General features: G+C 38.5%; 77 protein-coding genes, 6 tRNA genes and 2 pseudogenes. 55 read left to right on the top strand and 30 right to left on the bottom strand.

Annotation, left to right across the window (positions count from 1 at the left end):
- Window positions 1-38 precede the first annotated feature (38 nt).
- Window positions 39-521 carry a hypothetical protein gene (locus tag ABDV70_RS10635; RefSeq protein WP_343597633.1) on the bottom strand — a complete coding sequence of 161 codons (483 nt, stop codon included), beginning with the start codon at window positions 519-521 and terminating at the stop codon, window positions 39-41.
- 223 nt (window positions 522-744) lie between these two features.
- Between ABDV70_RS10635 and ABDV70_RS10630 the strand changes: the two genes are divergently transcribed.
- Window positions 745-957: a helix-turn-helix transcriptional regulator gene (locus ABDV70_RS10630; protein WP_031966179.1), complete on the top strand. Its 213-nt coding sequence runs from the start codon at window positions 745-747 to the stop codon at window positions 955-957.
- Between the two features lie 139 nt (window positions 958-1096).
- Here ABDV70_RS10630 and ABDV70_RS10625 read toward each other — a convergent pair whose 3' ends face one another.
- Window positions 1097-1351 (bottom strand): hypothetical protein, encoded by a 255-nt coding sequence (locus ABDV70_RS10625; protein ID WP_343597641.1) that lies wholly within the window; start codon window positions 1349-1351, stop codon window positions 1097-1099.
- A 330-nt stretch (window positions 1352-1681) separates the two neighbouring features.
- On the opposite strand from ABDV70_RS10625, the gene ABDV70_RS10620 reads away from it, so the two are divergent.
- From ABDV70_RS10620 to ABDV70_RS10605, 4 genes are all read left to right on the top strand, one after another.
- Window positions 1682-2566: a hypothetical protein gene (locus ABDV70_RS10620; protein WP_343597630.1), complete on the top strand. Its 885-nt coding sequence runs from the start codon at window positions 1682-1684 to the stop codon at window positions 2564-2566.
- Window positions 2567-2973: 407 nt separating this feature from the next.
- Window positions 2974-3918: a DUF4007 family protein gene (locus ABDV70_RS10615; RefSeq protein ID WP_343597629.1), complete on the top strand. Its 945-nt coding sequence runs from the start codon at window positions 2974-2976 to the stop codon at window positions 3916-3918.
- A complete protein-coding gene (locus ABDV70_RS10610) occupies window positions 3911-7225 on the top strand; it encodes an ATP-binding protein (RefSeq protein WP_343597627.1) in 3315 nt (1104 codons plus the stop codon). Before ABDV70_RS10615 ends, ABDV70_RS10610 begins: the two co-directional genes overlap by 8 nt.
- Complete coding sequence (locus ABDV70_RS10605; RefSeq protein WP_343597625.1) at window positions 7222-8064, top strand: phosphoadenosine phosphosulfate reductase family protein; 843 nt, start codon at window positions 7222-7224, stop codon at window positions 8062-8064. Before ABDV70_RS10610 ends, ABDV70_RS10605 begins: the two co-directional genes overlap by 4 nt.
- Before the next feature lie 2 nt (window positions 8065-8066).
- Here ABDV70_RS10605 and ABDV70_RS10600 read toward each other — a convergent pair whose 3' ends face one another.
- Together ABDV70_RS10600 and ABDV70_RS10595 are read right to left on the bottom strand one after the other, a co-directional pair.
- Complete coding sequence (locus ABDV70_RS10600; RefSeq protein ID WP_343597623.1) at window positions 8067-9980, bottom strand: hypothetical protein; 1914 nt, start codon at window positions 9978-9980, stop codon at window positions 8067-8069.
- 1 nt (window position 9981) lies between these two features.
- Window positions 9982-12321: a sensor histidine kinase gene (locus tag ABDV70_RS10595; protein WP_343597621.1), complete on the bottom strand. Its 2340-nt coding sequence runs from the start codon at window positions 12319-12321 to the stop codon at window positions 9982-9984.
- Between the two features lie 708 nt (window positions 12322-13029).
- On the opposite strand from ABDV70_RS10595, the gene ABDV70_RS10590 reads away from it, so the two are divergent.
- Window positions 13030-14070: a hypothetical protein gene (locus ABDV70_RS10590; protein ID WP_343597619.1), complete on the top strand. Its 1041-nt coding sequence runs from the start codon at window positions 13030-13032 to the stop codon at window positions 14068-14070.
- 68 nt (window positions 14071-14138) lie between these two features.
- On the opposite strand, the gene ABDV70_RS10585 is transcribed toward ABDV70_RS10590, so the two are convergent.
- Window positions 14139-14936 (bottom strand): hypothetical protein, encoded by a 798-nt coding sequence (locus tag ABDV70_RS10585; RefSeq protein ID WP_343597617.1) that lies wholly within the window; start codon window positions 14934-14936, stop codon window positions 14139-14141.
- Window positions 14937-15195: 259 nt separating this feature from the next.
- Here ABDV70_RS10585 and ABDV70_RS10580 point away from each other — a divergent pair, with 259 nt between their 5' ends.
- Entirely contained in the window at window positions 15196-15375 is a 180-nt protein-coding gene (locus tag ABDV70_RS10580) for a hypothetical protein (protein ID WP_005124629.1), read from the top strand.
- A 78-nt stretch (window positions 15376-15453) separates the two neighbouring features.
- On the opposite strand, the gene ABDV70_RS10575 is transcribed toward ABDV70_RS10580, so the two are convergent.
- From ABDV70_RS10575 to ABDV70_RS10555, 5 genes are all read right to left on the bottom strand, one after another.
- Entirely contained in the window at window positions 15454-17460 is a 2007-nt protein-coding gene (locus tag ABDV70_RS10575; protein WP_343597613.1) for a helix-turn-helix domain-containing protein, read from the bottom strand.
- Complete coding sequence (locus tag ABDV70_RS10570) at window positions 17460-18410, bottom strand: TniB family NTP-binding protein (protein ID WP_005124627.1); 951 nt, start codon at window positions 18408-18410, stop codon at window positions 17460-17462. The genes ABDV70_RS10575 and ABDV70_RS10570 overlap by 1 nt, the downstream gene beginning before the upstream one ends.
- Entirely contained in the window at window positions 18403-20289 is a 1887-nt protein-coding gene (locus ABDV70_RS10565; RefSeq protein WP_343597611.1) for a Mu transposase C-terminal domain-containing protein, read from the bottom strand. Before ABDV70_RS10565 ends, ABDV70_RS10570 begins: the two co-directional genes overlap by 8 nt.
- 1 nt (window position 20290) lies before the next feature.
- The gene (locus ABDV70_RS10560) at window positions 20291-20992 is read right to left on the bottom strand and encodes a TnsA endonuclease N-terminal domain-containing protein (protein WP_343597610.1); all 702 of its coding nucleotides are present in this window, start codon (window positions 20990-20992) and stop codon (window positions 20291-20293) included.
- 208 nt (window positions 20993-21200) lie between these two features.
- Entirely contained in the window at window positions 21201-21428 is a 228-nt protein-coding gene (locus ABDV70_RS10555) for a DNA-binding protein (RefSeq protein ID WP_000986487.1), read from the bottom strand.
- Between the two features lie 288 nt (window positions 21429-21716).
- On the opposite strand from ABDV70_RS10555, the gene ABDV70_RS10550 reads away from it, so the two are divergent.
- From ABDV70_RS10550 to ABDV70_RS10535, 4 genes are read left to right on the top strand one after another with little or no spacing between them, the layout of a single operon-like run.
- The gene (locus tag ABDV70_RS10550) at window positions 21717-22892 is read left to right on the top strand and encodes an SAVED domain-containing protein (protein ID WP_343597609.1); all 1176 of its coding nucleotides are present in this window, start codon (window positions 21717-21719) and stop codon (window positions 22890-22892) included.
- The gene (locus ABDV70_RS10545; protein ID WP_343597608.1) at window positions 22892-24148 is read left to right on the top strand and encodes a nucleotidyltransferase; all 1257 of its coding nucleotides are present in this window, start codon (window positions 22892-22894) and stop codon (window positions 24146-24148) included. The genes ABDV70_RS10550 and ABDV70_RS10545 overlap by 1 nt, the downstream gene beginning before the upstream one ends.
- Window positions 24141-25898, top strand: a complete 1758-nt coding sequence (locus ABDV70_RS10540) for a ThiF family adenylyltransferase (RefSeq protein ID WP_343597606.1) — start codon at window positions 24141-24143, stop codon at window positions 25896-25898. The genes ABDV70_RS10545 and ABDV70_RS10540 overlap by 8 nt, the downstream gene beginning before the upstream one ends.
- Window positions 25891-26382, top strand: a complete 492-nt coding sequence (locus tag ABDV70_RS10535) for a Mov34/MPN/PAD-1 family protein (protein ID WP_343597604.1) — start codon at window positions 25891-25893, stop codon at window positions 26380-26382. The genes ABDV70_RS10540 and ABDV70_RS10535 overlap by 8 nt, the downstream gene beginning before the upstream one ends.
- Before the next feature lie 6 nt (window positions 26383-26388).
- Here ABDV70_RS10535 and ABDV70_RS10530 read toward each other — a convergent pair whose 3' ends face one another.
- The 4 genes from ABDV70_RS10530 to ABDV70_RS10515 form a co-directional block, all read right to left on the bottom strand.
- On the bottom strand, window positions 26389-26937 hold the full coding sequence (locus ABDV70_RS10530; RefSeq protein ID WP_343597602.1) for a 3'-5' exonuclease: 549 nt from the start codon (window positions 26935-26937) through the stop codon (window positions 26389-26391).
- Between the two features lie 31 nt (window positions 26938-26968).
- A complete protein-coding gene (locus tag ABDV70_RS10525; RefSeq protein WP_343597600.1) occupies window positions 26969-28882 on the bottom strand; it encodes a hypothetical protein in 1914 nt (637 codons plus the stop codon).
- Window positions 28883-29185: 303 nt separating this feature from the next.
- Window positions 29186-30469: a ribonucleotide-diphosphate reductase subunit beta gene (locus tag ABDV70_RS10520; RefSeq protein ID WP_343597599.1), complete on the bottom strand. Its 1284-nt coding sequence runs from the start codon at window positions 30467-30469 to the stop codon at window positions 29186-29188.
- Between the two features lie 332 nt (window positions 30470-30801).
- Window positions 30802-33627: a ribonucleoside-diphosphate reductase subunit alpha gene (locus ABDV70_RS10515; protein ID WP_343597598.1), complete on the bottom strand. Its 2826-nt coding sequence runs from the start codon at window positions 33625-33627 to the stop codon at window positions 30802-30804.
- A 579-nt stretch (window positions 33628-34206) separates the two neighbouring features.
- Between ABDV70_RS10515 and bfmR the strand changes: the two genes are divergently transcribed.
- Together bfmR and bfmS are read left to right on the top strand one after the other, a co-directional pair.
- The gene (bfmR, locus tag ABDV70_RS10510) at window positions 34207-34923 is read left to right on the top strand and encodes a response regulator transcription factor BfmR (protein WP_343597596.1); all 717 of its coding nucleotides are present in this window, start codon (window positions 34207-34209) and stop codon (window positions 34921-34923) included.
- A 37-nt stretch (window positions 34924-34960) separates the two neighbouring features.
- The gene (gene bfmS, locus ABDV70_RS10505) at window positions 34961-36610 is read left to right on the top strand and encodes a sensor histidine kinase BfmS (RefSeq protein ID WP_343597594.1); all 1650 of its coding nucleotides are present in this window, start codon (window positions 34961-34963) and stop codon (window positions 36608-36610) included.
- Between the two features lie 37 nt (window positions 36611-36647).
- Here bfmS and ABDV70_RS10500 read toward each other — a convergent pair whose 3' ends face one another.
- A complete protein-coding gene (locus ABDV70_RS10500; RefSeq protein ID WP_343597592.1) occupies window positions 36648-37001 on the bottom strand; it encodes a hypothetical protein in 354 nt (117 codons plus the stop codon).
- 502 nt (window positions 37002-37503) lie between these two features.
- Here ABDV70_RS10500 and ndhC point away from each other — a divergent pair.
- The 15 genes from ndhC to ABDV70_RS10425 all read left to right on the top strand — a co-directional run bounded on the left by ndhC (window position 37504) and on the right by ABDV70_RS10425 (window position 53709).
- Window positions 37504-38043: an NADH-quinone oxidoreductase subunit A gene (gene ndhC / locus ABDV70_RS10495; RefSeq protein ID WP_343597591.1), complete on the top strand. Its 540-nt coding sequence runs from the start codon at window positions 37504-37506 to the stop codon at window positions 38041-38043.
- A 6-nt stretch (window positions 38044-38049) separates the two neighbouring features.
- The gene (locus ABDV70_RS10490; protein WP_343597590.1) at window positions 38050-38727 is read left to right on the top strand and encodes an NADH-quinone oxidoreductase subunit B family protein; all 678 of its coding nucleotides are present in this window, start codon (window positions 38050-38052) and stop codon (window positions 38725-38727) included.
- 86 nt (window positions 38728-38813) lie between these two features.
- Window positions 38814-40604, top strand: a complete 1791-nt coding sequence (gene nuoC, locus ABDV70_RS10485; RefSeq protein ID WP_343597588.1) for an NADH-quinone oxidoreductase subunit C/D — start codon at window positions 38814-38816, stop codon at window positions 40602-40604.
- 13 nt (window positions 40605-40617) lie between these two features.
- A complete protein-coding gene (nuoE, locus tag ABDV70_RS10480) occupies window positions 40618-41127 on the top strand; it encodes an NADH-quinone oxidoreductase subunit NuoE (protein WP_343597586.1) in 510 nt (169 codons plus the stop codon).
- Entirely contained in the window at window positions 41124-42455 is a 1332-nt protein-coding gene (nuoF, locus tag ABDV70_RS10475; RefSeq protein WP_343597584.1) for an NADH-quinone oxidoreductase subunit NuoF, read from the top strand. Before nuoE ends, nuoF begins: the two co-directional genes overlap by 4 nt.
- 11 nt (window positions 42456-42466) lie before the next feature.
- Window positions 42467-45151 (top strand): NADH-quinone oxidoreductase subunit NuoG, encoded by a 2685-nt coding sequence (nuoG, locus tag ABDV70_RS10470; protein WP_343597583.1) that lies wholly within the window; start codon window positions 42467-42469, stop codon window positions 45149-45151.
- Window positions 45152-45153: 2 nt separating this feature from the next.
- Entirely contained in the window at window positions 45154-46170 is a 1017-nt protein-coding gene (gene nuoH / locus ABDV70_RS10465; RefSeq protein WP_343597582.1) for an NADH-quinone oxidoreductase subunit NuoH, read from the top strand.
- 18 nt (window positions 46171-46188) lie between these two features.
- On the top strand, window positions 46189-46731 hold the full coding sequence (gene nuoI, locus ABDV70_RS10460; protein ID WP_343597581.1) for an NADH-quinone oxidoreductase subunit NuoI: 543 nt from the start codon (window positions 46189-46191) through the stop codon (window positions 46729-46731).
- Window positions 46731-47249 carry an NADH-quinone oxidoreductase subunit J gene (nuoJ, locus tag ABDV70_RS10455; RefSeq protein ID WP_343597639.1) on the top strand — a complete coding sequence of 173 codons (519 nt, stop codon included), beginning with the start codon at window positions 46731-46733 and terminating at the stop codon, window positions 47247-47249. The genes nuoI and nuoJ overlap by 1 nt, the downstream gene beginning before the upstream one ends.
- On the top strand, window positions 47249-47557 hold the full coding sequence (gene nuoK, locus ABDV70_RS10450) for an NADH-quinone oxidoreductase subunit NuoK (RefSeq protein WP_343597580.1): 309 nt from the start codon (window positions 47249-47251) through the stop codon (window positions 47555-47557). Before nuoJ ends, nuoK begins: the two co-directional genes overlap by 1 nt.
- Window positions 47554-49449: an NADH-quinone oxidoreductase subunit L gene (nuoL, locus tag ABDV70_RS10445; RefSeq protein WP_343597579.1), complete on the top strand. Its 1896-nt coding sequence runs from the start codon at window positions 47554-47556 to the stop codon at window positions 49447-49449. Before nuoK ends, nuoL begins: the two co-directional genes overlap by 4 nt.
- 1 nt (window position 49450) lies before the next feature.
- Window positions 49451-51052 (top strand): NADH-quinone oxidoreductase subunit M, encoded by a 1602-nt coding sequence (gene nuoM, locus ABDV70_RS10440; RefSeq protein WP_343597577.1) that lies wholly within the window; start codon window positions 49451-49453, stop codon window positions 51050-51052.
- Window positions 51053-51054: 2 nt separating this feature from the next.
- Window positions 51055-52551, top strand: coding sequence for an NADH-quinone oxidoreductase subunit NuoN (nuoN, locus tag ABDV70_RS10435; RefSeq protein WP_343597575.1), 1497 nt, complete (start codon window positions 51055-51057; stop codon window positions 52549-52551).
- A 106-nt stretch (window positions 52552-52657) separates the two neighbouring features.
- Window positions 52658-53293 (top strand): uracil phosphoribosyltransferase, encoded by a 636-nt coding sequence (gene upp / locus ABDV70_RS10430; protein ID WP_343597574.1) that lies wholly within the window; start codon window positions 52658-52660, stop codon window positions 53291-53293.
- Between the two features lie 119 nt (window positions 53294-53412).
- Window positions 53413-53709: a cold shock domain-containing protein gene (locus ABDV70_RS10425; RefSeq protein ID WP_343597573.1), complete on the top strand. Its 297-nt coding sequence runs from the start codon at window positions 53413-53415 to the stop codon at window positions 53707-53709.
- A gap of 203 nt (window positions 53710-53912) precedes the next feature.
- Here ABDV70_RS10425 and gigC read toward each other — a convergent pair whose 3' ends face one another.
- A complete protein-coding gene (gene gigC, locus ABDV70_RS10420) occupies window positions 53913-54797 on the bottom strand; it encodes a LysR family transcriptional regulator GigC (RefSeq protein WP_343597571.1) in 885 nt (294 codons plus the stop codon).
- 83 nt (window positions 54798-54880) lie between these two features.
- Between gigC and ABDV70_RS10415 the strand changes: the two genes are divergently transcribed.
- Window positions 54881-55642 (top strand): ferredoxin--NADP reductase, encoded by a 762-nt coding sequence (locus tag ABDV70_RS10415; RefSeq protein WP_343597570.1) that lies wholly within the window; start codon window positions 54881-54883, stop codon window positions 55640-55642.
- Window positions 55643-55740: 98 nt separating this feature from the next.
- Here ABDV70_RS10415 and ABDV70_RS10410 read toward each other — a convergent pair whose 3' ends face one another.
- The gene (locus ABDV70_RS10410) at window positions 55741-56163 is read right to left on the bottom strand and encodes a hypothetical protein (RefSeq protein WP_343597569.1); all 423 of its coding nucleotides are present in this window, start codon (window positions 56161-56163) and stop codon (window positions 55741-55743) included.
- A gap of 163 nt (window positions 56164-56326) precedes the next feature.
- Between ABDV70_RS10410 and ABDV70_RS10405 the strand changes: the two genes are divergently transcribed.
- The 3 genes and pseudogenes from ABDV70_RS10405 (at window position 56327) to ABDV70_RS10395 (ending at window position 58508) form a co-directional block, all read left to right on the top strand.
- Window positions 56327-56467, top strand: a complete 141-nt coding sequence (locus tag ABDV70_RS10405) for a hypothetical protein (protein WP_343597568.1) — start codon at window positions 56327-56329, stop codon at window positions 56465-56467.
- A 184-nt stretch (window positions 56468-56651) separates the two neighbouring features.
- A pseudogene (locus tag ABDV70_RS10400) lies at window positions 56652-58139 on the top strand (mechanosensitive ion channel); the annotation flags it as partial.
- Between the two features lie 192 nt (window positions 58140-58331).
- Window positions 58332-58508, top strand: a complete 177-nt coding sequence (locus ABDV70_RS10395; protein ID WP_343597566.1) for a hypothetical protein — start codon at window positions 58332-58334, stop codon at window positions 58506-58508.
- Here ABDV70_RS10395 and ABDV70_RS10390 read toward each other — a convergent pair.
- Genes ABDV70_RS10390 through ABDV70_RS10370 form a run of 5 tightly spaced genes read right to left on the bottom strand, consistent with a single transcriptional unit; the run spans window position 58505 to window position 64009 of the window.
- The gene (locus ABDV70_RS10390) at window positions 58505-59704 is read right to left on the bottom strand and encodes an NAD(P)/FAD-dependent oxidoreductase (RefSeq protein WP_343597564.1); all 1200 of its coding nucleotides are present in this window, start codon (window positions 59702-59704) and stop codon (window positions 58505-58507) included. The genes ABDV70_RS10395 and ABDV70_RS10390 overlap by 4 nt on opposite strands.
- A gap of 59 nt (window positions 59705-59763) precedes the next feature.
- Window positions 59764-60624: a pyridoxal-phosphate dependent enzyme gene (locus tag ABDV70_RS10385; protein ID WP_343597637.1), complete on the bottom strand. Its 861-nt coding sequence runs from the start codon at window positions 60622-60624 to the stop codon at window positions 59764-59766.
- 14 nt (window positions 60625-60638) lie between these two features.
- Window positions 60639-61784, bottom strand: a complete 1146-nt coding sequence (locus tag ABDV70_RS10380) for an HlyD family secretion protein (RefSeq protein WP_343597563.1) — start codon at window positions 61782-61784, stop codon at window positions 60639-60641.
- 16 nt (window positions 61785-61800) lie between these two features.
- Window positions 61801-63447, bottom strand: a complete 1647-nt coding sequence (locus ABDV70_RS10375) for an MFS transporter (protein ID WP_343597561.1) — start codon at window positions 63445-63447, stop codon at window positions 61801-61803.
- A complete protein-coding gene (locus ABDV70_RS10370) occupies window positions 63440-64009 on the bottom strand; it encodes a TetR/AcrR family transcriptional regulator (RefSeq protein ID WP_343597559.1) in 570 nt (189 codons plus the stop codon). The genes ABDV70_RS10375 and ABDV70_RS10370 overlap by 8 nt, the downstream gene beginning before the upstream one ends.
- Window positions 64010-64191: 182 nt before the next feature.
- Between ABDV70_RS10370 and ABDV70_RS10365 the strand changes: the two are divergent.
- The 3 genes and pseudogenes from ABDV70_RS10365 to ABDV70_RS10355 all read left to right on the top strand — a co-directional run bounded on the left by ABDV70_RS10365 (window position 64192) and on the right by ABDV70_RS10355 (window position 65933).
- A pseudogene (locus ABDV70_RS10365) lies at window positions 64192-64954 on the top strand (methyltransferase domain-containing protein).
- A 39-nt stretch (window positions 64955-64993) separates the two neighbouring features.
- Window positions 64994-65620 carry a LysE family translocator gene (locus ABDV70_RS10360; protein WP_343597557.1) on the top strand — a complete coding sequence of 209 codons (627 nt, stop codon included), beginning with the start codon at window positions 64994-64996 and terminating at the stop codon, window positions 65618-65620.
- Window positions 65621-65768: 148 nt separating this feature from the next.
- Window positions 65769-65933, top strand: a complete 165-nt coding sequence (locus tag ABDV70_RS10355) for an NF038215 family lipoprotein (protein WP_343597555.1) — start codon at window positions 65769-65771, stop codon at window positions 65931-65933.
- A 17-nt stretch (window positions 65934-65950) separates the two neighbouring features.
- Here the strand turns inward: ABDV70_RS10355 and ABDV70_RS10350 are convergent, their stop codons facing one another.
- Window positions 65951-66871 (bottom strand): AraC family transcriptional regulator, encoded by a 921-nt coding sequence (locus tag ABDV70_RS10350; RefSeq protein WP_343597553.1) that lies wholly within the window; start codon window positions 66869-66871, stop codon window positions 65951-65953.
- A 170-nt stretch (window positions 66872-67041) separates the two neighbouring features.
- On the opposite strand from ABDV70_RS10350, the gene ABDV70_RS10345 reads away from it, so the two are divergent.
- Genes ABDV70_RS10345 through ABDV70_RS10335 form a run of 3 tightly spaced genes read left to right on the top strand, consistent with a single transcriptional unit; the run spans window position 67042 to window position 69440 of the window.
- Window positions 67042-67497, top strand: coding sequence for a cupin domain-containing protein (locus ABDV70_RS10345; protein WP_343597551.1), 456 nt, complete (start codon window positions 67042-67044; stop codon window positions 67495-67497).
- On the top strand, window positions 67498-68328 hold the full coding sequence (locus ABDV70_RS10340; protein ID WP_343597549.1) for an SDR family oxidoreductase: 831 nt from the start codon (window positions 67498-67500) through the stop codon (window positions 68326-68328).
- A 44-nt stretch (window positions 68329-68372) separates the two neighbouring features.
- On the top strand, window positions 68373-69440 hold the full coding sequence (locus ABDV70_RS10335; RefSeq protein WP_343597547.1) for an NAD(P)-dependent alcohol dehydrogenase: 1068 nt from the start codon (window positions 68373-68375) through the stop codon (window positions 69438-69440).
- Window positions 69441-69494: 54 nt separating this feature from the next.
- Here the strand turns inward: ABDV70_RS10335 and metG are convergent, their stop codons facing one another.
- On the bottom strand, window positions 69495-71555 hold the full coding sequence (metG, locus tag ABDV70_RS10330) for a methionine--tRNA ligase (RefSeq protein WP_343597545.1): 2061 nt from the start codon (window positions 71553-71555) through the stop codon (window positions 69495-69497).
- A 450-nt stretch (window positions 71556-72005) separates the two neighbouring features.
- Between metG and apbC the strand changes: the two genes are divergently transcribed.
- A complete protein-coding gene (gene apbC / locus ABDV70_RS10325; RefSeq protein ID WP_343597544.1) occupies window positions 72006-73256 on the top strand; it encodes an iron-sulfur cluster carrier protein ApbC in 1251 nt (416 codons plus the stop codon).
- A 103-nt stretch (window positions 73257-73359) separates the two neighbouring features.
- On the opposite strand, the gene ABDV70_RS10320 is transcribed toward apbC, so the two are convergent.
- Window positions 73360-73917 (bottom strand): DUF2062 domain-containing protein, encoded by a 558-nt coding sequence (locus tag ABDV70_RS10320; RefSeq protein ID WP_343597542.1) that lies wholly within the window; start codon window positions 73915-73917, stop codon window positions 73360-73362.
- A 384-nt stretch (window positions 73918-74301) separates the two neighbouring features.
- Between ABDV70_RS10320 and ABDV70_RS10315 the strand changes: the two genes are divergently transcribed.
- Together ABDV70_RS10315 and dcd are read left to right on the top strand one after the other, a co-directional pair.
- Window positions 74302-74898 (top strand): LysE family transporter, encoded by a 597-nt coding sequence (locus ABDV70_RS10315; RefSeq protein WP_343597541.1) that lies wholly within the window; start codon window positions 74302-74304, stop codon window positions 74896-74898.
- A 143-nt stretch (window positions 74899-75041) separates the two neighbouring features.
- On the top strand, window positions 75042-75611 hold the full coding sequence (gene dcd, locus ABDV70_RS10310; protein ID WP_343597539.1) for a dCTP deaminase: 570 nt from the start codon (window positions 75042-75044) through the stop codon (window positions 75609-75611).
- 56 nt (window positions 75612-75667) lie between these two features.
- On the opposite strand, the gene ABDV70_RS10305 is transcribed toward dcd, so the two are convergent.
- Window positions 75668-77386, bottom strand: a complete 1719-nt coding sequence (locus tag ABDV70_RS10305) for a proline--tRNA ligase (protein WP_343597537.1) — start codon at window positions 77384-77386, stop codon at window positions 75668-75670.
- A 168-nt stretch (window positions 77387-77554) separates the two neighbouring features.
- Entirely contained in the window at window positions 77555-78097 is a 543-nt protein-coding gene (locus tag ABDV70_RS10300) for a hypothetical protein (protein WP_343597535.1), read from the bottom strand.
- A gap of 311 nt (window positions 78098-78408) precedes the next feature.
- On the opposite strand from ABDV70_RS10300, the gene pilG reads away from it, so the two are divergent.
- The 6 genes from pilG (at window position 78409) to ABDV70_RS10270 (ending at window position 87390) form a co-directional block, all read left to right on the top strand.
- Entirely contained in the window at window positions 78409-78792 is a 384-nt protein-coding gene (gene pilG, locus ABDV70_RS10295) for a twitching motility response regulator PilG (RefSeq protein ID WP_343597533.1), read from the top strand.
- A 15-nt stretch (window positions 78793-78807) separates the two neighbouring features.
- Window positions 78808-79176: a response regulator gene (locus tag ABDV70_RS10290; protein WP_343597532.1), complete on the top strand. Its 369-nt coding sequence runs from the start codon at window positions 78808-78810 to the stop codon at window positions 79174-79176.
- A gap of 3 nt (window positions 79177-79179) precedes the next feature.
- Window positions 79180-79707 (top strand): chemotaxis protein CheW, encoded by a 528-nt coding sequence (locus ABDV70_RS10285; RefSeq protein ID WP_343597530.1) that lies wholly within the window; start codon window positions 79180-79182, stop codon window positions 79705-79707.
- Between the two features lie 45 nt (window positions 79708-79752).
- Window positions 79753-81819 carry a methyl-accepting chemotaxis protein gene (locus tag ABDV70_RS10280; RefSeq protein WP_343597528.1) on the top strand — a complete coding sequence of 689 codons (2067 nt, stop codon included), beginning with the start codon at window positions 79753-79755 and terminating at the stop codon, window positions 81817-81819.
- A 138-nt stretch (window positions 81820-81957) separates the two neighbouring features.
- On the top strand, window positions 81958-86937 hold the full coding sequence (locus tag ABDV70_RS10275) for an Hpt domain-containing protein (RefSeq protein WP_343597526.1): 4980 nt from the start codon (window positions 81958-81960) through the stop codon (window positions 86935-86937).
- A 3-nt stretch (window positions 86938-86940) separates the two neighbouring features.
- On the top strand, window positions 86941-87390 hold the full coding sequence (locus ABDV70_RS10270; protein WP_343597524.1) for a hypothetical protein: 450 nt from the start codon (window positions 86941-86943) through the stop codon (window positions 87388-87390).
- 63 nt (window positions 87391-87453) lie between these two features.
- On the opposite strand, the gene dapE is transcribed toward ABDV70_RS10270, so the two are convergent.
- The 3 genes from dapE to ABDV70_RS10255 form a co-directional block, all read right to left on the bottom strand.
- Window positions 87454-88590 carry a succinyl-diaminopimelate desuccinylase gene (dapE, locus tag ABDV70_RS10265; RefSeq protein ID WP_343597635.1) on the bottom strand — a complete coding sequence of 379 codons (1137 nt, stop codon included), beginning with the start codon at window positions 88588-88590 and terminating at the stop codon, window positions 87454-87456.
- A 117-nt stretch (window positions 88591-88707) separates the two neighbouring features.
- On the bottom strand, window positions 88708-88851 hold the full coding sequence (locus ABDV70_RS10260; RefSeq protein WP_343597522.1) for an entericidin A/B family lipoprotein: 144 nt from the start codon (window positions 88849-88851) through the stop codon (window positions 88708-88710).
- Window positions 88852-88928: 77 nt separating this feature from the next.
- Window positions 88929-89822 (bottom strand): DUF1853 family protein, encoded by an 894-nt coding sequence (locus ABDV70_RS10255; RefSeq protein WP_343597519.1) that lies wholly within the window; start codon window positions 89820-89822, stop codon window positions 88929-88931.
- Between the two features lie 74 nt (window positions 89823-89896).
- On the opposite strand from ABDV70_RS10255, the gene ABDV70_RS10250 reads away from it, so the two are divergent.
- The 8 genes from ABDV70_RS10250 to ABDV70_RS10215 all read left to right on the top strand — a co-directional run bounded on the left by ABDV70_RS10250 (window position 89897) and on the right by ABDV70_RS10215 (window position 91633).
- The gene (locus ABDV70_RS10250) at window positions 89897-90274 is read left to right on the top strand and encodes a YbaN family protein (RefSeq protein ID WP_343597517.1); all 378 of its coding nucleotides are present in this window, start codon (window positions 89897-89899) and stop codon (window positions 90272-90274) included.
- A 14-nt stretch (window positions 90275-90288) separates the two neighbouring features.
- Entirely contained in the window at window positions 90289-90795 is a 507-nt protein-coding gene (elsL, locus tag ABDV70_RS10245) for a cell wall-recycling L,D-carboxypeptidase ElsL (protein WP_343597516.1), read from the top strand.
- Window positions 90796-90953: 158 nt separating this feature from the next.
- Window positions 90954-91029, top strand: a tRNA-Val gene (locus ABDV70_RS10240).
- A gap of 24 nt (window positions 91030-91053) precedes the next feature.
- Window positions 91054-91130 (top strand) — tRNA-Asp (locus tag ABDV70_RS10235).
- A 36-nt stretch (window positions 91131-91166) separates the two neighbouring features.
- Window positions 91167-91243 (top strand) — tRNA-Asp (locus ABDV70_RS10230).
- Window positions 91244-91281: 38 nt separating this feature from the next.
- Window positions 91282-91357 (top strand) — tRNA-Val (locus ABDV70_RS10225).
- A gap of 38 nt (window positions 91358-91395) precedes the next feature.
- A tRNA-Asp gene (locus tag ABDV70_RS10220) sits at window positions 91396-91472 on the top strand.
- 85 nt (window positions 91473-91557) lie between these two features.
- Window positions 91558-91633 (top strand) — tRNA-Val (locus tag ABDV70_RS10215).
- Window positions 91634-91838 lie beyond the last annotated feature (205 nt).

Raw genomic sequence — 91838 nt, 5'->3', positions numbered from 1 at the left:
ATAAAAATAATAAACATTAATTAAATATTTTATTTATATTAATCAATATATGATTCTATATCGTTAAGAATGCTGGATATAATATTCTTTTTATAGTCTAAATTTTTTAAAATATCTTGGTTGTTTTTTATATGATTTTTAAGGCAAAAGTTAATGTCAGGAAATTGTTTGCTGAGTTCTATAGTTAGCTGTATTTCCAAAACTTTTCCTGTTTTCTCAAGTTCAATTAATTTGAGCTTTTCAGTTAAGACTCTTGTAGCTTTCTCCTTGCAGTGTATGATTCTAAATTCGGTCAATTTATCGGTTTCTGAATAATAAAAATTACCAGATTCATCATATTTTTTTCTTACATATCCAAATTTCTCTAATTCTCGTATAAGAGAGTAGGTCTGCGATTTAATTGCTTGAGATTGATTCCCAAATTTTATCCAAAGATCTTTTGGTTTGTACCATGTAAGAAGAATTTCGTTCTCAATCAGCAAAAGAAATTCTGATTTAAGCGCATGCTTAATTTCGTCCATCTGAAATTTTACAATAAAAATGAGGATTATAGTCCCTTTTATTCATTTGTGCCTAAACATATTAGAAAAAATTGATTTTTCATGTGGGCTATCTCTAAGAAGTTTTAGATTATTACTGTTTTAGCAGGGGTATTTTTATAAGTCTATAGTTGATGAGGATTATAAGCCGTGGATACTTAATCCTCAAAAATGAATAGTTCTATTCTTTATGGGAATAGAACTTATGAACGATTTAGCACAAAAAATTGGACTTGCGATTCGCACATGTAGAGTTGATCGGAAAATTACCCAAGAAAAATTAGCATTACTTTGTAATATTGACCGTAGTTATCTAGGTCGAATTGAGCGGGGAGAAGTGAATATTACAGTTCTTAAGCTCTATGAAATCGCCCATATCCTTGAAGTCGAACCTCAAATTTTATTGCCGAGAGATTAATGAGGGATAACCTTATTATCTAGAATATTAAATCCGCATATCCAGTATATTTAGCGTAGATAATCAAAGCTGTATAACTTGTTTCACAAGTGAGTGTATCTAAGTCAGGGTGCTAATTGGGGGGATTATTGATTTAAAATCATTTATTTGGTTGCACCGTTAACCTGTCTTTTTTAATTTTAAATGTTCTGCGATTAGCAATTTTTTTTGAAAGATTAGGATGTCGTCCAAATAGTTGTTTAATGAAAACTGGTTGACCAAGTGGAGTCTTACTCCATAGAGTATCATTTTCTACGTAAAGTACTTTCTCAGTACGTGCAGCTTTAATAAAGCTTTCTCGAAGTACATAGGCTGCTGCTTTAGCGATATCACGCTCATTCGTTTGCTTTCTAATTGGAACAGTAATAATTAGTAGGGTACGAGTTATATAAGTATATGTACCTAAGATTCTAACTTTTGATAAATTTAATGGCTTTATTTGACTTTGCAGTGCTAAATAGGCAGGCGATTGCAGTACATCCTTAGTATCTTGACGTAAATCGTCTATTTCTTGACGTGTCATTCGGTAGTCATCTGGAAATTTAGACATGAAACACAACTCCAAATTTAAGGCATTCTAGATCAACTTAATATATTTTGAGGATTATAATCCTCTTTTATGCTAATCTTGCTTCACTTAATAATAGTAAAAATACTTGGTTTTGTGTGTTTTGGGATCATCTTTATGAAAAATATAAATTTATTTATTATTGTCAGCTCATGTTTATCTTTTATTGGGTGTGTAACGGCTGATTCAATCAAGCCTAGTGATGTAAAAGCTTATAAAACCCCGAATAATTTAATCATGTCTAAATCTCTCAATGGTAAAGATGACAATGGTAAAGAGTATCTATTTCAACCAAATGTGCCTGATGCTTTAATTCCTCATGCCTATATGAGTAACTTATGTACTAGTCAAGAGGGACGTTTTTTTCAAATGTCTAAAAGCGATTTTCGTTATTTAAAAGGTACACATATTTCGGCTTTAGATAATCAAAGTCTGGCCTCTGCAATGGGCACATTTAAATGTGCATCAAAAAAATCATGGAATGTTTCAATTGAGCCTACCTCATCACGTATAGGTGGAATCAATCAGCCTTTAAATTTGGTAACTTTAAAGACATTTGTAATTTCTGATGATGAAGTATATAACAATGTAGCTGCCTACCAGTCAAAGAAAAATATTGAAGACAATAAGAAAAAGCAAGCTATTGAACAATACAAACTTGAACAACAACAATTGAAAAATAAGTATGAGAGAAATCTCATAACCAATGCTCCTAAACCGAAAGATATTGGTCAAACGATTTGTAAAAATACAGGATTGTCTGAATTTACAGGAACTATCGTTCTAGGGCAGGCAACGTATCGGCAAGTTGATGGTTTGGTCATCGCTAGTTTAGAAGGTTTTTCAAATGATCGTACTAATCTGAAAATCAATATCAAAGGTTGGTTGAATAATTTCAATCAAATCTCATCAGGACCAAATGTTTTATATAAACAGACACCGTTAGAGTCAGGGAGAGTTATATGGGATGATAAGCAGGGATGGTATAAATGTGATTACTAGGTATTGAAGATAGCTTGATTGGATGTATAGGCCACCTTTCTGAGAGTGGCTTCTTTTACTGAAATGTTTTATCATTAAATAATACTTCATAGTTATTAATAACTTAAATTAGCGGGGAGCATAAAAATAAAAAAATTAATTAAAAAAAATATTATTTTTTAGCATCTTATCAATCATATTAAAAATTTTTAATTAGAATGTAAGGTTGAGCTTTAATGTAAGCTTATGATTGTTTATTAATTATAGGGTACGCATCGCATATTGTTGTGGATTCTTTCTTTTCGTTTGTTTTTTAAACAATCTTGTGAGTATTGATAGCTATTCTCAGAGATTCAATTTAGTTTTATTGTTTCTACTGGTAGAATGTTCCAGTAAGTACAATAGTTACTGGATAGAATCACCAGCCAATGAATAAAATAAATTTTCCTTCGACCATGAAGCCTATGTTTTCAGGGCATGAAACTTTTCCTTTACGTCAATTGTGGTTAAAAAAGGCATATCACCAAGTTTTTAAGTTTTATGAAGCTGATAGTGATTATGCTCCTAAAACCGTTTTTTCAGCTCCTGACGCTATTGAGCGATTTGGTGTTGGTAAGAATATGGTTGCGGCTATTAAACATTGGGCATTAGCTTGTGATGTTATTAGAGAACATACGGATAAGAATGGATTCGAAATTGGAGAAATTGGATATTTACTCTTTGATGAGAAAAGTGGCGTTGATCAATATTTAGAAAGTGAAGCTACTCTTTGGTTATTACATTGGTTACTAGCCGGAAGGGCAAGACGTACAGCAACTATTTATTCTATTTATAATTTTATTCAAAATCAGACCTTTACTGAGTTGGAGGTGAAAAAACTTATTTCTGATCTAGCCCTATCTAATCAGAAAGGCAGGTCTGATGTAACGTTATCAACTGACATAACGACAAGTTTGAAGTGCTATTTTTCATCGCATGATACAGAGGATAATATTGAACCTTTACTTGCAGGCATTGGTTTACTATCAGAAATTAGTAAAGGGCAATATCGTTTTAATAGAGGAAATCAATATTCATTACCTGATCAGGTTTTTGCATTTGCATTACTAGATTTTTGGGAACAATGGGAATTGATTACTAATACTTCTCAAAAAACTTTGTCATTTAATTTAATTGCTCATGACTACGGGTCTCCTGGGCGAGTATTCAAGTTGGATGAAAGTGCCGTTGGCGATCGTCTTTCAAGAATTTCAGAGATTACTAATAATTATTTGCAGTGGACTGATAGTTCTGGAATTCGTCAGGTGAGTAGAATTGGTACAGAAACTTTGGGATCTGTAAAAATGCGAATTTTAAGAGGTGCGTATGAGTAAGAAATTATCAGAATTAGTATCAGTACATCGTAATTTCTTACGCTCAATTCGTTTAGATACTGATCTAGGTCGAGCCGATGCAATAAGTGGCTACATTTTACAGTCTCCTGCAAAACAGTTACTTGATATTACAGGTAGTTATTTACAGGAGTCACAACAGAAAGCATTTACTTGGACAGGACCATATGGTGGTGGAAAGTCATCTCTTGCTTTAACTTTAGCTTCTTGTGTTAATGAAAAGAAAGATATTAGAGATTTGTCACGCTCTATATTGGGCGATGAAATAAATGTTGGTATTAAGCAATATTTCTACACAGATGAACCTTGGATTGTACTGCCGATAGTAGGGAAAAAGACTTCAATTGAATCGCAAATTCAGACGACGTTAAACTCCATAGATGAACAATATAAATCACTAATTAATCAAGAAGATTCGATTATAAATCAATTGGTTAAGCTGACGGAGGTTTTGCCAAAAAAATCTGGGGTTTTATTATTAATTGATGAGCTTGGAAAATTTTTAGAGTATGCAGCATATTCTGGAGAAGATATAGGATTTTATCAGGACCTTGCTGAAGCAGCGGCAAGATGTAAAGGAAATCTTGTTATTATCGGGATCTTACATCAATCTTTTGAGCAATATGCAGCTAAGTTAGGAAGTAACGTCCAACAAGAGTGGGCGAAAGTACAAGGCCGTTATATTGATATTCCTTTAGTTACAAATACGGATGAAACTCTGGAGTTAATAGGTAAGGCGATTCATGTTGAGACTCAATATGAAGAAGCAAGAAAAGTTGCTGAAAATGTCTCCAAGGTTATTCACAAAAGAAGACCAAGCGCTGTATCGAATCTTTCAGTTTTATTGGAAGCATGTTGGCCACTTCATCCCGTAATGGCTGTTATGTTAGGACCTGCATCAAGGAAAAAATTTGGTCAGAATGAACGCAGTATCTTTAGCTTTTTAACTTCGGTAGAGCCACTAGGATTTTCTGAAGTATTACAAGGAATGGATGGCGAGATATTTGACTATTATTGGCCTCATCAATTTTGGGACTATCTACGGGTTAATTTTGAACAAGCAATATTAGCTTCTGTAGATGGACATAGATGGTCAATCAGTGTAGATGCTATTGAAAGAGCTGAGGCGATCTTTTCGAATGTTCATGTAAACTTAGTTAAAACAATTGCTCTTATCGAAATATTTAGAAATGGATCAGGCCTCGTTGCTGAGGATCAGTTATTGAATTGCTCAGTGCCTAACGCATCTATTACTGAAATTCAGGATGCCTTAAATGACTTAGCAAAAGCATCAATTTTAATTTTTAGAAAACATACAGGTGCTTGGGGTGTTTATGCAGGAAGTGATTTTGATATTGAAGCTGCACTAAATACTGCCACTTCAAATGTGTTGGATGTTGATTATAAAGAATTAAAAAATACCCTTGCATTTACCCCTATAACGGCTCGTAGACATTATTGGAATACAGGGGCTATGAGGTGGTTAAACTGTTCTATTGTTTCTGAAAGAGACGTGAAAAAGCATATTGACTCTTTCCAGACTCAAGGAAGTGCTTTTGGTGAGTTCCTACTTGTAATTCCTGATATTATTGTTAAAGATAAAGATAAAGATGAAATAGGCAAGAATGAACAATTAGTTTCAAAAGCTTTTGCTAAAGGAGTCTTAGTTGGTTTCCCTAAAAATGGAGATAATATCCAAGGGTTAGCGAAGGAACTCGCAAGCTTAGAGTTTATTAGAAATAATAGCCTCAAATTGCATTCTGATAGTATTGCTATGAGAGAAGTGTTAGCAAGAATTCAACTCGTCAAGCAAACTTTGAATGATGAGTTAAAATATGCTTTTAATAATTGTTTATGGCAGTGGGGTAAGCAGACATTTACTGGTAGTTTGTCCAAAATAGCATCAGATTTGGCTGATCAAATTTTTAATTTATCTCCTAAAGTTAGTAGTGAACTTGTTAACAGAAATACTCTTTCAACTAGTGCAGTTAAAGCCCAGAAAGATCTTTTAAGAGCATTGCTTGCAAATGACAATATTGAAAACCTAGGTTTTGAGAATATGTCTGCAGCTGCCAGCCTTTATAGAACAACTATTAAGGCCTTCAATATTCATCGTTATCAAAATGATACTTGGGAGATATGTGCACCTGAAGCAGAATTTGATCCATGTAATATTGTTGGGGTATGGAATGGAATAAAAGATTTCATAAGTAAAGCAAAGGGTGTAGTCAATCTCTCTGAAATTTTTGATTTATTATCTAAAGCTCCTTTTGGTGTAAAGAAAGGTTTACAGCCAATTTTAGTTTGGGCTTTTTTTATCTCATATAAACAGTATATTGCCGTTTATACGGATGGGATGTTTACCCCAGATCTAAATGAAACATCAATTGATGAATGGTTGCAGTCACCTAAAAGAATCAGTTGGAGGTTTGTAGAGCTTAAGACTAGTGAGAAAAGGATGTTGAAGCTCTTAGCCAATTCTTTATCATCACAGTTAAGCTATCCAGTTAGAGTTGAACCGTTAGACTCAGCTAGAGCTTTAGTATCAATAGTTTTTGGGCTCCCGGCATGGACTCGTAAAACTAATTCACTATCTAAAGAAGCGAAAGTTATTCGAGATATGCTTTTACATGCTTCAGATCCCCATAAGGTACTATTCACTGATTTACCTGCTGTATTTGAGTCTACTAATGCAGAGTTAATAGTTGAACGTACCTCGGAAGTCATCAATGAGCTTATTTCTATCTTTGAAATTAGATTACGTAAAATAGAGAAAAATTTACTCACTGCTTTAGATCAACAAAATATTAATTTAGATTTACTGCATCTGCGAGCAAAAAATATATCTGGGATTGGTGCTGAGTTTAGATTAGAGGCTTTTATTACTCGTATGGCATCTTATAGTGGATATACTCATGAGTTAGAAGGTTTATTAATGTTGGCACTTGGTAAGCCAAGTGATACATGGACAGATCATGATATAGATGCAGGCGAGCTTCAACTTATTGCATGGGCAACTGAATTTCGACGTCTTGAGGTTTTCGCTGGTATCCGTGAGAGAGAACCAACTAGACAGGCTATAGGGATTGTTTTGGGTGGTAAGCAAACTATAACAGGCTCTTTTGATGTTTCTGAACATGATGCTAATGATATTGAAGGACTATCTAATCAGTTAATTGAGGCACTGGAAAAAGGGCAATATAAAAAAGAAGTGTTCTTGGCAGCTTTAGTTGATGCAGGTTCTAAGGTAATGCAAGAGCTACAGCATGTGGATGGAGGTAAGGCATGACTGAACATCATGTTTTAGGATTATCAGGAGGAAAAGATAGCGCAGCTCTTGCAATCTATATGCGTCAAAATTTCCCCGAGTTAAAAATACGCTATTTTTTTACCGATACAGGGAAAGAACTTCCTGAAGTTTATGAGTTCCTAGCAAAGCTTGAAGGTTTTTTAGGTCAGAAAATCGAATATATTAATGGCGATCGTGATTTTGATTTTTGGCTTCGTCAATACAATAATTTTTTGCCTAGTGCACAGACCCGATGGTGTACCAGACAATTAAAGCTCACACCTTTTAAAAATTGGATTAAACCATGGCTAGATCAGGGAGATAAAGTATATAGCTATGTTGCAATTCGTGCAGATGAAGATCATCGTCAAGGTTTGGTGTCTCAACATAAAAACCTAGAAGTTATATTGCCTTTTCGTGAACATGGGATTGATAAGCCAGGTGTTTATGATTTGCTAGAGTCCTCCGGTATTGGACTGCCAGCTTATTATGAATGGCGTTCTAGAAGTGGTTGTACGTTTTGTTTCTTTCAACAAAAAATTGAGTGGGCAAGATTAAAAGAACGCCACCCTAAAGCATTTGAAGATGCAAAGACTTATGAGAAAACAGCAATAGATTCAGGTTCTCCATTTACTTGGACGCGAGGAGAATCGCTAAGTGATCTTGAAAAACCTGAGAGGTTGGCACAAATTTATAAAGATTATGAGCTAAGAAAACAAAGGGCTATGCATCGAAAACCTGTTAATCCACTACGCCCCCAAAGAATAGATACTATTGATATTGATGATCTATACTTGGAGGATGAGGGGGCTGGGGCTTGTTTGGTTTGCCATAAATAAGTTTAATCATGGAATTTTTCATAAGTTAAGCAAATTGTATTTTTATTCCTAGAGATTTTATCTAGGATACCTTGTATTGCTTGTGAATGATCATCAAGAGAGTCTACTGGTAGCATTCTTACTGTAGTCTTATGTGAAATGCTTGGTAGTTTTGAGATATCAATACTTTCATGAAATAGCCTATAAGTGGTATTAAACTCATCTGAATTGTCTTTAAATTCTAGTTCTTGGCATATCCAAAAAGCAGCTGAAGCCAAATTATTTCCTATAATTTGTAATAGATTTTTAGTTTTATCTAATTTATATGTTGAACCTAAGAATTCAATTTCATTTGGGAAACTAATACACTTTTTCTCTCCTGTTGATGAACATGAAATAAGAAATAGTTTTGCTAAACCAAAACATGGTCTATTTGTCCTAGGTTGGCTTGGTCTAATAATGGAGGCTGCAGTACTTTGCTGTAAACTCATAGTTATGTCATTACGTAAGACTCCAACTAATTTATAGTTACTAAATTTTTGATAAAATTCATTAAAATTTATACCTAATAGTTGTTTGTTTTTAGGAGTCATGTCATAGAGAGTATCATTTAAAGTAAGTCCATAAATATGATAGGTTGAAGTATCAAAAAACATAGAGTTTTTTACTAATCTCTTTTTTAATGATAATGTCATGAATATTAATGAATTATTTGGTTGGTTACGAATAAGGCCACTTAGATCACAAGGTTGAGTGATGTTGACAAAAGCTTCGTATGAGTCTGAGGTTGAATTGTCTGCATGTACTAATACAGCTCCAAATGGTAATTTCTCTAAAATCTCCCGTTGAAGTTGATCTTTAGTGATGTCATGGATTTTGAAAGTATTAACACCACCCTGAAAAGAATAATGTTGTAATAACTCTCTATGCAGTGTTATGGAGTCTTCATTTGAATGATGTGTTAATAAATCATTGTAATTATGCTCATTAAGTGCGGTTCCTAAATTATCTGCATATGTATTTAGTGCGGTATTAGTTTCCATATGCCATGAATGTTCACGTGAAATGAAATCATGAAAATGATTGCTATATGGTTGGGAATCTGAAATCGCATCTGTATGAATACTTTTCATAATAAATGTATCTAACTGCCATAAAGACTTAATAGTATTCTGTTTGGCTGACTCTAAAACGTTTTCCCATTGTTTAATATAATGCCTACTTGCATTTGCTATTGGTCTTTGTTTAATGGCTTTCTCAGCCAGCATTCTTAATCCAATATAGCCAAAACTTTCTGCCCTAATTTCTTTTTTAATTAATATCGTTAAACCAGCACCACTAATTCTAGTTTTTATATAAAAGTCAGATTTTGTCTTTGACTCTAATATATTTTCATGACTAGTTAATAAAATAATTGCTGGTAGGTTATCTTTTTCTGAAAGCTTAAGAAGTAGATCACTAGATTGACTGTAACCATTTTCAAGAAACCAATCAACTATCAATAAATCAAACTTATCTAATTCATCAATATTGGTATTGTTCATATTTTCTAAACATTTAACTTCATAGACGTCAGTAGGAAATGCTTTTGTAATTAGCTCTTTGATACGAAGAAGCCACTCATTTTCCTGATATAAGCTTGAAAGAGATTTATAAGTTAATGAAGATGTAGATAAGCTATTTTTAAAACTATCAGAAAGAATTACTTCTTTAAAAAAAGCCTCATGAACAGTACCATCAGTTTCCAATTGATTACGAAATTGGTTTTGATGCTTATTTAGAAAGTTATCCATTTCCTCCCGAATTTCACTATCAGGATCTCTTAAAGCTTCAAAGAATGTATTAGCAGTTGTAAGAGCTTTTTTGAGAGAAATACCCTCAATTTCATCATCAATGATAAGGATTTTCTTTTTGCTTTGTTCTGGGGTCGGTTTCATATCAAATAGAGCTCTTCGGTAATTCAATGATAAAAGTTCTTAACTTTCCATCTTGTTCAATTTCATTAGACAAATATAATTTTGATTCGTGGTATTTTGCAATTTCTGCGGCTATATATAATCCAAGACCTTTACCCCCTCTTCTATTTGTAAAATAGGGCTTAAAAATATCTAGATGATAAGCTGGGTCAACCCCTGGGCCATTATCTCGGATATATATAATTTTAGTATCGCTCTCAATATTGAGTTCAATTAATTTTTCTTTTTCACCAATTTTTAACCCTTGGTCAAGCCAATATACTGAATTGGTCAGTAAGTTTTCCATAATTTGTGCTACTAATCCTCTAACCATCGTAACCTGCACTGGTTTTAGCTCAGAGGAATCATCAACAGTTATTTTATAATTAATATTATGTCTTTGAAGTTTAGGTGCGTATCCTTCAAGTATTGTTTTAAACTGCGCTGTAATATCATAACTTTCTTTTCTTTGTCTTACTGCCGGGCTTAATACATCAATACTTCTAATTCTTTTCTCAGTTGCGATTATTTGTTTACGTAATTCATTCATTATGTTTGACGTTTCTTCTTTATTGTCTTCGCTATTTTTTAATCGAATTAAAAGATTTGATGTATTCTCTGTTATGCGAGCTAACTCATGAGCAATAATATCTACCATTTGTCCCAAATTTGCTAATTCCAATATATCCGTATTGGTTTCGAAAGCCTTTTCCATTTTTGCATTTAATTGATTAATAAGCTCATTTTGATTTTTCATAACATTTTGAGCCATGTCAATAATATCTTTATCCTCTTGGCTTCCATTATTTGATAATGTGTTTAAGGCTTCACTAGCCTTTTTATATGATTCATCAGATTTATCTAAGGATTTTATGAATGCATCAGTTGCAACAATTTCTAATATTTTTTTTCTATCTTCGATTCGACTTTTTGTATCTTTAATAATTATTTCTGATATGAGGTCTTGTAATAGTTCAAATTCATTATTATTAATTAATGATTGTCTACTTGCTGTATCTTTTAAATTTGGATTTTTTATTTTACTAATAGATATTTCACCAACAGTTTGATAGCGATTGAAAGTATAACCTTGACTTTTAAGTGCCTTGCTATCCATTTTTAGCCAATCATCATTTAATCCACCAGTAAATCCTATTCTAAAACCATCTCTATAAATACTAAATCCGCCCACCCATAAATTTAATTCCTCTTTAATATTTTTGAGACTTCTTTCTACGGTACTAATTAGATCTTTACGATTAAACCAGAGAAACTTTATTTTAAGCGGACCTAAAAGATTTAATTGAGAACTTGAAGTGTTTAGTATTCTAGATAGATCATCAACTGACCAACTTCTAATATCTTGTGCTGATGAATCTTTCCATATCAAGCTTCCATGGAGAGCTGAATTTATCTGAGAAGGCTCAAATATATATTCTGCCTGTAGACTAGATTGTTCTTTTAACCAGCTTGGGATAGGGGTTATATTTAATCTGGTATCATTTAATAAAATATCAATTGGAAAGTCAGACTTCCCTTCTCTAAAAGGGCTTCTTAGTCTTTGAATATATTCTTTTACAAATATTTCTGTTTTTTTTAAGCTCCAATCAGATAATAGTTCGGTGATATGAATTTGTGTGCCAGTTATAAATGTTTCTGGACAATTAATTTTTTGAGTTTCAATGATGATTTCATCAAGATATAAATCAGGATTATCAAAATCTTGCCAATTAAAAAATATTGAATTACATATTTGATCATCAATGGTTTTAGTTATTACAGTTGCCTTATTTCCTAACTTCATCATAGATAATCGGCCTATTCCTTTTTCTCCTAAAAGGATACGATCTCCATTTGATTTCTTTGATAACTTAGAGGGAGTACCAATAGTTAAAAAAACTGATTCGAGTTCTGATTCGGTCATTCCATGACCAGTATCACATATCTTTATATTGTAAAAATTATCTTTAATTTCGGAGATTATATTAAATTTATTTTGCTCATTAATGGTACTTAATACTTGATCAATATAAGTTAGAAAAGTAGAGAGGGGGGCCGTGTTGAGTGAGTTGATATAGAGTTTGGTATTGATCTCTATTAGCTCTAAGGCTTTGTTTCTATTGATTTTTAAAGATGTGAAATCTTCTAGCGTTTTTGAGAGTACAGCTAAATTCATAGGGTAGTTAATAAATACTTTTACTCTCTTTGATCCCGCATCAAAAGCATTTTTAATTAATTCATTAAGAGCCATTTCATCAGACGTTATTAATTCTCCTCCTAAATGGCGTAAGGTTCTAGCTGCAACTTTAAATGAATGGCTCATAAATTATTAATCTCTAATATTGATTTGGGGGTATTTGAAGCCCAACTATAAATTTTTAACAAGATTATATTCTGTTTTTTCGGTTTTAGCTTTACAAGTATAGGATAAGCTTAAATATATCTAAAAAAAATCAGACGTCAGTCGGATTTTTCTATTCTAGTGTCATTACATGTGTTGCGTAATGGTAAGTTGTAAGTTTCAACTTATGTATCGCATGATAGAGAGATTATTACAATCTCGAAATATGCGTCAAAAATCTCACATCAACTGTCATTCAGCGGACGGCCTGAATGAGAAATTGACAGAAGATAAATTGACAGAAGATAAATGAATCTACTCTAAATACTAATAAAAAATCCGACATGAAGTCGGATTTTTTATTTCAAGGAAATTTCATTTGTCGCTAGGGAAAACTTATATGTCGCCTTACGCGTGACGCGAACGCGTCACACGACACATATGTTGACATTGGTGCCTTTTATAAAACAAAGATTTAGAGAACTAAGCGACAATCAGTTTCATGAAAATACGACAGATAAGCTGACATTTTTCTAGGAAAACGACACATAAGATGACATTTTGAGGAACGACATATTTTGACGCTGATCGTAGGTTTTGGGATTGATCTAAGCAACTCAATCTTTTATAAATATTACTGATTGTATGTAATCGAATAATTATGAATTAGTAATAAAGGCTTAAATAAAGATGACAGATGTTCAAGTATTAAATTACACAACACATGCTATTGAAGAATTAACAAAAAATATTCCAAAGATTGAAAGGTTTATGCCTCATAGTGCGAATATTTATAAAAGAATTATTGGGTTGCTTCGCCAAGCTGAGAAATTTATTTTACCTAATTGTTGTGATCTATTTGATCCAGATGAATTAAAGCAATCTCACATGGATTTATTCCATTTGCCATATCCAATTTGTGTTTTTGAGGCGCCATGGATTAAGGAAGAGGTACCGTCAATAGCAAGTGTAGGAGGATTGCCTACAGCAATATCAACAAAGCGTATTGCATTGTGTTGGGAGGCTAAACCAGGTCTTGAAATCATTCCAGGGTTGTTCAATATTTTAGATCGTTTTGAGCAAGGAGGTGCATTTATTGTACCAATTTTTTGGACTGTAAATGGTGGATGGCAAATTTCTTCTGGCGGTACTTTCGTACCTTATGACAATACAATTCGTCGATTAAGTATGGATGAATATATAGCAGACGACAAAATTTTACCTGCTTCAAAAGCCGCTGCTGAAAAATTAAGAAAAAATGGACAAGTCAAAGAAGTAAGCTCTCATATATTTGCTGAACCATTCATGTTATTGCCTGAAGCCTGTGAAGCGATGAGAAATAAAATTGGAGAAGATAATGTTTTTCAACAGATTATTTTAGATTGCCATGATGAGGTATCAATGGCAACTCAGGCATGTGCTATCCTTAATTGTGAAAATATTGGGACAACAAAAATAGAGGCTGTAGATAAGCTTAATAAAAAACGAATTAAGGCCGAGCGTGAACCATTTTATAGCTATAGAGTTTTGCAGATTACAGAAAAAACTAAAAATTCTTCTAGCTCTGGTCAGTCAGGTTCACACAATAGTCCTCGTATGCATTTAAGGCGTGGTCATATACGTCGCTTGCCTGATCGTGTTGTTTGGGTCAGAGCCACTATGATCAATGCTTCAAGTGAGGAAGGGCGAGTTGATAAGGATTATAATATTAAGCCTAGAGGTAACAAATGAATTAATTTTGTCTAAACTTTAATAGCCTTTTTTAATAAAAGGCTATTAAAAAATAAAGTGTTAAATAATTATAATGCTTGATAAATTGTGACTATTGCAGAGATTACTCCTAGTAATAGAATTATAGTTGAAGCGATCCAATGCTTTTGTAGTAGTTCAGGAACTAGACGAATACTAAGTCCATATCTTTCATGCCATTTAGCATTTGTTTTAAGTGTGTTATCCAATGCTCTTCCTAAAATATTAGCTAGTACATCTGCTTTCCTTAGAGTTGATTGATGTAATTTAACAAACTCTTTTTCTTCAAAAGCTCTTGCTTCTTCTTCACCTGTTAAAAAATCTTTAGCTGTAATATGATTTTTTGCCATTAGATTTTGTAATCTGGGATGACCAATATATGCATTACCATATAATGAAACTAACGCTCTTGAAAGATCAAATTTTTTATCTTCTTCCAAGGATATAGGTTTTCCATTTAATATTCTAAAGCGATGTTCTAGTGCTTGAAACCCATAATTAATATCTCTCATATTCCAATGGACCCAAATATAATTTTTATGTGTATTCATATAATTAAAGAATTCTTTCAACATTTCTTTTTCTAGAGAATCATAGTGTTCTTGAATTTTTTCATTACTTATTTTTTTTAATTCGGCTATCTTGTGAATCGAAAATGAGGATGTCTGGCCAGAAGCAAAATTACGAGTGCAAATAGATGTTACCCGGGGAGTTCTACCATCAGTTCTATCATAGAAACTTTCACATGAATAGTGAATAATAACTAAGTTGTCCTCACTCTTAGATAATTTATCTAATTGCCTCCTAGTTTTTCTATTCTTTTCAAATTTTTTTAGATCAGAAACCATTTTATGCCATTTTGAAAATTTTTATTATATAACAATAAAATAATCAGTGTGAGTTGTGAATTATTTGATCATTTAGTTAAATTTTTTAAAGCCCTAATTATGTTACTATTTTGATCATACATGGTAATAATTTGGATTTTGGGCCTATCCAAGACTCCCAAAATTTTACTTTGTCTAGATTTAGAGAAATTATGTACTCTCTTATTAAAAAGGATAAAGCCTGTTAAAATTTGGATCATATATTGATCGGGAGTCACACATGAACACTGAATTTGATCCTATAGTGTCTGAGTTTGATAGCTCCAAACATGAAGCCGAATACAATGCATGGTTCAAAGACAAAGTTGAGGCATCACAAGCAGATCAACGGCCTGGAATTCCACATGATCAGGTGGTTGCACGACTCAAAAAACGTCGTGAGGAACGTAATCAGCACTAATGATTGCGAAGAGAGCAATACTATTTAATAAGCTAACTGAGTAATGATATAAGAGATATAAAGCGAACTATTTGTAATTTAGTTGATTGCCCCATATCCTAACTCTTTCAACTTTAAGACATCTTCTCGTTTAAATAATTTAATTATTTTTGGCGTTCCGAAATAAACAGGTTCAATTAAACCTTGGGATTCTAAGTTTGTCACATGAGATTTGTGCATGCCAAGTAGAGTGCTGGATTCAGTGCCAGTAAGGTAACTTTTCTTTAACCTTAGTACTTTATTAAGCTCATGTCTTTCAACAAAATGCCAGTATAGAAAATCATGAATATGAATAAAACCTGTTTCAACCCAATATTCATGAAACCAGTTTGCAGAACAACTTAGTCGTATAAGTGTCTGTTTTACAGATATGAATTTAGGATTGTGTAGGTTTGCGATTAGCATGTTTAAAGATTGAATAGTGATTGAAATACTTAAATTATGTGATGTATCTTTTTCAAGGATGCCTTTTTCGACTAATCTGGCAGTTTTATTTGGACTGATATGGAGTTTCTTTGCTGCTTCATTTAAAGAAAGATAAGTTGGTAGCGGTTTAGGAAGTTGCTCCTCAAAACTAGGATAACGACCTGTAAGAGTCGGATAGTTAACTATTTTCTCAATAACTTCTTGGCTTAAATGTCTTACGGATTCTTGCAAAAATACGTTGTTAAACTCTCCATCGATATGTGGCCCACTAATTGGATGAATATCAATACTGGCGAGCTTTTCAGTAAGATTTTGAGGGGTAACTTTTAGTTTTTTTGCTAAGCTGCCGACCAAGATATATTTTTCATTGAATTCCTCTAAGTCTTTAGAATTAATAAAATAAGCCCATCTAAATCTGACTAATAATTTGTCTGCTTTTAGATAGCGAGTCCTAATCAAACACCGAATGTTTTCGTAATGAACATTCAGTTTAGTGGCCACATCGGTAATCGTTAGTCTTTGCCCATCTTTTCTTGGCGGTAGTTTCAGTTTTTTGGGTGAAGGATGAAGTGCTTTCTGAACAAGGAAATACTCTATATCACGGCTTGAAAGGAATTTACGGTTTTTAGGAATATCCTTTGAGACTATATAATGCAACTTATTGTTTTCTATCCATCTTTGAATCGTTGAGTAGCATATATCTAAGATTTGGCAGCTTTCCTGAATGGTTAATAAGTGGAATAAATGTTCTGGGGCCAATTCAGTGGGTACGGGCAATTGTTCAAGAATCTTTTTAGTATATTGTCCGAAATACATGGTATCCCAAATGAGGAATGGAACTAGCTGAATTCTTGGATGGACTTGATGAGACCTTTGAGATATCCAGTCAACCATCCTTTCTATAGAGGAATCACGATCCATAAAGAATAAATAGGTTATTTCAAGCAATAGTTCTATTGAGGGTGGGGCTGGATCATGGGCTGAAAATTTTTTAAGTGTGGACCAGAAGATTTTTAATAAATTGAATTTTTCTTGTTCTTCAGTTTCTATGAATTCTAAAAACCACCTGATATGTTTAGTTTGTTCATCTGATACTGTCTCAATTTCGCAATTTCTTAGATCACCTAGGCACTTTGAACAAATACAGATTTCGGTACGCAAACTACTGAGCGTTGATTGGCATCTAGGGCAAGTCGTGTGTAAGCGAATTTGGTGCTTCAGACAGGCATAGTACGGTTTAACTAGCCAAATTTTTCTCCAATAGGGTATTTCTTTTAAGCAAAGTGGGCAGAATCGTTCGATATCGTTTGAGAAAAAATAATCTGGTATTGATAGTTTATTTTTCCAGATTACATGCCCACGTAAAGTAGAACTATGCCTTTTGAGCGATAACTCTTTTAAAGAATGAGGGAGCTGAAATTTCTTGAGTATGTTAAGGAAGAGATAATCATGTGTGATTATTGAGCTTAACGTCTCTTTGTATTTGAGATCTATTTTAGATCGATAAAAGGTTGAGCTATAGATATGCCCATTCAGCTTGATGAGACGGATGAGAAAACTTCCAGCGGTTTCATCAGGAAATGGTATTGGGATTGCTGGTATTAAAGGCTTCTCTTGCATCAGTGATCACCCTTCATTCGTTGTACTAGTTTAGACGTGTCCATATGAAAAGGATTCTGTGTGGTCATATTGGTATATGAGGTAATGCCCTTATCCCACGCCAAAGAAAAATGCTGTTGAGTAATAACGTCACTATCAGCTAGCAGGGCGAATAGCAGTGCTTCTCTGATCAGTGAAATAATGTAGTGATGGTATCCTTTAGTTGAAGCGTAAATCTGTAGAACGAATAAGGGATTAATTAATCGCGGTAAAAATTTTAATGTGAGTCTTTTTTCAATATTCTGTTCTACTTGTGATAGGAACCCGTAAAGGGTTCCTGGTAATTGAGTTGAACCGATATTTAACCGAGATAACTTGAATGTTAGTGGAAAGCGTCGTGCAAGCTGGCTATCTATTTGCAATAAAGGTGCAAATTCAGGCAAGCCAATTAAGCAGGAACTTATGTTGGTTGAGTCTGTCACTGTTTTGATCCAATTACAGACATCAATATTCATCTTCCTCGATACCTTTTGCATATCAAATAAATGATGGAATTCATCCATAAGGATCAGTTCCGTTTCACAGAGCTTTAAGAGATAGCACAAACGTTCTGTCATCTGTGCTGTTGTTCCAGAAAGAGGTGCTGGATCATTCAAGGCTTTTAGCATCATGCCAGCAACAGATTTAACTGTTGCTGGCGATGGGATTTGTATATAGAACACAGGGACTACTCTTTTGGTGTAGCCATCTTCTTGTTTTTCATAACAAGGATTCTTTTTCAGGATTGATTGTGAAAGTGTCGTTTTACCAAGCCCACCTTCTGCAATAAGTAAGCTGCCAATAGGCTTCTGATAAGCTCTCGTCTGTGCTGAACAAGACGTAATACCGTCATAAGCTTTAGTAAACTCAGAGGAAGTAATAACCATGTTGTTAAGCTTTTTACTCAACTCAAGTGCATCTAACTTATTCATCATCAAACTCCAATGTTCCAAAATCATTATCAAGGTTTGATTGATTTAGAAGATCCATTTCAGAAGAAGAGATAAATGTTGAAGCTGATGGGTCTGTTGGTTGAGACACTGTACGCATATCCTGGTCTAAGAGATTCTTAAGTGTTTCAGGAAGTTCTAGTTTCAACTGCTTTAACTTTTTGTTTTTAGAGCAAGCATCTTTTTGAATACGTTCGTATAACTTCCATCGAGCGTACCATACGCGATGCTTTCCTAATCTTTGCTTATCTGCTTGAGATATCAGTTTAAGTTCCTTGCGAATTTCAAGATGTTCTTGCAGAGAGAGATTCTTGGTGTAATCAGGCTCTGTTGAATCCGCTCGTATTACTTCATCAATTGATGAGTGTTTGACATATACGTGCTCTAAATTGAGCTCATCAATCATCACAGTAACGTCAGTTAAGCCATTTGCTTCAAGGGTTGCTAACGCATGCGAAAAGTAGGTCAAATATTCAAATTTGACTTGTCCTTTATGAATTTTTCTACTGATTGGGCGACGGGCAATAATATCTACTTCATCAGTTGATATGGTTAATGGTGGGCAACTTTGAGTAGCATCTTTCCAAAATAGTATTGGTATTCGTCCCGTCATTGAGTGGATTGAGCAGTGATATATATTATGAATCCATTCATCAACATATGATTTCAGATTTTCTAGGGTAACACTTGCATGTTTTTTTGAGTCATAGTTTCCCCGAGCTTTAGGATTTGAATATGTTGTACCTGGTAGTTGTTGAATTATGCCAAAAGTAAGCGTACCAAAAAAACGCTCAATATGAGCTTTATTATCTGGGTTCCTGTTTTGAGCTGGTTGAATTGTAATTTTCAAATGATTACAGATATGGCTTAGTGCAGAATTTTTAAACTCGACTCCATTATCTGGAATAATTAAGGAAGGAATGCCCCCAGGTAAATTCTGAGATGGCCGTAAAAGCATATTTTTTAATAGAGCTAAGGTAGTTGTCGCACTTGGAGGAAGCATACAAATGTAGTAGCCAACAATAGCTCGGGTATGCACATCAATCGCACAACTTAGATAAGGGCGTCCAAGGGGAAGTTTCGTTGTCGAATCAATAATAATAATGTCTAGAATATGAGTATCAATTTCAACAAGCGATAGGATAAATGGGCTTTTTGTCTTTCGTCCTGCTGCTTTAAGAAGTTGTCTAGCTGTATGAGCTCCCTCGTTTCCTTTAATAAGTATATATGGATCATATAGTTTGAGCTTACGTTGGATTGTTCTAGTGGACGGTGGTTCCTCCTTCATGTCTTGCTCTAACATTTTTTGATTGATACTTACCTCAATATTTTGCACTGTTAGCGCAAGAGTTTCATCATTGATGACTTCATCTATAGCACTGAAGATAATTTGCTCCATTTGTGCTGTAAATCTGAAGTATTTATTGCCAGGTCTTTCTTTATAAAGATTAAGTAAATTATGGTCATTTTCTAGATATCTACGAACCCAACGTACTACTGTTGATGTACTAGGAGGGAAAGGGTCATCTATCTTTTTAGCAATTTCAGGAATTACAGCTCCAATTTTTTTATGAGAAAAGTAGTCATCTAACGTGGTAATAATCACTTTTATATAGTTTTCAGCTCGTCTAGTCTTATCAAGTAATTGATCATTGAGTAAGAGCTTATGGGGAGCAGAGGTACATTGAATCTCTCCTGTTTTATATCTTTCAGAAAAGCTATTAATCGGGATATTACTTATTTTTCCACCATTCACTGCAGAAAAACGAACTACATTGTTGTGTACATAGGTCACTTCAAAATTTGTATCTTTAAAAGAAAAACGTAGGCCTACTTGAGGAATAAAGTCAGGAAGAGTCATCTTAGATTCCTCCTTGTTTATTATTTGGCGTATTAAGCTTTATATATTTATGAAAGATGAGAAACTCACCCAACTCCAAGGGCAAGCTATTGTTTTTTAATATGCTCATCAATTGGCTTTTAATCAGTGATGTACCAGGTGTCAGCAGGGATAGAGCAAATTGAATTTCAAAACTAGACCAGCTTCTAGCATGACTTCGCTGATTGTAATGCAGTAAGATTTTTGCTTCTGCTTCAGAATACAAATCATGTCGATCAATAATACCAAAATTAATTCCGCTTGGAGCTAAGAGAGTTTTCAAACATTGATAACGTTCGATGTCTTCCTGATCTAGAAACCTTTTTGAATGTTTAACTTCATGGAAAGCAATCTTTTCATTTGTATATTTGATGAGAAAGTCTGGATAAAGAAATTGATCGTGGCTTATTGGAATTTTTAAGGCTTGGGTACGATAGTATTTAACAGATGGATTTCGCTCAAGTTGTATTGCATGTGCTAATTCCAGTTGGCTTTCATAAGGAATCATTCCGTTATTCTTATAACTAGAAAATAGTCCTGTTCTTTTTCCTACACTGCCTTGACTAATATGTCGTTGACCATGCAAGACGCCATCAAGATCAGGTTTTTTATTGAATGCATTAACAATCTGCTGATGTAATGAGTCTGGGAAATTGTCCCATGCATTATTTGTAAAAATATTCATGATATATCTTCCATATATGTTTCATTCGATGTGCACTTTTTTGTTTTTTAGGGACGATAAAATTCGTTTTGTAAAAACAAAATGCCAGTGCAACTCTTGACGAATGGCTCTACACGGAAGATACTTGGATTGTCAGGTCTCTATATCTAGGTGTAGAGCCAACGGATCCGAAAGGATCCGTTTCTATTTGTGCTTTATGAAATTCTTGTCACAGCGTCTCCTTAATTTTTTCGAAAGTAAAATCGGGTTCTATAATTCCATCCTTTAGACCAAGTTTGACTGCGATCTGATGGCTTTTACCACGGACAGGGATTTTATTTGAATTTAAAACTTGATGAACTAATTCTGGAGTGAATCCATTCTGACGAGCCCAATCCGCAATAGATAGACCCCGTTTCTGAAGTTCACTTCTTACTTCTTGAGATGTTCTCATCATGAAAAGATTACTTAATAACCATTAATAATTTAAAAATATAAGGAGAAAAGATAAAACTCAAGTATTAATTTATAAAAAAATCTATTATTTTTCAATATATTATGTATTATTCTGATTTTTAAAAATGTTGATTACAAAAAAAATATCATTAATTCAATGTCTTAAGTAATAGTATTGTTAATTTATAAAACTAAAAAATATTTAGATTTTTACTTGAAATTAAATAAAAAACCTATAGTTATAATAAAAAGTAAAAGTTAAATTTGATATAAAATTTTGGAGAAGTAGATGGGGGTTGTAGAAAAGAATAAAGCTGAAAAAGGTAGATTCAGTACAAATGAAGAGACAAAACGAATTGTCTGGATTCAAGCTGCTGGTCATTGTGAATTATGTGGTAATGATCTTACTTATGATTATCGCGTAGGTAAAACTATGCGGTGGGGGGAGGTTGCCCATATCATGCCAGCTAGTCCTAAAGGACCTAGAGCCGATAAAGAACATGATGGGACTAAAGCTGAAGCACTTACAAATAATAGTGATAACCTTATGCTGTTGTGTCCCAATTGCCACGACAGAATCGATCGTGATGCAGATGGATATCCAGAGTCTGATTTAACTGATTTACATCAGGATTATTTAACGCGTATCAAATTGGCTGCCACGACCCCTGATGGAGGGAGAGCTGTTCCAGTAATTGTACAAAGCCAACATTTTGCTACAACAAATGAAATTTCTACTAGAGATTTATTAATGGCTATGTCTGCTGAAGGACTTACTGCAATTGGTCATGAAATTAGGATTATTTTTCCGCCTCCAGGGCCTCGCGGGAGAGATAAACTTTATTGGCAGCAAATTAAAGATAGTATTCAGTTCGAGTTTGAAAATAAATTAAGAATGAGGGGTGGTTCATATGGTGATATGCCTACCTTAGCAATTGTAGGATTAGCAGATATCCCAGCACTAATACTTTTGGGCCAGTCAATAGGTGATCGTTCTAAGCGATTACTTTTCTCTGCTAACCGTGAACATGGTTTGAAGTGGCCAGATACATCAGCAGCAGCGCCAAAGTTTATTTTTTCATTACCTCCAGAAGGGACTGGGCCAATTGCATTAATATTATCTGTTTCAGCTCAATTACCTAAGCAAGATATTATAGATGTGTTAGAAGATGCTCGCGTAGTTGAGTTTTCTATTCCTGAACCAAGTTATATGGTGGTAAAAAATCGTAGTGTAATTCATGAATTTCGTAATGCGCTACAAGTTTGTTTAAGTCAACTTGAAGCAATTACTAAAGATCCTATTCATGTTTTTGCTGCCCTCCCTGCTGCATTGGCAATAGAGTTTGGTGCTTTATTAACCACAGAACATCAGCATCCTTATCGTATTTACGATAGAAGCAAATTACATAATAACGCATTTATACCGACATTAAGTTTGGGTTTAGATTCTAAGGAGATATATTAATGAATATGCTGAATATTCCATCTAAAGTTGACAGTTGGGAATACCTATTATTACGAGCGGCACAGAATATATCGCTTTCAGAGTCGAAATATATCCAAATAATGGAGCGATATAATCAATTAGAAAAAATCTTAACTGCATCTAACAACCCTTTATTAGCTGAAGCACATATTTTCCCTCAGGGTTCTATGCGTTTGAGAACAACGATAAAGCCTGTCTTGGGAGCACCTGCTGATCTAGGTACAGTTGATGCTGATGCCATCATTTGGTTGCCGAATGCACAAGGCGTTGAGGCCAGCGTTATTTTAGAGGCAATTGAAGAACGTTTTAAAGAAGGTGCTCGTGTTCAAAAGGACATACAACCTTTACGTAGGGGAATTAGAATTGTTTACGCTGATGTTGACCCTGGTTTTCATATCGATGTTACACCTGCTCGCGCTATAGATGGGAATGATGAGGAAAAAGGAGAGGGTAAATTAGAAGTACCTGATCGTGTAACTGGTTGGAAAGCAAGTAGTCCAATACCCTATGCCAATTGGCTCAAATATGTGTCGTATCAAAAGATAGAGTTGGCAATGGAAAGTTATGATTTGGTGAGGAAACATCAGACATTTGATGCTGCAACACAAGAGGAACTTCCTGCATATTCTGATTATTCAGATATGAACCCATTAATTGCCACGATTAAACTATTAAAACGTCATAGAGACGAATGGGCAATTCGTACTGGTTGTAAAGATTGGAGACCGATCTCTGCTGTTATTACAACATTGGCGACACACGCCTATTCTGATGTAGTAAAGATGTCAGCTAGTAACCCCCTTAGACCTCTGGATGCAATTTTAGCTATAGTTCGAAAAATGCCAGATTATATTCAATATTTAGGTGGACAGTTTTTTGTTTGTAACCCTGAAGATGCAGCCGAAAATTTTGCTGAAAAATGGAATAGGGTAGGTGAAGGATATAAATATAAAGAAGCTTTTTTTCAATGGCATACTAATGCTATGGCTTCTGTATCCATTGGGTTAGAAGATTTTAGTTCTTATGAATCATTTGAAGCTGTTATAAAGGAAAAATTTGGTTTAAGTGGATCTTTCATTTCACAAGTGAATAGAGAAATTCCTCCTGATTGGACACAGCCTGGAAGGGTTGAGGGAACAACTAGAAATGCAGCAGCAATTGGAATATTGTTTGGTGGTGAATCAAATAGTGAAAACATTCAAAATACTGTTAAACCGGTAGGTCGTCTTGGCTGAAAATATAGAATTATTTGTAGAACGTGGTATTGCTGAGTTAAAAAAAGTTTTAGGGAGTAATACAGACGAATCCTTATTAAGACCTTCCCCAACAAAAATTGGGGAGGCAGCTTGCTTTAAACTTACGCTACCCATTGATTATACTGGTATTGAGAGAGTATTAAGGATTGCTTTTCCTGTCAATTTTCCACGTAGACAGTTAAAGTTATCTGTAGAGCCCTCTCCTTGGTTAGTATGGCCACATAGTATGAAGACTAGTTTATGTCTTCATGGATTTAAAGAAAGGCCAATTACTGGCTCTCCAGAAACCATTGTAAAAGATTGTATTGATCGTATTCGATATATTGTTTCTTTATGTATGATGGGCTCAGATGAGCAAACACGTCTTAATGAATTTCAACAAGAAATTAGCTCGTATTGGAATTTACAATTAGGTGTTTCTCCACAGAACCTTATTCTCTTTGATAGACCTGAGAAGTCTATAAAATTATATGCTTTGAGTGACCCCCGTAGACTGATTTCTTCTGGTTTTGAAACTATTTGGCTGTCTTCAAATAAATCGATTATCCAGAAACATTATGCAAGAGTACTTGGAAGAAGTGCGAAAACTAGAGCATTAGCTACTCCTAGTTATTACTTAAAATTATTATCTTTACCAGAATTATATATTCCTCAAAATGAGGATTTTCTGCAGTGGATTACTCCTCATGTTTCTCAAGCAGATTCAAAGGAGTTTTTAACTTGGTTCGATGAGAGTAAAGATTTAATTAGTAAATGGGTACTGTTGGAGTTACCTAATTCTGGTGGAAGAATTTTCTGTTTAAATATTCGGTCTCCATCATTGCAAGAGTATAGAGGTCCAAGATTTGGACTACGTTCTTCACGTAGACACACTTTTGAGAAAAATGTAATTCCTCCTCAAATTATTCTAACTTCTACAATCAATTTACTTACTAAGGAAACAATGCTTTCTAGGGATATTGATAGTAATACAAATGAACTTGGATCTAAGAGCGTTGTTTTAATTGGTAATGGTTCATTAGGTGGAAGTGTTGCTTCACAACTTGCTCGCTCGGGTATTGGTCATTTGACTCTTATTGATCCGGATATTCTGGTTGCAGAAAATCTTGGGCGACATGTTCTTGGTGCAGATCAATTAGGAGCTTTAAAGGCAACTGAATTACGAAAAAAACTTATTATGGAGTTTCCTATAATCGAGGTGAAAGCATTTAATGAGTATGTTGAAACTGTATTAAATCAAAAGCCTGAAATATTCGAAAAAGCTGATTTGGTTATAAATACAACGGCAGATTGGGAATGTGAAGCTAGATTATGGGCCCTAAAGTCTGAAGGAAGTTCTTGGGCTTACTTGCAAGCATGGAGTGAACCATATGCATATGTAGGGCATGCGCTTTTTGCCCCTAGAGGTGCTTATGATGCTCGTATATTTTTTGAGGATAATGGAGATTTTAAATACAAATTAACTGATTGGCCAAATGATGGAATTCAACCACTCCCAGCATGTGGCGAAAGTTTTATACCAGGAGGAGCAATAGGAATAGTAAATATAGCTTCAATGGTCGCCCAATTTGCATTACATAGTCTTACTAGCCAAATTAAAGACTGTGTATTGTGTTCCAGTATTAATAAACCTCAAGATACAAGTCGGTTAAAGGGAAAATATTTAGGTCCAGAATTGCCTAAAGGCGCACAACAATTGATTTTAGAGAGAGAATGGCCTAGTGGATGAGAATATTGATGCCATCGCTTGGAAATGGACTTGGCCATCTATTGATGTTGAACTTTTAGTCTCTCAAAATGTCGCAGATATTTTTAATCTTTATAGACAAAATAAAGGAGTTGAACAAGGAGGACAATTGTTTATTGATCCTTTTAATAGGAAGGGAGTCGTTCTGGTCGAAGCATCCATACCACATCCTAACGATCGTGCAGGAAGGGCTTGGCTTGAATTAGATGAAGTCCGTTGTAAGCAGGAAATAATTAGAGCTAATGCGAAAGGGTTACGATTGATTGGTTATTGGCACACCCACCCACAAAGAATTCCAAGGATTTCGTCAGAAGATTTAAATAGCTTTTTCAATTTTTCGAAGAAATATTCAAGGGAGCTACCATATCCGCTAGCTGTCATTGTTGGTACATCACACCAGTCAGATGGAATTAAGGCATGGTCATATCGTAGCTCTGGTTATATTGAGGCTGTTCAAAATATATAATTTATATTATTGGCCATTTTCCCTCTTTTTCATCATAAGAGAGAATAACTCAGCTTGATAATAGGCATCATCTAAAGCGTTATGTGATGGTTTCATTTTAGGACTAAGAATTCTTGTCATATAAGAGGATTTAGTTTGTTGCCATTGGCAGCTATTGGCTCCCATGAAATAAGCTTTCATGTCAAGAGCAGTAAAACCAAAAGGATTTCTCCCTAAAAATTTGTGAAAATAGTAATTTATGAATGACCAGTCAAATGGAGCATTAAGTCCCACAAAAATTGGGTCTTGATCTGTAGGGCATGAAGATTTTATCCATTTTTCAAAATCTTCCATAGCCATTACAGGATCCAAGCCTTCTATTTCCAGTTTGTCTAAGTTTAGACCTGTTACAGCAATTGCTTCTAGGTCATGCATTGAACTAATTGGTTTTAACTCAAGATATATAGAGATTGAAGGGTTAGATACGATACATGCTCCAATGGATAATAAGCTAAATTCACCTGGTATAGGTCCTGATGTCTCAATATCAACAGAAATATAAACTTCATTTTTCATGAAATTTCCTTGTATTTAGTGAATTTCTTGTCTATGTGTATAGCACTGCAGCGTATAAATTTGCATGAGTGTTAAAATTGCCACTATAGTTTCTTATCCGATTTTCCCAAATATTACAATTCTCACTTTCTAATTTTTCACAAATAAAATGGTTTGCATTATTTAATAATGTGAAAGTATGAAAGTACGCTTCGTTTAGCGAATGATCTTTTAATTTCTTTAAAACTATTGTTCCAAAAATTGCAGCAAAAACAGGTTCAACTGGCCATATATAAGATAAAGTACAAAAACTTTTTTTGGTAAAACTATTAGCAACACCTCTATTGCCAACTAAAAAGCTTAAGCCAGGGTTGGCACCATCACATATATTTAATATTAGAATCTTTTTGCACTCTTTTAAATCTAAATTTTCATTGATATCATTTGAAGATATCCTAATTTCCTCACCATTTTCATTCTGAAAAACTATATCTTCGTAGAAAGAGTTGAAGTGCTCGTAGCCTCCATGAGCAGATATATATAAAATATCATAATCTATAGTATTTATTGCATTAAAGAAATTCGAAGGCTCGGGGTCTGTTATTATTTGGGTGGTATATGGGAGTGAATTTATGAAAGTTATTTCATCATCATATGTTCTTGTGCCTTTAGTAAGAAAACATAAAACTTTATTTTTTTCATTGATTTCTTTTTTCCCATCAAAACTTGTATTAATTAGTGGGGGCGGCGCATTATTGTTGATTACAATACATCCTTGAACTGGATGAGTGTCAATTGGTAAAAAAGTGACACTTTCTAAGGCTGTATAGTCAATATCTTTAACTCTATAGCAGTCTATGTTCTTTTCAATGAAGTCATCTAATGAATCAGCAGCAATGTGGTATCGAGAGTAATCCATTTCTGAATTATACTCTGCTGTATCAAATGCTAATGAAGTATATGAGTTTAAATAAATATTTTGTGATGAAATAAGACTACTGTATCTTGAATATTGATTCTCAAAATTAAAATTTAAATTTTCATTACCAGCTAAAAAATTATTTGAATTTACAATAGTAAACATGTGGTTTTCTATATGCGTGGTAATTAAGTTTTTAAAATTAATAGAAGCATATATATCTCTTATAATGGAGAACATTTTATCATTGAATAGATTTATGATTAAACTACACAGTGAATTATCAGATTGATTGATTGATACTGTTTGTATGATTCTTTCTTTTACAAGATCTATGTGCTTTAAAAAGAACTCTCTATCTTCTAGATAAATACTATTTAGTATAGAAATATTGTCAAAAAAACTTATTTTTATGATTAGGTCTTTAATTTCATTAATTGCTTTGTAGTATGTTTTATTTCCTCTATTAGCTTTTACTATTCTTGTTGTAAGTAACAATATTTTGCTATCTAAGTTTATTTTTGATATGTCAAAATCATAGTTGATTTTTTTAAGACAAAGATTTTTTACTTCTTCTTCATTGATTCTGTCTGCGTAGGGTAAGATTTGAATATAAGATCTGAGGAATGAAATTTTTTCTTGATCGGACTTTATTTTTTTGTTTTCGAGAAAGTCTAACATCTCATATATACGACATATAGTTATTAATTCTTTAGCTATTAATGGATATGCATCAACGATACGGAAGTAATAAAATAATCTTTCAACCCAAACTGCTATTTTCATATAGTTTGATTCAAAATATTCTATTAATTTTTGACTATCTTTTGCATAAAACAAAGCTCTTAAATGAATTGCACTGATTTGTGGTTGTTCTTCATCATTAGATGAAATTAATTGACCTGAGAAAAAAGATACTATAGCTGGTGCCCATGCTTGAACTTTCGGATTTTGGTCAGATATCTCAATTAGTCTTTCTATTTGAGATACATAGAACTTATATGGAGCATAGTCAAAATTATCTGCATCAACAAAATTGTTATTCATTTTAAGCCTAAAAATTATAATAAAGTTAATTAACTTTTGGAGGTCGGGATTTTATGCACCTTTGTGTGGAGGTTTATCTCCTAGTTATCTAATTTATCAGTAATATTCTTAAGATAAAATGGCTACTAGCCCTCTAAAATTAGATTTTAATTGGTTAATTTTATTTGATAGCAATCATTGAATTAATAACAAAAAATCCGACATTAAGTCGGATTTTTTATTTCAGTGTCATTACATGTGTCGCGTAATGTCGTTACATGTGTCGTAAATGTCAACTCATGTGTCGCGTGACGAACGCTAAACCTACCAGCTCAACGCACCACCAGTCTGATAATCTGTCACACGCGTTTCAAAGAAATTCTTTTCTTTACGCAAGTCCATCATTTCAGACATCCACTGGAATGGGTTGTTTACACCAGGGAATTGCTCTGGTAAACCAAGCTGAGCCAAACGACGGTTACAGATGAATTTTAAATATTCTTCCATCATTGCCGCATTCATACCCAACACACCACGTGGCATCGTGTCACGTGCGTATTCGATTTCAAGCATCGTACCTTCAAGAAGCATTTGAATCACTTCTTGCTGGAATTCGGCTGTCCAAAGGCGTGGATTTTCAATCTTGATTTGGTTGATCATATCAATACCAAAGTTCACGTGCATGGATTCATCACGTAAAATATATTGGAATTGTTCTGAAACACCATTCATCTTATTACGACGACCCATACTCAAAATTTGAGTAAAGCCACAGTAGAAGAAGATGCCTTCAAGTACACAATAGAATGCAATCAGGTTACGCAATAATTGCTGATCCGTTTCAGGCGTACCTGTTTTGAAAGTCGGATCACTCAAAGATTGTGTATATTTTAATCCCCAAGCTGCCTTGCGAGCGACACTTGGAATCTCGTGATACATATTGAAGATTTCGCCTTCATCCATACCTAAAGATTCAATACAGTATTGATAGGCATGGGTATGAATCGCTTCTTCAAATGCTTGACGCAAAATATATTGGCGGCATTCAGGGTTGGTAATTAAACGATAAATCGCTAAAACCAAATTGTTTGCAACCAATGAGTCAGCAGTAGAGAAGAACCCAAGATTACGTTTAACAATGATACGCTCATCTTCGGTCAAGCCATTTTCAGACTTCCAAAGTGCGATGTCATGGTTCATGTTGACTTCTTGAGGCATCCAGTGGTTTGCACAACCATCCAGATATTTTTGCCAAGCCCATTCATATTTAAATGGAACAAGCTGGTTTAGGTCGGCACGGCAGTTGATCATGGCTTTATCATCAACTTGTACTCGGCTTGCGCCTGTTTCAAGTTCATCTAAACCAGACGTAACATCTAATTGTTTGATTGCTTCAGATGCTCGAGCCACCGAATCGGTTGAATCTGCTGTGAAACCGGAAGCGGTTCCAGCGGATTGAGGAGCTGCCATACTCGGCGACGATGGCTGTGGATCAGATACCACTTGCGTATTAGGCGTTTCTTGCGGTTGGATGGGCGCAGACTTGGACTCTGGTGCAGCCGGTTTTTGCGAATCATCTTCTAAATCGTCCCAACTTAGGATAGACATAATCATTCTCTCTTCGTTGTTGTATATCTTTTAAATTGGACATCTTACAGCGAAGATGTCCCTACTATACGCTTATTATGAGTAAGCAAAACCAAGTTTTGTTGATTACTGTTTTGATTTTGATCAAAAGAGCATCTACACCACTTGTTTTACTTGCGCTTCTCTTTCTTCGTTTTGTAGATCAGATAGACAATCGGTAAGCATAGAAAAACATAGGTAAAGACATAGGCCACTAAACCGAGTTCATAATTTTGGGATAATTGTGCAAACATTTGTCTTGACCTTTGAAATGAGAGCAGGATAGCTAAACGAATTTGGCTATCCTGAAAGTATTACTGGCAAGCTTCGCAGTCAGGGTTGTCAATCGAACATGCCTGAGGTACTGGTGCTGCCTGAGAAAAACCTTCTTCAGCAACCACTTCAGCTTTCTTTTCAGCAACAACAGGTGTCACAGCCGCAGCAATCGTTGTTGGTTTTACTGCATTTAACGCACCTGTATTAATCGTTGATTTCTCAGCAGATGTTGCACCTAAAGCTCGAAGATAGTAAGTTGTTTTTAAACCACGTAACCAAGCCATTTTGTAGGTGATATCCAGTTTCTTACCGTTCGCACCTGCAATATAAAGGTTAAGTGATTGTGCTTGGTCGATCCATTTTTGGCGACGTGAAGCAGCATCTACAATCCAGCGTGGTTCAATTTCGAACGCAGTTGCGAATAGCGCCTTTAAGTCTTCAGGAATGCGAGAAATCTTTTGAACAGAACCTTCAAAATGTTTCAGGTCATTCACCATCACAGTGTCCCACAAACCACGTGTTTTAAGTGCACGAACAAGGTAAGGGTTGATTACTGTGAACTCACCAGATAAGTTCGATTTTACATACAAGTTCTGGAAAGTCGGTTCAATCGACTGAGATACGCCACAAATATTTGAAATGGTTGCAGTCGGTGCAATCGCCATCACATTTGAGTTACGCATACCGTCTTTTTGAACTTTAGCACGTAAGCTGTTCCAGTCCAAACGCTGTGTACGATCTACTTCGAACATACGTTCAGGACGTGATTTCGCTACAATCTCCAAAGAGTCGATTGGAAGAATCCCTTGATCCCACAATGAACCTTTAAATGTTGAGTACGCACCGCGTTCAATTGCTAAATCACTTGAAGTCTGAATTGCATAGTAGCTAATCACTTCCATTGATTCATCAGCAAACTCAACAGCTTGATCAGAGCCATAAGCAAGACCCAATTCATACAATGCGTCTTGGAAGCCCATGATTCCCATCCCCACAGGGCGGTGTTTCATGTTTGAGTTTTTTGCTTGAGGAACAGCGTAGTAGTTGATATCAATCACGTTATCGAGCATACGAACAGCAGTTTTTACTGTACGAGCTAATTTTTCACGATCAAGTTGACCACCTTGAACATGCTGTACAAGGTTGATTGAACCAAGGTTACATACTGCAATTTCATCTTCACTTGTATTGAGTGTAATTTCAGTACACAAGTTAGAAGAGTGAACGACACCAACGTGTTGCTGTGGTGAACGCAAGTTACATACGTCTTTGAATGTAATCCACGGATGACCTGTTTCAAACAACATTGATAACATTTTGCGCCATAAATCTTTTGCACGGATTTTTTTGTGCAACAAGTTTTGTTCTTTGGCAATGTTTTCGTAGTGTGTATAACGCTCAGCAAATGCAATACCTGTTAAGTCGTGCAAGTCTGGTACATCAGAAGGGGTGAACAGTGTCCACTCTGCATCTTCAAATACACGTTGCATAAACAAGTCAGGAACCCAGTTCGCTGTGTTCATGTCATGGGTACGACGACGGTCATCCCCTGTGTTTTTACGCAGTTCAAGGAATTCTTCAACATCCAAGTGCCATGTTTCAAGGTACGCACACACCGCACCTTTACGTTTACCACCTTGGTTAACGGCAACAGCTGTATCGTTTGCAACTTTAAGGAATGGCACAACACCCTGAGATTTACCGTTTGTACCCTTGATGTAAGAGTTCAAAGCACGTACAGGTGTCCAGTCATTTCCTAAACCGCCCGCCCATTTAGACAACATGGCGTTATCACGGATTGCACCATAAATGTTGTAAAGGTCATCGGCAATGGTAGTCAGGTAGCAACTTGAAAGCTGTGGACGTAGCGTTCCTGAGTTAAATAATGTTGGTGTTGACGCCATATAGTCAAAACTAGACAACAAGTTATAGAACTCAATTGCGCGTTGTTCACGATTGTCTTCATTTAGAGAAAGACCCATCGCAACACGCATAAAGAATAATTGTGGTAATTCAAAGCGAATACCATCTTTATGAATGAAGTAACGGTCAAATAAAGTTTGTAGACCTAAATAGGTAAACTGATTTGAACGTTCTGGCTGAATAGCAGCAGAAAGCGTTGCAAGATCAAAGTTTAATAATTCTGGATCAAGTAACTCAAGCTCTACGCCTTTGTTTAAATAAGCTGCAAGCGCATCATTTTCAAGCGTATCGTTGCTTAAACCCAAGAACGCTAAGCCAGTTGTGACCAGTTCATTACAAAGCAAACGTGCAGTCACATACGAATAGTTAGGCTCTTGCTCAATACGAGTACGCGTCGCCATCGTCATCGTGGTGGCAATATCGCTTTCTTTTACGCCGTTGTAGAGGTTCTTAACAGTTTCATCAACAATTGCCTGAACATTAATACCTTCAAGACCTTCTGCTGCTTTTGTAATTGTCGCAGTAAGTTGACTTAAATCAAGCGGTTGCAACTGACCTTGAGCATCCGTGATTTGAAGTGTCGGGTGGTGGTTGGCATTTAGTTGTTGACGGGCAGATGTACGCTGTTCACGGTAGATCACATAAGCACGAGCAACTTTTTGCTCGCCTGTGCGCATAAGTGCAAGCTCTACTTGATCTTGAATTTCTTCTATATGAATGGTTCCGCCAGAAGGAAGACGACGGCTAAAAGTGTTTAAAACCATTTCTGTAAGTTGAGAAATACGGTCATGGATACGGCTAGAATCTGCGCTTTGCTGTCCTTCTACTGCCAAAAATGCTTTACCAATAGCAACAGAAATTTTTTCTGCATCAAAAGGGGCAACATCACCTGTGCGTTTAATCACTTGTAGTTGACCAGGTGTTGATGAGATTACGCTCATGTCAGCTTAGCTCCAATGTCATCATTGTTATGTTTATAGACCATTTGAATCGGGAGAGATGTCCTCGATGTTTGAGGGATAAACACAAGACTTAGTGGTTTAAAATGAATTTAGGCACAAGATACGGTAAAAAACGTAGAAGATCAATATTGACATTTTTATAAATTTTCAGGCTTATTTTTGGTGAAAAACCCAGTCTCTTTTTAGGGAAATTCGTAGGCTACTGATTTATGGAGACATAGCATAACAAAGCCGAGTTAAAAAACGTATAGATAACTATGTGGATAAATAAAAGAGGTGAAGAGATGGTTACAAAATGATTGATTGTCAGATAAATGGTTGCCAACTTACAAAAGTATTTTATTTTTTCAGTCAATAGACATATTGCAGAGCAATAGTTAAAAAAATTAAACTTTTCAATAATTAACCAAATTATTACAAAATAAACATACCGTGTATCAGTTTGGTGAACACCATCTTGTTTACAATGTAAACATGTGTATATTGCAAGAATAAATTCACATATCTGTTTGATGAAGATGGCGCCTATGATAGGCAAAATATTTCAAGGGGCAAAAGATGAGCCAAGAAGAAAAGTTACCAAAAATCCTGATTGTCGAGGATGACGAGCGTCTGGCGCGTTTGACTCAAGAATATCTGATCCGTAATGGATTAGAAGTAGGGGTGGAGCCAGACGGCAATCGTGCTATTCGTCGTATTATTAGCGAACAACCAGATCTAGTTGTACTTGATGTGATGTTGCCAGGCGCAGATGGTTTAACCGTTTGTCGTGAAGTTCGTCCACATTATCATCAACCGATTTTGATGCTGACTGCTCGCACTGAAGATATGGATCAGGTTCTTGGTCTGGAAATGGGTGCAGATGACTATGTTGCAAAACCTGTGCAACCCCGTGTTTTGCTTGCTCGTATTCGTGCTTTGTTGCGTCGTACAGATAAAAACGTAGAAGATGAAGTTGCACAGCGCATTGAATTTGATGACCTTGTGATTGACAACGGTGGTCGTTCAGTCACATTGAATGGTGAATTAGTCGACTTTACCAGTGCAGAATATGATTTGTTATGGTTACTGGCTTCAAATGCAGGACGTATTCTTTCTCGTGAAGACATCTTCGAGCGTTTACGTGGCATAGAGTATGATGGTCAGGATCGTTCAATCGATGTACGCATTTCTCGTATTCGTCCTAAAATTGGGGATGATCCAGAAAATCCAAAACGAATTAAGACTGTACGCAGTAAAGGTTATTTGTTTGTAAAAGAAACCAGCGGTATGTAAGACCTGTAGGTAGTTTCCTGAGTAAAGGACAAATTTCGTGTTTAAACACAGTATATTCTTGCGTATATATGCGGGCGTTGTTGTTCTCGTCGCGCTGGTTGCAGTATTTTGTTACCTGTTGGTGCAAATTATTAATTATCAACGTGCGCAAGAATATCGAGAGTCCTTAACCGATGGTATTGCCTATGTCATCAGTCAGGGGGTAGAACGCCAACAAACTGCACAACAAAAGCAGGATTGGATTTCAGATGCCTCCGATTTGCTCGAATTACCTTTATATTTTGTGGAACGCTCTAAAATAGACCTTTCACGTTCTGAGCAAAAGCGTATTGATCAGCAGCAGGCAGTCGTCCGTTATGATGCGCAAACCATGATTGCGACTTTGCTTATTGGGTTGCCTCATGATCCAAAGCATTATCTTTATATTAAAGTAAATAAAATTGGTGAACGTCAAATGAAGGCGTTACCTATTTTTATTTTAGACTATCTGATTTATTACCCTGGTCAGGAAAAACAACATCTCGAAAAAATCCGTCAATATTTTTCATACCCAATTGAAATTCACCCAATCCTCAGTTTAGGGCTTGACTCTGAACAGATTGGGCGTTTGCGCCAAGATCAAAGCATTTTGTTGTATAGAGATAGTGCCACTATTCGAGGTACAACCATTTCGATTGTATCGCCAATGCCGAATAATCCTGCTGAAGTATTGGTGATTGGACCAGTACCGATGTTTAACTGGATGCCTTTTCAGTTGGCGGCAGGAATTACTTTATTAAGTTTATTCTTATTAAGTCTGGGTGTTTATGGTTTGATTTTGCCAATGCAACGCAAAACGCAGCAGGTGATTAGTGCCTTAAATAAAATGAAAACAGGTGATTTGTCGATGCGATTGCCTGTTGAAGGACATGATGAAATGGCGAGCTTATCTTCAAGCTACAACGACATGGCAAGCCATATTCAACGTTTGATTGAGGCACAAAGAGAGCTAATGCGTGCAGTTTCGCATGAGCTTCGGACGCCAGTTGCGCGTATTCGTTTCGGGATGGAAATGCTGGCGGATGAGGATGATTACGAGTTTCGTAAAAGTCAGGTCGAGATGATTGATAAGGATATTGAAGCACTCAATACACTTATTGATGAAATCATGACCTATGCCAAACTTGAACAGGGAACACCATCACTTGATTTTGAGAGTGTTCAAATTACAGATGTGTTGAAGCAAGTTGCAACAGAAACCGAAGCACTGAAAACCCAAAAAGTAATTGAAGTTGCGACTGTAGATGACACTGTAGTTGCCGATGCAGAACGACGTTATTTACATCGTGTGGTACAAAATCTGGTCGGAAATGCAGTGCGTTATTGTAATGAGCGCATTCGAATTAGTGGTGGTATTCACGACAATGGTCAGGCCTATATCTGTGTGGAAGATGATGGGGCGGGCATTCCAGAAGAAGACCGTGAGCGTGTCTTTGATGCATTTGCGCGTTTAGATGACAGTCGGACGCGTGCCTCTGGAGGATATGGTCTTGGTCTGTCCATTGTGAGTCGGATTGCATTTTGGTTTGGTGGTAAGATTCAGGTTGATCAAAGTCCTGACCTCGGTGGTGCGCGGTTTATGATGACATGGCCTGCTAAACGCTTTAAAGCGCAAAAAAATAAACGCAAAGAAAAAGACGAGGTATAAAAAGCCTGTTGAACAGGCTTTTATCCTTTTAAGGTATTTAGGTATAGTCTGAAGCATCGGGTTCGATGACAGGCTTTCCTTCATTCAAGCTTTGAATTGCGTCGGCATTGAGTGTTAATACAAGTTGTTGTAAAGCAGGGTCAATGGAATAACTTTGAATAATTTTTTGGTCACCATTGAGCGTTTCGACTTTATATTCATCCGCAATGTTTAAAATACTGTCCAGATTTGTGGTTGCAGAAGCGGTATCATTTTGAAAAACCTTTTCTAAAACATCTAAAGGAATCGTCATGGTGCTGACAGACTGCGAATTTAAATGTTGTTGCACATACCGAACAAATAGCTGCGCAAATAAAAAATAATTTGATGTGTGTGTAAATTCTAGACCCATAGTGCCTCCTTTATCTTTGTGGCTTTTAATTTTTGTTAAAACCAGTGTAGATGAAAAACATAATATGAAGATAAAAAAAGTTTATGTTTTTTGTTGGAGAAACACATTATTCAGGTGAGTTAATAGACTTGAATGCAAATGATAATTGTTTTTTAATCTGGTGGATTTTTAGTATGTGATTTGAAAAATGACCGTATTGAATATTGTGTTCGCATTCAACTTTGGTATATAAATAGAAAAAAACTGTTTAATTGAAAAAAAAGTGATTTGAGTTTTTTCTAATTGTAGAAAACGATAAGTAGGGTTTGCAAAAGCTGTACTATCGTTTATTTGCCTTTTAGGTTGAAAAATAATCAAAAAATAGCCAAAAGGTTAAGGTGACTAAACTAGCCACGTAAATTATAAATCGGGTACAATTAGTGCGTTTAATTTTATGTTTGGTGTATTTTTAGGCCAATACATACATTCAGTTAAAAATAGGCCTGCCAGGAGTTTTCCCCGCATGAGTGCCATTACTCCATACGATTGGGCAATTATTGCCTTCGTGATCGGTGTTACATTCCTTTGCGTCTTTATGCTTACAGTTCCGTTGCTCCTAGGAGGTAAGTCATGGGGTCGTGCAAAACAAGAACAGTTTGAGTCAGGTGTTGTGGGTGCTGGTGGTGCCCGTATCCGCTTGTCTGCCAAATTCTATCTTGTTGCAATCTTCTTTGTTGTTTTCGATTTAGAAGCACTTTATCTATATGCATGGTCAACTTCAGTTCGTGAAGTCGGCTGGTTTGGTTTTGCAACCGTTACCGTGTTTATTGTTGAACTTTTAGTTGGTTTGGTTTACGCACTATCTGTTGGCGCATTAAATTGGTCGCCATACGATCGCCGCAAGGCAGCAGGAACTTTACCAAAAATTGGTTCACCAAATATGGATATTGCTGAAATTACCCGTTTCAACTCAATTGAAGAATTGGTATGTGACCCTACAGGAAATATTCCTGCACAATCACGAGTAAAAAAAACCACAGTCATGGCTGACAACAAGGAGTAATACGGGATGAAATACACACTAACCCGTGCTAATCCAGAGGCGGATCAATATCCGTTACAAGAACGACAAATCGTTAATGACCCTCTTCAGGAAGAAGTGAATAAAAATGTATTCATGACACGCTTGGAAGATGTGATGCATAACGTCGTCAACTGGGGTCGTAAAAACTCAGTTTGGCCGTTTAACTTTGGGACATCGTGCTGTTATGTAGAATATGCAACGACATTAACAGGTGTACATGACTTGTCTCGATTCGGTGCAGAGGTGATTCGAGCTTCACCGCGTCAGGCTGACCTGATGATTGTTGCTGGTACCTGCTTCGTGAAAATGGCACCTGTTATTCAGCGTTTGTATGAGCAAATGCTTGAACCTAAATGGGTCATTTCAATGGGTGCATGTGCCAACTCTGGCGGTATGTACGATATTTATTCAGTCGTACAAGGGGTTGATAAAATCATTCCTGTCGATGTTTATGTTCCAGGATGCCCACCTCGCCCAGAGGCTTTGATTCAAGCATTAATGTTATTGCAAGACCAGATTCAACTAGAGCGCAGACCGCTCTCTGCCGTGATTGGTGATGATCTGAAGCCTGTATATAAGCCGAAGATGATGCCAGAACGTGATCGTAAAAATGCACAGCGTATCGCGGTTAAAAATTTACGCTCTATGGATGAGATTGAATAATCTAAGCGAAGGATTGTATTCCACCAAACAGGGTGGGAAGTTTCGTTAGGATTAAAAGAATTTGTATTAAAAAGGAAGCCAAGCCAATGGCTGAAACTGAAATTGCTATGCCAGAAGAATCGACTCAAGTTGATTCGCGCCCAGCATTTGCAATTGTAGAAGAGCTTAAAACCAAATTCGGTGAAAACTTCTACGTGCAACCGACTTGTGAAACTTTTCCAACGGTCTGGGTTGAACGTGCTCGCGTACAAGAAGTTTTAATGTTCTTGCGCACGGTGTCACGTCCATACGTGATGCTATTTGACCTTTCTGCGGTGGATGAGCGCATGCGCCAGCATCGTGAAGGTTTACCTGCATCAGATTTCACAGTGTTCTATCATTTGATTTCATTGGAACGTAATGCGGATATCCGTATTAAAATTGCCTTGAATGAAAGTGATTTGAATGTCCCAACGGCAACAAATATCTGGCCAAATGCCAACTGGTATGAGCGTGAAGCTTATGACATGTTTGGGATTCATTTTGAAGGCCATCCAATGTTACGCCGTATCTTGTTACCAACGTACTGGGAAGGTCATCCGCTTCGCAAAGAGTACTCTGCACGTGCGACAGAATATACGCCATATATGCAGAATCAGGCGAAGCAGGATTTCGAGCAAGAGCATTTACGCTTTGTCCCTGAAGACTGGGGACTAAAACGGGGCAACAAAGACGAAGACTTCATGTTCTTGAACTTGGGGCCAAACCATCCATCTGCGCACGGTGCTTTCCGTATTATTTTGCAGTTAGATGGCGAAGAAGTGAAAGACTGTGTTCCTGATATCGGCTATCACCACCGTGGTGTGGAAAAAATGGCTGAACGTCAAACATGGCATTCATTTATTCCCTATACAGACCGTGTAGACTACTTGGGTGGTTGTGCGCAAAACATGCCTTATGTCATGGGTGTTGAGCAGCTTGCAGGCATTACCGTTCCTGATCGTGCGCAATGTATTCGTGTCATGATGTCGGAATTATTCCGTATCAATAACCACTTATTATTCATTGGTACAGCAATTCAGGATGCAGGCGGTATGACTCCTGTATTCTATATGTTTGCAGACCGTCAAAAAATCTACGATGCGATTGAAGCCATTACTGGTTTCCGTATGCACCCAGCGTGGTTCCGTATTGGCGGAACAGCACACGACCTTCCAAACAACTGGCAAAAACTGATCCGTGAGATTCTTGAGTGGATGCCAAAACGTCTGGATGAATACTACACTGCTGCATTGAAAAACTCGGTGTTTATTGGTCGTACCCGTAATGTTGCGCAATACGATGCAAAATCTGCATTGGCTTGGGGTGTAACAGGTACAGGTTTACGTGCAACAGGGATTGACTTCGATGTTCGTAAATATCGCCCATATAGTGGTTATGAAAACTATGACTTTGAAGTACCGCTAGAGTATGAAGGCGATGCTTATGCACGTGTCATGGTTCACTTCCATGAAATCCGTGAATCTCTAAAAATTATCAAGCAATGCTTAGATAACATGCCTTCTGGTCCATATAAAGCGGATCATCCATTGGCTGTTCCACCGCCTAAAGACAAGACATTACAAGATATTGAAACCTTGATTACGCACTTCTTAAGCGTGTCTTGGGGCCCTGTAATGCCAGCAGGAGAGGCTTCTGTGATGGCGGAAGTGGTGAAAGGTGCAAGTAACTATTACTTAACATCTGACAAAGCAACGATGAGTTACCGTACTCGTATTCGTACGCCAACATTCACGCACTTACAGCAAATGCCTTCTGTGATTAATGGCAGTCTCGTTTCTGACTTAATCATTTACTTGGCAACCATTGACGTGGTTATGGCTGACGTGGATCGCTAAGGGGTAACGCATAATGATGATTTTGACTGATAAAAAGCCACGTGTGAATGTTGAAGGGATTTTGACTGCGGATGAAATCCACGAAATCGAACATCACATTGGTCATTATCCATACCCACGTGCGGCATCGCTTGATGCACTTAAGTGTGTACAACGCCGTAACGGTTGGGTGGATGATGCGCAATTGAATGCGATTGCTCAGCTACTGACAATAAGTGTGGCTGATCTTGAAGGAGTGGCAACATTCTATAACCGTATTTATCGTCAACCCGTTGGTCGTCACGTGATTTTATTATGTGACTCAATTGCATGTTTCTTAATGGGGGCTGAAACCCTTGCAGAAGCATTCCAGCGTGAACTTGGCATCCAGTTCGGACAAACAACAGCAGATGGCCGCTTTACCTTGCTACCGATTTGCTGTTTAGGGAACTGTGATAAAGGGCCAACGTTAATGATTGATGAAGATACACACGGTTTAGTTGAAGTGACTTCAATCAAACAGTTATTGGAGAAGTATGTATGAATACTGAACCAAAACCAATTTATGGCGACGGTAGCCCAGAAACTCACCCATTAACTTGGCGTTTGAGTAAACAGGAACATGTTCGCAGTGCAGATGACTATGAAGCACTAGAGGGTTATGCTGGCTTTAAAAAAGCACTTGGCATGAAACCTGCCGAAGTTCTGGACGTTGTGAAAGCTGCGACAGTCAAAGGTCGTGGTGGTGCAGGTTTCCCAGCAGGGATTAAATGGTCATTGATGGCGCCAAATGATGGCGGTCCTCGTTACCTCATTTGTAATGCCGATGAGATGGAGCCGGGGACATTCAAAGACCGTCTGCTCATGGAGAAGTTACCGCATCAATTGATTGAAGGCATGTTGATTGCAGGTTATACCTTAGAGGCAACTCAAGGTTATATCTTCATCCGTGGTGAATACATCGAAGCTGCACAATATCTGAATGAAGCATTAGAGCAAATTCGTGCCAAAGGTTACTTGGGTGAAAACATCCTTGGAACAGGCTGGAACTTTGAACTTCATGTGCATACAGGTGCTGGGCGTTATATCTGTGGTGAAGAAACAGCTTTGATCAACTCGCTTGAAGGTCGTCGTGCGAACCCTCGTACTAAACCACCATTCCCGCAAGTTGCTGGGGCATGGGGTCGCCCAACGATTGTCAATAACGTTGAAACCTATAACAACTTACCAGCGATTATGTTGCGTGGGCCAGAGTGGTATATCGGTTTGTCTGCGGGTAAATCGAAAGATCCGGGTACCAAAATTTATGGTGCTTCGGGCAAAGTGAAATTCCCAGGACTTTGGGAATTACCATTTGGTACAACAGCACGTGAAGTAATCGAAGAGCATGCTGGCGGTATGCGTGATGGCTTAAAGCTGAAAGCATGGTTACCAGGTGGGGCTTCAACAGACTTCCTTGCAGCTGAACACATTGATTTACCAATGGATTCAGAAAGCATCATGAAAGCAGGTTCACGTTTAGGAACATGTTTGTTGATGGTTGTTGATGAAACACAATGTATGGTTTCAGCGACACGTAACCTAGAAGAATTCTTTGCGCGTGAATCTTGTGGCTGGTGTACACCATGCCGTGATGGTTTACCGTGGGCAGTTAAAGCACTTAAAGCACTCGAAAATGGTGAAGGGAAGATGGAAGATATTCAACATCTGACTGAACTTACACGTAAATTGTGGATCGGTAAGACTTTCTGTGCCCACGCACCGGGTGCGATGGAACCGCTTATGGGCGCACTCAAACATTTCCGTAGCGAGTTTGAAGCAAAAGTGACGAATCGTCCTACCGCTCAAGCTAGCAACGTAGAACAAGCTTAAGGAATTCGACTATGGCTACAATTCATGTCGATGGAAAATCGTATGAAGTCAATGGCTCGGAAAACTTGCTACAAGCATGTTTGAGTCTTGGCATCGATATCCCATATTTTTGTTGGCACCCATCCTTAGGTTCAGTCGGTTCTTGCCGTCAATGTGCTGTGACTCAATACGCAAATCCAGAGGATACGCGTGGTCGTTTGGTCATGTCATGTATGACGCCTGCATCTGACAACACCTATATTTCAATTGAAGACAAGGAAGCAACTGATTTTCGTGCTTCCGTTGTTGAATTTTTGATGACCAACCACCCACATGACTGTCCCGTCTGTGAAGAAGGTGGGCATTGTCATTTGCAAGATATGACCGTAATGACAGGTCATGACCGTCGTCGTTACCGTTTTACAAAACGCACACACTATAACCAAGAACTAGGTTCGTTCATTGCACATGAAATGAACCGTTGTATCGCTTGTTACCGTTGTGTTCGTTACTACAAAGACTATGCAGGCGGTACAGACTTTGGTGTGTATGCCAATGCATCACGTGTGTATTTTGGTCGCCCAGAATCAGGCACATTAGAGTCTGAATTTTCAGGTAACTTAACTGAAGTATGTCCAACAGGTGTATTTACCGACAAGACTCACTCTGAACGCTATAATCGTAAATGGGATATGCAGTACGCACCAAGCGTATGTCAGGGCTGTTCTTCGGGCTGTAATATCTCTCCGGGTGAACGCTATGGCGAGCTTCGTCGTATCGAAAACCGTTTTAATGGTGATGTAAACCAATACTTCTTGTGCGATAAAGGTCGTTTCGGTGGTGGATATGTCAACCGTGAAGATCGTCCTCGTCAACCTCAATTCCGCAATGCAGGAACCGTGACAACAGTTTCTGTTGATGAAGCATTAGACAGTGTTATCGCGAAGTTACAAGGACAGAAAGTTCTTGGTATTGGTTCACCACGTGCCAGCCTTGAATCAAACTATGCATTGCGTGAGTTGGTTGGACACGACCAGTATTCAACAGGTATGGCTCAAAAAGAACAGTCATTGGTTGAATTGGCTGCATCGATCATGCAAACCGAAGGGATTTATAACCCGACGTTACGTGAAGTTGAAAGCTATGATGCCGTACTGATTTTAGGTGAAGACCTCACACAGACTGCACCACGTATGGCGCTTTCTGTACGTCAGGCAGCGAAAAACAAAGCCAAACAAATGGCGGCAGATCGCCGTACACCAGATTGGTTGGCTGAACCTGTGTTGCGTATTGGTCAAGATGAAAAATCTCCAATCTACATTTTAGCTGCGACTCAAACACGTTTAGCGGATGTAGCAACAGGTGAAGTGGTTGCTTCTCCAAACGATATTGCACGTTTAGGCTTTGCCGTTGCGGCAGCAGTCAAAGGTGACGTAATTTCTGGTCTTGCCGATGATGCTAAAGCATTTGCACAAAGCATTGCTGACACATTAAAAGCTGCGAAAAAACCGTTGATTATTGCAGGTACAAGCTTGCAAGACCCTGCGATTATGGAAGCAGCGGCAGAGTTGGCTCAAAACTTGGGTAATACTGCTGGTTTGACACTGGTCGTTCCTGAAGTGAACTCGATGGGCTTGGCATTGTTGGGTGGTCTAAGCTTAGAACAAGCTTTTGCACAGGATTATGATACGGTTGTTGTGATTGAAAATGATCTTTTCCGTCGTTTACCAGCCGCACAAGTAAAAGCTGCGTTAGACAAAGCGAAAAATGTCATCGTGTTAGATCATAGTGAAACTGAAACTGTGAAACAGGCTGATATCGTATTGTCTGCTGCAAGTTTTGCTGAAGGGGATGGTACGGTTGTGAGTCAGGAAGGTCGTGCACAACGCTTCTATCAAGTCTATGACCCAAGCTATTACAAACCTGAATATGCAATTAAAGAGTCTTGGCGTTGGTTACATGCCATTGAAACAGGTCTGAAAGGTAAAGCAATTAACTGGACTGTTTTAGATGACGTGATTGAATCCGTTGTTAAAAATGTCCCTGTACTTGAAGCTATTCAGGATGTTGCACCAGATGCGGGTTACCGTGTTCATGGTTTGAAAATTGCGCGTGAACCACGCCGTTATTCAGGTCGTACAGCATTACGTGCGCCAATTTCTGTACATGAACCAAAACAACCTGTCGATGTTGACTCAGCATTAACTTTCTCTATGGAAGGTTATGTCGGACCGCAAAAAGCAGCCTCATTGGTTCCATTTGCATGGGCACCGGGTTGGAACTCTCCACAGTCTTGGAACAAATACCAAGATGAAGTGGGTGGTCACTTAAAAGGTGGTGATTCAGGTATTCGTTTATTTGATCGTCTACCAAAACGTCCTGCACGTAGTTATGTTGCACCATCGGTTGTTGTTGCAAACCCTGAAAGTTTCCGTTTAGTACCAATGCATCATATTTTTGCATCAGGTGAATTCACCATTAAAACACCTGCCATGCAGTCACGTATTCCAGAAGCTGTTTTTGCGGTTGGGGAACAGGATGCATCACGTTTAAATGTACAAGATGGACAAAAAATTACAGTAACCGCAGGAGATACCCAAATTAGCTTGCCAGTTCAAGTGATTGAGTATTTACCTACAGGTTATATTGGCTATCCAATTGGTTTAGCACCAACAGTTTCTTTAGCTGAACCTGTCGCTGTTTCGGTAGGAGTGTAATCATGACTGAAACTTTACGCGGACTTCCGAGCTGGGCAACAGACTGGCCGATTGCTTATAGCGTTGTGCAAGCAGTGGTCATTATGCTGGTTGTTGTAGTTTTTGCAGCATTACTGTCATTTGTTGAACGTCGTTTACTGGGGTTGTGGCAAGACCGTTACGGTCCAAACCGTGTAGGTCCTTTTGGTATTTTCCAGATTGTTGCCGACATGCTCAAAATCATGTTCAAGGAAGACTGGACACCAAAATTTTCCGATAAACTCACGTTCCGTTTAGCACCAGCAGTCGCAATGGCGACGGCTGTGCTTTCGTATATGGTGATTCCTGTTAGCCCGTATTTAGGGGCAGCAGATATGAATATCGGTCTATTGTTCTTTATGGCAATGGCGGGTATTGCAGTTTATGCGGTGCTATTTGGTGGTTGGTCATCTAACAACAAATATGCATTACTTGGCGCACTTCGTTCATCTGCACAAACGATTTCTTATGAAGTGTTCTTGGGTATTTCACTTATGGGTGTGGTTGCGATTGCAGGCTCATTCAACTTACGAGATATCGTAGAATCACAACGTGATCTTTGGAATATTGTGCCTCAATTCATCGGCTTTATGGTGTTTGTGGTAGCGGGTGTTGCGGTAACTCACCGTCATCCATTTGACCAACCCGAAGCAGAACAAGAATTGTCAGAAGGTTACCACGTTGAATATGGTGGTATGAAATGGGGGATGTTCTTCGTTGCTGAATACGTCAACATTATTTTGATTTCATCATTAATTGTGACGTTATTCTTTGGTGGCTGGTTAGCACCATTTAACATCGAACTTTCATTTATCCCACCAGCATTCTGGTTCATTGTGAAAACAGCATTCTTTGTCATGATGTTTATCTTGGCACGTGGTTCATTAATGCGTCCACGTTATGACCAAGTGATGAACTTTGGCTGGAAGGTATGCTTACCCTTAGCGTTGGTTAACCTGTTGGTGACTGGTGCTGTAATTCTATTAAAGCATTCGGCCTAAGGCAGCAGGGAGAATAAGATGATTAAAATTCTAGCTGGTGTAGGGTCTGTCGTTCGTACGTTGTGGATGGTGTTTACCCATGCAACACGTAAACGCGATACGATTTTGTACCCCGAAGTACCTGCCGAACAGATTGTTCCACCACGTTATCGTGGGCGTATTGTTCTAACGCGTGACCCAGATGGCGAAGAGCGTTGTGTTGCGTGTAACCTCTGTGCGGTAGCATGTCCTGTAGGATGTATCTCATTACAAAAAGCAGAAAAAGAAGATGGACGTTGGTACCCTGAATTTTTCCGGATCAACTTTTCACGTTGTATTTTCTGCGGTATGTGTGAAGAAGCATGTCCGACCACTGCGATTCAGCTCACACCTGATTTTGAGTTAGGTGAATATGTGCGTCAGGATTTGGTATACGAAAAAGAAAACCTACTGATTTCTGGTCCTGGTAAATATCCTGATTACAACTTCTATCGTGTAACGGGTATGGCAATCAGCGGTAAAGAAAAAGGTCAAGCGCAAAAAGAAAGCGCACCTGTAGATGTACGGAGTTTATTACCATGATGTGGCCATTTTATTTAATGGCTCTTGTGGCCATTGTGTCTACGATTCGTGTTGTAACAAACGCAAATCCCGTACACGCCTTATTAAATCTGATTGTCTCTTTACTGGCGGTTGCAGGTATTTTCATGATGGTTGGTGCACCGTTTGCAGGTGCACTTGAAGTCATCGTTTATGCCGGTGCGATTATGGTGCTATTTGTCTTTGTGGTGATGATGTTGAACCTCGGTCAACATACCGTTGCTCAAGAACGCAAATGGTTAACCTCTCAAGCATGGGCATATCCTGCATTAATGAGTTTTTTACTGGGCTTAACTTTAGTTTGGATGTTGGGTAGTGATTACACTCCAACCCAAGCCATGCTTGGTAAAACGCTTATTGGGCCAAAAGCGGTGGGTGAAGCTTTATTTACTCAATATGTATTGTTGGTTGAAATTGCCGCGATGTTATTGCTTGCAGCACTGGTTGCAGCATTCCATTTAGGTAAAAGAGAACCGAGTGCAGAAGAGGAACAAGACTAATGGGTAACATTCCTTTGGAACACGGTTTGATTGTTGCATCTGTTCTGTTTGCACTTGGTTTTTACGGTGTAATGGTACGTCGCAACTTTCTATTTATTCTGATGAGCCTTGAAATCATGATGAATGCTGCCGCATTAGCTTTTGTGTTGGCAGGAAGCGTTTGGGGGCAGGCAGATGGTCAGATTATGTTTATTCTGGTTCTGACTTTAGCTGCTGCTGAGGCTTGTATTGGTTTAGCGATCGTCCTTCAGTTTTATCATCGCTTCCATCATTTGGATGTGGATGCTGCGAGTGAGATGCGCGGATGAGTTATTTATTTCTAACAATATTATTTCCGCTAATCGGCTTTGTGATATTAGCGGCAGGGCAAGATAAGCTTTCTGAAAATGTTGCTGCCATTGTTGGTGTCGGCTCAGTAGGTTTATCCGCACTATTTGCGTTGATTGCAGGTCAAAGTTTTCTAGGTAGTGGCGAAACAGCCTATGTTCAGCATTTATGGACATGGTTCAGTGTTGGTGGTTTCGCACCTGAGTTTACATTGCACCTCGACGGTTTATCTTTATTAATGCTTGGCATGATTACAGGTGTCGGCTTCTTAATCCATATCTTCGCATCGTGGTATATGCGTGGCGAAGAAGGGTACGCGCGTTTCTTCTCTTACTTCAACTTGTTCGTTGCGAGCATGGTGATTTTGGTATTAGGCGATAACCTTGCAGTACTGTTCCTTGGTTGGGAAGGCGTAGGCTTGTGTTCATACCTCTTGATCGGATTTTATTATGCAAATCCATCAAATGGTTGGGCAGCCATTAAGGCATTTACCGTAACACGTATTGGTGATGTCTTCTTACTGATTGCACTATTCCTGATTTACCAACAGTTCGGCACATTGCATACTGCGACAATCGTTGCAAATGCACATGAAGTTCTGGCACATAACCATTCTTTAGCAATTTGGACAGCATTGATGTTGTTCTTGGGTGCAGCAGGTAAATCTGCGCAAATCCCATTGCAAACTTGGTTGGCCGATGCGATGGCAGGTCCTACACCTGTTTCAGCGTTAATCCATGCTGCAACAATGGTAACAGCTGGTGTTTATTTAACTTGCCGTACACATACCGTGTTCGAAATGGCACCTGAAGTGATGCAGTTCATTTCTGTAACAGGTGCGATCACGTTACTTGTGGCAGGTTTTGCAGCACTGGTACAAACCGATATCAAACGTGTCTTGGCTTACTCAACCATGAGTCAGCTAGGTTACATGTTTATGGCTGTTGGTGCTGAGGCTTATCAAGCTGGTTTATTCCACATGCTTGCTCACGCATTCTTCAAGGCATTATTGTTCTTGTCTTCTGGTGCGGTGATTCTGGCTTGTCATCACGAACAAAACATCTTAAAAATGGGTGGGCTTTGGAAAAAGATTCCATTCGTATTTGCATGTTTCGTTGTCGGCGGTGGTGCATTAGCAGCAATTCCATTCGTAACTGTAGGCTTCTTCTCTAAAGATGCAATCTTGGGCGAAGTCTATGCACATGGTGTTCTTGCCAATCTTCCATTGTACAACTGCTTATATTGGGCAGGGGTTGCAGGTGCATTCTTAACTTCAATTTATACTTTCCGTTTAATCTGGATTGTGTTCTTTGGCGAAGAGAAAACGCATGCACATGAAATCAAAGGTGTTACATACTGGGGGCCACTTGCAGTTCTGTTAGTGCTTTCTACAGGCATTGGTGCAGTATTAAAAGCACCTGTAGCAAACCTGTTAAGTTCTGCAAAAATTCCTGCGGTACAAATTCCTGAAAACCTAGAAGCGTTAGTACAAGGTGCTGAGCATACAGCTGTTGGCATTGCACTGGCTGGTCTTGTGGTAGGTATTGTATTGTTCGCTTTTGCTTACGGTGCTGTCAAAGCATTTGCCCAAACATCTTTGGGTTCAGGTATTGCCAATATCTGGCGTAATGCATTTGGTTTTGATGCCTTGTATAACATTGTCTTTGTACAACCTTATTTACTGATCGCGAAAATTTTAGGTCGTGATCCAATTGATGGCATGTGGTTGGTGTTACCTGCTTTAGTGAAAGGTGGAAACAGCTTCGCAAGCGCACGTCAAACAGGATCATTGCGTGAATACGCTTCAAGCATGTCACTTGGTGTAGTGGTGTTGCTGATGATCTTGATCGTTATGCAGGTAGTGGGGAAATAAAATGGAAAACAATTTAATTCTACCCGCGCTGATTCTTGTACCGTTCATTGCTGGTTTTCTGTGCTGGTTAGTCGATAAAGTTGATCAGCACCTTCCGCGTTGGATTGCTTTAATTGGGATGATCGTGACTCTGGGTTTAAGCTTAATGCTTTGGAGTCATGGTAATTACCAGTTCGAGCTTGGTGCGAAAGCACCGACCTTCGCAGCACAGTTCTTTTTACCGTGGATCACGTCTTTAGGCATTAGCATCCATTTAGCAGTCGATGGTTTGTCACTGATGATGGTGGCGTTAACTGCGTTACTGGGTATCTTGGCTGTAGGCTGTTCTTGGGGTGAAATTCAAAAGAATGTTGGATTCTTCCATCTAAACTTACTTTGGAGTTTAGGCGGGGTAATTGGCGTATTCTTGGCAATCGATTTGTTCCTGTTCTTCTTCTTCTGGGAGATGATGCTTGTACCAATCTACTTCCTGATTGCGTTATGGGGGCATAAAGGTTCGAACGGTCGTTCACGTGTATATGCTGCTACCAAGTTCTTTATCTATACTCAAGTCTCTGGCTTGATCATGTTAATTGCAATCCTAGGCCTAGTGGTTTGGGGTTACATCATGACCAATGGTGTTGTGAGTTTTGATTACAACTTCTTAATGCAAGTTGCAAATCACTTACCACCTCAGTTTGCTTATGGTTTCATGATCTGTATGTTCATTGGTTTTGCAGTGAAATTACCTGTATTCCCATTGCACGGCTGGTTACCAGATGCACATGCTCAAGCACCTACAGCAGGTTCTGTAGACTTGGCAGGTATTTTGATTAAAACAGCAGCGTATGGTCTGTTACGCTTCGTTATTCCATTCTTCCCACAAGCATCAGCGCAATTTGCAGATATCGCAATTGTGTTTGGTTTGATTGGTATTTTCTACGGTGCATGGTGTGCCTTCCAGCAAACAGATATGAAACGTCTGCTTGCATATACCTCTATTTCACACATGGGCTTTGTACTTCTTGCAATCTATGCAGGCAATATCATGACCTATCAAGGTCTGATGATCATGATGTTGGCACATGGTATTTCTTCAGCAGCATTGTTCATTATGTGCGGTCAGGTTTACGAACGTGTTCATACACGTGACATGCGTTTAATGGGCGGTATGCGTGGTCAGTTCCGTTACTTGCCAATCTTCCTGATGTTCTTTATTGCAGCATTGGTCGGCTTACCTGGTTTAGGTAACTTTATCGGTGAATTCCTGATCTTGATGGGTTCATTCGGTAAATATCCAACTTTTACGATTATTGCAGCAGTAAGTTTGGTGTTGGCAGGTCTATACGGTCTGATTCTGATTCACCGTACTTTGTTCGGTACACCGAACCCAGAACAACAGCAACATTATAAGCAACCACTAAAAGACCTCTCTGCACGTGAAATTGTTATTTTAATGATTTGTGTAGTGAGCCTTGTATGGTTAGGTGTTTATCCTCAAACCTTCCTTGATATTTCAAATTCAAGTATGCAGTGGTTAGCGAATAGTTATATCCCTGTTCATAATGGTGCGGATTTGATGCAACAAGCAATCAGCCAACTTGATAATGTGGAGATCCGATAATCATGAACTTCACACTCCAATATTCAGATCTTTTGCCGTTAGCACCCGCAATTATTGTATCTTTGACAACAATTGTGGTGATGATTTTAACTGCAATTAAACGCAACCATGCAGTCATTGCGACTGCATCTGTGATCGGGCTGAATCTAGCGGTAATTTATGTATTGTTAGAAATGTTTGGTGGTAACTTTAAGCCAGCAAACATTATGGGCATGTTTATGGTTGATCCATTTACCATGCTTTATCAATTGATGATCTTAATTGCAGCATTGGCTTGTTGTACGCTTTCTCATGCGTATATCGAGAACTATAAAGACAACCGTGAAGAACTCTATATTCTGATGTTACTGTCAACAGCAGGCGCTTTGTTGATGGTAGCAAGTTCTCACTATGCATCTTTCTTCATTAGCTTGGAGTTGATGTCAGTTCCGATTTACGGTTTGTTAGCGTATACCCATGAACGTGAAAAGTCACTTGAAGCGGGTATGAAGTATTTGGTGTTGTCTGCGACAGCATCAGCGATGCTCTTAATGGGTATCGCATATATTTATGCATACACTGGTTCATTGTCGTTCTACACAGGTTTCGTACCATTATTGCAAGCAATTAAAGCTGGCAACCCAATGGTGGTGTTGGGCTTAGGTCTTATCATTTTTGCGATTGCATTTAAACTGTCACTTGCACCATTTCACAAATGGACACCTGACGTTTACCAAGGCGCGCCAGCTCCAATTTCAACATTCTTGGCAACAGCTGCCAAGGTTGCAACGATTGGTCTGTTTGTGCGTTATGTACTTGCAGCAGGCGCGTTGATTCCATCTATTAGTGTGGTCATCAGCATTATTGCAGTATTGTCTATCCTTGCGGGTAACTTGCTTGCAGTTCGCCAAGTAAACTTGAAACGTGTTCTGGCTTATTCATCGATTGCTCACTTCGGCTACTTATTGATTGCATTAGTCAGCAAAAACTATTTCAGCTTAGACAGCGTAAACTTATATATGGTGGTGTATGTCTTAACAACCATCGGTGCGTTTGGTGTCGTGACATTAATGTCTAGCCCATATAACAACAGCGATGAAGCTGAAAGCGTTGCGGATTATCGTGGTTTGTTCTGGCGTCGTCCTGTATTGACTGCAACATTAACTGTGATGTTATTGTCTTTGGCGGGTATTCCGTTAACAGCAGGCTTTATTGGTAAGTTCATGATTGTTAAAGCGGCTGTAGAAGCAGGTCACTGGTTCTTGGCAGCAATGGTCATTGTGGGTAGTGGTATTGGTTTGTACTACTATTTACGTGTAATGATCGTGCTTTACTTAACACCACCAGAAACACCACGTATTGATGCTCAAGAACATTGGGGTCAAAAAGCTGGTGGGATTATGGTTCTTGCTGTAACTGTACTTGTCATCTTTATCGGGGTTTGTCCAGATTCGCTGATTAAGATCTCAACAGCAGCGCAGTTGCTTGCACCAATTCAAAATATGTTATTTGGTCACTAAGCAATAGTCTAATGGCAGATAAAGAAGCTCTCATCGTGAGGGCTTTTTTATTTTTTACAGAAAAGCGATATACTAAGATTAATTTAAATAATTAGGTTTTTCTCCTGTGTCTATTCAAGAAATCCGCCATCCACTTATTCGTCATAAGCTTGGATTATTACGTCGTGCAGATATTAGTACTAAAAATTTCCGCGAACTTGCACAAGAAGTTACGATGTTACTGACTTATGAAGCAACCAAGGATCTTCCTGTTGTTGATCAGGAAATTCAGGGATGGGCAGGTGATGTGACGACACAACGCATTGCGGGTAAAAAAATCACAGTTGTACCAATTTTACGTGCAGGCATTGGCATGTTAGATGGCGTACTTAATCTTATTCCGAGTGCCAAAGTCAGCGTACTAGGTCTTGAGCGTGATGAAGAAACGCTAGAAGCACGTACGTATTATAAAAAATTGGTTCCAGATGTTGCCAACCGTATTGCCATGATCATTGACCCAATGCTTGCAACAGGTAGCTCATTGATTGCTGCTATTGATGTATTAAAAGCAAGTGGTTGTAAGGATATCCGTGTGATGGTGTTGGTTGCAGCGCCTGAAGGTGTGGCAAAAGTGGAAGCATTACATCCAGATGTACGCATTTTTACTGCATCAGTTGACAATGGTTTAAATGAGCAAGGATATATCGTTCCTGGTCTAGGCGATGCAGGCGATAAAATCTTTGGTAGTGTGCAAAAAGATTAATTTTTAGACGTAACCATAAAAAGAGACTGAATCAAACCGAACTTTTAGAGGTTTGATTGAAAGTCTCTTTTTTATTTTTTGCTACAATGTCAATCAATTAAAAATGTAGGGTAAAGACCATGAAGCAAGAATTTTATACCGGAAAAGTTAAGCAATATAATGCTGATAAGGGATTTGGTTTTATTGCGACGGCTGAAGGAGATATTTTTTTTCATATTTCTGATTTCCCAGCAGCCGCTGAAGGTGAGCCGAAGCGAAATGAGAAAGTAAAATTTATTGCTGTAGAAAATCAGGGGAAATTTAAAGCAATAAAGATTGAGCGTATTGATCCAAATCCTGCAAAAACCAAGAAAACACAAATCACTGATCACAATAAAGCAATCACCAACGAGTTGTTATCTAACTTTCGACGTTAGTTATTTGATACACATAAAGACGCATTATTATCTTGTCAGGCAAATTTGAGCCTAAGTAATCAACAATATATGACTTATATTATTAATTTTAAGGAGCAAAGTGATCAAATTATTATTGAAGGAAATCCTGTACAGTCATATTAATTTAAACTCCTACTTTAAAATTAAATCAAAGCCAAAAATATTTGGCTTTGATTGTTTAGTTATACCTGTTCTTCACAAAATTTCATAAATGCTTTTAAGCCCGGCCCCTGATATTTATGGCGATGCACCAGCATATAAAGTGGACGTTTTAGCTCCCAGAATGGTGTGTCCAAAATGACAAGCTGTCTAGAATTTAACATCGGACGAAGTGCCAGTTTAGAAATACAGGATAGACCTAATCCACCTGAAATGATTTTTAAAATGGCTTCGTTATGACCGAGTGTTAAACGAATATTGGCATTTGATAAATTTTTTAAAATGGCAAGATCGAAGACTTCACGTGTGCCAGATCCTTCTTCACGTAAGATCCATTCGACATCATTGAAGTCCTGAGGCGTAAGCGGGCGGTTAAGTTGAGCAAGCGGATGGCTTGGTGCACAACAAACTGCAAGTTCATCATCATGCCAGTGAATACTTTGTAACTGAGGTAAATGACATGAACCTTCAATCAGAGCCAAATCGAGTTGAAATTGATTGACTGCCTCAATGATTTGTCGTGTATTTCCAACTTGGAGTTGTAAATGTGCTTGCGGTTGCTTTTGTAAAAAGCCTGCCATTAAATCTGGCATGAGGTAGTCACTAATGGTAAGTGTTGCCCCCAAGCGCAAGTCGATACTTTGCAATTCACCTTTGGCAATCTGTTCAAAAGTTTCACAACGACCCAAAATTTCTAAGGCTTGAGGTAATAGAAAACGCCCAAGATCATTCAATTGTAAGCGTTTACCTAAGCGGTCAAATAAAGGCGCTCCTAAACCATCTTCAAGGTCTGCTAAAGCCATACTTGCTGCACTTTGAGTCAGTTTCACAGCATCACTGGCTTTGGTGACAGTTCCTTCTTGAGCTACGGCAACGAATACAGCCAATTGTCGTAAGGTCATGCGCATAATAAAAGCCTTAATTTAGGGAAAATATCAATCTTTGTCATGTCATGCTAACATGAGCTGACAATTTCTTGCACCTTGAAATCATGACATCTGAAAAATTTACTGTAGAAAAAGTATTGTCTATTCAACGTTGGGCGGACAATTTATTCAGTTTTACGATGACTCGACCTGCACATTTTAAATTTACCGCAGGTCAGTTCGCCCGTATTGGCATAAAAGTGGATGGTGAACTTGTTGTTCGTGCTTATTCTGTGGTTTCGTCACCTTATGATGAGGTGCTTGAATTTTTTTCAATCGTTGTTCCAGATGGTGCATTTACTTCCCGATTACAGCATCTTCAAGTTGGAGATGAATTGTATCTGGAAAAAATCCCGTATGGATTTTTAACGCTGGCTCGTTATCAGCAACCATTGCCCCATGATTTATGGTTACTGGCAACAGGCACAGGGCTCGCGCCATTTTTATCGATGTTGCAGGATTTTGAAACGTGGCAGCAATACCAGAAAATTTTCTTGGTTTATAGTGTTCGCAGTCAGGCTGAGTTGGCTTATGTCGAAAAAATTAAACAGATTCATGAAGATTTTGGTGAAGGACGTCCAGATTTCTCTTTTATTCCAGTGATTACCCGAGAACCGAATGCACCGTTACATGAACGATTACCTGTTCTGATTGCAAATGGTGCATTAGAACAATTTGCTGGTCAGGCATTTAACCCAGAGACCAGTCACATTATGTTGTGCGGGAATCCACAAATGGTCGATGATACCAAAGAGGCGTTAAAACAACGTGGTCTAACGATGAATCGTCGTGGTGTGGGAAATATTGCAGTCGAAAATTATTGGTAATGAGCTGCGATTAAAGCAGCGCAAGGGCGATTAAAGCAGCGCAAGGGCGACTAAAGCTGTACAAAATGTGGGATGAATTCATTTGAGCATGTGGGTGCTTAATGTACGAACATATCCATAAAGTCACGGATTTCGGCAATCGCTGTATCTACGTCGGCGGTTAGCCATGTCGGTTCAAAGATCCCAGCATAATATTCTAGTCTTTCTTGAGGAACGATAAGACGAATCGGGCATTCTTCTTCGATCAGACGCCATGGAATAATCGGAACTTCCTGATCAAGAAAAGCCTGAATATCCCGAATATCAATAATCATGGCACTGATGCATTCAGGAAGTGGCATGACAGAAAGTTCTTCTGTTTTACGACGAAAATATTCTAAGTCTTCCCATTTTAAGTCATAACTTGGTTTTTTAAATTCGATCACCCCAATCAAATGCTGGTCTCGCGTGTGATGAAGGTAGCATTGATGCGTCACATCTGTTTGCAAGTCTAAAGTTACAGGTTGGAGTCGGTATGACATAGGGCATTATGAATCGTAAAAACGGGGCACAGTATAGCGTATTTTTAGCACTACAACTTACAAACAAAGCGTACGTTGTTGTAATGCTTTTTCACACAATGCAACAAAAAATAATGTTAGATTAAAAATTAGCCAATAGGGCGTATAACAAGAGGGTAAGGATATGGCTATTTATTCAGACCACTCGCCACAGAATAGCGAGCAACAAGAAAAAAAACGCTTGGCACGTTTCATTTTCTTCCTTGTCGTCATTTTCTTGGTTTCAGTCGGCATTTATATGTTGATTCATAGCCAACCCGTATAGATTAAATAGATAGCTAGACCTTCGGGTCTAGTTTTTAATATCCGACTTACACTTTATAAATACGCCTGAATGGACAGGGCTCATCATTAGATTACATTTAAATGCCTAAAAATTTTTTCTTTATGAAAGGAAAAACCGATTTTAAAACAACATACTTCATGTATAACAAAAAGAGGAAACAGCAATGAATCATGATTTGTATTCCCATGGCTGGAATGGTGGTGATTTCCAATATTATTGGAATCAATTTCAGCCTGTTTTTGCTGCAATTTTAATCTTTATCGTGGGTTGGATCATCGCGTTAGTGATTGCAGCAGGAACTAAAAAACTCTTACAGGTGGTCAAAACCAATCAGCATTTGTCTTCAGCAACTGGGCATACCCCTGATTATGAGAAAATTATTTCACGGTTTGTATTCTGGTTTGTGTTGACCATTGCCATTATTGCTGCACTGAATATTTTAAATATTAATAATGTCAGTGGACCACTCAGTGCCATGGTTTCACAAGTTTTAGTCTTTATTCCCAATATTATTGCTGCCTTTGTGGTGGGTTTTATTGGATGGATTGTGGCAAAACTTGCACGAACAGGAATTAGCCAAATTTTGGCCAGAACACAACTCGATGAGAAACTAAGTGCACAGGTTGGCGTTCGTCCTTTCAGTGACCATATTGCTGAAATCGTATACTGGCTGATCTTGTTGTTATTCTTACCTATTATTCTTTCGATTTTAGGGCTCTCAGGACTCCTAGTTCCTGTTCAGAATATGCTGAACCAAAGTATTGCGTATATTCCAAATATCTTTATCGCTGGTGTGATTGTATTTGTGGGATATATTCTGGCAAAAATTGTGCGTGGTATTGTCGAAGGGCTTGTTAATAGCTTGGGTGTGCAAGATCAGGCTCAAAAAATGGGGTTGTTTAAAAATGGCAATGTGAGTCAGGTTTTAGGCTCATTTGTTTTTGCCGTAATTTTGATTACGACTTTAATTATTGCGTTTGAAGCCTTAGGTATTGAAACAATTTCTCAGCCAGCAACAGCCATGCTCAATGAAATCATGTCTGCAATACCAAATATTATTGCAGCGGGTCTGATTTTAATCTTGGCTTATGTAGTGTCCCGATTTGTTGCAAATTTAGTGCAGGATATTTTGGCTGGAACAGGCATAGATGAGTTGCCAGCCAAAGTGGATGTACAACGCTTTTTGGGAAATACTAAAATTTCTCAAATGGTTGGCTGTTTAATTGTGTTCTTTACTATGCTGTTTGCGGTTTCCGAAGCGGCAAATCGTTTGGGCTTTGAACAAATTAGTCATTTAATTTCGGTGTTTATCCAATTTGGTGCCAATATTTTACTGGGCGCATTTATCTTGGTGATTGGTTTCTGGTTGGCAAATTTGGTCGGCAATGTGGTGCAACGTGGCGAATACAACAGTTCACGTTGGTTAGGCACATTGGTTAAAGTGCTGATTATGGGATTGGTATTGGCTATGGGACTTCGTGCCATGGGTATTGCCGACTCGATTGTGAATTTGGCATTTGGCTTAACCTTAGGTGCGGTAGCCGTGGCATTTGCTTTGGCCTTTGGTTTGGGTGGTCGTCAACCTGCCGAAATGCTGTTGACCGATTTACTGGAGAAAGCCAAAAAAGAAGGATGCCAACCGAATCCGCTTGCTGAAAAATCACCAGCTTCTGCTGTGATGACACCACAACAAAAAGGTGCAGATGCTGATCGTTCTTCTTTTGGTACTAACCCTTATGATCCAGAGAATGAAAATCCAAATGCTTAGACTATCCTGATTTTAAGGTTCAATCTTCATTTAAGGTTGAACCTTTTTATTTCAAAATAAAAAAGAGGAAGAAATATGAGTGATGCAAAAAGATCCAATCGTTATTTAGCCCCGTTAGTGATTGCAGGCATTACCGTTGGTGTATTGGCAAAGGCATACAAGGCGATTTTTAAAAAGGACAAAAAAGCGCCTCAGTTAGCTGCACCAAAGGATATGGCAGATTTGGAAACAAGCGAAGAAAAGCCGAATTAAACGTATTCGGCTGCGGCATAAGCTGAAGACCATGCCCATTGGAAATTATAACCACCAAGATGCCCTGTAACATCCAACACTTCACCAATAAAAAACAAGCCTTTTTGTTTTTTACTTTCCATGGTTTTTGAGGAAACTTCGCTGGTGTCGACACCACCTAGTGTGACCTCTGCTGTGCGGTAGCCTTCTGTTCCAGAAGGTTTTACCGTAAAACCATGCAGTTGTTTACAAATCGCTTCTAACTTTTGATCGCTCCATTGACCCAAAGCGAGTTCAGCCTCTTGCGCCCAAATGAGTTGTTGTAACTCAACCACAATACTTTTAGCTGTAAGTTCGGAAAGAATTGTACGCAGTAATGTTTTCGGTTGGCTTTGTTTTTTCTGTTTGAGCAAATTGAATAAATCATGCTGTGGAAAGAAATCGACCTGAAACGATTCACCTGCTTGCCAATAATTTGAAAGTTGTAGTGAACTTGGGCCACTTAAGCCCCGATGGGTAAAGAGTAGTGCTTCGGTAAAGCTATTTTTATCATTGCTTAAGGTTGCATCTAAGGCATTGCCACTTAAGCGTGTCGTCACTTCTTTAAATTGGTCTGAAAAAGTAAAGGGCACCAGTCCAGCACGGGTTGGATAAACATAATGACCAAATTGTTGTGCTAATTCATAGCCAAAACCTGAACCGCCTAGTGTTGGAATAGATAAACCACCTGTCGCCACGACAACCGATTCACAAGAGAAACTTGCCTGACTGGTGGTGACTTGAAATCCACCATTTTCAAGTGCTTGAACTTGATGAACGCTATGTTGGGTTTGAATTGACACCTGTTTTGCTTTTTTACATTCTTCAAGCAACATGTCTAAAATTTCTTTAGCGCCGTTTAGGGTAAACAATTGGCCATGTTTACGTTCTTCGTATGCAATTTGGTAATCGCAAACCATACCAATAAAATCCCAATTGCTATAACGGGATAATGCTGAAATGACGAAATGCGGATTATGTGAAATATAATGTTGGGGTTCGACATCAAGATTGGTGAAATTACATTTTCCACCACCTGACATTAAAATTTTCTTACCGACTTTATTGGCTTTTTCCAAGACAAGTACCGAACGACCACGCTTTGCCGCACAAGCTGCCAACATTAAGCCTGATGCACCCGCACCAAGAACGATGACATCATAATGTGTCGCTGACATGCCGTTTCTCTCATCTATAAAAAGGGCGCATTATACGCAAATTTATGAGGGGCGTAGAGTTAAATCTGACGACCTTGTAAGCCACCTGTATGAATTGCCAAAATTCGAGTACCCTGAGCAAAGTAGCCTTGTTCAATTAAATCAAAAACACCCATCAGCATTTTTGCGGTGTAGACCTGTTCGAGTGGTACATGATATTTTGCTTCAAATTGCTGCATGAACTGTTGTAATTCAGGTGTCGTTTTGGCATAACTACCACAGCAATAATCATCTAAAATTGTCCAGTTTTGCTTGCTTGTGAGTCTTGCAACATCGTGCTGTAAAAAATCACCTTTAAGTGCAGAAAAACCTAAAACCTGATGCTGTGTCTGGCTAGACTCAACCAGTCCTGCAATGGTTCCGCCTGTCCCCACAGCACAGCAAAACACATCATAATTTGCCAGATCCTGCTCCGATAAAATCTCTTTACAGCCTTGAATCGCAAAGGCATTTGTCCCACCTTCGGGGATGATATATACATCAGGATATTGCTGTGCAAGTTGTTGTAAAAATGCAGCGTCCTGTCTTTGGCGATAGTCCTGCCGAGAAACAAACTGAAACTGCATCCCAAAACTTTGCGCCGTGCACAGGGTTGGGTTGAGTGACTGGGTTGCCAGTTCTTCGCCACGAATAATCCCAATACTGTGTAACCCCAGTAAATGTGCTGCATAAGCCGTTGCTGCAATATGATTGGAATAGGCTCCACCAAAGGTCAAAACACCCGTTTTATGTTGCTGCTGTGCCTGTTGCAAGTTATATTTCAGCTTAAAAAACTTATTGCCTGAGATCTGTGGATGTACCAAATCTAAACGCTTGATATCTAGTTGGATCAAATCATTTTGTATCAGATTTTGATTCGGGATCTCCTGCGATGTGGGCATCTGCTGAAGCATGCTTAATTGTCCTTACCTTGGGTTGATGTATCAACTGACGTAATCACTGACATTCCTGGTCTTAATCGAGACAGTTCTGGCTGGTTTGGGTCAATGATAATTTTAACAGCAATGCGTTGCACCACTTTGGTAAAGTTTCCTGTTGCATTATCGGTTTTAAGTACACTAAATTCTGAACCTGCGGCTGGAGATATTTCAGAAACATGACCTGTAAATTTTTTGTGGTTTAGCGCATCTACGGTGAAAAAGGCTTTTTGTCCAATTTTCATATTGGCAATTTGTGTTTCTTTAAAGTTAGCAATCACCCATGTATTTTGTGGAATTAAATACAACAATTGAGAGCCTGCTGTAACGTATTGTCCAATCCGTGGTGTTACTTCGCCCAATTGACCATTCATTGGTGCGAAAATGATACTGTAATTGCGCGTTGTATTGGCTTGATCAAGCTGAGCGACAGCACTGTTAACTTGTGCTTCAAGTCCGACTGTCGCGACTTGTGCTGTTTTAAGCGCCTCTTGAGCGACATTGACATTGGCTTTTGCTTCATTGAGTAACGCTAGATTATTAGCAGCATTGGCTTGGCTCTGATCTAAATCTGCTTTGGAAACAGCACCTGTATAGGCAAGTTGTTGATAACGATTTAATTGTTGTAAGGATAATTGATATTGTGATGCGACTTGGGCAACTTTTGCCTGTGCAGCGGCAATGTCTGCCTGACGCTGTGCAATCGCTTGTTTCTGATTATTAAAGCTATTTGATGCTTGTTCTACAGTTGATTTTGCCTGAGAAACTTTTTGGTCATACGTTGTCGGGTCAATGCGCATCAAAATTTGACCTTTTTTAACATGATCAAAATCGCTGACAAATACCTCTTGAACATAACCATTGATCTGTGAAGATAAAATAGTGGTTTTGCCTTTAATGTAACTGTTGTCAGTTTGTTGAATTGGCGTATTAAACGGCCCAATTTGCCATGCCCACATGATAATCCCGATGCCAAATAAGAGAACAAAGAACATCGTCACCAAAGTTGATGTTTTCGCTTTGATCAACTTACTGACCCGTGGCACAGCCTTTAGATGCGGTTGTTGTTCAGCAGATGGCGTATTTTCTGGTTTAGGATCTTGCTCTTTTTGTTTTTCACTCATGGATTAGGGCTCGAAATTAAGAAGATGATGGCAGTTGACGGTAAGCGGTGTATTTTGCCCAAGCGATATTGCTTAATCCCCAAACCAACAGGATAAGTGCAAAAATACCATTTAGATAAATAACATCGTTATAAGCACGTACTTGAGCTTCTCGATTACTTACTTGAGACAGTGTGACGTCGGCTTGAATCTGATTTTTTACAGGGTCAGTAATATAGGGGGCATATTTGGCTTGGTATTGGTTTAGGCGTTGTGAAACATTACTGTCGGTGGCTTCTAGACTGTTGTTAATTGTGAGTTGATAGACTTGAGCGCGTTCTTTTTGGTAAGTTGAAAAAAATGAAGAACCAACCAATCCACCAAAGTTCTGTGTAGCGGAAAATAGAACCAGATAGGTCACAACATGTCCTACACCTTGTTGCAAGGCACGTCCAAAACCTGTGAGTAATAGTGGCCCAATAAAAAGACCACTGGCAAAGGCGACCAAAAACTGGCTTGGATAAAAATTAGCAGGTCGTACATCACTGGTTAAATGGATATCTAAACTACAGGCAATCAAAACTAAAAAGACTGCTAATAATAATTGAAATGCCATTCGTTCTCGGGAAAAAGTCACTGCACTGAAAATAATTCCGAATAACATTGCAACAAAGATAACGGCATAAAGGCTGACAAATTGATCAGGCCCCATTCCCATTGTTTTGAGAAAATTAACCGCTGCATAACTTTGTTCAGACATGAGCAAACGTAAGGCAAAGGCAGCAAAAATAAAACGCAGGGTTGATGCCGTACCAAGCCAACGGGTCATAATAAGCGGGTTTTGTCGATGATGCTCATAGAAAAAGCCAAAGACCAGCAAGCCAAATCCAGAGATGAGCATATATGCCAGCCAAGGTGAATCAAACCACCAAAGTAAAGGGCCTTGAGAAAGTACAGCACATAAACAGGCAAACCCAGGGGCAAGCAGGGCAAAGGTGAGAAAATCGCCTTTTTCGAAAACAGCAATACGCAAGCTTCGAGGCAGTTTGAGTGCAACGACCATCGCAAAGCAACAAACAGCAAGCCCAAGCTCAAAGGTATAGAGCACAGACCAGTTATTGACACTGACCAATAACGGAGAAATGATCCAGGCTAACGGTACGCCAAGCTGACCAAAGCCCATTCCGACATATAAGCCTTTAATACGATGTGTAGCGGGAAAGCCTTGCATAATGTAATACATGCCTAAAGAGCTTAAAGGTGCAGCGACTAAACCACTAAAAAACCGAACAAACAGGGCAGAATGATAGTTATGCACAAAAATGTGCATGGTCATCACGACAATAAATGCCAACAAGCCAACTTCACTAAATAGCCGTAATCCATATTGTTGTCGGGCTTTAAATAAAATCAGATTAGAGCTGACATTTGCCATGACATAGACCGCAGGCAACCATGCGACCTCAATGGGTGTTAGCCCATATTCGCCTTGTAATTGGGGTAAATTGGCCGTGATAAAACCGTTACTTAGCCCAGCAGATATTGCAATGAACGTCCCAATAATAAAATAGAGATAGCGTTTCCCACGAGAATGTGCAATGGAAGGAGGTGAACCCGGGAGGATTGGACGTTCATCTGGTGTCCAGTCTGGAGGTGCCTCAAGATAGCGTGGTTGTTTATCCATAGGCCACATCCTTCGATCTTTGAATGCCTGTCAGTAAAAGTTCAATGGCACGTTTTGCTAAGCGAGCCTGCTCTTGTGTGGTATGACCACGAAAAGAAGAAGCTAAAATCGATATAATGGTCCGATAGTCTTCAAAGTTAAGATCAGGTCTGCAAATTCCAGCACAAATTGCCCGATCAATTAAAGGTTGAACAATGGATTGATGACGTTGGATGAGTTCATGTAAAACAGGATCATCATGTTCTAAAATCTTCCAATATTCTTTTAATGCAGCAAGATAAGGTAAGTGATGAATATGACTATGAATAAGCTGAAATAGTCCATCATCAAACTGCCGAAAATGTTGAACACGCCGTTTTAGATTTTCAATTGAATTTTCAAGTAACGCATAAATAAGATGTTTACGGTCAGAAAAGTTACGATAAAACGTAGCTCTCCCAACACCTGCATGGGAAATGATCAGTTGTAATGGCACATGGATACCATGCTCTTTAATCATTTCGCTGGCAGCATGCAAAAGTTCTTCTCTGTTTTGAGTTGCACGTTGTAAATGCTTATTCATACGATTAAAAAGTAAAGAAAATAGAAATCTATTTTACGGACAAAAATGTCCGAATATCTTTAAAAAGATGTCGGTTCTTTGTAAACATAACTTTTTGTTATGTATTTATTTAAAATTCATCATTATTATTTTTGAATTGTTCTGTTTATTCTGAATGGAAATATTCCAAAGAGCGTACCAATATGAACAACCAACAACAGATTTCTCAAGAACAATATAAAGATAAATCAGAAGCGTATCTAAACAGCGCAAGCCCATGCGCAAGGCATTGAATTTGAAAAAATGCGACAGTGTATTCAGCAAAATCAATTGAAACAGGTTTTAGATCTAGGTTGTGGTGGTGGTCATGTCAGTTATCAGGTTGCTGATTTAACTGAAACGACAGTTGCTTATGATGTGACGACTGAAATGGTGGATTTAGTATGCAAACAGGCACAACAAAGAGGGTTGTCACAAATTCGGGGACAGCAGGGTGGAGCAGAAAAATTACCTTTTTCCGATCATCAGTTTGACTGTGTGATCAGTCGTTATTCTGCCCATCATTGGCAACATGTTGGACAAGCTATGCAGGAAATTTATCGGGTACTTAAACCTCAGGGTAAAGTGATTTTTGTGGATATTGTTAGCAATTGCCAACCTATTTTAGATACTTTTTTACAAACGATTGAGATGATTCGAGATCCAAGTCATGTTCGAAATTATAGTGTACAGGAGTGGATACAGTTCGCCGAATATGCAGGTTTTGGTGTCGAACAAATTGATAAGCAAAGCTTAAAATTAGACTTTAAAAGTTGGGTCGAACGAATGCAGACACCCGAATCTCATATCAAAACCATTCGTCAGTTACAAAACACTGTTTCTAATACGGTCAAAGACTATTTTCAGATACAAGCTGATGGCTCTTTTCAAAGTGATGTACTTTATCTTGTTTTGGCAAAAAAATGATAAAATAGCTCAGATCACTTTAGATATTTGGTACAGATCATGTTTGACTCATTGATTCCGCTTTTTTCAATTACGATTGCCTTAATGTTAGGTGCGATGAGTCCTGGGCCAAGCTTTGTGCATGTAGTACGAATTTCTGTATCAAAATCGCGTCAGCATGGTCTATTTACTGCGTTGGGCACAGGTACTGGTGCTGCAATTTTGGGGCTTTTGGCTGTGATGGGATTACAGGCGGTCTTGTTGGCAGTTCCATCAGCCTATCTTATTTTAAAAATAGGTGGTGGTCTGTATTTACTTTGGTTGGCGTATAAAATTTTAAAACATGCTAAAGAACCTGTAGATGTCGATCAGACCGATAAACCCATGATGAGTTATGCTCAGGCTTATCGGTTGGGATTACTCACTCAACTGAGTAACCCTAAAACGGCTGTGGTTTTGGCCAGTATTTTTACAGCTTTATTGCCAAAAGAAATTCCGACTTACTACTATGTGGTTTTACCTGTGGTTTGTTTCGTGATTGATGCGGGTTGGTATACTTTGGTGACGTTACTTTTTTCATTGGCAAAACCACGCGCACTTTATCTGAAAACTAAAACCATCATTGACCGACTTGCAGGTGGTGTGATTACAATTTTAGGATTAAAACTCATTTTCTCCAGCAAATAACACTCTTCATCGAAATAAAAAGCCAGACTATTGTTTGGCTTTTTTTGTTTAAAAAATAAACACAATTACAATACTTCTATGCTTGTATGAATGGAAGAACATGTTAGTTTTAAAATAACAAAAAGGAAAATAATGGAGGAATCTTGTCATGAAATATATTGTGATAGGTTTTTCTATGATGGTGGCATTGCTTATAACAGGATGTGAGAAAAAAACAGTGGCGCAATATTCACCAATTCAGCGCTTTGTGAGTATTGCTGGTGTTCCTGTTCACGATCAGGATTTTCAAGTGAATAATATTACGAAGCCCTAAATATAGCGAATAATATTTTAGGATGCTTGTGATGACTGTGCAGCTTTGTGCAATCGTGAATCTGAAGACGGTGCTACTCCAAAATAACGATGATATTCACGTGAGAATTGGGATGGGCTTTCATAACCAACATTTATGGCGGCGGAAGAAATATCCATGTTTTCAGTGATGATGAGCCGTCGAGCTTCATTTAGGCGCAGTTTTTTTTGATACTGCAATGGGCTCATTGTTGTGATGTCCTTGAAATGTTGATGAAAACTGGAAATGCTCATACTTATTGATTCAGCGAGTGTCTGGATCTGAATGGGTTGAGTAAAGTTCTGACGTAACCATTCAATGCTTTTTAGAATTCGATGACCTTGCGTGCCTTGTGAAATAAATTGCCGTAAACGCTGTCCTTGACTGGTTAAAAGTAAACGATAGTAAATTTCTTTTTGAACCAGCGGGGCGAGTACAGCAATATCTTGTGGAGAATCAAGCAAGTGAATTAAACGACTCGTGGCATCTAAAAGAGATGCGTTTGTTTGACCAATGGCGATGCCAATTTTTTCAGTACTTTCTATCTGCTGAATGAATGGATGCTCAAGTAATATCTGAGTGAGTATGGATAAATCAAGGGATAGGGTTAATCCAAGATAGGGCTGTTCTGGGGAAGCATTGATAATATTGGCTAAAATTGGCAAATCAATAGCGGTAATTAAAAAATGTTTTGGATCATAAACATAACTTTCATTTTCTAAAATAACCTGTTTTTTTCCTTGTGCAATTAAGCATAAACTTGCATTTTGTACATAACCCACTGGTTCTGTTGGATGATTTAGACGGAACAGTTTAAGCCCTAAATCTGGCATTTCATAATGGCTATTTTCCTGAGTCCGTCGATAAATTAATTGAGCAAGGCGTTGTTGCTGAATAGAAAAATCTAAAGATGTTGGCATGTCAGCTCATCATGGACAAGAATAAAACCATCATAACAATTCAACATGGTTTGTACGAGAAAGAAACTTGTAATTTGTAGAATTAGGCAAGTATTTAAGAGGAATAGCATACAGCCATTGGCTGAGATTTTCGTAGAATTAATTCATCAAAAATAAATTAAGGATTATTTATGGAACTCAAAAGAGCAGGCTCACAAGCATCCATTGTAGGTCCAAAAGAATGGTTTACTGGCAATGTCAGAATTGATCCTTTGAATATGACACCATCAGCACCAGCCAGAGCGAGTAGTGCCAGCGTGACCTTTGAAGCGGGTGCGAGAACTGTTTGGCACACACACCCTTTAGGGCAAACTTTAATTGTGGTTTCAGGGTGTGGCTGGACACAATGTGAAGGTGAGCCAATTGTGGAAATTCGTGCAGGAGATGTAATTTGTTGCCCGCCCAATCATCGGCATTGGCACGGCGCATCGGCGACAACGGCCATGACACATATTGCAATCACTGAGGTACTGGATGGAAAAGCTGTAGAGTGGTTGGAGCCTGTAACTGATGAAGAATATTTCGCTGGTCTAAATGATGGAAAACAACCGTATGAGTGCCATCATGAAAAATCAGGAGAAAAGTGAATGACAAAAAAAATCATGGTTGTGATTGGTGCTGGGCAAATTGGTCAGGCAATTGCTCGAAGAGTAGGTGTTGGAAAGCACCTATTATTAGCAGATCATCGTCAAGAAAATGCAAAAGCGGCAGCAGATATATTGAGTAATGCAGGGTATGAAGTAAGTACTGCAACCGTAGATGTTGCATCACGTGATGCTGTCGAATCATTACTTGAGACGGCAATGCAATTAGGACAAATCACAGGGCTTATACATGCTGCCGGTGTATCCCCTTCGCAGGCATCACCCGAAACAATTTTAAAAGTCGACCTCTATGGTACAGCATTGATTTTAGATGTTTTTGGTGATGCTATTGTAGAAGGAGGGTCAGCCGTTGTGATTGCTTCTCAGTCTGGTCATCGACTACCAGCATTAACTTTAGAGCAAAATCAGGCATTGGCACAGACACCTGTAGAAAAACTATTAGATTTACCGTTTTTACAGCCTGATCACGTTAAAGATTCATTATACGCTTATCAGCTTTCTAAACGAGGAAATGCACTGCGAGTCATGGCTGAAGCTGTGCGTTGGGGTAAACGAGGTGTTCGGGTGAACACAATTAGCCCTGGCATTATTATGACACCACTTGCAAAAGATGAACTCAGTGGCCCTCGTGGTGAGGGGTATCGTCGAATGATTGACCATTGCCCAGTCAAACGTGCAGGAACACCCGACGAAGTTGCCAATGTTGCAGCATTATTAATGGGTACAGACGGTGGTTTTATTACAGGTAGTGATTTTCTGATGGATGGTGGCGTTACATCTTCATATTGGTTTGGCGATCTTGCTTCTCAATAAATGAGCTAAAAGCTTGTTATATTTTAACGAAAAAGGAATCTTATATGAGTATCAAAGTTCTTGGTTTTGCAGCAGAATCAAATACAACACCTCTGGCACCATACTATTTTGAGCGCCGTGATTTACGTCCAGATGATGTATTGATTGATATTTTATATTCAGGTGTTTGTCATTCAGACCTTCATCAGGCTCGTAATGATTGGCATGGATCACAATATCCAATTGTGCCTGGGCATGAAATTGTTGGGCGCGTTGTTGCAGTTGGAAATCAGGTTACAAAATTTCAAGTTGGAGCACTGGTAGGCGTGGGTTGCATGGTGGATTCATGTCGTGAATGTTCTCCCTGTCAACACGGTCTAGAGCAGTATTGTGAAGAGGGTTGCATTCAAACCTATAATGGCACTGATCGTCATGATCATCGTCCTACTTATGGCGGTTATTCCACTCGTATTGTTTGTTCTGAAGATTTTGTACTGAGTGTGCCTGAAAATTTGGATATTAAAGCAGTACCTCCATTATTGTGTGCAGGTATTACCACTTGGTCTCCTTTACGCCATTGGAATGTTGGGCAGGGCTCTAAAGTTGCCGTAATTGGTTTGGGCGGTTTAGGGCATATGGCAATTAAACTGGCCCATGCTTTGGGTGCTGAAGTAACTTTATTTACCCGTTCTTTAAATAAAGTTGAAGATGCAAAACGTCTTGGGGCAGATCATATTGTATTGAGTACTGATATTGAACAAATGCAAGCTGTGCAAAATCATTTTGATTTAATTATTGATACTGTTCCAAATGTGCATGATATTAATCCTTATGTGCCGACATTAACTTTAAGTGGAACATTGGTATTTGTTGGGTTCTTGGGTGAACTTGCACCGATGATCAATACTGTTTCATTAATTTTAGGACGTCGTTCAATTGCTGGTTCTGCTATTGGTGGTATTCAAGAAACACAGGAGCTTTTAGATTTTTGTGGTGAGCATCAAATTACGGCCGACATTGAAATGATTCAAATGCAGGAAATTAATGAAGCATTTACCCGTATGGAACATAGTGATGTGAAATATCGTTTTGTGATTGATATGCAAAGTTTGAAAGTAACGGAAACAGTTTGATCAATTTTAGAATAAAAAAGCGGCATTCGCCGCTTTTTTACCATCTTATTAGGATTAAGACACTTTATCACCTGGTTTAGCACCAGATTCAGGTGAAATCACCCAGACACCTTCGCCATTACCTGCGGCAAGTACCATACCATTTGAAATACCAAAACGCATTTTACGTGGTGCAAGATTCGCAACCAACACGACGAGTTTATCTTTCAGGTCTTCAGGTGCATAGAATTCACGAATACCACTAAACACATTACGTGGTTCAGCTTCACCTGCATCCAAAGTCAGTTGAAGAAGTTTGTCTGAACCTTCAACAGTTGCAGCTTGCAATACTTTGGCGACACGCAGGTCAATCTTGATAAAATCTTCAATGCCGATGATGTCTGCTTCACCAATTTTGGGTTCAGCTTTTTTCTCTTTGGCTTTTTCTTTTTTCTTTTCAGCTTTTGCAGGTTCAGCCGCAGGCGCACCTAAAGACTCTTTTGATCCATCGACCATTGCAGCAACTGCTTTTGGATCTACACGCTGCATGAGTGGTTGGAATGGCGCAATTTCATGATTCACCAAAATAGTTTTACGTGATGCAAAATTGAAACTGTCTAATTTCAAGAAAGCCTGAACCTCTTCTGCCAATGTCGGTAAGACAGGTGCAAGGTAAACAGCCAATTGACGGAATAAGTTAATACCGACTGAGCAAACGTCATGGACTTGTTGTTCTTGGCCTTCTTGTTTTGCAAGCGCCCACGGTTTTTTCTCATCAATATATTGGTTAGCGCGGTCAGCAAGCGCCATAATTTCACGAATTGCCGCTGAAAATTCACGTTCTTCGTAGGCTTTGGCAATTGAGTCGCCAGCATCAATAAAGCTTTGTACCAATTCAGGTTCAATGCAAGTTGTAGACAGTGTATTGTTAAAATCTTTATTGATGAATTTTGCACAACGACTGGCAATATTCACCACTTTGCCCACAAGGTCAGAGTTTACTTTTTGAATGAAATCATCCAAGTTTAAGTCGGAATCTTCAACTTTGTCTGAAAGTTTAGAAGCAAAGTAATAACGCAAATATTCAGGGTTTAAATGCTGTAAATAGGTTTCTGCTTTGATGAATGTACCACGAGATTTAGACATTTTCTGACCGTTAACAGTCAAGAAACCATTGACGAATAAACCTGTAGGTGTGCGGTAGTTCGAGCCTTCAAGCATTGCAGGCCAGAACAGGGCATGGAAATAAACAATGTCTTTACCAATGAAGTGATAAACCTCATTTTGACTGTCTTTTTTCCAGTAGTCATCAAAGTTTAAATCTGGACGTTTGGTTTTAATGTAGTTTTCAAAACTCGACATATAGCCAATCGGTGCATCAACCCAAACATAGAAATATTTGTTCGGTGCATCTGGAATTTCAAAACCGAAATATGGTGCATCACGGGAAATATCCCAGTCGGTTAAACCCGCATCGAACCATTCATCCAGTTTGTTGGCAATTGAAACAGGCAAACGACCTGCATCACGTGTCCATTTTTGTAGATATTCTGAAAAATTTGGCAGTTTAAAGAAGTAGTGGTCTGATGATTTTTCGACAGGTGTTGCTCCGCTCAAAGTTGAGCGTGGGTTCAACAGTTCCGTTGCGTTATAGGTCGTTCCACATACTTCGCAAGAATCGCCATATTGGTCTTCTGCCTTACATTTTGGGCATGTGCCTTTAATGAAACGGTCAGATAAAAACATTTGTTTTTCAGGGTCAAACAACTGAGTCACAGGGCGAATCGCGATGTTGCCTGCTTCTCGGTTTTTGACATAAATTTCTTGAGAACGTGCTTTATTTGTTTCGCTATGTGTAGAGTCGTAATGATCGAAACTAATGCCAAAGCCTGCAAAGTCGCGCTCATGTTCTTGTTGAACATTGGCAATTTGTTGTTCTGCTGAAATACCATTGGCTTCGGCACGTAGCATAATGGCTGTACCATGAGCATCATCCGCACAGACATAAGTCACATCATGACCTAATGCGCGCATGGCACGAACCCAGATATCTGCTTGGATATAACCGAGTAAGTGACCCATATGAATTGGACCATTGGCATAAGGAAGGGCATTGGTGACTAAAATTTTACGCACGGAAACTGTTCTCTCATTCGTATTTATCAAGTCAAAGATTTTACCTGATGAAGGAAGATAAGCAAAGATTAATAATCTTTGCCTTAAGGGCAGAGAGATGACAGCGTCTCAAGTTTACAAGAAGGTGAGAGAGATGCCCGAAATAGTCGGATAAGCTATATATGATTTATGGCATAGCAAAGATGAATCATCAATTGAGTCATGATAGTTTGCGTTGTGTGTTTGAAGCAGATTGTTTTTGAGGGCAATGTAGATCAACAAGCCTGTTGATTGGAAAAATTTAAAATAAATTCTTTTCAGAATTTTAGGATGATTGTACAAGATAACCAAGTAAATCAGTTGGTTTTATAATCGTATTCAAAAAGCTTGATGTTCAGGTGACTTAACCTCTTGCTGAGTTACGGGTACACTATTCATGATTAAATCAGTCTCTCGTTTTGGAGTAACAATATGTCTTGGTTTTCTTCGCTTAAATCTGTCTTTTCACCCGCACAGGGGGTGAGTGAGGAAGAAATCCAGCGTATTTTGCAAAATTATATGTTGCCTAACTCAAATGTTTCTTTAAAAGAACGAATGAGTTCAGTACAGGTACAAGGTCAAATTCTACAACTCACAATCAATACATTGCCTGCTGAAGCTGAAATTTTGCAACAAATTCATGATGAACTGGTCGTCTCACTTGAAAAGGCAGGCATCCAAGAGCTGAATTTGCATGTGATTCAGCAAAAGACAGGCCATACAGCAGGCGGTTGTGGAAGTCATTCACATCATGAAAAAAATGACCAACAGGCAAAAGTAGAGAATAGTAGTTTACCGCCTGTTGTTGATGCTTCAGAAAAAACACAAGAAGTTGATCCAAATAATCCACCGATTCAAAAAGCGGCACCACAACAGCGTGATATTCCAAAACATCCTCGAATTCAACATGTGATTTTGGTTTCATCGGGTAAAGGTGGTGTGGGCAAATCGACGACTACCGTGAATTTAGCTTTAGGTCTACAAAAGTTAGGTTTAAAAGTGGGTGTGTTAGATGCCGATATTTATGGCCCAAGTATTCCGACCATGTTGGGGAATGCAGGAAAAACGCCACTGATTGAAAATGAAAACTTTGTGCCACTAGAAGCCTATGGCATGCCTGTTTTGTCGATTGGACATTTAACGGGCGATAATAATACCCCTGTGGCGTGGCGTGGGCCAAAAGCAACAGGCGCTTTGATGCAGCTTTTTAATCAGACACTTTGGCCAGATTTGGATGTGTTGATGATTGATATGCCACCAGGTACAGGTGATATTCAGTTGACTTTGGCGCAGCGCATTCCTGTATCAGGTGCAGTAATTGTTACAACTCCTCAGAACGTGGCATTGTTGGATGCAACCAAAGGTATTGAACTCTTTAATCGAGTAGATATTCCTGTGTTAGGCGTTGTTGAAAATATGTCGACACATATTTGTTCAAATTGTGGTTTTGAGGAGCGAATTTTTGGTCATGGGGGGGGGGATAAAATCTCAGAGCAATATCACATTCCGTTGCTCGGGCGTTTACCTTTAAATGCTCAAATTCGTGAAAATGCCGACAAAGGCGAGCCAAGTGTGGTTGCTATGGATGAAACATATGAAAGTTATATGGATATTGCCCAAGCCTTATTGACTCAAATTGAGCATTTACCAAAGCCAGACAAAGACCAGAATCGAATTTTTTAGATAAAAAAAAGGATGATCTGAGAAAACCAGATCATCCTGCTTAATTGCTTATAGTCGAGCAGTAAAAAGCGAATGTGAAACCGAAAACCCTTCCCGAATCCTGTTATTCACAGGCTTTAGGAAAGTTTTCATGGCTCTTTTTCCAGTTCTTTATTGCACCCCAGCGCCATAATAATTCAATCACAACATAAAACAGGGTTGAAAATAATAAGGCTTCAACCATAAGACCTGTCATTAAAATTTTGGCTAAGCTGAAGTCAACATGACCGTGACCAAAGTTACGAATCCAATTTCCAATTTGATGCATCACGCCCATGAGCATCGCTTGGTCGATCATGTGTACATGAAAAATTTTTGTTCCAAACCAAAAGCCAATATACAAAATAGGTAAGATGGTAAATGGATTGCTGAGCCAAGCCAAAGCAAGACTCACAGGAAGGTTGACTTCAAAACACAAGACCGCCAAAACAATAAGAATACTGTGGAAAGGGATGGGCAATAAACCGAAAAAAGTTCCAATAAAAATTGCTTTACAAATGGAACGGCGGTTGACATACCATAACAAAGGATTTGCTGTCCTTGCCCCAAAGAGTCTCATCATTTTCATAGATGAAACACGTTCAGGAGATGGCAACCACGATTGCAAAAGTTGTTTAACCATAAATTTCCAATTTCATTCATGGACGATATATAAAATGACCATGATGATTTTCACCTTAAATGAGAGGTCATCAAGCCCAAAATTGCTTTATTGATCTCATTTAATTTATTCATGGTTCGGGATTTTAACATCACAAAAACCCTGATATAAAGAAGGTGTTTAAAAAACCGTCAATGCATAACATAACACAATTTTAGTCAAAATTGGCTGTTTTGATCATGAAGAAAGTAAAATTTTTGGTATGATACAATGGTGTAATTTGCTTGAAAAATACGTTAAATCATAAGGATATTTGAAGTTTTATTAATAATTTTTACAATTGAAATTTTGCTAAAATTGGCAAAAAGAAATACTCTTGCCCAAACTTGGATTTGAGGTCAATGGATGATTTCTTGGATTTTTATTGGTTTGGTCATGACCATTTTATTTACACCAGGCCCAACAAATACATTGCTTGCCTCTTCAGGTATAAAAATTGGCATAGGATCATCTTTAAAATTAATACCCGCAGAAGCTTTGGGATATCTGATTGCCATCAGTGCTTGGGGAATCCTGATTGGGTCGATTGCAAAAACATTCCCCTTGCTTCCAATTATGATCAAACTCATAAGTGCCAGCTACATTTTATATTTGGCTGTTAAATTATGGAAAACAGCAAAACAAGAACTTGATATTGATCAACCCACAATTCGTCCTAGACAGTTACTTTTTGCGACATTATTAAACCCAAAAGCACTGTTATTTGCATCTGCCATTTTCCCTGCAAGTGCATGGGTAACATGGCATAGTTATTTATTACATATTGCTGTTTTTTTAGTTTTGGTTGTGCCAATTGCATTTTTCTGGATTGTCTTTGGTCAGATTTTGACAAAAAATAAAATTCATTGGTTAACACCGTGTAATTTGCAGCGTACAGCATCATTAATTTTAATGTCTTTTTCAGTGCCTGTAAGCTATTCAGCTTTAACAAGTTTAATTTAACACAGATCTTTGATGCTATTTTTATAGCAGTCTGAATTTGGCGTATATTGATTTAAGCAAATGGCAGCCATTTTCAATGCGCTTGATTTAAGTTAAAGTAGCGCCAGTTTAAATTCGATTTTTAATGATTTTGGAATAAATAAATGGCCATTAAGTCTGATCGTTGGATTCGTGAGATGAGTGAAAAGCACGGGATGATTGAACCGTATGCAGCGAATCAAGTCCGTTTTAATGAACAAGGCGAGAAATTAATTTCTTATGGCGTTTCAAGCTATGGCTATGATGTACGTTGTGCCCCTGAATTTAAAGTGTTTACCAATGTGCATTCAGCAATTGTAGACCCTAAAAATTTTGATGATAAAAGCTTTATTGATATTGAATCTGATGTTTGTATCATTCCGCCAAACTCGTTTGCATTGGCACGTACGGTTGAGTACTTCCGTATTCCACGTAATGTGTTAACGGTTTGCTTGGGTAAATCGACCTATGCACGTTGCGGGATTATTGTGAATGTCACTCCACTTGAGCCTGAATGGGAAGGTCACGTGACATTAGAGTTTTCAAATACAACTAACTTGCCTGCACGTATTTATGCAGGTGAGGGCGTTGCTCAAATGCTATTTTTTGAAAGTGATGAAGTTTGTGAAACGTCTTATAAAGACCGTGGCGGTAAGTACCAAGGGCAAGTAGGCGTTACTTTACCTAAAGCTTAATTGAAGCAAGCGCCATAAAAAATCCCGCAATGTGCGGGATTTTTTATATGGTTGTTTTATGCTTGTTTTAAAAGGTCAAGCAAAGCATCTTTGCTTAAATTGCTCGCTTCTGCATCGGTACGGCCTTTGTATTCAAAAGTTCCCGCATCCAGACCTTTTTCACCAATGACAATACGATGAGGAATCCCTGTTAATTCAAGATCAGAGAATTTAACCCCAGGACGTTCGTTACGGTCATCAAGAAGAACATCAAAACCAAGTGCTTGTAATTCAGCATAAAGTTCTTCCGCTGCTTGCAAGGTACGTGGTGATTTGTGTGCATTCATTGGTACAATGGCAACGTCAAAAGGTGCAAGGGCTTTCGGCCAAATAATACCTTTTTCATCGTAGTTTTGTTCAATGGCAGCCGCAACAACACGTGTTACGCCAATACCATAACAACCCATGGTCACAGTAAATGGTTTGCCATCTTCACCTAAAACTTTACAGCCTAACGCTTCAGAATATTTTTGACCCAATTGGAAAATATGACCAACTTCAATTCCGCGTTTAATTTGTAGCGTCCCTTTGCCATCTGGAGATGGATCGCCTTCTACAACATTACGTAGGTCATACACTTCGCTGAATTGAGCATCACGTTCCCAGTTTACCCCTACAGCATGTTTGTCAGCTTCATTTGCACCAGCAACGAAGTCAGAAAGTACAGACGCTGCACGGTCAATAATTACGGTAAGGCCTTTTTCAACTAAACCTTGTGGACCTGTGAAACCAGCAACCAAACCATATTGTTCAAGCTGTTGCTCAGTTGCAAAGGTTAAAGGTGAGGCAATCAGTGGATGTTTCTCAGCTTTAATTTCATTGAGTTCATGGTCGCCACGTAAGAACAGGGCGATTACAGGAACTTGACCATCTTCCTGAGCGTTTCCTTGAACCAATAATGCTTTCACCGATTGCGCAGGCGCAACTTTTAAGAAATCGCAAACATCAGCAATGGTTTTAGTGTTTGGTGTTTCTACCACTTGTAATGCTTGGGCTGCTGCTGGACGTTCACCAACAAGTAACGCTTCTGCCATTTCGACATTCGCTGCATAATCTGAGTCTGTAGAGAACGCGATATCATCTTCACCGCTTGATGCCAAAACGTGAAATTCGTGTGAGCCTGAACCCCCAATAGAACCAGTATCCGCCTGGACAGGACGGAAATTCAAACCAAGGCGTGAGAAAATACGGCAATAGGTGTCATACATGACATCGTAAGTTTCTTGCAATGAATCTTGATTTGCATGGAAAGAGTAAGCATCTTTCATGATAAATTCACGTGAGCGCATCACACCAAAACGTGGACGAACTTCGTCACGGAATTTGGTTTGAATTTGATAAAAGTTGATTGGAAGCTGCTTATAGCTTTGTAATTCGTTACGCGCTAAATCGGTAATCACCTCTTCATGCGTTGGACCAAGAACAAAAGGATTGTCATGACGATCTTTAAAACGTAATAATTCAGGACCGTACTGAACATAACGCCCAGACTCTTCCCATAAACTTGCAGGTTGTGTTACGGGCATAAAAACTTCTAAAGCGCATGAACGATTCATTTCTTCACGAACAATCGCTTCAACTTTATTTAGCACACGTTTACCCATAGGCAACCAAGTATACAAACCTGAAGCCAATTTACGGATCATCCCAGCTCTAAGCATTAATTGATGTGAAATGACTTCAGCATCGTTTGGAGTTTCTCTCAACGTAGCAAATAAAAAGCGACTCGCGCGCATGAACATTGTCCTAAAGATAAAAAGTGACGATGGGGATTATACGATAAAACGACATTGGAATTTTAGCGTATCTCTAATCAAGATAAAATTTTAAATCCTGAAAAAGTCAAAAGCTGTGATCTACAGATTTTAGTGAAAAGGTCTATCACAGCAAAAAATCAAATGAAATTAATTTTCCATATTTTTAAGTCGGAAAATAATATGATCATATTCCAGTTGAGTCTTTCGATAGCGGGTTTGTAAGTCAATAATGGATTGTTTGGCTTCACCAATATGTACATCGTTTTGATGAATACGATTTTTAATTGCGGTGGGAACTGTCTGGTTTTGTCTCTGGTACTCTTGTTCTTGACGTTTATAGGAAACTTGATCTTGATATAACTCATTTAACTGTTGCTGCTGCAATTCGATTTGTTTCTCGATATTTTTTAAACTTTCCTGTTTTTTTGCAGTGGCGATTTGGCTATTGGTGTATGCATTTTTAAGTTGACGGTCAGCCATATACTGTTTGGAGTGTCTTTCCCGCTGGTGTGCCTGTTTTATAGAAGTTTCAGAATTAAATGGCCTGACATGTTGAATGAGGGACATATTCTGATCAAGCACATCGTAACCATGTCGAATATGCTTGGATGTCACAGATGAACTAATATTTGCAATACCATCTACACCATAATATCGATAATAACGTTTGTGACTTGTGCTATAGCTCATTTGACTAACAAGTAGACAAATAAAGATAGACAAAAATTTTTGGCACGATATGAGCCGAAGTTTGCCTGTTAACCCCATAATTACCCCAGAAAAATTAAAATAATAATTGATAGATGCCAACTGAATCACAAAACTCGATACATTAATTGTGTATCGACCATGTGATGCGTCAGCAATAAAATATTCTGTAAATTATTGTATCGTGTAATCTGAAAAAAGTAATAAAAAGCTGCGTTGAAAAAGTCATAAAATAGATGTTTAATAACGGGACAATCATCTATATAAAAATTTTATTTTTACGGGGAAATTTCATGCAAGATGAGCAGCACAAGAACATAAAAGTGATGGTGATTGATGATTCAAAAACGATTCGTCGAACAGCGGAAACTTTGTTGCAAAGAGAAGGCTACGAAGTTGTCACAGCTGTAGATGGTTTTGAAGCTTTATCTAAAATTGCAGAAACAAATCCAGACATTATTTTTGTTGATATTATGATGCCACGCCTAGATGGGTATCAGACTTGCGCATTAATTAAAAACTCTCAACAATATCAGTCTATTCCAGTGATCATGCTGTCTAGTAAAGATGGTTTGTTTGATCAGGCAAAAGGGCGTATTGTGGGTTCAGATCAATATTTAACTAAACCATTTAGCAAAGATGAATTGGTTAATGCCATTCGCTTGCATGTCGTTTAAATTTTGGGGTAAAAAATGGCACGAATTTTAATTGTTGACGATTCTCCGACGGAAACGTTTAGATTTAAAGAAATTTTATCTAAACACGGTTATGAAGTATTAGAAGCAACCAATGGCGCAGATGGCGTTACTTTAGCTGAAGCATCTTTACCAGATCTGATCTTAATGGATGTGGTGATGCCTGGTGTGAATGGTTTTCAGGCAACTCGACAAATTTCACGCGCAGAAACAACCAAACATATTCCGATTATTATCGTGAGTACCAAAGATCAGGCAACGGATCGGGTTTGGGGCAAACGTCAGGGAGCAAAAGATTATTTGACAAAACCTGTCGATGAACAAGCGCTTATTGAGGTTATCCAGCAACACATTAATGCGGGATAAATCATGGCTGCAAAAGGTTTTATCGAATTACTTCGTCTATCAAAAAGAGGCAATAAAAATTATACCTCAACTGAAAATGAAGTAACGCGATGGTCTGGAATTGCATTTGAAATGTTGGGGCAATATTTTGTTGCTCCTTTAGGGGAAGTATCTGAGGTTATTTATTATCCCCATACGACTGCAATTCCCAATAGTCAGCCGTGGTTAAAAGGGCTGGCAAATATTCGGGGACGACTACTGGCTGTAACGGATTTACCAGAGTTTTTTTCTGGGACAAGCAATCAAAATCCACAGCAGCAAAAGGTCTTATGTATCAGCCATCAGGATCATTATGTTGGCTTGGCAGTAGACCAAGTACTCGGAATTCAGCATTTCAATAAAAAGAGTTTTTTTTCAAGCAATTCAACCCTTGATCAGAAACTACAACAATATTGCCAAGGGTATTTTCATCAGCATCAACGACACTGGAATGTGTTCTTATTCAGTCGAATGTTAAAAGATACCGATTATATGAATGCTGCAATTCAATAAATTTAATTTCTAGCGCGATGTTCTTTTGCGATTGGGGGAAAAGCTGTGGGCTTTAAGGTTTTTGGTAAAGAAATGACGGGTGATCAATCCGTTACAGAGGGTTTGGTTACAAAGGTAAAAGAAACTGTAAATACTGCCGCACAAGGCTTTGGTAATTCAGAAAAGGCCCGTCCGTTAATTATAACTGCGGCTATTAGTGCATTAGTTTTCTTTATCTTTTTATTATTTCTGTTTTATAGCGTACCACGCAACAAATCATTAACGGAAAATTTGGGTGATTTACGTTTACTCTCTCAAACTATTGCCCGTCAGGCCAATGAAGCAACCGCTTCAGGTTCTAAAGAGTCCATTGAAAAATTAAAGGCATCGCAGAAACACTTTAGCGAAAGTCTGGATTCGGTTAAAAGTGGTCATGCGAATAATAGTGACTTAAAAACAGTTGAGAAACAATGGAATGTCGTTTCTAAAAACATTGACACCATTACGACAAATGAAAAAATTCTGAATCAGCTTTATGATATTAACGTGGCGATTAGTCAAGTTGTTCCTGGTATTCAGGCACAATATAACGCCATGGTTGATGACATGACACGTCAGAATGTGCCGAGTAGCCAGATTGTTATCACAAAGAACCAGGTATTCCTTTCAGAAAAGATTTTACGTTCGATTGAGTCTATTCTTTCTGTTTCATCTTCTTCAGGAGAATCAGCAGATGACTTTAAGGACGATACTGAAACTTTCGGTCAATACTTAAATGGGCAGTTAAACGGTAACAGTGCATTGGGTGTGCTTCGAGTCGAAGATCCAGACCAACGTGCTCAGTTAACTGAAATGAAAGCCGAATATGACCAGGTTATCCATTCTGGTGCAGTTACTTTATTTAATAACTCCAAAAAAGTAGATGCGGTTCAAACTGCTGCAAGTCAAATCTTTAACCAATCTGACTCTCTATTAAATAACTTAAATAAACTCTCCGCATCTCCAATTAAGTCTATTTATTTACCAGCGTTATTACTGATCTTGAGCTTTGCTGCATTCTTATTTAGTGTGTATAAATTGCTCATTTTACGTGGACAAGCCGATAAATATCGTATGAATAGCTTGCAGGAAGAGTATGACCGTAACCAAAACGCAATTTTACGTTTACTTGATGAAATTGCCGACTTGGCAGATGGTGACTTGCGTAGTTATGCGACAGTATCTGAGGACTTTACAGGGGCGATTGCCGACTCGATTAACTTTGCAATTGACCAGTTACGAGACTTGGTATCACGAATCAATGAAACTTCGCAAGAAGTTGCACGTTATACGCAAAGTACGCAAAGTGTAACGAACCAGTTAGCAGAGGCATCGGAACATCAGGCGCAAGAAATTGCTGGTGCATCTGCGGCAATGAATGAAATGGCATTGTCTATTGACCAAGTATCAGAAAATGCCTCTGAATCTGCTGATGTAGCAAAGCGTTCGGTAACAATTGCAACCAATGGTGCAGGTGTTGTAAACCGTTCAATTGAAGGGATGGATACGATTCGTGAGCAGATTCAGGAAACTTCAAAACGTATTAAACGTCTGGGTGAATCTTCTCAGGAAATTGGTAACATTGTTGCATTGATTAACGATATTGCTGACCAAACTAACATTTTGGCATTAAACGCAGCGATTCAGGCCTCTATGGCGGGTGAAGCAGGCCGTGGTTTCGCGGTAGTTGCCGACGAAGTACAGCGTCTTGCTGAACGATCAACTTCTGCAACAAAACAGATTGAAAACTTGGTAAAAACCATTCAGGCTGATACTAACGAAGCTGTAATTTCAATGGAATTAACGACCTCGGAAGTTGTACGTGGTGCAACACTTGCAAAAGATGCGGGCGTTGCTTTGGATGAAATTCAAAGCGTATCAACAACTTTGGCAAAATTAATTGAAAGCATTTCAAGTGCAGCTCAACTGCAATCGGCTTCTGCAAGTCATATTGCGAATACCATGAATGTCGTTCAGGATATTACATCGCAAACAACCACAGCCTCTTTCGATACGGCACGTTCGGTATCTGAATTGGCGAATATGGCAGAGTCTTTACGTGAGTCTGTAACAGACTTTAAGTTGCCTGAATAAGAGATTTTTTCATCTCAAGAGAAATACCTTTCAAGGAGGTATTTCCAAGCAACCGCAGTGGCTGGGAATATAAAAGCAATACCTTTTATTTCCAGCTTGCGCTCAACAAAATCAAGCTAAACAAAAGAAGTTTGAGCGATGAAAGAAAGACTACAAGATTTAGCTGTAAAGGTTTCTTTACCAGACGATACCTATTTACAGCAAGACAACGAAATTTTAGAGATTTTTGTAGAAGAGCTTCAGGAAATTTTTACTGAGTTAAATCAGCTATTTCCATTGTGGTTAAGTGATTTTCAAAATGAAAATTACCTGAAAGAAATTCGCAGACATTTCCATACCCTAAAAGGGTCGGGACGAATGGTTGGGGCTAACCATGCGGGGGAGTTGGCATGGTATGTTGAAGATTTATTAAATCGTGTTATTACTAAAACAGTTGAATTAACACCAACGGTTCAACAGTTTACATTGGCCTGTAAAAACCTTTTTGAATTTAAACTCTATCCAATATTTGAACAACATGCTCAATTTTCGATAGATGTGCGCCCTCTAATTGTTTTAGGACAAGAGCTTCTACAACAACAGTCATGTTCTCCTATTTTACTTGACCTGTTGGCTGAACTGGCGCATCTGGATCGTAATACTGAAACAGCACTGGATATGCATGTTTTAGCTCAGGAAACATCGTTTGACGATATTTTAAATACCGAGATTATTGTTCCAGTATCGGTTGAATCAAATGTTGTACCTGCGATTAATGCGTCTGAACAAAGTACGCCAAATGATGCCAAAGTTTTGGATAATGATTTAAGCGCTGAAACACTCAATATCTATGTGGAAGAAGGTCTTGAGCATTTAGACGCCATTAATCATTTTCTGCAGCAACCAGAGCATTCACCGAAACAGACTGATGCCTTGATTCGTGCGTTACATACGCTAAAAGGCAGTTCTGGAATGGCGCATATTGATCCATTGTTTCAGGCGAGTGCCAATGTCGAGCAGACATTAAAAGTCCATTTGCAGGAAAATAAAACCCTGACAGACTCAGAAACACAGCTGTTGTCTGAGTTCTCTGACTATGTTACGAAATATCTAGGTGGCTTAAAACAGTCCAATATTTCGCAAATGACACAGGCAACTGATATTTTCACCCGAGTTTGGATGGATTACCATCAAGACCAAGGGCATTTGGAAATTGAAAAAATCAGCGGTACTGTGAGTGAGATTCTAGCTCTTCAGATTGATGCGCTCTTAGATACTGAATATGACTTTGAGCAGAAGCTTCGCCAACATGATGGTCAATACTTAAAACAGCTTTTAGATGACGTTCATTTACTGATTCAGCATACACAGCAAACGGCCACATTGGCATTACATACGTTGGCTGAAAAGCTGCAACAGAGTTATCAGGGCCTGTATGAACATGCCCAGTTGTTTGAAGATGCTTATACTTATGAATTGTTTGACCAAGCACATCAGCAGTTAATTGATTGTTTTGACACTCTGGCAACAGGTCAGACGGTACATTTGTCTGATAAAACGCAAGTTCTTTTGGATGAGCTAGTTGACTGGACACATCCTATTGCTACGCCTGTTCAGAATGTCGCAGTAAGTCATGTTGAGGATCAAGCAGTTCCTTCAGCTACCCTGACACCAATTCAAGCGTGTCAATTGGCACTTGTACAAGATCTGCAATTGTTTGACCAGAAACAAGGTGTGGTCTTGGAAGATCGGGAATTAACCGATATTTTCCTTGATGAAGCAGAAGATCTTATTGCCGAGTTGGAACAGGCATTTGCTGAATATCAACAAAATCCAAAGCAACATCAGGTTTTGCAAAGATTAATGCGTTATTTGCACACTTTAAAAGGTGGCGCAAATATGATTGTTGCACAGCATATTGGTGAAATTGCACATACCTTAGAAAGTGTTTATGAAAAACTGATTCATGAGCAGTTACAACCAACCGAGACGTTGTATCAAGTCTTAACTTTGGTTCAGGATAATATTATTAACCGTCTGGATGTGATTCGTAAGCATCAGCAGGATTATCCCGCAGTACATACATTAGCGGTACTGAAAGAGGTTGCTTCACTTTCTGCACCAGTTATTAGTAATGACCATGTCGAACCTCAAATTGAAGTAGCATCATCTGTAATTTGTGATGTTGAGAATATTGTTCAACCACCTGTTGAAGTTAGTGTTGTACAGCAACATCTTGAAGAGACAGCACTGGATGTTCCTGTATCCTATATCCAACGTATTTTGAGTGATCAGTTGCTGACTGAGAGTGAGCAGATCAATCATTTGCAAGATATGGAATTGATCTCAATTTTCATTGATGAAGCAGATGAGTTGTTGGCGCAGGTCGAACATGAGTTTGTTGCGTATCAGGATACACACCACGTTGAAGCATTAAAGGTTCTAATGCGTTATTTGCATACCTTAAAAGGTGGCGCAAATATGTTGCAAGCCAGCTATATTGGGCAGATTGCACATGGGTTAGAGTCTATTTATGAAAAACTCATTCATAAACAATTGCAACCAACATCCGACCTGTTAGAAGTATTGCGTTGTGTACAAGACCAATTGGCGGAACGCCTTGAATTTGTCAAAAATCGTGCTGTTGACTATCCTGCAACAGAAACCTTACATGTACTGACTGAACTACAAGTTTCAGCGCAAGAAACAGTCAGTACGCCAGTTGAGCTTGCACCAGACTTAACAGAAAATCTTGTTGCCTCTAAACCAGTTATTGAAACTACCCATGGAACAGAAGCGAAATCTGACGATTCAATTGAGCATCTGATCTATGAACAGTTTGTTGAAGAAGTTCAAGTACTGCTTCAAAAAATACGCATTCAATTAGAGCAATGGTTTAATAACCGTGGTAACCGAAGCTTGCTCTTACAGCTGCAAAGAGATGCACACACTGTTAAAGGTGCAGCTCGAATGGCGAAGCAAGAGGCCATCGCTGCGGTTGCTGATAAGTTTGATGATACATTTGAACAGTTTGCAGTTCGTAAATTTACTTCAAATGCTTACGATGCATTACTGCTCAGAGTTTTAGACTGGTTAGAACAGGCGGTTAAAACCACTGTGTCGTCTGATTCAGCATTGATCATTGAGCAACTAAAAGCTATTGATTTTGCTGATGCTACCTCACGTATTGAACTCGTTATCGATGAAAATCTACCTGCTCTCAATACTTATGCCACTGTACAGGGTGATGGTACTGAACCTCCATCGATGCTGGGCGAATGGGAAGATGAAGATACGACAGACCAAACACCAGAGATGATTCGTATTTCTGCTGGTCTAGTTGAAAAAATGATCGACCTTGCTGGTGAGAATGCAATTAACCGTTCACGTATTGAAATGGACATGAGCCAGTTCAGTACCACGTTAAATGAAATGGAATTGGCGATTCAGCGTTTATCTGACCAGTTGCGTCGAATGGAAGGTGAACTTGAAACGCAAATTATTGCCAAACATGGCGATGAGCAATCACGTTATGCAGATTTTGACCCATTGGAGATGGACCAATATTCATCTTTGAACCAATTGTCAAAATCATTGGCAGAATCTGCATCGGACTTGGTCGACTTCAAAGTGACATTGGCTGAAAAAGTTCGTGATGCTGAAAGCCTGTTGTTGCAACAATCTCGAATTCAGTCGGAAATGCAAGATGGTTTAATGCGTGTCCGTCTAGTGCCATTCTCACGGGTTGCGACGCGATTACAGCGCTTGATTCGTCAAATTTCTTCTACGCTAAATCGACCTGTTCATTTTGAAATGATCAACCGTGACTTAGAGTTAGACCGGAGTATTCTTGAACGGTTAGTGACGCCGTTGGAACACATGTTGCGTAATGCGATTGACCATGGGATTGAAACACCAGAAGAACGTCGTCAAGTCAATAAACCTGATGCAGGTTTAGTTGAAATCACGATTAGCCGTCAAGGAACGGATGTCGTACTAGATATCCGAGATGATGGTAAAGGGATTGATCCTCGAAAAATTGAGCAAAAGGCACAACAACTTGGTTTGATTCCTGAGCAGCATCAATTGAGTGATCAGGAAATTTTGCAATACATTTTCCATTCAGGTTTAACAACTGCAAAAGCCGTAACACAGATTTCTGGCCGAGGTGTTGGTCTAGATGTGGTGCAAAATGAGATCAAGTCCTTGGGCGGGCATGTGACCATTCATTCCGAGCTTGGTCAGGGGACACGCTTTAGTATTCGTGTACCAACCACTGTATCGGTGAGTGATGCCTTGATGGTGAAAGTGCTGGATCAGCAATACGCTATTCCTTTGGCCCAAATTGAACGTATTGTTCGAGTTTCACCTGCTGCGCTGAATGATTACTTTATTTCAGGTAGTGAACATTTTAGCTTGGATGGACAGCTCTATAAATTACGTTATGCGGCTGAATTTATTGGTTCCTCTACAGCACAACCACGTTTTAATGCTGGTTACTCACTTCCTGTTTTACTCATTAAAGGCCATAACAACCAAACGGTTGCATTGCTCGTTGATCAGTTAATTGGTTCTCGCGCACAGATTGTGGTGAAACCGCTAGGTAAGCAGTTAGCCCGTATTGATGTCATTGGTGGCGCAACGATTTTGGGTGATGGACAAGTCTGTCTGATTTTGGATACAGTAAACCTTGCACGTCGTATCCAGACAGCATCTCGCCATTTACAACAAGTCAAAGTTGAAACCAATAAAGTTCAACGCGCACGTCAATGTGTCATGATTGTGGATGACTCGGTGACGGTACGTAAGGTGACTTCACGGTTACTTGAACGACATGGTTATGATGTCGTAACAGCTAAAGATGGTGTCGATGCGGTAGAGCAAATTGAGCATGTGAAACCAGATGTGATGTTACTTGATATTGAAATGCCACGTATGGACGGTTTTGAGGTGACGAATATTCTTCGACATCATGCGGTTTATCATGATTTACCAATTATCATGATTACCTCAAGAACAGGCGAAAAACATCGTGAACGCGCATTTAGCTTGGGGGTAACGCATTATATGGGTAAACCGTTCCAAGAATCGGACTTGCTGGCTCGTATTGAACAGGTTCTGACAAAGCATGAGGTGTAATCAATGAACCCACAAAATGTTGCACCACAGCATGTGGATCCGCAAGAATTACAACATTTGATTTCTGTTTCAACAGGATTCATCGATGCTTATATGATTGACTGTTATGAGCAAGATGCAATGTTATTGCCTCAGAATATTGTTCTGTCAGCACAAAACACGCAGCTGCCGACACAATCTGTTTTTTGGCACGATGTGCAACTGCCTGTATACGCGGTGCATAATCCTGCTTTAAAAGAAGGCGTTGCACTGATTATTGAAGGCGATGAAATTCATCAACGATTTGCTTTAGTATGTGACCGTATGCCTGAGAGTGTTCGTTTGCGTATTTCTGAGGTTGTCGATGATGAACAGCCTATAGATGATCAAACCGTGTTCCAATATGTACAGTCGCAAGGCAAGCGTTATTTCATCCCAAATTTAGATGAAATTCAAAAGCAGCTCGGTCTGTAGTTTTACAAAAAAAGCCTTCAAATTCGTTTGAAGGCTTTTTTTTATGTTGTTTCGCTGTTTAGATTATGACGCAAGTAAATTGATTAAAATATTTTCATAAATTTCTGCCAATGGCTCTAAATCATCTACATTCACGTGTTCATTGATTTGGTGAATTGATGCATTTAAAACACCTAATTCAATCACCTCTGCGCCTGTAGGTGCAATAAAACGCCCATCCGAAGTACCACCACTTGTTGAAAGCTCAGTTTCAATATGACAAACATCCTGAATCGCTTTTTGCGTTGCGTGAACCAAATCACCGACAGGCGTTATAAACGGTAATCCTGAAAGATTCCAGTCGATGCTGAAAGTTAAGCCGTGACGTTCTAAAATCTCATTAACACGTAGTTTTAGTTCATCCGCAGTGACTTCGGTACTAAAACGGAAGTTAAACGTCACATCTAATGTTCCCGGGATAATATTGGTTGCACCAGTTCCAGCATGAATGTTTGAAATTTGGAATGAGGTTGCAGGGAAATACTCATTACCATGATCCCAGATTGTGCTGGATAATTCAGCCAAAGCAGGTGCTGCTTGATGAATTGGATTATTTGCAAGGTGTGGATATGCAACATGACCTTGTTTACCTTGAACGGTTAAAACGGCATTCAGAGAACCACGACGACCATTTTTAACAATATCACCTAAACGATGGGTACTTGATGGCTCCCCGACCAAACACCATTTAATTTTTTCCTCGCGTTGTTCTAATGTTTCAATAACTTTTACTGTGCCATTTTTTGCAGGGCCTTCTTCATCAGAAGTAATTAAATAAGCAATAGAACCCTTGTGATCTGGGTGTTTTGCAACAAACCGTTCAGTAGCAACAATCATCGCTGCCAATGCTGTTTTCATATCGGCACTGCCACGACCATAAAGTTTACCATCACGAATTTCTGGAACAAAAGGAGCCGTGTTCCATGCTTCAAGATTCCCTGTTGGAACCACATCGGTATGGCCTGCAAAACAAAAAACAGGTTCCGTCGTGCCGCGACGTGCCCATAAATTGTCAACATCTTCAAAACGCATTGGCTCAATTGCAAAACCAATCTTAGCTAATCGATCCGCCATAATATTTTGGCAGTTATGATCAACTGGGGTAATGGAAGGTTGGCGTAAAAGCTCAAGACTCAGTTCTAGCGTATCGGAAGTATGCATAATGACCATATCAAAGGTGAAATCCTGAGGGCTATGATAGGTCAAGCGGAAAGGGAAGGGAACGTCAGACATAAAAAAACCTTATCGAATGGATAAGGTTTTTTAAGAAATGCTAAATTACATTTTTTGCTGAGTTTTTTCAGCTGTATTTGAAACAGCATTCCCAGCTTTAGATACGTCTTGTCCTACCCCTCTGACGGTATTACATCCTGCTAAAATTACGGCTAATGCAATTGAAGTGAATAGAATTTTTTTCATCATGTTCTCCATGTGTCTATATTTTTTGATGTAAATTAAGCATAAACAAGCTATTTTAAAAAAAGTATTAACTTTTAGCGTTAAAATGTAACTGAATGTAGCTTGAATTGTGAACATTTTACATTTATATAAATTAAATTAGGTTGACGAAACATATAGAATAAAGTCAGATCTTTATTGCAATAAAGATCATTTCTCCACCAAAGCGTAGGTGCTGTTTCTGGTGGTAGGGGATTTGGTGCAATCCATTCGTGTCGGGATAAATGATACATCTCTTGTTGAGGAAATTTACTTCCCCAACGCCCCAGACGACGATGTCTGTTCACCCAATGAGGAATGGGGTAACGCTGGCATAGCGGTAAATAAAGTTGGCCTTTTAAAACGGCAAATCTTTTTTGAATTGTATATCCGATGACATTTGTAAACTGAAATTGTTTTCGTGTGAAATGCTGCAATTTCTTTTGTAAGGTATCTTCCCGATTTAAACCATACCAAAAGGGGAGTTGGTAATGCTGTTCGGCTAAATAAAATTTTAAAGCAACTTCCCAATGCTCAATTTGATTGGTTTGTGTGTTGAGTAATAAAAAGTCTAATTCTCCAACGGTTTTTGCACCATCAATCTGCTGTAAACTATGTTTGATCAAGCGATAGGGATGGTATTTTTCATCTGGATTATCCTGTAGCCAAAACCATAACAATGTTTCAAAGCGAATGCCCAAACGGGTACTTTTAATATTCGCCATAAATGCCATTAAAGGTTCAGGGTTTACATCAAGTTCAGCTAAGCGAGATTGATAATTTAAATAGCAATTTTTCCAAAAAGCATCGTCATGCAATTCAAATGAAAATGTTAAATGAAGCTCGGGAGGCAAAGAAGAAATAATGTTGGGGCTTGCAATACAAAAGGCGAGCTGACGAACAATCGGTGTTTTAAATTTAAGCCATGGTTCAAACAAGCAAGATGAATGCGTCATGAAAAATTGAAAAATATGCAGGATTTTGTTAAATCTACTTATACTATATTCCTTATACGTTATCAGCTGATGTCATGAAAATTCTATTCTGGCGATTTTTAGTGATCATTTTTATCGCATTAGGAATAATTGGTGCAATACTGCCTGGTATGCCAACAACTGTATTTCTGATTTTGGCGGGATGGGCTGCCTCGAAAGGCTGGCCACAGGTGGATGAATGGCTTTTAAACCATCCCAAATATGGCGAAACTCTCAGAAATTGGCGTGAGCATGGCACAGTACCAAGACGAGCAAAATGGATTGCTTGTAGTATGATGCTCTTGAGTGGAATGATCATGCTATTTACCAACGCGCCATTTTGGGTAAAAATTTTTACTGATGTAACAATGCTAATCGTTGCAATATGGCTATGGTTACGACCTGAACCGTCAAATGACAGAATTAAAGTATAAACGAGGTACATATTATGAAATATACACTTCAAAATGCTGATATTTTGATTGATCTTGCACAGCAACAGCTTATTTTACCAAAGTTAAAGAAAACCTATCCTGTTTCAACGGGTTTAAATGGAATTGGCGAACAGGAAAATAGTGGGAAAACACCACGTGGCTGGCATTGTGTAGCTCAAAAAATTGGATATGGCCTTCCCAAAAATAGTGTATTGATTGCACGTAAACCGACGGGTGAAATTTATACTGCTGATTATGCAAAATTACATCCAGGGCGAGATTGGATTCTGTCTCGTATTTTGTGGTTAAAGGGTTTAGAAGAAGGCTTTAATTCTGGGCCAGGTTGCGACACATTTAACCGATATATTTACATTCACGGTACGCCAGACTCAGAGCCGATGGGAATTCCTGCTTCTCATGGATGTATTCGTATGCGTAATGATGATGTCATTGAACTTTTTAATTTAACTCCAGAGCAAGCTTTGGTTTATATTTCTGAATATCCACTGGAGCAAATTTGATATAAAAATGAGCAATTTTATAAAGCATTAAGGGTAATATATTGAAAATGACTTATTTTTTAATCATTCAAACACAAAAAACAACAAACAAGATGAAAAGCGTTTGACAGAGGATGAAGATTCTCTATAATGCACCTCACAAACGATGAAGACGTTAAGGGCGCTTAGCTCAGTTGGTAGAGCGTCTGCCTTACAAGCAGAATGTCGGCGGTTCGATCCCGTCAGCGCCCACCAAACCTTTTCGTTTTAAATCATAATGCAGCGGTAGTTCAGTTGGTTAGAATATCGGCCTGTCACGCCGAGGGTCGCGGGTTCGAGTCCCGTCCGCTGCGCCATTTAAGATTTAAACGTTTGTAGATATACCTATAAGTGCAGCGGTAGTTCAGTTGGTTAGAATATCGGCCTGTCACGCCGAGGGTCGCGGGTTCGAGTCCCGTCCGCTGCGCCATTTATTAGGTTTATCGAAATTGAGATCCTTCTCATGAAGGGCGCTTAGCTCAGTTGGTAGAGCGTCTGCCTTACAAGCAGAATGTCGGCGGTTCGATCCCGTCAGCGCCCACCATATTTAACTGAAACATTTATGTTTTAAGTTACTGCCGTGCAGCGGTAGTTCAGTTGGTTAGAATATCGGCCTGTCACGCCGAGGGTCGCGGGTTCGAGTCCCGTCCGCTGCGCCATTCTCTTGAAATTCCTGATTCAGAGAATGTAAAATAAAAAGACTTTAATAGTCTTTTTTTATAAAATTGAAATTTTCAATTTTCAGGGCGCTTAGCTCAGTTGGTAGAGCGTCTGCCTTACAAGCAGAATGTCGGCGGTTCGATCCCGTCAGCGCCCACCATATTCCTTTCTATATTCTTCTAAATTAAATCTCCATTATAGAATTTATTCCCTAGATTAATCCTTTTTGATTTAATGTATTCTGACATTCTGACATTCTGACATTCTGACATTCTGACATTCTGACATTCTGACATTCTGACATTCTGACATTCTGACATTCTGACATTCTGACATTCTGACATTCTGACATTCTGACATTCTGA

Origin of the sequence: Acinetobacter sp. (assembly GCF_039596015.1) — a bacterium.
Classification (GTDB): Bacteria; Pseudomonadota; Gammaproteobacteria; order Pseudomonadales; family Moraxellaceae; genus Acinetobacter.
Note: the sequence above shows the minus strand (reverse complement) of the source record. Positions and strands in the feature narration are given on the sequence as shown.

Bases quoted from the DNA above. Each gene is read 5' to 3' on its own strand.
- ABDV70_RS10635 (WP_343597633.1), bottom strand. From the start codon at position 521: ATGGACGAAATTAAGCATGCGCTTAAATCAGAATTTCTTTTGCTGATT.
- ABDV70_RS10630 (WP_031966179.1), top strand. From the start codon at position 745: ATGAACGATTTAGCACAAAAAATTGGACTTGCGATTCGCACATGTAGA.
- ABDV70_RS10620 (WP_343597630.1), top strand. From the start codon at position 1,682: ATGAAAAATATAAATTTATTTATTATTGTCAGCTCATGTTTATCTTTT.
- ABDV70_RS10615 (WP_343597629.1), top strand. From the start codon at position 2,974: ATGAATAAAATAAATTTTCCTTCGACCATGAAGCCTATGTTTTCAGGG.
- ABDV70_RS10610 (WP_343597627.1), top strand. From the start codon at position 3,911: ATGAGTAAGAAATTATCAGAATTAGTATCAGTACATCGTAATTTCTTA.
- ABDV70_RS10605 (WP_343597625.1), top strand. From the start codon at position 7,222: ATGACTGAACATCATGTTTTAGGATTATCAGGAGGAAAAGATAGCGCA.
- ABDV70_RS10600 (WP_343597623.1), bottom strand. From the start codon at position 9,980: ATGAAACCGACCCCAGAACAAAGCAAAAAGAAAATCCTTATCATTGAT.
- ABDV70_RS10595 (WP_343597621.1), bottom strand. From the start codon at position 12,321: ATGAGCCATTCATTTAAAGTTGCAGCTAGAACCTTACGCCATTTAGGA.
- ABDV70_RS10590 (WP_343597619.1), top strand. From the start codon at position 13,030: ATGACAGATGTTCAAGTATTAAATTACACAACACATGCTATTGAAGAA.
- ABDV70_RS10585 (WP_343597617.1), bottom strand. From the start codon at position 14,936: ATGGTTTCTGATCTAAAAAAATTTGAAAAGAATAGAAAAACTAGGAGG.
- ABDV70_RS10580 (WP_005124629.1), top strand. From the start codon at position 15,196: ATGAACACTGAATTTGATCCTATAGTGTCTGAGTTTGATAGCTCCAAA.
- ABDV70_RS10575 (WP_343597613.1), bottom strand. From the start codon at position 17,460: ATGCAAGAGAAGCCTTTAATACCAGCAATCCCAATACCATTTCCTGAT.
- ABDV70_RS10570 (WP_005124627.1), bottom strand. From the start codon at position 18,410: ATGAATAAGTTAGATGCACTTGAGTTGAGTAAAAAGCTTAACAACATG.
- ABDV70_RS10565 (WP_343597611.1), bottom strand. From the start codon at position 20,289: ATGACTCTTCCTGACTTTATTCCTCAAGTAGGCCTACGTTTTTCTTTT.
- ABDV70_RS10560 (WP_343597610.1), bottom strand. From the start codon at position 20,992: ATGAATATTTTTACAAATAATGCATGGGACAATTTCCCAGACTCATTA.
- ABDV70_RS10555 (WP_000986487.1), bottom strand. From the start codon at position 21,428: ATGATGAGAACATCTCAAGAAGTAAGAAGTGAACTTCAGAAACGGGGT.
- ABDV70_RS10550 (WP_343597609.1), top strand. From the start codon at position 21,717: ATGGGGGTTGTAGAAAAGAATAAAGCTGAAAAAGGTAGATTCAGTACA.
- ABDV70_RS10545 (WP_343597608.1), top strand. From the start codon at position 22,892: ATGAATATGCTGAATATTCCATCTAAAGTTGACAGTTGGGAATACCTA.
- ABDV70_RS10530 (WP_343597602.1), bottom strand. From the start codon at position 26,937: ATGAAAAATGAAGTTTATATTTCTGTTGATATTGAGACATCAGGACCT.
- ABDV70_RS10525 (WP_343597600.1), bottom strand. From the start codon at position 28,882: ATGAATAACAATTTTGTTGATGCAGATAATTTTGACTATGCTCCATAT.
- ABDV70_RS10520 (WP_343597599.1), bottom strand. From the start codon at position 30,469: ATGTCTATCCTAAGTTGGGACGATTTAGAAGATGATTCGCAAAAACCG.
- ABDV70_RS10515 (WP_343597598.1), bottom strand. From the start codon at position 33,627: ATGAGCGTAATCTCATCAACACCTGGTCAACTACAAGTGATTAAACGC.
- bfmR (WP_343597596.1), top strand. From the start codon at position 34,207: ATGAGCCAAGAAGAAAAGTTACCAAAAATCCTGATTGTCGAGGATGAC.
- ABDV70_RS10500 (WP_343597592.1), bottom strand. From the start codon at position 37,001: ATGGGTCTAGAATTTACACACACATCAAATTATTTTTTATTTGCGCAG.
- ndhC (WP_343597591.1), top strand. From the start codon at position 37,504: ATGAGTGCCATTACTCCATACGATTGGGCAATTATTGCCTTCGTGATC.
- ABDV70_RS10490 (WP_343597590.1), top strand. From the start codon at position 38,050: ATGAAATACACACTAACCCGTGCTAATCCAGAGGCGGATCAATATCCG.
- nuoC (WP_343597588.1), top strand. From the start codon at position 38,814: ATGGCTGAAACTGAAATTGCTATGCCAGAAGAATCGACTCAAGTTGAT.
- nuoE (WP_343597586.1), top strand. From the start codon at position 40,618: ATGATGATTTTGACTGATAAAAAGCCACGTGTGAATGTTGAAGGGATT.
- nuoF (WP_343597584.1), top strand. From the start codon at position 41,124: ATGAATACTGAACCAAAACCAATTTATGGCGACGGTAGCCCAGAAACT.
- nuoG (WP_343597583.1), top strand. From the start codon at position 42,467: ATGGCTACAATTCATGTCGATGGAAAATCGTATGAAGTCAATGGCTCG.
- nuoH (WP_343597582.1), top strand. From the start codon at position 45,154: ATGACTGAAACTTTACGCGGACTTCCGAGCTGGGCAACAGACTGGCCG.
- nuoI (WP_343597581.1), top strand. From the start codon at position 46,189: ATGATTAAAATTCTAGCTGGTGTAGGGTCTGTCGTTCGTACGTTGTGG.
- nuoJ (WP_343597639.1), top strand. From the start codon at position 46,731: ATGTGGCCATTTTATTTAATGGCTCTTGTGGCCATTGTGTCTACGATT.
- nuoK (WP_343597580.1), top strand. From the start codon at position 47,249: ATGGGTAACATTCCTTTGGAACACGGTTTGATTGTTGCATCTGTTCTG.
- nuoL (WP_343597579.1), top strand. From the start codon at position 47,554: ATGAGTTATTTATTTCTAACAATATTATTTCCGCTAATCGGCTTTGTG.
- nuoM (WP_343597577.1), top strand. From the start codon at position 49,451: ATGGAAAACAATTTAATTCTACCCGCGCTGATTCTTGTACCGTTCATT.
- nuoN (WP_343597575.1), top strand. From the start codon at position 51,055: ATGAACTTCACACTCCAATATTCAGATCTTTTGCCGTTAGCACCCGCA.
- ABDV70_RS10425 (WP_343597573.1), top strand. From the start codon at position 53,413: ATGAAGCAAGAATTTTATACCGGAAAAGTTAAGCAATATAATGCTGAT.
- gigC (WP_343597571.1), bottom strand. From the start codon at position 54,797: ATGCGCATGACCTTACGACAATTGGCTGTATTCGTTGCCGTAGCTCAA.
- ABDV70_RS10415 (WP_343597570.1), top strand. From the start codon at position 54,881: ATGACATCTGAAAAATTTACTGTAGAAAAAGTATTGTCTATTCAACGT.
- ABDV70_RS10410 (WP_343597569.1), bottom strand. From the start codon at position 56,163: ATGTCATACCGACTCCAACCTGTAACTTTAGACTTGCAAACAGATGTG.
- ABDV70_RS10405 (WP_343597568.1), top strand. From the start codon at position 56,327: ATGGCTATTTATTCAGACCACTCGCCACAGAATAGCGAGCAACAAGAA.
- ABDV70_RS10395 (WP_343597566.1), top strand. From the start codon at position 58,332: ATGAGTGATGCAAAAAGATCCAATCGTTATTTAGCCCCGTTAGTGATT.
- ABDV70_RS10390 (WP_343597564.1), bottom strand. From the start codon at position 59,704: ATGTCAGCGACACATTATGATGTCATCGTTCTTGGTGCGGGTGCATCA.
- ABDV70_RS10385 (WP_343597637.1), bottom strand. From the start codon at position 60,624: ATGCCCACATCGCAGGAGATCCCGAATCAAAATCTGATACAAAATGAT.
- ABDV70_RS10380 (WP_343597563.1), bottom strand. From the start codon at position 61,784: ATGAGTGAAAAACAAAAAGAGCAAGATCCTAAACCAGAAAATACGCCA.
- ABDV70_RS10375 (WP_343597561.1), bottom strand. From the start codon at position 63,447: ATGGATAAACAACCACGCTATCTTGAGGCACCTCCAGACTGGACACCA.
- ABDV70_RS10370 (WP_343597559.1), bottom strand. From the start codon at position 64,009: ATGAATAAGCATTTACAACGTGCAACTCAAAACAGAGAAGAACTTTTG.
- ABDV70_RS10360 (WP_343597557.1), top strand. From the start codon at position 64,994: ATGTTTGACTCATTGATTCCGCTTTTTTCAATTACGATTGCCTTAATG.
- ABDV70_RS10355 (WP_343597555.1), top strand. From the start codon at position 65,769: ATGAAATATATTGTGATAGGTTTTTCTATGATGGTGGCATTGCTTATA.
- ABDV70_RS10350 (WP_343597553.1), bottom strand. From the start codon at position 66,871: ATGCCAACATCTTTAGATTTTTCTATTCAGCAACAACGCCTTGCTCAA.
- ABDV70_RS10345 (WP_343597551.1), top strand. From the start codon at position 67,042: ATGGAACTCAAAAGAGCAGGCTCACAAGCATCCATTGTAGGTCCAAAA.
- ABDV70_RS10340 (WP_343597549.1), top strand. From the start codon at position 67,498: ATGACAAAAAAAATCATGGTTGTGATTGGTGCTGGGCAAATTGGTCAG.
- ABDV70_RS10335 (WP_343597547.1), top strand. From the start codon at position 68,373: ATGAGTATCAAAGTTCTTGGTTTTGCAGCAGAATCAAATACAACACCT.
- apbC (WP_343597544.1), top strand. From the start codon at position 72,006: ATGTCTTGGTTTTCTTCGCTTAAATCTGTCTTTTCACCCGCACAGGGG.
- ABDV70_RS10320 (WP_343597542.1), bottom strand. From the start codon at position 73,917: ATGGTTAAACAACTTTTGCAATCGTGGTTGCCATCTCCTGAACGTGTT.
- ABDV70_RS10315 (WP_343597541.1), top strand. From the start codon at position 74,302: ATGATTTCTTGGATTTTTATTGGTTTGGTCATGACCATTTTATTTACA.
- dcd (WP_343597539.1), top strand. From the start codon at position 75,042: ATGGCCATTAAGTCTGATCGTTGGATTCGTGAGATGAGTGAAAAGCAC.
- ABDV70_RS10305 (WP_343597537.1), bottom strand. From the start codon at position 77,386: ATGCGCGCGAGTCGCTTTTTATTTGCTACGTTGAGAGAAACTCCAAAC.
- ABDV70_RS10300 (WP_343597535.1), bottom strand. From the start codon at position 78,097: ATGAGCTATAGCACAAGTCACAAACGTTATTATCGATATTATGGTGTA.
- pilG (WP_343597533.1), top strand. From the start codon at position 78,409: ATGCAAGATGAGCAGCACAAGAACATAAAAGTGATGGTGATTGATGAT.
- ABDV70_RS10290 (WP_343597532.1), top strand. From the start codon at position 78,808: ATGGCACGAATTTTAATTGTTGACGATTCTCCGACGGAAACGTTTAGA.
- ABDV70_RS10285 (WP_343597530.1), top strand. From the start codon at position 79,180: ATGGCTGCAAAAGGTTTTATCGAATTACTTCGTCTATCAAAAAGAGGC.
- ABDV70_RS10275 (WP_343597526.1), top strand. From the start codon at position 81,958: ATGAAAGAAAGACTACAAGATTTAGCTGTAAAGGTTTCTTTACCAGAC.
- ABDV70_RS10270 (WP_343597524.1), top strand. From the start codon at position 86,941: ATGAACCCACAAAATGTTGCACCACAGCATGTGGATCCGCAAGAATTA.
- dapE (WP_343597635.1), bottom strand. From the start codon at position 88,590: ATGCATACTTCCGATACGCTAGAACTGAGTCTTGAGCTTTTACGCCAA.
- ABDV70_RS10260 (WP_343597522.1), bottom strand. From the start codon at position 88,851: ATGATGAAAAAAATTCTATTCACTTCAATTGCATTAGCCGTAATTTTA.
- ABDV70_RS10255 (WP_343597519.1), bottom strand. From the start codon at position 89,822: ATGACGCATTCATCTTGCTTGTTTGAACCATGGCTTAAATTTAAAACA.
- ABDV70_RS10250 (WP_343597517.1), top strand. From the start codon at position 89,897: ATGAAAATTCTATTCTGGCGATTTTTAGTGATCATTTTTATCGCATTA.
- elsL (WP_343597516.1), top strand. From the start codon at position 90,289: ATGAAATATACACTTCAAAATGCTGATATTTTGATTGATCTTGCACAG.